Below are 115,343 nucleotides of genomic sequence, written 5' to 3' on the forward strand. Positions count from 1 at the left end.
TCATTTAAATATTCATTTACTTTAACTGCATAACCGTGTGGCGTATTTACCCCAGTACCAATCGCAGTTGCACCCAAGTTAATTTCCAACAATAACTCACGGGTTTTTTTAATAAGTCGTACATCTTCTTTCAATAGCGTTGCAAAAGCATGAAACTCTTGTCCAAGTGTCATAGGTACCGCATCTTGTAATTGCGTACGGCCCATTTTTAAGACATGTTGAAATTCATTTGCCTTCAATTTAAGTGAAGCAATTAAATTATTCATTTGAACAAATAAATCATCAAAAGAATAATACGAAGCTAAACGAAGCGCCGTTGGATAAACATCATTGGTTGATTGTGATTTATTTACATGATCATTTGGATGAATAATATCGTAACGACCTTTTTCATGACCTAATGATTCAAGTGCAATATTGGCAATCACTTCATTACTATTCATATTAATTGAAGTGCCAGCTCCACCCTGAAAAACATCAGAAGGGAATGAATAACTCCATTTCTCTGGGTTTTGGATTAATTGATCACAAGCCGCTTGTATCGCTTTACTTGCAGTCTCATCCAATTTACCAAAACTAAAATTAGCTTGAGCGGATGCTTTTTTAACCTGAGCCAATGCTTTAATAAAGTTAGTTTGCTCACCGACAGTATGTGTCGATATTTTAAAGTTATCTAATGCTCTGAGTGTATGAATACCATAATAGCTATTTGCAGGTACTTCACGTGCACCTAATAAATCTTTCTCTATTCTAGTTTGCTCAGATTGAACCGTTTCCACTGCCATTACTCGTAAAAGTGCACTGTTTTCGTGCGATAGCACATACTATACTTTATATTTGTAGTATAAGTTAATAATGATATCTCTTTTGCAACGCATTATTACGCACGTTTGAATAAATTGTATCCACTGTAAAAAGGTGTAAATAACTTTAAATATGACTTTGTTTTATTTTTCTTTTTGATTCACCCTCAATATTAAGTGCAAAGTACCCCAACAACAGCTCAAATTGAATTGAATAGTTCATCTTTATTTATAAATTTATCTAAAGTTAGATTTCCTATATAATCCGCCCATTGTAACCATTTGTACAAAATGACACAGAAGTTGTGATGAATCACCTTATAAAAATCACAGCTTATTTTTTAGCTTTTATGTTTGAATCTGTCCGTTAATTCACCACACATAAAAATAATGCTTGGATGAGTTTCTGTAAATGGACACAAGGATTTTCTATGGACAACCTCAACCCCACAGTCATTACATTTATATTTTATATTATTGTGATGGTATGCATTGGTCTTTATGCATATAAAAAGACCACCGACTTTTCAGACTATATTCTCGGTGGACGCAGCTTAGGTAGCTTTGTTACGGCATTATCAGCTGGTGCATCCGACATGAGTGGTTGGTTACTCATGGGTCTTCCTGGAGCAATTTTCCTCACTGGTTTATCTGAGTCTTGGATTGCAATTGGCTTAATTATTGGTGCATGGCTAAACTGGTATTTAGTTGCAGGACGTTTACGCGTACATACTGAAATACAAAACAATGCCCTCACCTTGCCCGATTATTTCACCGGACGATTTGGTGATAAGAAAAAAGTACTACGTATTATTTCTGCTTTAATCATTTTGACCTTTTTCGCAATTTACTGTGCTTCGGGTATGGTTGCAGGTGCACGTTTATTCGAAAGTATTTTTGGACTATCCTACACAACTGCACTTTGGGTGAGTGCCATTGCAACGATTAGTTATGTTTGTATCGGTGGATTCCTTGCTATTAGTTGGACAGATACTTTCCAAGCAGGTCTAATGATTTTTGCACTTCTCCTTGCACCAATCATGACTTATCTCACACTAGGTGATACACACCATGTGATTCAACTGATTGAAATTGCACGTCCACATGCATCAAATATGTTTACGGGTGTTAGTGCAATCGCCATTATTTCATCCATGGCATGGGGCTTAGGCTATTTTGGACAACCCCATATCTTAATCCGCTTTATGGCAGCAGACTCAGTACGCTCTATTCCCAATGCACGGCGTATTGGCATGACTTGGATGATTTTATGTCTAGGTGGTGCAGTTGCGGTTGGTTATATTGGAATTGCTTACTTCCAAATTCATCCAGAATTAGCGACAAATGTCACTCAAAATCCTGAAACAGTCTTTATGGAACTCACTAAACTCCTGTTTAATCCTTGGGTTGCAGGTGTTGTACTCGCAGCAATTTTAGCTGCAGTCATGAGTACCTTAAGCTGTCAACTTTTAGTCTGCTCGAGCACGCTTACAGAGGATTTATACAAAGTATTTATCCGTAAAAATGCTTCACAAGCTGAATTGGTTTGGATCGGACGCTTGATGGTTCTTGCTATTGCTGTACTTGCAATCTTTATTGCGATGAATCCAAATAGTAAAGTTTTAGGCTTAGTGGCTTATGCATGGGCGGGTTTTGGTGCTGCATTTGGCCCCTTAATCATCTTGTCGCTGTTCTGGAAACGTATGACGTTAAATGGTGCTTTAGTCGGGATGATTGTCGGTGCTTTAACCGTGATTATCTGGAAAAACACCATGGCTGTAACGGGTCTTTATGAGATTGTTCCTGGATTTATTTTATCTTTCATCAGCATCATTGTCGTGAGCTTATTGGATAAAGCACCAAGCCAAGAAGTAATTGAGCGTTTTGAGAAATCTGAACAAACCTATGAGCATGAAATGAAAAACTTATAATCCTAACAATTCAATTCAGGGGCTTATGCCCCTTTTTTGATGACTTGTTTTAATAACTTCAATCTCAGTAAAATGATTGATTACTTGATTCGAGTTGGTAAATTTAAGCGACTGCTGTCCTTAATGACTTCCATAACTGGGTAACTACGTGTTTCTTTTACCCCAGGTAATTGCCACAAAATTTGCCCAGATATACGGCGAAACTCCTCCATATTGGCACAGCCTATTTTCACTAAAAAATCAAATCCCCCGCTAATCATATGACATGCCATAATTTCAGGATATTGCACCACTGCATCTGAAAATGAATCTAAAACATTTGGGGTAGTTTTATCTAACAGGATTTCCACAAATACAACAAAATTTGAATTTAACAATTCTGGGTTAAGTTTTGCCTCATAACCGAGGATATAACCTTCATTGCTAAGTTTTTGCACACGCGCTAAAGCTGCTGTCGCAGATAAGTTAACTTCTTCCGCTAATTTTACATTCGAAATTTTCCCATCCTTCTGGAGGATATCCAAAATTTTTATATCAATACGATCGAGTGTCGAAATCTGGGGCGGCATACTAATTATTCTCTAAAAAATGATCCAAATATAGTGAGTTATTCGGCTATATTTTTGTAATGATAAATTATATAAGGCTCTCGCCTCAACAAATATATTTACTCGTCACAGGACGTTGACATGAATATGACACATACAGCTCCCAATATAGATTCAACTCTCCCAAGTTTTGATTACATTACAGAATTTAAAGAAAAAACTGATTATGAAATTGCGATTAATACTGCTTGGCGACGTGCAGAACCTGACTGTGTAGAACACTTACTCAAACATACACACATTGATCAGGAACTGAATCAAAAAATTTATGATTTAGCCTTTAATTTAGCGCACAGTTTACGTGAGCGTAAAAGTTCCACTGGCAAAGCAGGTATTGTTCAGGGATTACTTCAAGAATTTTCCCTTTCCTCTCAAGAAGGTATTGCGTTGATGTGCTTAGCAGAAGCCTTATTGCGTATTCCAGACAGTGCAACGCGTGATTTACTGATTCGTGACAAAATTAATCAGGGTAATTGGAAAGATCATTTAGGGCAAAGTAACCTGATGTTTGTCAATGCTGCAGCTTGGGGTCTCATGCTCACAGGCAAACTTATGGAAACCCCAAAACAAAAAAGCCTCTCCAGCATTCTCACCTCACTACTGGCACGAAGTGGAAAAGGTATTATTCGTAAAGCCGTTGACGCTGCAATGCGAATGATGGGCGAACAATTTGTCACGGGTGAAACGATTAAAGAAGCCTTAAACCATGCTAAAGATTTAGAAGAAAAAGGCTTCCGCTACTCTTACGATATGCTAGGCGAGGCTGCCTTAACAGAACATGATGCCAATCGTTACTTTGAGGATTATACTCAAGCCATTCACGCCATTGGTAAAGCTTCCACAGATAAAGATGTTTATACAGGCCCCGGTATTTCAATTAAGCTTTCCGCATTGCACCCACGTTATCAACGTGCACAAATTGCACGCGTACATGATGAACTGTATGGCAAAATTTTAGAACTCGCCGTATTGGCTAAAAATTATAATATTGGCCTCAACATTGATGCCGAAGAAGCAGATCGACTAGAAATCTCATTAGAATTATTAGAACGCCTCTGCTTTGAACCAGAACTATCGAATTGGAAAGGCATTGGCTTCGTGATCCAAGCTTACCAAAAACGCTGCTTCTATGTGGTCGATTATATTATTGATCTTGCAAAACGTAGCCAAAAACGACTGATGATTCGTTTGGTCAAAGGTGCTTATTGGGATAGCGAAATTAAGAAAGCACAAATTGATGGCATGACTGATTACCCTGTCTTCACCCGTAAAGTGCATACCGATTTATCCTATATTGCTTGTGCAAAAAAATTATTGGCTGCACCCGATCACATCTATCCACAGTTTGCGACGCACAATGCTCAAACCGTTGCAACCATTTATAATCTAGCCAATCCAAATCAATATTATATGGATCAATATGAGTTCCAATGTCTACATGGCATGGGTGAGCCCTTATATGAACAAGTGGTCGGCAATATCGCAAATAAAAAACTCGGCATTCCTTGTCGTATCTACGCACCCGTAGGTAATCACGAAACCTTATTGGCCTACTTAGTTCGTCGCTTACTGGAAAATGGTGCAAATACTTCGTTCGTCAACCGTATCGCAGACAAAAATATAAATATTGATGATCTCATTGAAAATCCAATTCATGAGATTCAGCAGACAGCACACAAAACTGGAATCATCGGTGAAAAGCACACCGCCATTCCATTACCAAAAAATCTCTTAAAAAAGGTCAGAGCCAATTCGCATGGTATTGATTTAGCCAACGATGCTGAATTACAACAATTAAATCAAGTAGTGAGGAAACTTTCCCAACAGACATGGCAAAGCCAAGCCTTAATTAATAACTTTGATGTATGTAACATCCATGAGCAAACACCAAAACTCATTGTGAATCCCGCAAATCATGCAGATATTGTCGGTATTGTTTATGAGGCTGAACTACAACATGTAGAACTTGCATTAAATTACGCTACGACAGCCTTTCAAACTTGGCAACACACCCAGCAAAATGATCGTGCTGGAAAGTTATTAAAAGCGGCCGATATAATGGAAGCTCGGATGCAAGATTTAATGGTCTTGCTCTGTAGAGAAGCTGGAAAAACCTATTCCAATGGAATTTCTGAAGTTCGTGAGGCGGTCGATTTCCTTCGGTATTATGCTGAACAAGTAAAATCGATCGACAATTCAGAAATTAAGCCTTTAGGCACAGTACTTTGTATCAGCCCTTGGAATTTTCCACTCGCCATCTTTACCGGCCAAATTGCCGCAGCCTTAGCAGCAGGAAACTGTGTGATTGCTAAACCTGCTGAACAAACACCACTCATTGCAGCTGAAGCCATTAAAATACTATGGGAAGCTGGTATACCTCAAGCTGTTGTCCAGCTCTTACCCGGTCGTGGCGAAACAATCGGCGCTCAACTGAGTCGGGATGATCGCATTCACGCCATCATGTTCACAGGTTCTACCGAAGTTGCTAAAATTTTACAAAAAACGCTAGCCAACCGTTTAAGTCCGACAGGTCACCCTATACCACTCATTGCGGAAACGGGTGGACAAAATGCAATGATTGTGGATTCTTCAGCACTCACCGAACAGGTGGTACAAGATGCCGTAAACTCAGCATTTGACAGTGCAGGACAACGTTGCTCAGCATTACGTATTCTTTGTGTACAAGAAGATAATGCACAGACTGTAATGGCTATGCTGAAAGGCGCAATGCAACAACTCAAGGTCGGGCACCCTATTTATTTAAATACTGATGTTGGGCCTGTCATTGATACAGAAGCACAATCAAATATTGAAAAGCATATTCAAACCATGCGATCTAAAGGCTATCCAGTGCATCAATTGATGTGCAATGCAAATACTGATGAACTGAAACATGGCACATTTGTTTCACCAACTTTAATTGAATTACCGCATCTCAATGATTTAAAACGTGAGGTTTTTGGCCCCGTTTTACATCTCATTACCTATAAATATGGTGAAATTGAACAATTACTTGAGCAGATCAATCATAAAGGTTATGGCTTAACTATGGGCCTACACACTCGCATTGATGAAACTATTCAAACAACCATTATTAAAGCAGAAGTCGGTAATTTATATATTAACCGCAACATCGTTGGTGCTGTTGTTGGGGTACAACCTTTTGGTGGTGAAGGCCTCTCTGGCACTGGCCCGAAAGCTGGTGGCCCCCTATACATGGCTAAACTGATGCAGCAGCAAGATACTGCATTACAACAACCATTCGGTACAATTACGATAATTACTCCTGACACCCAAGAACAGCCGCTGTATCAACAATTCAAAGCATGGGTAAAACAGCGATTCCCTCACCAGCCATTAAAAACATTAAATTCATCCGTTGGTATCTATGAATTACCCGGACCAACAGGTGAGAGTAATAAATATACGATATTACCAAGAAAGCGTACTTTGATCATTGCAAAAAATGAGGGAGTGCAATTACAACAACTAGCAGCAATCTACGCAGTAGGCAGCCAAGTGGTAATAATGCAAGATAATCAATTTATGCTCAAAAATATTCAGTCCATGCCTGAATCGTTACGCAAAAGTATTCATATGATCCAAAATATTGAAACTGATCAATTTGATGCTGTGCTGTACCAAGGAAATCAAGAAAATTTACTGCGCTTACAAATTCAAATTGCCAACCGAAAAGGTGCAATTGTTGGTATTACACATGTGACCGCAGATGTTCAACATATTCCATTAGAGCCATTATTGATTGAACGTGCACTCAGTATTAATACCGCTGCTGCTGGTGGTAATGCCAGTTTGATGACTTTGGAAAATTAATTTTAAAAGAAAGAATACCTAGTTACTTCAGCTTAGGTATTTTGGTTTTCCCTTTCTACTCAGAAAACTAAAATCAATATGTCTAACAGACCTGAATGAAAATACTATCTGATCCAAGCCATAAATATGGCTTGGATTTTTATTTCATTTACATTGCCCGATATGATCTCTGGATCAACTCTTCTTTCATTGCAATAAAGTCAGCAGAGCCTTGAGGATCTAGACGCTCAATAAACCATGCTCCATCTGCTGCATAACGTAGTATTTTCAGATACATATCTTGATCAGTTGCAGCATGTCGTGCTAAACGATTGTCCAACCAGTGATTCCACAAATGACTGAATGATTGTTCTGTCACCATAACCATCGAAAGCGCCCCCCATAATGAATGTACGCCAAAGGCTTCACTAGTGAGTGTTAATTCAATATATGCACGCGTAAAACAACCATACTTCTCAGGATCAATTGCAATCATGCAATCCACCTCTTGATCTAATTGACTAAGAATCAGATTCAACATTGCTTCTATCAAAATTTTCTTGTTGGCAAAATGATGAAATACTCCACCTTTGGTAATGCCGGCTAATGTTGCTACTGCCTGAATCGAGACACCTGTCACCCCCTTTTCAGCGGCCAATTGCATGGCACCATCCAAAATACGTTTACGCACTAATTCTGGTTCTTTCTTACGTTGATAAGCATTTTCCATCATGGTTATTCTTTAATGTCCTGCTGCCTTAGAAAATACATTAATCACCACTACACCCGCTACAATTAAACCAATCCCAATTATTGCTGCAGTATCTAAGCTTTGCTTAAAAAGAAAAAATCCAATAATCGCAGTCAGAATAATCCCGACACCAGCCCAAATCGCATATGCAATTCCCAATGGAATCACCTTAATCACTTGTGAAAGTAAGTAAAATGCAATACTAAACAAAACTACGACAGCTAAGGAAGGCCACAATTTAGTAAATCCCTCAGATTTAACCAAAAAAGTAGAGCCTGCTACCTCAGAAATAATCGCTAGACCTAGCATACAGTATGCAAATACTACAGGATTCATCTATAACTCCAACTTAAGATACCAACCGATAGGTATCTTAACATCACAATCAAAAAATTAAAATTGTTTTTAGGGTGAATTCATTTGGTATATAAATGCTCGATTAAAAAATACCAGCTACAAATTGAAAGAGTTGATTCAATAGGTTATATAAATACTCACGCTCTAAGTGTCTTCGCTCATACAGAGTTCAAAATAATGCTTACGATATTTCTCAATCATCTGCTGCTTGCCCAAATCGGTATTTAATACGGGCTGTTGATAGGCTTCTTCAACAATAAATTCATATAAATCTTTCGAATCGCCCTCAAACTCTAAGGCAATACGCTTTTGTATCTGCAAAGGAGTATTATCTTGTCTTTGCTGCATCACTTCTTCAGCAAGAGCAGCAATCCCTTCACAGACATTACTTTCATCAATTTTAGTTTTCTCAATAGAGGCCATCGTCATTCCAGAAACCAACAAGCATCCGAGTAAAATTATTTTTTTCATAATGCCACCTGATGAATATGGATTAACTTAATAGGCTATCGATATATTACGCCACTACTTGACTAAATATTAGACAACCCTTGTTTTATAACGCCCAATCCTATAGCTCCCCTACCAGTAAAAAAACTAGACATTCATACATATCAGCTAAAATTGATATAAAAAAAGCCTGCAACTTGGGGAAGGTGCAGGCTGTAAACTGAAAATCAGTTAATAGAGATAGAAACTACATCCATTTCTCTATTATATTTTCTGACTAAAATAAACAATAAACATTGGCATAATATTACATTTTATTGATACGTATCACTCTTTCATAAGCTTTAACGTAATAACAGACTATGCGGAATTGATTAAGTAAACAAATACTTTAAAAGTGATATAAAAAAACCCAATCTGTATAGAACAAATTGGGTTATAAACTTTGAATCTTTCTCGTTGGTAGCGGGAGCTGGATTTGAACCAACGACCTTCGGGTTATGAGCCCGACGAGCTACCAGACTGCTCCATCCCGCATCAACGAAGTGGTATTCTACGACCAAAATCTGACATTATCAAGCTTTATTGCATAAATGTTTAAATTAAATTAAAAAATTAACATTCATGTGAATAATACTTTATTTCAATAACCCATAAAAGTATATGCATAACTATGTGATTTACATTTTAAGCGATCAAAATTTTAGCCACACGTAGCTTGGATTATTTTCTTCGACTTTGGATCAATCGTAACTGTAATTCGATTCTCACGATAATCCATAGTCACAGGATCATTTGGTGTAACAGTACGAATCATACTTGATTGAGTTTTTTGTTGTATTTGCGCATCAGACAATCCTGATTGACCTATCAGTTTCTGAGCTTCCTCAGGTAAACATTTCGCTTGGCTTTCACGAAAAAATGCCCATTCTTCTACGACTTGACCATTCGCTAACCGACAATAACCTGCTTGTCCGCCATTTGCATCAGTTCTTATTTCTAACTTTCCACCCTGTTCAATACAATATTGGCTGGCAGGATTCGCCATTCCAATTTTAGGCTGAGATTGATTTTTATTGGCTGTACTTGCACATGCAGTTAATGTAACAGCTGCTAAAGCAAGACCTAAGCAAGTCATTTTTTTCATAAATTTAAACATTACATAACTCAAAAATTAAATTTATCAAAAAAATTATATTTAAATGTTTACTTTTTGAAACAAAAAACCAATCTTGTAATAAGCTTCAGGCATTACAACTCAAAAGTTCATATCTTATATACTTTAGCTCAAATATATCAATCGACTAAAATGCTATTTTTCTCTAAATTGATATAGCAATAAATTCTTTACACCAAAAACATATATCACTGCACCATTAATGTCTTCTGGATCAAACTTTTAGTACACATACACTCATACTAGAACTATTGTTTCGTATAACTTACACAAAAAATTGGTTTTCATCTAATTATCCCCTACCTAATAAAATAACGGATATTTAGGTTAGTACCCACAATCCTAGGTAAAGCTGATCTACCTAGGACAAAGTTATATTAGATTAGCTAGGATCATTGATGATAATTGCATTGAATTATTGCAACCTACCATTAAAACAGTGACTGAGATTTAGAGAAGATTCAATGATCTTTTACACTTCATATCTAACTCTTTAGATTTTTAAACCTAATTTAACTTGCTCACTAATCTGTTAATTATAATAACAAATTGCGTAAAATAATAAACTATCAAAAAATATACGTTTTTTTAATAATTTTATTTTCAATCATTTCAGCATGTATTGATTTTAGTTCACGCAAATCAGTATTAAATTCTGGAAACAACGGTATACCTCTTCCCAATAAAACAGGTACCACATAAATTTCTAATGAGTTCAGCAAATTACTCTCAATAAAAGAATTCTGTAATTGAGTTCCACCGACCACCCAAACATTGCCATTAAAATTTTGCTTTAAATACGCTATAAATTCAGATGGATTTAGATTAGTTATTGAAAGCGATGGATGTACTAGTTGTAATTTATTGTTAGAGCTTACAATAAATCCTTTTTGATTTGGATATGGCCATTCCCCACCAAAAGCAACAATTACTTCATAAGTCTTACGCCCCATGATTACGATATCTATATCTTTAATAAAATTATTATAACCACAGTCGATATCTTGAAACGGTGCTAAAAAAGCTACGGATCCATCTTGAGCTGCAATATAACCATCAGCACTTGTTGCAATATAACCTTTAATTTTAATACTCATAAAATGCTCTTTATAAAATATCCAAATTCTTAATTATTCTTATTTAACCTAAAATATTTTATAAGAAAAAGCCCTCTAAATGGCTTTTTAAAATAATATTTTTTCACTTGCTCGTCGATTTACCAAGCCCTGTATCGTTCTACCACCTGCTTTCACCCATACATCAAACTGATTTTCAGCAGCTTGGTAATCCCCTTTATTAAGTCTTTTAACTAAAGTCGAATTTTTAAATGCAGTCATTCCAATGTTGTAGGTTAATGATACCAATGCATCAAATTGATACTGACTTAAAGGCACACTCACTGCACCAGTTACAAATTTTTCAAATTTCTTTAAATCATGAGCCATATAGGCTTTAGCTTGTGCCTCAGTACAAACGTCACCTTTTTTAACACGAATGCCATTTGGATAAATCGTGGTACCAAAACCAATGCTCCATACGCCCACGCCATCATCATAAGCAACTAACTGTTTACCTTCAAAAGCACAGATTATTCAATACTGGATTTACTCACCGACATTGCATCTATGGCTATTGCAAAGATCTCGGCCACAGTAGAATCCGTGGCCGTTGCGAAGACATAGTTTTCTGCACTAACCTGTTTTTGGGTGAGCTTTCTGCCACTGATTTTTCGCAAGAAATCGAATATAGCTTTCATCATCTATCCTACTTATTTTCATTTGTCTTTAAATACTCTTCAATGAATATAATTCCCAATATACCAAGTGCACAGGCAGTCATCACAGGTGCAACGAAACTTAAATCAGGTGAAATATCTACCTTTAGCAGGTCATGCATCGCCAATAATGACAGCTCATTACGAAACTGGATATGAAATTATTTGGAATGATATTGATGTAGAAATTAAACTTCTATTTGCCCATCTTCCATAATAAACACCTGCAAAACTACGTTTTAAGTCATTTTTTTCATTAATTTATAAAAGTGCTACTCTCCCTATTGTTTTGAAGAATAGCACTCATTAGTACCTAGATATCAAATACTTAATCTAAGTTAAATATTCAACATGCTATTTAAGGTTTCTACTACATTTTTAGACTTAACTTGTAATTTCAGTGCCTCAAGTGCTTGTTGTACCTGACTACGTTGTGGCTCAGCCAAGGTATACCATCGCGTTAAAGCTTGCAGTAAACGAGAACCCATAATTGGATTTTTCTCATCCAAGTATTTTGCTAAATCAACAAAATGCTGCACACCAAAACTCCAAGTATTCACAGGATTTGCATTTAAACCACCGCTGACTGAGCGAATTCGGTTCGGTGTACCCAAATCATAGTCTGCATGTGTCGTTAAATACTGAATGGTTTCTGCAGTCGCATTTGGATGTGCGGCTTGAATCATAAACCATTGATCAAGTGATAAGGCTTCATCTTTATAACGGCGATAAAAATCTTGTAATACCTCTTCAGCTTGTGGTGCATCATTCCAGACCAATACTCGCAACGCACCTAAACGTTCAGACATATTGCCAGTATTTAGGTATTGTACATGTGCTAACTCAAAAGCTTCACTATCACCTTGACGCGCCATCATACTAAGCATAATATTTTTCAGCGCACGGACACCCATGGCTTGAGAAAATTCTTTTTGTAGATCTGGATCTAAAGCTAAATAAGTTTCTTTACAAAATGAACCTAATTCACGTGCTAAAGTATCCAGTAAAGCATTACGTTGTTCTTGAATGGTCATAGGATGATAGTCAATATCAATGCGACTACCTAAATAACCTTCAGAAGGTACATCAAACAGACGTGATGCCAACAATGGATCTTTTTCCACAACATTTGGAATGGTATTTTTAATGGCTTTTATATAAATTTCAGCGTTATGACCATCCAATAAAATACGCTCTAGCAAAGTTTGAGTCGCTTGCCATTGGTTAAAACCGTTGGTTTCATATTGAAGTAAGAATGCTAGTTCTTCATCTGAGTAATTAAAGTCTAAATTAACTGGTGCAGAAAAGTTACGTAACAATGAAACCACTGGCTTTTCAACAACACCCGTAAATTCAATCACAGCTTCATCTTGATCGAACAAATACATGCCATCTTTAACATCATTTTCAATCAGTGCGGTAGACTGCAAACTATATTGCTCGCCAGTTTTTGCATTAAAAAGCGCCAAAGCAACTGGAATAGGTACAGCTTTTAAATTTGGATATTTAGCATGTGCTTTTAGACTTTGTTTAAAGCTGAGACGATAAGTTTGAGCTGCAGCATTATACTCACCTTTCGCCTCCAGTTTTGGCGTACCTGGTTGGTTATACCAAGTTAAGAAAGCAGATAAATCGACACCTGAGCCTGCTGTCAATGCAGCAACCCAATCTTCAACCGTTACCGCTTGACCATCATGACGTTTAAAGTATTCATCCGTACCTAAACGGAATTTTTCTTTGCCGAGTAAAGTCGCCATCATGCGGTTAATTTCCGCACCTTTCTCATATACTGTTGCGGTATAGAAATTATTAATCTCAACAAAATGATCTGGACGTGGTGGATGTGATAATGGCCCTGAATCTTCTGGAAATTGATGCGCTTTAAGTACAGCAACATCATCAATTCGTTGTACCGCAGCTGATTGTAAATCTTCTGAGAACGACTGATCACGGAAAACAGTCAAGCCTTCCTTTAAGCACAATTGGAACCAATCACGGCAGGTAATACGGTTACCTGTCCAGTTATGAAAGTATTCATGTGCAATTACCGATTGAACCCGCATAATCGCAGCATCTGTGGTGAATTCTTCATCTGCAAGGACGCACGAGGTATTAAAAATATTTAAACCTTTGTTTTCCATTGCACCCATATTGAATTGGCTTACAGCCACAATCATATAATTATCTAGGTCATATGGGCGACCATAATGTTCTTCATCCCAACGCATAGAATGTTTTAATGCTTCCATTGCGATATGACACTTTGGAATATCTTTTTCAATTGCATAAATTTCTAAAGCAACATTACGACCTTCGGATGTCACATAATGGTCGGTCAAAACGGCTAAATCACCGACTACGCAGGCAAATAAATAACTTGGCTTCTTGGTTGGATCTTGCCAAATCGCATAATGACGGTCTGTACCAACTTCACCTTTTTCAAGCAAATTACCATTGGCCAATAAGACTGGATATTTTTTATCAGCTTCTACGCGCGTAGTAAACTCAGACAGTACATCTGGACGATCTGGATAAAAGGTGATTTTTCGAAAACCTTCAGGCTCATTTTGCGTTACAAATAAATCACCTGCCTGATACAAGCCTTCAAGCATGGTATTGGTTTCAGGATGAATCACGACTTCAATATTTAGAATGACTTCATCAGGTGCATTAAGAATAATGAGCTGTTCTGTATCTAATTGATATTCATCTTCGGAAAGCTGCTGACCATTTAAAGTAATTGATTTAAGCTCTAAATCACGGCCCAATAAAACCAAATCACCCGTGGTTTGACGCTTCATCACCAAAGTTGAATTTACATTGGTGTGGTCATCATAGACTTGAATATCTAAGTTAATCGATTCAACGAGAAAAGAAGGTTTTTGATAATCTTTTAAATATACAGTTTGATCTGCTTCTACTACTGGGTTCGCCGCGATATTCATATAATGCCCTAATCCTGTTGTCTTAAGCTCAGACATTGTTATTGGTGAAATAAATGAATATGTCAAGTTTCACCAGCTGTCTGTGCGCTTGCCTTGTTTATGTATATGGGTTGAGTCTGTTGCTTTTCAATCTATTCTCTCAATTATTGATTGAGATTGACGTATATTTAAACAAGTGCTCTAAAAATAAGAATGAGGCCTCGTAAAAGCATAAAAACTTAAACTGAATTTTTAAATTTAGCTTTGAATCTAAAAATTAATCTAAATTAAATTGAACTACGAATCTACAAGGTGATGCTTAAAATACGCCTAAAAATACTGAAGCATCACTTGTATCAAATTTAAAGATTATGAATAACCAACAATATTCCTATACCCTCAAAGTTCACAGCTTCAATATTGAGTTCAGTGTATAATTACCTATTCCTTGATTCTAAGATTTAACTTCTATGCTTCAAATTCTACGTAAGCAGCTCGATGACAGTACCTATTGCCCCCTGTGCCAAGCCAGTATGTATTTTGTAGAAGCTGAAGAATTTGATAAAGATGTGAACTTTCACCAATGTAGCCATTGCCACCATCAAGTATTTCTCGATCAACAACGTAATTGCCACTGCGACACTTGCCAAAATAAACGTAAAAAATTGATGAAAGAAACTCGTTTACAAGAACAACGGAAATTTCAAAAAAAAGATGTCTATGAATTAGGTTTGAATCAGCTCAGTTTTTTACATAAGTTATTTTTATTGAGTATTTTGGATAATCAAGTTCAAGACGGCTACACTCATAATGAATTTATTAATTGGGAAACCATTAAGTATTATCCAATTACGCCCAATTATTTTTTTCAAAACAACCTGTTAAACCAACTCATTAAAGACAATATATTGGTTGCAAAAGACTTCAGTGATACTGCACACCAGTATTATATAAATGTTCGTTTAGATGGTTATTCTGAACCAAGTCTATTTAGTATTACCACGCAATTACGACATTGGTTTTATGAAAACCTGACACAAGGAATTCCCTTCAAAACAGCTGAAGAAGTTAAAAACACTTTATATATCGTTCTATATCAAGAAATTGTGCAGTTTATGCAACATTATTGTAGAACGTGGGGCATTCAGATTTCAGGCAATAAGGCATTCCAAATTTTCTGTTTCCGCCTACTCGACTCTCTAGCCGTTGGGCAAATTTATTATTTAATTCAAACTGCTCTCGAATACCTTTATCAAAAAAAAGCACTCCAAACACGAAATGAAAATTTCATTAATACCAATCTATTAAAGAAAACACTACAACAATACCGAGAACGTGCTTTAGCTGAGAAGTGGGAAACAACAACCCTACCACGTCCACAAAATATTCCTTTTAGTAAAATGAGTGAAATCTTGTTTTATAAATTTCTCGGCTACGATGAAAGTATCTTTTTTCAACCCGTGTGGAAATCTTGGAAAAAAATTGAACCCCGCTTAAATTTTTACTCGCAAAAACGCTGTATGTACTGTGGTTCTAACGAACTTGACGTGGAGTATGATACAGCCAATTATGTAACACTCTCTTGTCGCAATTGTAAGCACCAAGATCATTACTTTACTCAGTAAGGACTCAACATGAATCAACCTGAAAATTTATTACCTACACATCAAGATTCTTTAATGATTCAAGCGGATGTTCTACTGCAAAAAGCAATTGAAGCATGGGCTCAATTACGCCTTCAGCAACCTTTAGTACAGTGTATTACCAATAGTGTCGCCAGCAATTATGCTGCCAATGTACTGCTTGCAGCAGGCGCTTCTCCTGCCATGATTGACAATCCATTTGAAGCGATGAGTTTTGCCAGCATCGCAGCAGCATTAAGTATTAATTTAGGTACGCCAACGACTGAACAAATGCAAGCCATGCAAATTTCAGCAGAAACGGTCGTAAAAAAAGGTACGCCTTGGGTTCTAGACCCTGTCGGTTATGGACCCTTTTTAGAATGGCGCAGTGAAATGGTCGATCAGTTAGTAAAACTAAAGCCGACGGTTATTCGTGGTAATGCCTCTGAAATCAGTACATTGGCAGGTAGCCAAGTCATATCAAAAGGGGTAGACAGTACGTTAAAGAGTACTGAGGTTTATATTCAAGCCAAAAGCTTATTACAACACGCTGAATGTATTGCTATTTCGGGTGAATCAGATTTTATTTTATCTAAAGAATTAAATATAGTCATTCAAATCAATGGTGGCAGTTATTTACAACCTAAAGTCACCGCAACCGGTTGCGCCTTAGGTGCTTTAATTGCCGCCTATAGCGCAGTTTCAACACCTACAATTGCCGCTATTGCTGCGCATGTGCATTTTGCGATTGCAGGAAAATTAGCTTTTAGCAAAACACAAAGTGTTGGAAGTTTTAATGTGGCATTTTTAGATGAAATTTATGAAATAACTGCTGAGAAAATAAATAAATATGCAGATATTCAAATTTTAAAATAAATAGAAAGGACTAATTAAATTAGTCCTGATTCTATCTAAGCGATAATTACTTAAAACTTCACAACTATCTTACGATAATCCACTTTTGGCATTTCGGTTAATTCAACACAGAGTTGCACTTCTAAACCATCTGCCAAATAAGCATTAAAGGATTGTAGAAAAGCACTCAATTGACCTGCAATCAATTGTTTCTCTTGTGGATTACGACCAGTTAATATACAGATATGCACATGGATATAGGCTTGCTGATTATCCCCAAAGCCAATCACAAATTCAGAATGAGCACGAATACGAGTTTTTATGGCATTGGCATGATCAATTAAGCCAGTATCAAACAACGCATGGTTTAAGCCCAACATCAATTTTTCAGTATCTAAATTCTGAATATTGTCTGAATAATCAATAATCATTTGTGGCATAGCATCCATCCTTTTTACTTATTTAATCTGCACGATACAATTAATTTATTGGTCGAGCTCAATCATGAACCCTACCGATCACTATTCAACAAATAATAAGGCCAATCGCACCTGATCATAGCCCATACGAGGGCTAGTCGCTTCCACAATCGGGCGTAACTTAATTGCCCCATCATCACCAAAATGATCAGGACTTTTACGTTTAATTAGTTTTTTATAAATTTTCCGTACTTCTTCAACTACTTCCTCACCAGGACTTGCCACCGAAATATCTAAACCTTGTTCACGGTGTAATCTGGCCAAATGGTTAATAATCGTCGCTGGGGTTAAACCACGTTCAACCGCAATATCTTGTATTTCATAACCTGATTCAAACAGTTCACGCGTTTCATCCAGTGTTGCAGAACCATAATTTGCCTTACCTGAATTTTTGGCAATTTTCTTTTCATTTCTTTCAATTTCAACAGCGTTTAACGTTCCACCACAATGCCGAATAAAGGCATTATGTTGCACCGTCAGATCAACATCTAAATAATTGACTTCTGCTTCAGTAGATAATTCTTGAAAACGGCGATCGGCTTTAATCGCTAAACTATCTAATTCCAACGCTTGATCATTAAAGCCTAAAAGTTTGAGACCATTAATAGATTTTAAGCGTGACAGTGCCACATAGCCTTGTCCTTTTTCGAAGGTATTTGATAAATTAATTTCAGCAGCTTCCAAGGTCATACCTTGTGATTTATGAATGGTAATCGCCCAAGCTAAACGTAGCGGGACTTGTTGCAAACTGGCAATGGTTTTACCCGCATCATTGTCCACTGACCACGTTTCTGGTTCTACCACAAGAACAGTGCCATCAGTCATTTTTACTTTCGGCAAAATACCATGTTCATCATCTTCCTCGAAACCAATCACCTCACCCAAACTGCCATTGATATAGCCCATATCAAAGTTATTTTTTACAAACATGACCTTGGCATGTTTTTTTAAGGTCAGCTCATCGGGTGCACGGACTGATGACTTTAGGGTATCAATTAATTTGTCATTGCCATCACACACTGCTACAAATTGATGGCCATCGCCCTCAATCGCATTCAAATGCTGATAATTAATACTATCGACATCCATATTATGGGTATATAAACGGGTAAAGGTCTCACCCACAGCTTGATGGCGGGTTTTTTCTAATTCTTTTTTATGCTGGGGTAAAATATCCTGAGCGCGAATTGCATTCAAAATATCATTCAGTGCAGAATCATCCTGACGATGTTGTTCCGTTAAATAACACACTCGAAATTTGGCTTCGACCCAAGTATTCGACATAAAACAAAATTTATCTCGATTTTTTTCATCATTACGTCCAACTGGTGGTAACTGAAAAAAGTCGCCAGCAACAATCACTTGAATTCCGCCAAATGCGTCATCGGATTCTTTAAAATATTTTAAAACTTGATTAACCAAATTCAACTGTTTCGCATGTAACATTGAAATTTCATCAATAATCAATACTTGTGCACTTTCTAAATGTTCTTTTAAGTATTTACGTTCTTTCATACGCTTTAAGTCATCATCAGACAAAAAGTCTTTTATTCCAATACCCGCCCACGTATGGATAGTCATTCCATTCATATGTGTCGCTGCAATTCCAGTCGATGCAGTAATCGCAACGGGAACTTTACGGGCTTTTAAATAATTAATATATTGATTGAGCGTATAGGTTTTCCCCGCACCTGCCGATCCGGTCAAAAAGACATTTTCACCCGATTTCATTAATTTCAGTGCAGTTTCTTGTTTCATAACAACCTAACCTCTTTGGACGGCTATAGCCTAACGGCTTTTTCAGCAAAAGTTAAGTTTTCCCTGTATTATCGTTGTGCTTCTATACTACGTTGTCGCAATATCAGGTTAAATTCTGCAACAAATAGCCGTGCGATATTTAAACTGTGTATATCTGCATCACGATTATTCGGAAATTTTAACTGTTCTAGACTCAGTTGATCATATTCATAAAGACAACCTAAGGTTAAATGCAAACTTGGATCTTGTTGTGAGGTCATATGAAAGGCCACATATTCCCCATCGGACATCCGTTGACTATATGCTACTGCAAGACAATGGTTAAAATCGGCAGATTCATGAATAATTCGGTCTAATTGATGCAACTCTTCAAACTGCCAATCACCATAATACATATACTGTTCAGGCGATAATCGCACCCATTCATTGGCTCGAATTCTTAAACGCAACTTATTTAAGGTTGTTTCATGCTGTAATTGTTGATGCCAATGCACAGCTTGCTGAAAAAGTCCCGACCAAGTGACCGATTTCTTAACTTCTTTATCATGTAGAAAAAAATCGACCAAATAGTCGGCCACATAAGAATCAAATACACTAATACGGCGTGAAAAATTAAGTGCAGGATGATGAAATGCCTGTCTGAAATCCGAAGCACTTAATTGCTGTTTTTGCAAGGTACTGAAAAAACCACGATATTCATGGGTTTTAGGATCAATAAAAGCAATTAAATCTACATTTAAACCGTCTACAATTTTTTGTAAAAATTGCATATAAGCTTGCATGACCCGACTCTGCTTTTGAAACACCTGTTTGGCAATATAGACATTATCTTCAGAAACCAGCTGTAACAAATCCAACCATTCTTCCAAATAAAGTACAGAATTTGAAATTCGTTGTGTATGCATCAGCTGAGAAATTTCACTGTCTAAACTATATTTTTGATTACGAGGATGATTAAACCAAAAATGTGTTTTTGCATACGCATGACATTCATACACAAACAAACGCGCTGAAATATCACGAAAATATTTCAGCGTCAGTAAAATCACTTGTGGATGAATTTTACTGGTATCCACGAAACTCAGGGCCGTAATAGCCATTGGTACACTCGGCTTCCCTATATTGCGACTAATCCAATCAATCACTAAACAGTCTTGTTTAAATAACCAATTTACGGTACGTTGATAGGCAAATATAGGTAAAAAATTGAGCTGGCTTTCATCCCAGTACGGACATTTTTGATTTAAGAAATTTTGTTTAGAAAATAAATCATTATGCTGCCAATAACCACGAAGCATTAAGTTGGTAAATCCAAGCACATTTGGTTGTTCAATAGCATGCTGCATTAATAATTGCATATCTTGTTGCCGCTCAATCATATCAATCAGGCGAAAACTCGCTAAAAATTGAGTTTCAACAATTCTAAACAAAGCCTTAGGTAACAACGCTGAAGCCGAGAAACATAACTGATCATAGATTGGTAATAACTCATTAATTCGAACAAAGCTTTCTCCTTGAACTGAATTAATTAAGCATAAGTGCTTGATATTCAACTCCACTTGCAGTGGAACCTGTTTACCCTGCTGAGCAAATGCGGTTAAATAAGGTTGAGTATAATAATTTTCCGCAATAAGCAATCGATCAATTTCTATCGCCTCTTTTTCTGAAATAGTATACAGATATTGTTCAATTCGACTTTCACCATCCACCCATACAAAGATCTGCTCAATCAAGGTCTGCCTTAAAACTTGTGTTTTGGCTTTCACCGTAGTTGGATGCTGTAATACAAAATTTCCAGTGAAAAAAGGAATTTCGAGTAAAATGAATTGAGCAATTTTTTCGAAAGACTGATGTGGAAACTTACTTTTAATCTGAAATAAGGGTTCAGTGTTACTGAAATGAATATTCCACATGCCATTGGCAATGGACAATACATGCTGTTCCGTATCAATTCGTAGCATATTTTGCGCAGTCACATCTGCAAGATAAAACCATTGATCTTGAAAGATTTGCATTAAATTTGCAGAAATATCTAATAACTTTCGTGCAGTCTGCTGATGATTATTTAATACATTTAGTTGAACCATTTGCTCCATGATTTTGCCTAACTCATCTAATAATATCCGCCCAACACAAAATAGGAGCGTATGCTAAATAAATATATTCTGTGCTTTGCAGTATAAGTCTTTTCAATAAATCTTAATGATTTTTCTACATAAATCTGTACTTATTTGGTTGTAAAAAACTAATAATAAAATATTTTTTAAAATAATATCAATATCTTAACCAACACTAAAGTTTGGTAGGTTTTAAGTAGGTGTCTAAAAATCAAACTTAGTTCGATACTCGGTCTTAAGGTGATGAGCACCTAATGAAAAATTGAAATAACAATGATGGTAGAAGGAATCGCACCATGTCATTTAAAAATATTGCAGATCAAACTAACGGTTTTTATATCCCTTGCGTATCACTTTTTGGACCTGGCTGTGCCAAAGAAGTGGGTGCCAAAGCACAAAATTTAGGTGCAAAAAAAGCACTAATTGTCACCGATGCTGGCTTATTCAAATTTGGTGTGGCTGACATTATTGTCAATTATCTAAAAGAAGCGGGTGTCGATAGCCATGTATTCGCAGGTGCTGAGCCCAATCCAACAGACATCAATGTATTTAATGGTGTAAATGCCTACAATGAAAACGGTTGCGATTTCATCGTTTCTCTCGGTGGTGGTTCATCACATGACTGTGCCAAAGGAATTGGTCTTGTGACTGCTGGTGGTGGCAATATTCGTGATTATGAAGGTATTGATAAAAGCTTAGTCCCAATGACCCCTCTAATTGCAATTAATACGACTGCGGGTACAGCTTCAGAAATGACTCGCTTCTGTATTATTACCAATACAGATACCCACGTTAAAATGGCTATTGTCGATTGGCGTTGTACCCCATTAGTTGCCATTGATGATCCTAAACTAATGATTGCCAAACCTGCTGCTTTAACGGCTGCGACAGGTATGGACGCACTTACGCATGCCGTTGAAGCTTATGTTTCTACAGCTGCCAACCCTATTACAGATGCATGTGCTGAAAAAGCAATTACTATGATCAGCCAATGGCTACGTTCAGCTGTAGCAAATGGTGAAAATATTGAAGCTCGTGATGCAATGGCCTATGCACAATATTTAGCTGGCATGGCATTTAATAATGCTTCTCTTGGTTACGTGCATGCTATGGCACATCAATTGGGTGGTTTCTATAATCTTCCACATGGCGTGTGTAATGCCATTCTATTACCGCATGTCTGTGAGTTTAACTTAATTGCATGCCCACAACGTTATGCAAAAATTGCTGAACTTATGGGCGTTAACATTAAAGATTTAACCGTAACAGAGGCTGCTTTTGCTGCAATTGCAGCCATTCGTGAACTGTCAGAATCGATTGGCATTCCATCGGGTTTAACTGTACTTGGCGTGAAAGAAGCAGACCATGCAGTTATGGCTAAAAATGCACAAAATGATGCTTGTATGCTGACCAACCCACGCAAAGCCAATGAAGAGCAAGTCATTGAAATCTTTAAAGCGGCAATGTAACTTCGGCTTAAAACTCTATTTTTAAGGTTGTGCTTTTGGAATATCATGTTACGTGATATTCCTTTTTTATATTCCATGCATCGTGAATGCAAAATAATGACTGCTATTTTGACAATTTAAATTGTCGATTTCTACAATCCTCTATACAATCATTAAAAATCGTATGGAATACGTCACAATGAAAACAGTGGTAATTACAGGTGCTAATACAGGAATTGGCTTAGCGACCGCCACAGATTTTATCAAAGATGGGCATCATGTCATTATCGCCTGCCGAAATACAGAGAAAGCTGAGGATGCTAAACAGGAACTGGAGTCTTTTGGTGTGGGTAAAGTTGAAATCATCAAACTTGATTTAAATAGCTTAGATCACATCAATCAAGCCGCAAATCAACTTATTCAAAAATATAAAAAAATAGATGTTTTGATTAATAATGCAGGCATGATGACTCCTGAACTAGAATCAACTGTAGATGGTTATGAAAAACAATTTGGAGTGAATTATCTTGGACCATTCTTATGGACCATGAAACTACTTCCCTTAATCAAGAATGCCGAGCAAGGTCGTGTAATTCACCTTGCTTCGATGATGCATCTAATGAGGAGTATTCAACCTCAGCATTTTAAAGCAGATCAAGTCGCAAAATATAATGGTGTTCTCAGCTATGCCAACAGTAAATTAGCCAACTTATTATTTAGTAATATTTTAGCCCAACAGCTAAAAGGAACCAATGCCACCAGCAATGCACTCCATCCCGGTGGCGTCGATTCTGAGATCTATCGCAAATTACCTAAATATCAATATAATTTGATCAAACTGTTTCTCATCCCCACATCAAAACCTGCTGCTCTCATTAAAAAAATCGCATTTGATCCATCATGGAACAAACGTAATGGTGATTATGTCAGCTTACAGACGCCTGCTTTTAAGTCCCGTAAAGCCAAAGATATGCAACTCGCTCAACAACTCTATGATCAGTCCATGCATTTAATTCAAGCTTATTTATAATATTCAATAGGAAAGATATTAAATCCTCCCTATGCTTGAATTACGTATTATTCACCCACAAATCCAGATAAAAAAGAGAACTTAAGCATGGCTAAGACAATACTGATTACGGGTGCCAATGCAGGCATCGGACTACAAACAGCTGAAGATCTCATCAAAGAAGGTCATCACGTTATTTTGGCATGTCGTAATTTTGAAAAAGCAGAACAAGCTAAATTGCAATTAGAGTTACTCGGTACAGGAAAAATTGATTTAATTCAGCTAGATTTAAATAGTCTCAAGCAAGTGAATCATGCAGCTGAAGACGTACTGAAAAAATATGAGCATTTGGATGTGATCATTAATAATGCTGGGTTAATTTCAACTCATTTAGATTCGACTGAAGATGGTTTTGAAAAGCATTTTGGCGTGAATTACTTAGGTCATTTTCTATGGACTTTAAAACTTTTGCCTTTACTTAAAAAGTCGGCACAAGGCCGTATTATTCACTTATCATCTATAGCACACTGGGTCGGCAGTATACAACCGAATAAATTCAAAGCAGAAAATAATAGTAATTATCATACCTTCCTCAGCTATGGCAGTAGTAAATTACAAAATCTGTTATTTAGTAATTTACTGGCACAACAACTTGAAGGAACGAATGTAACCAGTAATGCTCTGCATCCTGGTGTGGTTGATTCTGATCTTTATCGTCAGTTACCTAAATTTCAATATATGTTTGTATCACTCGTCCTCATTCCACCCGCCAAGCCAGCCAAATTAATTAAGCAAATGGCTTTAGATGCGTCTTGGGCCAATAAAAATGGCCAATATGCCAGTGTCCAAACCCCTGCCATGACCTCTCCCAAGGCTAAAGACATGCAGTTAGCACAAAAACTCTATGATTTATCCTATGATTTGGTCAAACAATATTTGTAATAGAGCAGATACCTAAAGTTTAAAAAATCTTCATTAATGATCAATATATTGACAAAAATGTGTTGATCATTAAAGATCAAACACGCCAATAAAAACATATGAGTATAATAATGACCGTATCCTCCCCTATATATCAACCTGATGTCTTAGGCACAGGCTATGAGCAAATGACGTTGAATTTTCCAGATGATTATGAAGGTAAAGTGACTGCAACTTTAATCCGAAAAAAAGCAGTGCAGAAAACCCATAAAGCCGTTTTATACATTCATGGATTTATTGATTATTTCTTTCAAACCGAAATGGCTGAACAATTTAATCAGCATGGCTATGATTTTTATGCACTAGATTTACGTAAATATGGACGCTCACATCTACCACATCAAAAATTTTATAATGTACGAAAAATTAGTGAATATGATGCTGAAATTAACAAAGCTTTAGAAATTATTGGCAATGAAGAGCATGATTCTGTATTGCTCGCTGGTCATTCTACAGGTGGCTTAATCACAACATTGTATGTGGCACATCATCCTGAGCACCCACTAATTAAAGCACTTTGGGCAAACAGTCCTTTTTATGACTTTAATATGCCTTTATGGAAGAAAAAGCTGGCTTTACCTCGGTTAAGTGCTTTAGGCAAACACTGCCCAAATATCAAGTTTCCAAGTGAACTCAATAAATTCTATGTCCCTAGTTTACATAAGGATTTCCATGGTGAATGGAACTTTAATTTAGATTGGAAACAAAATACCTATACATGGGTCTATTTAAGTTTTGTTCATGCCATTTTTGAAGCACAAAAAGAAATTCATCAAGGTGCTTCAGTTTCCGTACCTACATTGGTCATGCATTCTCATCAGACCACCTATCCCAAAAAATGGAATAACGATGCTCAAACTAGTGATGTCATTCTAAATATTAAAGACATTAAAAAATATACAAACAAATTACAAGGTGATGTCAGTGTAATTACAATTAAAAATGGATTACATGATCTAGTGCTTTCTGCACCAACAGTACGCCAAGAAGTTTATCGCCAACTATTTGAATGGTTAGAACAGAAAAATATTTAACAACAGACTTTTATAATATCTCATCAATGTTCGTCTTTATATTTCATGAGCATTTGATGGGATGGATGCCCAATTGGCGTGAGCTCAATCAAACGTTCAACAGCATCGATCGCTTCTGGAAAATGTGCTAAGTGTTTTAGCAGAACATCGGTATCATGTGCTTTAAAAATAGCTTCACTCAATCGTGATTCTAAACAATCCCGCCATGCGCATAAAAATGGACTTTCTGTTTTAGATAAAAACACGCCTCTATACAGCTTTAACGCCGATCCAGTATATCCAGCATCCAAAGCATTTTCTGCTTGTAAAAAATCAGCCTCTACATGCGCCAGTAAGCGATAAGGTCGTGATCCAAGCATCCCACCTAAAATATCTCTCAACTGTGACATTTCTGCTTTTAAGGTGCCTAGGCTAACTTTGCGCTCACCATACAAAGCTTGATGTAGATTTTCAAGATTCATCCCCTGTGGGCATAAAGCAAGAATCGTCAAAATTTCAATTTGTCGTGGAGTCAGTACCACAATTTTGCCATTAAACAAAACTTGCGGAACAGCAAAGGCACGGATAAATAGGTGTTGTTGTTGATATTCAAGCAGTGCAGATTGAATAATGGATGCACAACGTTCAGCTGCCAACAAACCTAAACTATTATGATTATTCCACGTAGTCGATAAATCAATAACCCCCAAAACTTGTTTGGAATAAGGGTCAATAATTGGCGCTGCATAACAAACCCAATCATGAATGGAAGACATATAATGTTCATTAGAAAATACACAGCTTGATTGTTGAGTTTTAAGGGAAAGCGCTAGAGCATTGGTTCCAACCAAGTCTTCACGCCATTGTCCTCCTTCAATAAAATGGACTCGTTCAGCTGCATTACGCATTTGCCCACTAGCCGCTGACCAAATAATCGTACTCCCAATATCACCGACCGCAGCAACCATCGAAGATTGTTCAGCAATATGCTTTAAGTCATCCCCACAATACTCAATCGCAACTTCTAAGGCACTTTTCTTCATGTGTTTTTGATTAATTAACGGTGCGGCTTCCCGATTTTTGGGAATCTCTGCTGAATTTGAACGTTGCCACGAACTTACAATACTTTGTCCAAGTTGATCCGCATGCTGTAAAGATAAACTACTATTTTGTCTTAAAATTTCAATTTGATGACGCTTCTGTAATAACGCTTGTGTGTTCAACATAATCAACATTCCTTGGTCATTTTCTATAGCGCCAATTGATCTACAGCTTATTTTTGCTTATATCTTATCCAGTCCAAGATTAATGTAACTTATACTAAAGCGATACGTCTCTTTAAAATTGTGACAAATTTACAATAGATAAAAAATACATCCAAAACTTATATTCTAACTACAAGTTAATCTAATTTTCCTCCAACCTTTCTCCAACCTTTGAGTTCATATGCTCAAGGCATGATGTAAAACATAGCTGATTCTAGTTATACCCGCAGCATTCACAATCACGTTTGATAAAAAATAAGTAAAGGGAAATTCTTATGCGTTATGTAGATCCAAACCAACCCGGTTCAAAAATTCAATTTAAAGCGCAATATGAAAACTTTATTGGTGGCCAATGGGTCGCGCCAGTTAAAGGAGAATACTTTGAAAATATCTCTCCTGTCGATGGCAAAGTATTTACAAAAATTCCACGTTCTTCGGCAGAAGATATTGAGCTTGCACTTGATGCTGCGCATAAAGCCAAAGAACAATGGAATAAATCCTCTCCTACTACACGCTCCAACATGCTGTTGAAAATTGCAGATCGTTTAGAAGCGAATTTAGAGCTGTTGGCTGTTGCTGAAACTTGGGACAATGGTAAACCTGTACGTGAAACATTAGCTGCGGATATTCCTTTAGCCATTGATCATTTCCGCTACTTTGCTGGCTGTATCCGTGCACAAGAAGGTGGTATTTCTGAGATTGATGAAGATACCATTGCTTACCATTTTCATGAACCATTAGGTGTTGTGGGACAAATTATCCCATGGAACTTCCCAATTCTAATGGCAACATGGAAACTTGCACCAGCATTGGCTGCCGGTAACTGTATCGTTTTAAAACCAGCTGAACAAACCCCTGTAAGTATTCTGGTCCTCGTTGAACTCATTCAAGACCTATTGCCTGCTGGTGTATTGAATATCGTGAATGGTTACGGCGTTGAAGTCGGTCGCCCATTAGCAACCAATCCACGTATTGCCAAAATTGCATTTACAGGTTCAACTGCGGTTGGTCAGCAGATTATGCAATATGCAACTGAAAATATTATTCCTGTGACCTTAGAACTCGGTGGTAAATCTCCAAACATCTTCTTTGAAGATATTATGGATAAAGATGATGAGTTCTTAGACAAAGCACTTGAAGGTTTTGCAATGTTTGCTTTAAACCAAGGTGAAATTTGTACATGTCCATCTCGTGCATTAGTCCAAGAAAGTATTGCCGATAAATTCTTAGAAATGGCTGTTGAGCGTGTAAAACGTATTAAGACGGGACATCCTTTAGATACTGAGACCATGATTGGTGCTCAAGCATCTCAAGAACAGCAAGAGAAAATTTTAGGTTGTATTGCAACAGGTCGTGCTGAAGGTGCTCAAGTACTTACAGGTGGTGGTGACCGTCATGAAGTGGGTCAAGGCTTCTATATTGAGCCGACCATTTTTAAGGGCAATAACAGCATGAAAATTTTCCAAGAAGAAATTTTTGGCCCTGTACTTTCTGTTGCGACATTCAAAGATTATGACGAAGCAATTAAAATTGCTAATGACACTATTTATGGCTTAGGTGCAGGCGTGTGGTCGCGTTCTACACATACCGCTTACCGTGCTGGACGTGCAATTCAGGCTGGGCGTGTATGGACTAACTGCTACCATATTTACCCTGCACATGCTGCATTTGGTGGTTATAAAAAGTCTGGTATTGGTCGTGAAAACCACAAAATGATGTTAGATCATTATCAACAAACCAAAAATTTATTGGTGAGCTATTCAACGAAAGCAATGGGCTTTTTCTAATTTTTTGATTGTAGATTTGAATATTAAAAAGCGAACTTTAGTTCGCTTTTTAATATTCATAGGCAGTAACGAATAATTAAAATAATACTAAACATCATTCAGCATTATTATTTCTATAATTCTGCGGTGTATTTCCTAAATGCCGCTTAAACATCGCACTAAATGCACTGGAATTGGTATAACCCAATAAATTTGCTGTACGTGAAATAGATTCGCCCTGTGCTAAATAACTCAGTGCCAACACAATATGCATATGCTGTATCCATGCACGATAAGATAAGCCCGTATCTCTTTGAAATAATCTAATCAATGTTCTTGAGCTTGTACCAACTCTATCTGCCCATGTATTCAAATCTTTTACGTCATCTGGATGATCTAATAACATCTGACAAATCAAAATGAGACGTTTATCCCGTGGCCATGGTATTTCAATGGGGAAAGTCGATGCTTGTTGAATTTCATTAAAAATGAGCAGTTGTAATGCTTTTTCTAAGTCATCATCATAAGGATTTTCATTTTTTTCTATTAAATCAATTTGGTTTAGTCTAAGTACTAATTCCCTCAGTAAGTTGGTCATTCTGACTAAAAAGCATTTGCTCCCTAACTGTAGGGCTGCTTTTTCTTCAACTAAGGCAGTACTGAGTCTTACTTGTCCGAAGGAAATAACACTATGTTGTAAAAATGCAGGTATCCATAATGCGCAATACGGAGGAATAATCCAAATATGATCAGTAGTGTGAACACGAATACTACCTTCAGATGCATAAAGCAATTGAGCACGTGAATGATTATGGGGAGCAATAATACTGCCATGGCTATGCTGTGAGCCCATAGAAATCACAAGTTTTGGACTGGATTCACCGCTTTCATTCATTATTTACACGTCTCATATTTTTTGTCACTTATACAATGTATTTTGGAATATAGATGTTAATACGACAAATTATAATAACAAAAATTGCTTCTCCAAAGGAAATGAGCTTCTTCATGGAATCACCAATTCAAGTCAATCAAAATACAGCCATAACCCCATCAAATAGCGCTCCTAAAATGGTGGGTTCTATTCTTGGTGCAGTCGCCTTAGCACATCTACTTAATGATTTAATTCAAGCTGCACTTCCAGCAATTTATCCCATGCTAAAATCTAATTTTGCATTAAATTTCACACAAATTGGCTTAATTTCATTGGTATATCAAATAACTGCATCTTTATTACAGCCATGGATCGGACTATACACAGATAAGCATCCCAAACCGTATCTTTTACCTTTAGGAATGGTTGTTACCCTTTTAGGAATTGGCTTATTGGCTTTTGCAAATAGTTTTCATATGCTGCTTATTGCCGCATCGCTTATTGGTATTGGGTCTTCAACATTCCATCCAGAAGCATCACGTGTCGCCAGAATGGCATCAGGCGGACGTTTCGGTACAGCTCAGTCTGCATTTCAGGTTGGAGGGAACACGGGATCTGCAATCGGACCGCTATTGGCAGCGGCCATTATTGTACCTAATGGTCAGGCGGCAGCAGCTTGGTTTACCCTCATTGCCTTGTTCGCAATTTTTGTTTTATATAAAGTGAGTAAATGGACTGTAAAACATGCTTTAACTCAAGTAAGTCACAACACTCAGCTATCAAGCTTCAAGTTACATGGCAACACTTTGGTTCGTGCTTTAATGATTATTTCTATCTTAATGTTTGCTAAGTTCACTTACATTGCAAGTTTGAGTAATTATTATACGTTCTACTTATTAGAAAAATTTCATTTAAATTTACAGGATGCTCAACTCTATTTATTTGCCTTTCTGGCCGCTGTCGCTTTAGGTACATTTGCTGGTGGCCCTATTGGTGACCGCATAGGACGAAAAGCCGTAATTTGGATCTCTTTCTTGGGTATGGCTCCATTTGCCTTACTTTTACCCTATATGAATTTGTATTGGACTTTAATTTTTACCATGATTTCAGGTTTAGTTATGTCTTCTGCTTTTTCTGCGATGGTAGTATATGCACAAGAAGCTGTTCCTGGACGCGTAGGAATGATTGCAGGACTAATGTTTGGCTTGATGTTTGGTATTAGTGGTATTGCAGCAGCAGCATTAGGCTATTTAGCAGATAAAAATGGTATAGAATGGGTGTTTACTCTATGTTCTTTTTTGCCTCTACTTGGAATTGCAACAATATTTTTGCCCAATACTCGCCTCAAACATCAATAATTTTAAAGCGTATCATTATTTAAATAAATTTATTCATATTTAAACAATGCCTAATTATCCATGATTAGGCATTGTTAAGTTCTACCGCAAATAAAAATCAAAACATTATTTCTCTCACAAATTATAAAAACTTTATGAATAATGAAATTCAGCTTTAACTATAAAATTTTCAATCGCTTCGGTAACCTGTTTGCGATGACTTAAAATTCCCCGATATTCTACTGCTAGAGTATTAAAAGTAATATTGGTTGCCCACTCTGTCATACCTTCACACAAATGACTTGGTACAAATGGATCTTTACTCATATTAAGCATCTGCACGGGAATATTGGTCTAAGCTTTAATAAAATAGGTTAATGACTCAAGGCCAGCTCTACAAAATGTAAATGGTCGATGCCCCAAAACATTTCATCATTTACAAACCACGTTGGTGCACCAAATACACCACATTCAACCGCTTCTTCTGTAACCACTTTAAGTTGAGCTTTAACTTTTTCATCATTTAACCACGATTGAACTTGCTCACTTTCCAAGCCCAACTCACTCGTTAATTGAATAAATTCTTGCTGATCATTCAAATTTCGTGGGACACAGAACATTGCATTAAACAAGCCTGTAGTCACTTCAATAAATCGTTCTGGTTGATACAATTGAACGGCTGTAACCAAACGCATCAACATTAAAGTATTAATGGGAAAATGAGGATTCATCTTCACTGGAATATCCCAATATTTAGACCAACGCTTTAAATCTAACATGGAGTATTTAGCTTTAGCAGGCACCATCAATGGGCTACTATTTCCCGTTGCTTTAAATACTCCACCCAAGAGCATCGGCTTCCATATAATGTCAGCATTTTTTTCCACTGCAAGTTTTTGTATCTGATAAAAACCTAAATAGCTGTATGGACTGCCTAAATCAAAATAAAATTCCACTTGTTTCATTTTATCTCCCTATAATTCATAAAAGTTCATTAATTTTAATAAGTAAGCTTTTACCATTTTTCCATCCATGGTCTTAAATCTAGCTCATGCGTCCATGCATCCCGTGGTTGCTGTGCAAGATGCCAATAGTTTTCTGCAATATGCTCTGGATTTAAAATTCCATCTTGAGATTTTTTGGCATAAATTTCAGGAAAAGTGGTTTCAATGAATTCAGTATCAATAGCACCATCAACCACAACATGTGCCACATGAATATTTTGTGGTCCTAATTCTCGTGCCATACTCTGCGCTAAAGCACGCAAGGCATGTTTTGCTCCTGCAAATGCTGCAAAATATGCACTTCCACGTAATCCAGCCGTTGCGCCAGTAAAAATTATAGTGCCTCTTTGACGCGGGACCATTCTTTTGGCTACTTCACGACCGACTAAAAATGCACCAAAGCAGGCCATTTCCCAAATTTTAAAATATTTTCGAGCCGTTTCTTCTAAAATACTACAAGGTACGTTGGCTCCAATATTGAAAACCATAACATCAATTTCACCAATATTTGATTCAATCTCTTCAATTAACTGAATGACTTGTTCTTCTTTTCGTGCATCAGAACCAAAAGCATAGGCCTTACCTCCTTGCTGTTCAATTTCGTTCACCAAAGTTTTTAGTTTATCAACATTACGCCGCGTCATACAGGTGATATATCCACCTTGAGCAAAACGCTTCGCAATAGCACCACCAGTCGCATCTCCTGCACCAATGATTAAAGCGACTTTATTCTGATTTTTTTGCAAACTCATATCTTGTAACTGATTTAAATCATCGCTCATGTTATGTGTCCTTTTATTACATAACCATCGTTATCATAATGAATACTATGTTATAATTTTTAACCAGTCAAATAGCATTTTTGTGATTAAATCATGCGCTATAAATTAGGATATAAAGAAGAAAAACGTAAGCAATTACTCCATATTAGTGGGAAAATTGCAAAAAAAGAGGGTTTTAATACCACAGGCATTGATACTTTTATGAAAGCCGCAGATGTTACCAGTGGTGCTTTCTATTCACATTTTTCTTCAAAACATGATTTGTTTAAATCACTCATTGCAGCCGAACTAAATCAAAGTATTAGCATGTGGCACAACAACCCCCATACAAAACCAGAAGAATGGATTGATTTTGAATTAAATCGCTACCTTTCTATCTCTCATGTAAATCTTGCTGAGCATGGTTGTGTACTTCCATCATTGGCGACAGAAATTGCTCGTTCAGATTTGGATACCCAAAGAGCCTATCAAACTGAATTCATGAAAGGCCATCAAATTTTTGTACAGCATTTAGGGAGTGAAGAAAGAGCTTGGGGCGTGATGTGTCAATTAGTCGGTGCTATTTTAATGGCACGAAGTATGGCCGATGATACTGTAAAAATAATGATTCTAGAATCGATTAAAAAAAGTATTAAAGCGATGCTAAGTTGCTAATTAAAATGTTGAAAACTACTATTTAAAACGACAAATTGTTTCAAAAGTACCTTTTTTCTTTTATTCCTCAGCAATTTTAAGATACATTCATGCTGATCTAAAAATTAAACTGATATGCCATGACCTCTTCAGACTCGAATTTCCCTAAAACAATTTATGCCATTCAACATCTTGCTTTTGAGGACTTAGGTTCACTGGAAGATGTATTTTATCAACTTGGCTATAGAGTTCGTTATTTTGAAGCTGGAATTGATGACCTTAGTCCAGCATTACAACACAGAGGTTTAACCATTATTTTAGGTGGCTCAATTGGCGTTTACGAAACTGAAGACTACCCTTTCTTAATTGATGAAATTGATTTACTCAAACAACGATTAGCTCAAAAACTGCCGACTATCGGAATTTGTTTAGGGGCTCAATTAATTGCACATGCCTTGGGTGCAAAAGTCTATACCGGTCACAAAAAAGAAATCGGTTGGAGCACCTTAGATATTCGTTATGCAAACAATAATATTTTAGCACCTTTATCGGATACACCAGTTCTCCATTGGCATGGTGATACTTTTGACTTGCCTAATGATGCTATTTTATTAGCCAGCTCTAAAATTTATAGCAATCAAGCCTTCCAAGTTGGGGACAATATCCTCGCATTACAATTCCATTTAGAAGTGGCTGCCAATAGTTTAGAAAAATGGTTAATTGGCCATACCTGTGAATTGCGCAAAGCAAAAGTAGATATCAATACATTACGTCAAGATAATCAAAACTACGCTGAAGCACTTGAAGATAAAGCACAAGAGATTATTCATCAGTTTGTTTCAACATTAAATAAGCAATCAACTTAACTTTAGAACTCAAATTATTACGTTTGTAGCAATTTTTATTCGTAAAAAGCACCATAATGATGGTGCTTTTTTATATGCAAAAATAGGATTCATTACTTCGTAGCAGATATAAATGCCTCAGTTATAATATTTACAGTGATCTTATCTTCAATATTTATGATATTGCATTTATTATAATAATCAAATACTTAAAACATAACAACGTTAATTTAATGTTTTTAAAAACTTATCTATAACTGTTTATTCTTTTATACATGTCCTCTTATGATTCACAATTTAAACATAAAAATAAAAAACATGGCTCTATTTCTACGTTGAATATACGACCGAGAAAAGTAAGTTTTTTTATGTACGTATTTAAATACTACTTTAATAAAAAAGGCTGTTTAATAATATCTTAAACAGCCTTTCCTATCTTTATTAATTCTATTTCATTTGAGCTTAGCGAGTTACTCGTTCCCAAGCATCTTTTACTGCGGATTTAGCTTCATTCCAACTTAAACGAGATTTTTTCTTCATAAGCTCCCATTTACTTTTAAGCTCATTTTCAACATCTTCAAAACGAGTTTCTGGAGAATAGTCATGACGAGTAGAATAACCTAAACGATAAGCTTCTTCATAATCCTGATTATAATCTAAATCGCTATATATAATTAAGGTTTCAGCATAGTATGGAGTTGTTTTAACTATCCCACGCCAATAAGCATCTTCTTCGGTAGGATCGACTACTTCAGCTAAACCTTTACCAGCTAAGCCACCTACAACAGCTCCAACCACGCCGCCGACTATAGCACCAACTGGGCCACCTAATGCACCAGCTACTACTCCTGTAGCCGCACCACCCACAGCTGCGCCTACACCTGTTCCTACTGGATGAGCTCCTGGTTCACCTGTTATTGGATCTGCATTTAGCTCTTTTCTTTGCTCTTTAGGTAATTCTTTAACAATTTCACGATTAATTTCTGGTTTATTAGAACTTGTCATATTAAATACCTTTTCTTAAATGTGTAATTCAAAAACTTTCCATCATTACTAGAAAAATACGCTTTTATTAAGCGAAGAAACTAAACCATAATCTAGTTTCACATCTAATTAATACAATCTCTTTTAATGTTTTTTATATTTTTTTGTATACTTACCAATGCACACAATTACTTTACCAATCAACTATTTTATCTAAATTCATTACATTAAATTATTATTGGTATCTCAACAATATACTTTCTATAAAAAAGACTATAAGACTCTAGGGAGTTCCTCGTATTTGACAAACACTGTACAGCATCAGATTTATGTGATTAATATTTTGCTTTCAAAATTTATTTAACATAATGGAGGTTATGCGAAATTATCAAAAAAATTAGTAAAATGGGAACCTAAACCTTCCATTTTTGATTACGTATAATGTGTATTATATTAATTTTAGAGAAACTTGAATAGCAACTCAAATCCTTTAAGTTATTGGGCAAAATTCTATTTAGATTACTTTGTATATAATCACGGCTTTGTTGCACAAAGATTCAAAAGTTACTATTTTTCCAAGCTCCTTAAATTTTCAGAAATTTGGGGGATGTCGTTTAAACACCTTCCCCATAATGAATACAATACTATTTAATTCGTCTAACTAGTATGAAAGCAAGTAAAGGCGCAATTGCAAACAGCGAAAATAACCACAGGGCTGCATGACGTGCACCTTCAGTACCACCTGGTGCAGTAATACCGGCATTATTGACGATGATACCAGCAATTGCAGTTGCTAAAGCCATCGCAAACAGTTGAATGGTCACTACAGATGAAGATGCGAGATTCTCTTCACCTTTATTCGCTGAATTAAATACATGTATCGCCAGATGTGGCCAACAAAGTCCAATTCCCAGTCCAACCGAGATCAATGCGATGACAAATAAAATAATCAGTCCATCAGTATTTAATAAATTTGGCATAGGAATAAAGAGTGCCAAAGCTGCCAAGGCCGCAATAATCATCACAGGTGAATAGCGAAAAATTTTTGTCACTTGGGTTGCTGTCTTATTGGCGGTAATGAAAACGCCTAAAGTCCAGCCACCTGCCATAATCGCTGTCAAATATCCCGCCATTAGCGGTGTAGTTTGCTGAATCACTTGTAAAAAATAAGGTAAATAAACTTCAGTCGAAAGACCAGCAATCATCAAAATCATCACTACAAAGATTAGCCCGATTGGATGTTTAAGCGTATAAGCACCTGTGGGCATTAGCTTGGAAGTGCTTTTTGCATCAATCTTGGCAATCGCAACAACACATAAAACTACCGCTAAAATACCTACGATATTGAGCCAAAGATGATGAGTTAAGCTCATTAAACTAAGTAATCCAATACTTAATACTAGAAAGCCAATTTGTGCAAAAGGAATCGAGATTTTCGCTTGACTACGTTCTTGCTGTAAGTTTATTTGACGAATAACAATAACTGCAATGAGGATTGTGATTGGTACAATAGACCAAAATGCCCAACGCCAGTGACCATATTGTGCAAACAAACCACCGATTGCAGGACCAACCAAGGTTGCGACGCCCCACATGCCTGAGGTAATTCCCATCGCCCTTGACCAGAGCCGCTGTTCGAATACAATTCGGATTAATGCATAGCTGAGTGCCAGTAAAATACCACCACCCAAACCTTGTAATACACGGCCCACCAACAGCAACGACATATTGCTGGCTAAGCCACACCAAATTGAACCTAGTGCAAATATCATCAGTCCAAGTAAATAGGCAGAGCGTGGTGTCAATTGCGCTAATATTTGTGCTGCAAGCGCAGAACCAATAATTGAGCTAATAATAAATAATGTCGTATTCCAAGCGTAATATTGCATCCCGCCAATATCTTGTACAATACTTGGTAAAATGGTGGTCACAATATAAATATTAATTGCATGTAAGGCTACACCGCCAGTTAATGCCAAGGTTCGTAATCCATTTTTACCGCTAAGTAGCTCACCCCATGACGCATCTTGCTGGATCTGCTGTTGTTTACTCATGCTTTGCCTATGTTCCGAACTTTAAACAACAGATGTTTAAGTAATTATATTGTTTAAAGTATTTAAGAAATCAATGAATCGAAATAAATTTTAAGATGTAGTCACTATAAAACCTCAACCTATGTTGAGGTCAAGGCTTTATATTTTAATTGGATATTTATTTTCGAATCAGTTGGAAGCAGCAGCATTTAAATACGCATCGTTTTGTTGCTCAAAGGCATATAAGTTAAAGCTCTCTCACGATACTCAAATTTAAGTCACCCCTTGGGTATCAAGCCTACCTAATTCGGTTAATTTATTGAGTACATCTATATACACATGGATTTCATGGCCCTGAATTTAAACAGTATCTGATGGAAAGGTATAATTTTAATGAGTATATTCTTCTATTTAAGAATCATTTGACTTAGATCAATCATCATTCCGAAAAATATGGTTAGAAAATTAATGATCTAATACGATAAAAGCGTATACCTTTATAGATGCAGTAATGGCAGGTATAACAGCTTATAAGCTACGTATTGACGATATTGATACAATCATCAAACAATTAAAATTACATAATTTGACCCAGTTAGGCGAACATAAAAATGTTTCCTTAGACCTAAGTCGTCAGATTCTTGAAGCTCGTTTATAAGCAATGGTCTACATCATTGTTACGATAAAAAAGTGTGATCATGCAACGCCTACCCTAAATCATAATGAGAGAAATAATATGAAAATTTTAGTCGTTCTAACCTCACATGGACAACTTGGTAATACTGGTGAGAAAACTGGCTTTTGGCTAGAAGAACTTGCTGCACCTTATTTTGCTTTTATTGATGCTGGTGCTGAAGTTACCCTTGCTTCACCTAAAGGTGGCCAGCCACCGCTTGATCCGAAAAGTAATGCACCAGAGTCGCAGACTGAAACCACTCATCGTTTTAAGGGCAATACCATCGCGATGCAAGCATTGGCAAATACTCAAAAACTCAGTGAAATTTCCGTTGCTGACTATGATGCGGTATTTTATCCCGGTGGTCATGGTCCATTGTGGGATTTAGCAGAAGATCCTATTTCGATTGCGTTAATTGAACATGCTATTCAGTCGGGAAAACCTGTTGCAGCTGTTTGTCACGCACCAGGTGTTTTTCGTCATGTGAAAGACAATGATGGCAATCCATTGGTCAACGGTAAAGCTGTGACTGGTTTTAGCAATACTGAGGAAGCAGCTGTAGGGCTAACGGATATTGTACCTTTTCTTGTCGAAGATATGCTTAAAGCAAATGGCGCTCATTATTCTAAATCCAACGATTGGGATGTACATGTCGAAGTAGATGGCTTACTGGTGACAGGACAAAACCCTTCTTCTTCAGCTGCAACAGCAGATGCATTGCTTAAATTATTGCAGTAAGGAGCTGTAAAAATATCTGCATATGTCATGTTTACACGTGAACAAACTCATAATTTTTCGCAGCTAGCACAGTATGTAGAATAAGCACCCTCTCGCAATTAAAGGTCACAATCTAACCTTATTAGCTTTTTATGGTGAATGAGGTCTTTGAAGGCAATAACCATTGAGGGTGCTGTGATTTTACGCTTTCCTGACAATCGCGCCTGTGTAAGAATTGGTATAACAGTCTAGTTTTATACTAGAGACATTGAAAACATTATCTTAAAAGTTCAAGCTATCATATTTTTATTATTTAAGGTACTGAAGGTTTGATTTAATAAAAGAGCAACTAACTTAATAACACTCTATTTCAATTAGAAAATGCTTTATTGTGCAAAGATTCAAAAGTTAAACCTATCCTCCTGTTTAGGCGTATGCAGCTACTTAAAATTCACCCCAAAGTTGATCCGCATAAATTGTGGATTATTTTAGTAATGTGACAGTTGAGAACTCAGAGGGAAAAACCAGTATTCATTAAAAATCATTTAATTTTATTGGCTAAATATATAAAATCTAAATAAAAAACAGCCGAATTGTTTCCACGCCAGCTTTTTTATAGTTTTTTGAATTTTTTAATCAGGCTAATCGATTGATATTAAAAATTTATTACAAAGTAACTTCGCATAAGCACCATTATTTTAAATTACGCTTGCTAACAACTTGATAGATATTTATATAGTTCTAAATAAGCCTCTTTTGGGTGCATACCAATATTACCTCAATCAGCTTCTATAATTTGATCATCAAAAGCAGTAATGTAACTTAATAGAAAAGGTTCATTACATAACTCATTAAAATCAAAAATATCATCTGTTATAAATTCTAAGTTTAAAATGTGCTTATCTAGATTTTCATCTAATGTTCTAGGCAGTCTTTTATGAAAATATTTTTTGAATACTTAAAGCTAGTTATCTATTCTGTATTTAAAAAATTATCTACTAAATTATACATGAAGTTTTTTACGTCACTTTCTCCATTTAAAAAGGACATTTCTAAAAGTAATATATTAGTATAATTTTTAAGAGTCTTTTATTAAGACATCTTCCAATCTATTTAGCTTCGATTAAACTAACTCTTAATTAATTGTATTCTTAATACAGAAAATTTCACCATCATTCATTTTTATTGTTTATTTTTTTAAAAATTAAAATAATACACCTTATGCAAAAAAGCCCTTCCAAGGGCTTTTTAAACAACTCCTTTTCACTTGCTCGTCGAGTTACCAAACCCTACACAGTTCGACCATCCGCCTTTTCCGATACATCAAACTAATAAAAAAAGAAATAATTCAGATATTTCATATAAGCTCTATTATGTTAATTTTAGGAAAAATATAAAATGTCTATAGAAGAATCCTTATACTCTGCGAGCAAAATGTACTCATTGCATCAACATAATTAATGAATCAAGTTAAATAGTCTGCAACTTAAGCACTTTTTTTAATCAACTTAAATAAAACAAACAATAGTAAAATCCATACAGGCAGCATCAACACCGACAGCATAAACCCCTGACTCCACATAATGTAAAGAATGATCAGCATAAAAGCCAAAACCAAATAATTGGTGAATGGTGCAAATAACGCTGGAAATTTGGTCTGGATACCCTGCTTTTTCATGGCTTTTCTGAATTTTAAATGAATTAAACTGATCATCATCCAGTTCAATACTGCTGCGGCTACCACAATATAAATCAGGTAACTTAATGCTTTTTCAGGTACAAAGTAATTAAGTAAAACACAACCAAAAATTAGCAATGCAGAAAATAAAACGGCAGGAATAGGAATCCCTTGTTTAGTAACATGCTTAAAAATTTGCGGTGCATTACCTTGCTCTGCCAAGCCTAGTAGCATACGGCTATTGGCATACATGCCGCTATTACAGACAGATACAGATGCTGTTAAAATAATAAAATTAAGTAAATGTGCCGCCCAATCAATACCCATTTGCTTAAAAATAAGTACAAATGGACTTTTATCTAGGCCACCTAAATCTAATTGATTCCAAGGCACCAAAGACAAAAGAATGGCCAATGAACAGATGTAAAACAAAAAGATCCGAATAACGGTCTGATTCACTGCTTTAGGAATATTTCTTTCTGGGTCTTCTGTTTCAGCAGCAGCCATACTAATCAGCTCAATTCCGCCAAAAGCAAACATCATAAAGGCTAACATATAAAATAGGCCTTCAAAACCATGTGGAAAAAATCCACCATGTACCCACAAGTTGCTGATAGAAGCTGTTGAGCTAGTATCTGCGGTCATCAGCAAATAAACACCAAAAATGATCATTGCAATAATCGCAAGGACTTTAATCATCGACAGCCAAAATTCAGATTCAGCATACAGCTTTACATTGGCTAAATTTGCAAGGGTCACTACAACAAAAAAGACCAATACAGATGTCCAAGCAGGAATATGGGGCCACCAGTAATTGACATATTTTCCAATAGCGGTCAGTTCGGTCATTACCACCAAAATATATAAAACCCAGTAGTTCCAACCCGTCAAAAATCCGGGAAATCGTCCCCAATATTTAAAAGCAAAATAACTGAATGAACCCGTTACGGGTTCATGAACAATCATTTCGCCAAGTTGGCGCATAATCAGAAACGCAATTAAGCCGCCAATCATGTAACCTAAAATAATGGATGGCCCAGCGGATTGAATAATATGTGCTGAACCTAGGAATAAACCTGTGCCAATTGCACCGCCCATAGCAATCAATTGAATATGACGGTTCTTTAAACGGCGCTGAAGTTTAGGCGTCTCGCTGTTCAAAACAGACTCTCATTGGGTAAAATGTGAATTGTAGATGTTAAGTGTCATATAACCTAGCCCATCAATAGAAATAATTTTAGATTCACATTTTGTGGGTTTAAATGAGCCATAAAGAGTAATATTTTAGTTCTTCTAAGTTCTTTAGCTATATTGATCTGATTGCCTATATCAACAACATACTATGTTGTTGATAGTAAAATATTGAAAATATCTTTTTATATTAGGAAATTTCACTGAATAATATTCAAAAAATAGAACAGACAAGAGATCCCTTATCAGTCCCTATTTTATCTTTAAATAGAATAAAAATTAAATATAAAAAAGATAGTGTCCTTATCGAGTTTAACAACGGAATGCCACAGATTTGTTTCAATCAAAAATAATTCTTTTTAAGCATAAATAAATATTGCAGAAAACATAGTAAATCCTCTTAAATCTGTACTACTTTTCACTTCTAATATTCACTTATTCCGCTAACTCACAATATCAGTAGGCTTAAAGTAATAAATTGACTTGGTTGCAAGCTCACCAAGTATTCTATCAATATTATCTAATTTATTTCGTATAACATAATTCGATTTGAGCTTACTTCCTCATTCACTATAGTATTTTTCACACAGTTGCTTAAAAAGCAATATCGGCATTATGCCTTTTTCAATTTGAGCTTTTCCCGACCTTAATTCAAGTATTTTAAATGAAGCCCATCGTTCACACTCTTCTTTCGTATCGTGTGTAGAGGAATAGCGTTTTTTGTCATAAGTTACAGTTATACGCCAACTTTGACCACGTTGAATGGGTTTTGGAAGCTTCACAATGTTGGTGCAGACTTATCTTTATTTTAGCTCAAATTGAGCGATTTAAACGAATATTCGGTTATTTTAATTATAAATAAAACCCACAATATATGGGCTTTATCTTTAATAATATATTGATTAAACTATATTTATTTAGAAACTGAAGCTTCAGTTGTAATATTTACAGTGATCTTATCACCAACATTCGGAACATAATTTCCAATACCAAAAGCTGAACGGTCAAATGTAGTGGTTGCATTAAATCCAACAGACTGTGCTTTCGTCATAGGATGCTCACCTTGTTTGTTCAAAATAGCATTCAGAACTACAGGTTTAGTTACACCTTTTACTGTTAAATCACCTGTAATTTTGAAGTGTTTTTTATCCTTCGTCTCTACTTTGGTACTTTTAAAAGTAATATTTGGAAATTTGTCTGCATCAAACCAATCTGCTTTTTGGAACTCTTTATCCAATGCTGGAACATTCGTATTTACGCTGCTAATTGGGATAATTACATTTACTGAAGAGTTAGCAGGCTTTTCATTATCTACATTAATTGTACCTTGAATATCGGTAAAATTTGCAGATGGTGTAGAGAAACCGAAGTGATTCCAAGAAAATACAGTCGCCGTATGTGTAGGATCAATTTGATAAGCTACAGGCTTTGCTACTGAAAAAGTTGCAATTGTTGCTACAGCTAAACCAAGAGTTAATGCTTTAAAATTCATATTTTTATCTCACTTAAGAATGCTTATTAGTTTATACAGCTATTAGTTTAATTCACCGCTATCTATAAAACGATATGTTGCATTATTAGAACAACCTTCTACGTTCAAGTACAAGTTAAACCATCAATAAACACAACTATATGATATTAATACTTTTATATGTTTAAAATATTCAGGCTAGCTAATTTAAATTATCTTATTCATATTTTTAGAATAACTCCATACAAAAAACCTACATTCAAAAGCCAATAAAAAAGGTTGTATAGCTATAAATTTCAAAACATTAAGAAGATACAAAATGAGTCATAATGTACAAGCACAGAGTACGACTACACCCTATCGAATTACCCTTACAGACCCTCAAGGGCATATCTGGTATGTAGATGAACCTATTGCAAAAGGTGGGCAAGATTCTGCACCAAATCCCATACAGTTGTTACTTTCTGCTTTAGGTGCTTGCACCACAGTCACTTTACAAATGTACGCAGATCATAAAGAAATTAAATTAGAACATGTACAAGTCGATCTAGCTTTAAATCCAAATGGTGACTCTGAAGTGGGACAAAGTACCATTGAAAGAAAAATTCTTTTAAAAGGGAATTTTACCGAGGAGCAACATAAGCGTCTACTTAAAGTAGCAGAAAACTGCCCTGTACATAAGCTATTAACTTCTAATATTCAAATAAATACGATATTAAGTTTTTAAAAATGATTTGGGAATAATAAATACTCCAAATAAAAAAGCCCCATTTGGGGCTTTTTTATTGATATGACTTATAGCTTTTCAACCAATACACGGTCAATTTGCTTACGTCCAGTATGTGTTTCACGATTTTGTCTACGAACCTTGATGACTTTTTCTTCATCTAAATCTTTTAACATCAACACGACTGCCATCATACTTTCAAGTGGAAGTTCTTGACCAATCCACTTCTGTTCACCCACTTCCATCAGGGTGATTTCATCATTAATCTGGTTATAAAGGCTCATATTTTCCTCACTTATGGTGAATGAATACCATATTTAAATGCATACTCAATGAATGGCATCACTATATACCTATTCATAAAAACTGCCAGTGAAATATCGCTAAAAATACCCAATTAAGTGATTAAAAATTAAGTTTCATAGAAATAGTATTGATCACCAATATAATCGTCATCTTCGGAATTATGACTCCTATCTTCAATGAGCCCCTTCGATCTATCTTATTTGATCAGAAGGTTATATTCCTATTGGGATAAGCACCACCATTAAATTAAGCCTCGATCACTTCCCCATATATATTTATGTAATATTGCTGAATTTCTTAATTTTCGGTTTTTCTCTTTTCCTAAAAATAATATTGATATATAAAAAACGCCCCTTACGGAGCGTTTTTCAGCAAATTAAAACTTTCGATTAAGCTGTAATTTCTTTTACTGCGGCAACAACTGCTTCAGTAGTAATACCGAAGTATTGGTATAAATCTTTTGCAGGAGCAGATTCACCGTATGTAGTCATACCAATTACACGACCATCAAGACCTACAAATTTCCACCAATAATCCACATGTGCAGCTTCAACAGCAACACGTGCACGGATGTTTGCAGGAAGAACTGCTTCACGGTAAGCTGCATCTTGCTTCACAAATTCTTCAGCACATGGCATAGACACGACACGTACACCATCAAGTTGTGCATATGCTTCCATTGCCAATGAAACTTCAGAACCTGTTGCAATAATAATTGCTTTTAATTCGCCTTTTTCTTCAGCCAATACATAGCCACCTTTTGTCACATTCTCAATTTGAACTTGAGTACGTGCTTGGAATGGCAAATTTTGACGAGAGAAAATTAACGCTGTAGGGCCTTCTGAACGTAACAATGCAGATTTCCAAGAAATAGAAGCTTCTACAGTGTCACATGGACGCCATGTATTTAAGTTTGGTGTCCCACGTAAAGATGCAATTTGTTCTACAGGTTGATGTGTAGGACCATCTTCACCTAAACCAATTGAATCATGAGTATATACATGAATTACACGTTGTTTCATCAGTGCAGACATACGTACTGCATTACGTGCATATTCCATGAACATTAAGAATGTTGCAACGTAAGGAATGAAACCACCGTGAAGTGCAACACCATTGGCAATCGCAGTCATACCGAACTCGCGCACACCATAATGTACGTAGTTACCCGCTGGATTATCTTGTACGCCTACACAACCTTTCCACAATGTTAGATTTGAACCAGCAAGATCAGCAGAACCGCCTAAAATTTCAGGAAGTAATGGACCAAACGCTTGAAGTGCATTTTGGCTTGCTTTACGTGTTGCAATAGTTTCCGCTTTTGCATTTACTTCAGCAATATAAGCATCTGCTTGTGCAACAAAATCTGCAGGTAAATCACCAGAAATACGACGTTTTAACTCAGCCGCTTCAGTTGGGTATTTTGCTGCATATGCTGCAAACACTTCATTCCAAGCTGCTTCAGATTGAGCACCTTTCTCTTTAGCATCCCAAGCTGCATAGATATCAGCAGGAATAACAAATGCTTCTTCAGTCCAACCCAAAGCTTGACGTGTTAATGCAATTTCATCATTACCGAGTGGTGCACCGTGGCAATCTTCTTTACCTTGTTTATTTGGTGAACCTAAACCAATAATCGTTTTACAAATAATTAAGGTTGGTTTAGCCGTTTCAGCTTTGGCATCCAAAGTTGCTTGACGTAATGCTTCAGCATCATGACCATCAACTTTAAGCACTTGCCAACCATAAGCATGGAAGCGTTGTTCTGTGTCATCAGAGAACCAACCCTCTACTTCGCCATCAATTGAAATGCCATTATCGTCATAATAAGCAACAAGTTTGCCTAAACCTAAAGTACCAGCCAATGAACATGCTTCGTGAGAAACACCTTCCATTAAGCAACCATCGCCTAAGAAACAATAGGTAAAGTGATCTACAACTTGAAGATCATCTTTATTGAATTGCGCAGCTAAAGTTTTCTCAGCAAGTGCAAAACCAACTGCATTTGCAATCCCTTGACCTAAAGGACCAGTCGTTGTTTCAATACCTGGTGCATAACCTAACTCTGGGTGACCTGGCGTTTTAGAATGCAACTGACGGAACGATTTAAGATCTTCAATTGAAAGCGCATAGCCCGTTAAATGTAACAATGCATATTGAAGCATTGAACCATGACCATTAGACAATACAAAACGATCGCGGTTGGCCCATTGTGGGTTGCTTGGATTATGATTTAAAAAATCACGCCAAACGACATCAGCGATATCTGCCATCCCCATTGGAGCACCTGGATGTCCAGAATTTGCTTTTTGCACAGCATCCATTGCTAATACACGAATTGCATTGGCAATACGACGTTCATTCAGCGGGGTTGTCATAGATCAGAGTCCAATAAGGTTAAAATAAAGGAAGATGAATAAAAATTCGTAACTTGGCTATATTGTCTTAAAAAAAGTGAACGGGGTAAAGCCTTAACTTTATATTTATGCAAGCAGGCTCCAAATTCATTACAAATTAGATAATTTTGCTTTAAAAGCGAACAACACAACAGCTCATTCATCCTATATAAATCATTCATCTCGCTCCTTAAATAAGAATAACGAAAAGTAAAGATTGAACTTGCATCTTCTGCAGACGATATGAAATATAAATTTCACATCTTTACCGTGAGACTAAAAGCCAGTTTAATCTTATAAAATGCAATAAATAATATTGTTTACAGCCCAATCAAAATAAATTTTTCACTCTAAAGTAAGTTAAAAAATGAAAAACTCAACACCAATCAATCGACTGCTACGTTATTTATGGGGGCCACTTGCTTTAAAACTTGTTTTGTATTGTACAGAAAATGCCATATGACGTATAAATTTCAATCAAATCATTTTTAGCTCCTTCATTTTTTCCTATTTATCAGTTTTTTTGATGAGCATATCTATAAAAAAACCAATGAATTGAAATAAATTCATGCTTTTTGGTCAGGTTAAGCTAGTCCTAAAGTCGAACTCGATGTAACATACTGCGTCTTTTGAATAACTGTGATAGGACTTTCATGCGCGAGTACGCTGTCTTCACTTCGGAATCTGTAAGCGAAGGTCATCCCGATAAAATGGCTGACCAAATTAGTGACGCTATATTGGATGCAATCATCAAAGAAGACCCATATGCACGGGTCGCTTGTGAAACGCTTGTAAAAACGGGTGCGGTTGTACTTGCTGGCGAAATCACAACAACTGCTAATGTTGATTTTGAAGCCATTGTTCGTCAAACCGTAAATGGAATTGGTTATCACCATTCTGACCTTGGTTTTGATGGTTCAACCTGTGCTGTAATCAATATGATCGGCAAGCAATCACCTGAAATTGCACAAGGTGTAGACCGTCAAAAACCTGAAGATCAAGGTGCTGGCGACCAAGGCCTCATGTTTGGTTATGCAAGCCGTGAAACTGACGTTTTAATGCCGGCTCCAATTTCTTATGCACATCGCTTAATGGAAAAGCAAGCTGAGTTACGTCGCAACGGTGCTTTACCGTGGTTACGTCCAGATGCAAAAAGCCAAGTTACCTTTGCTTATGAAAATGGTATGCCTGTACGTTTAGATGCAGTGGTTTTATCAACTCAACACGATCCTGATATTTCACAAGCCAACTTAAAAGAAGCTGTGATTGAAGAAATCGTGAAAAAAATCATTCCTGCGGAAATGTTCCATGCAGGCACGCAATTTCACATCAACCCAACGGGTATGTTTGTAATTGGTGGTCCTGTTGGTGACTGTGGTCTAACTGGTCGTAAAATCATTGTTGATACTTACGGTGGCATGGCTCGTCACGGCGGTGGTGCATTCTCTGGTAAAGATCCATCAAAAGTAGATCGTTCTGCTGCCTATGCTGGTCGTTATGTTGCGAAGAATATCGTCGCTGCTGGACTTGCTGACAAATGTGAAATTCAAGTGTCGTATGCGATTGGTGTTGCTGAACCAACATCAATTTCGATCAATACCTTCAATACCAATAAAGTATCTGAAGAATTGATTATTCAATTGGTACGTGAACACTTTGACCTTCGCCCATACGGTATTACCCGTATGTTAGATCTTGTTCAACCGATGTATAAGCAAACTGCTGCTTATGGTCACTTTGGCCGTGAAGGTACTGATACTGCATTTACATGGGAAAAAACAGATAAAGTTGCAGCGCTTAAAGCATCAGCAAATCTATAGTTTTTCTTCTTAAAAAAGCTCGCTTTATGCGAGCTTTTTTATTGATCAACAACATGATATAAAACTTAAAAGCTTAGACTCCCTTTCATTATTCTTTTCAGGTGTACTCACATTGCAGTTATTTTACAAGTTGATTTTCCAAGTCAAGGACCATTTCAAGATGAAATGACTTCAGCATTTAAAACACTGGCTGAAAGTATTAATCATGAAGCTGGTATGCTATGGAAAATTTGGACCGAAAATAGTGAAACCCAAGAAGCTGGCGGCATCTATTTATTTGATACTCAAGAAAATGCTCAAAAATATCTTAAAATGCACACTGCTCGTTTAGAAAGCTTTGGTTTAAGTAATATCCGCAGTAAATTTTTTAAAATAGACAATGCATTATCAACTCTAAATCATGCTACATTCATTCAAAAATAAACTTTAAAATCCTATACATCATCTGTCAGGATTTTAAAGTTAAGTCGACTAAGATTCTGTATCTGAAGATTTTTTATCCTGATTTAATACATCTAACAGTGTTGGCTGATTTGGTGTTGTATCAACATGCTCTTGTTTTAAATAAATATGAGCGGCTTTAAATACCACCACGACCACTAAACAGGCCAGCAGTCCAAAAATCCAATGTCCGTATGGACTTCGTATATGATGTGATCCACATCGACTACATTCTTTCTCTGTGGCATCTACGACCTTGTTACAACAAGCACAATGATATTGATATAGCATAGGTTATCTCCTACTTTCCCGCTCATTATTGTTTTTCTCAGTTACACCTTCATTACACATAATTATATTTTAAGTGTATTTTTATCTTAAAAAACTTGTTAGCAAGATACAAGTATAAATATCTTTGACTTTGTAATCAAAATTCATTTCCAAAATAATTAATGATTGTTTTATCTCATTTTATAATTTGGTTTAAAATTTAAATTTGTAACTTTATTTTTTAAATTAAAGTTAAAGCAATTAACTTTCCCTATTTTTCAAAATTTCTTTAAAATAAGTCACAGAAATTGAGGAATTTAAAATGGTACAACTGATTAAAAAAGGTGGATTACGTGAACGCGCAAATCGTAGTCGTAAATATTTAGGTTCTGAAAATACTGAAAAAACACTTTTGCCTAACCGTTATGAGAATATGCAGAAAAAAGAAGAACCATCGATTCAGACTTATGCTGATTCTAAGAAAAAAACTGATGATATTTAACCTTAGAATATGTAAATCACATCTAACCCCAAAAAGATAAAGTCATCAACAAATCACTTATACCACTAGTTCAGTTGTTCATAGATGATGCTAAGGTTTTTGTACAAGCAAAATAAAAGACAAAACAACAAAGAACAGATTAAATTTTTATAAAAAAATCAAAAAAAAGCTGAATCTCAGATCCAGCTTTAAATTTTAAGAATATTGATTTTATTTTTTATTTACATCTTTCAATTCGATATGTTTACGATCGGGTTCAACTTCATGTGCTTCACCATCAATCACACTTGAATCATGATATTGGGCACCACCTTGTTGGTTTTGCATGTCCTGCATTTGACGCATTAAATCTGCGAATGGATTTTGCCCTTGTGCGCCCCCCATTCCAGACATATCGCCCCCCATCATACCACCCATCATTTTTTCCATCATGGCTTGCTGACGTTTCATCATCGTTTGCATGATGATTTTTTTAAATAGACGTTGTACAGGCGGAATTAGGATCAAAACAGCGATCACATCTGTAATTAATCCAGGAATAATAAACAATATTCCCGCCAAAATTTTTGGAAGATTATTGCTAAATTGTGGATCCGCACTCATTTGGCCCATCTGCATTTGCTGCATTTGAGGCATTAAACCTTTGGAATTCGAACGAATGAGTTTCAAACCAATAAAAAAAGCGGCAATAAACCAGAAGAAGACATACCACATGCTTCCGACAAGATCACCTACCCCGATCCATACGAATATTTCGAGTACCAAGCCAATTAAAACAATAAGAGCTAATTTCATGAAAATTAATCTAATCTCATATGAATAAATAAATTACGGTGGTCATTCGCTTAATCTCTATCAAGCTTTTTCCATACCTTTATGTAACAATATGGGCATTATTTTATTTTTAAAGTCCAGCATGTCATTAATTATTGGTATTGATCCAGGTTCTCGTCTCACAGGTTATGGAATCATTGAAAAAGATGGTCAAAAACTAACTTTTGTAGATGCAGGAACAATTCGTACCGAAACTACTGAAATGCCTGAACGCTTAAAAAGAATTTTTGCGGGCGTAGAACGCATTGTCAAATATCATGGGCCAACTGAAGCTGCCGTTGAACAAGTGTTTATGGCCCAAAATCCTGACTCTGCTTTAAAATTAGGACAAGCGCGTGGTGCTGCGATTGCCGCCTTAGTAAATTTAGATTTACAAGTTGCTGAATATACGGCGCGACAAATCAAACAAGCGGTGGTTGGTTATGGTGCGGCGGATAAAGACCAAGTCCAAATGATGGTGATGCGACTTTTAAATTTAAGTATCAAACCACAACAAGATGCTGCTGATGCTTTAGCAGCAGCAATTTGTCATGCACATGCTTCCGGTAGTATGAGCAAACTTGCCGTTTTAAATGCACTGGGGGGCATGGCACGTGGGCGTAGTCGCAACAGCAGCAGACGACGCTAATTGCTGATTATAAATAGGCTGAAAAATCTTTTTTCATTTCACGTATTGAGGGTTGCTTCGAATATGTTGCAATCAACATTTTTCCTGATGTACGTAAATTTTTTTGCTGCTGTGGATCTATCCGTATCAATACCAACTCTTCAGCAACTCTCTGATTTGGACTGTCACAACAAATAATAATATTCTGATTTCGCTCAATAATTTTATACTCTGAAAATTCTTTTTGAAGCATTTCTTTTAATGAAACTTTTTCAGACTTTGGCCTGCTATCCATTTGTGTATAAATAATTATTACGATACATACTACAAAAACAAGACCTACAATTAAATACTTATCCACTTTACTCCCCCCTTATAGTTTAATTTGATCTTTTAAAATCTAGACAATGAGCTTAGTTATCTAGACTATTTCATCCCATGATTTACAACATAAAAAACTGCCTCATTCATTTGATGTGCCTGTAAACCACGCATTCCTGCTTGGGCTAAATGATCCCCTGCCAAAGCATGCAAGGTTACAATTTGGTGGAGGTGAATTGCTTCATGAAATTGCGCTTTTAAACTCGCTATCATGCCCGCCAATACATCACCCATTCCACCAGTTCCCATACCTGCATTACCCACAGTACAAATCCATAATTCATCTTGCAAAATTAAACTACCTGCACCTTTAAGTACCCATTGCCCTGCATACTTCTGTTGTAACTGCTGTATTGCATTCACCCGATCCGACTCTATTTCTTTAACTGAGCACTGGAGTAATTTGGCTGCCTCACCGGGATGTGGCGTGGCATAAGTATGATTTCCTAATAGCTCAGGATGTAAAGCCAAGAACCATAATGCATCTGCATCTAGCACAACCTCCAAATGCTCAGATAAATTAAGTTTTGGAAACCATTTAAAAAATTGCTGTTCAGACCACATATCTCGCCCTAAGCCCATACCAAAACAGACCGCATCGACCTGATCCAGCAATATTTGAATATCAGCTTGAGTTAAGGCATTAATATCTTGCAGCATAATATTAGGCGAACGTGCCAAAATTGCAGTGTGATGTTTCTCATGACAGATAATGCTGACTTTTCCTGCACCTGCACTAAATGCAGATTCAGCCGACATCATCACCGCGCCCCCCATATCTGCATGCCCCCCCACCACCAATACATGACCATAATTGCCTTTATGACCAAATGCCTGACGCTGAGGAAGCTGAATATGTGTGGATGACAGATGCGCGATTGGTTTTAATATATTATCTATTGGAATTAATGATATGCAATCAACCTGTCCTGTATATTCTTTACCTTGCCCTGTGAATAAACCAGCTTTTAGACCCAAGACCGTGAAAGTATGGTCAGCCTGAATTGCACAAGGCAAAACTTGCCCTGTATTGGCATGTAAACCACTGGGAATATCAATAGAAACCTTTAAACCAGATTGAGCATTATAATGTTGAATAATGGCTTGCCACGTTTCATCTAAATCTCGGTTTAGCCCGATACCAAATAAAGCGTCAATATGGCAATCAAATGACTGTAAAATATTAAAATTTTGGTGAATCCAGATATTATTCTGCTGTGCATAGTGAATTGCTTGTTTTAACTCCTGAGATTCACCACTTACACTTGCAAAAATCTCAACCTCATAGCCGTATTGTTTTAAATAACTTGCGATACAATAACCATCCCCCCCGTTATTGCCTGAACCACACCATACAGCGATCTTCTTTATATTTTTATGCGATGCTGTGGATTGAAATAATGCATCTAATCGCTGAGCAATCGTCCAAGCAACTTGCTGCATTAACCCATAAGCACTATTTTGTTCAGAGAACCAGCGTTGCTCCCATGCTTGAATATCTCGACTATGATAAACTTGCTGATGCATTATTCTTCCTTATTTGTATTTTATGTCGGCAATCACAGCTCCATCCAATATCCCTTTGCAACAGATTGATCCTGAAGTATTAAAAGCATGGATTAAAACTCAGGCTTTGGAACTTGGCTTTGCTGATTGTGTCATTGCCAAACCAGATGCTCAAGCAGAATTACCACGATTCAAAGAATATTTAAAACGTGGTTATCATGGTGACATGAAATTTTTAGAAGAAAATTTAGAAAAACGTGCCGATCCAACTTTACTGGTTCCTGGAACAAAAAGTATCATTTGTGTGCGCATGAACTATCTCGTGGAAACGCCTAAACCACGCTATGTTCCTGATGAACCAAATGCCGCAATTATTGCCCGCTATGCACGTGGCCGCGACTACCATAAAGTTATGCGTGGTCGCTTAAAAACTTTAGCAACAAAAATTAGAGAGAAAGTCGGAGATTTTGAATCACGTCCATTTGCCGATTCTGCGCCCATCTTTGAAAAGTCTTTGGCTGAAAGTGCGGGGATGGGCTGGACAGGCAAACATACCTTATTAATTCATAAAAAATCAGGTTCCTTTTTTGTATTAGGTGAACTATTTACCTCTTTAGACTTACCTTTTGACTCGGCTGCAAGTGCACATTGCGGTTCATGTACAGCATGCATTGATATTTGTCCAACTCAAGCTATTGTTGAGCCCTACATGCTTGATGCGCGTAAATGTATTGCCTATTTGACCATTGAATTTCAAGGCATCATTCCAGAGGAATTACGACGTGGCATTGGTAATCGTGTTTTTGGGTGTGATGATTGTCAGCTTATTTGTCCATGGAATAGTTTTGCGAAAAAAGCTACGATTAACGACTTTAATCCAAGACATGGTTTAGATGATGTTAGTTTGTTGGATTTATGGCATTGGGATGAAACCACCTTTTTAGCCTGTACCGAAGGTAGCCCTTTACGACGCACAGGCTTTCAAAGTTTTAAACGTAATATCGCCATTGGTTTAGGCAATGCACCCTTTTCTGAACAAATCGTCCTTGCCTTACAAACCAAAAATGAACAGCATGATGAGATTGTGCAAGTCCATATTGACTGGGCGATTCAAGAACAACTAACTAAAAAATTATAAACTTTGTAAGGAACTGACCATTTTTGTTTTCTAAGTTAAAACTTGCACGTTCTTAACAAAATTTATCAAATATTGATTTTATAGCAACCAAGATTCAGCATTTTATTTTTTATAAAAAATAACTTTGTAGGTAAATAAGCATAAATACAGCTCATTTTGTAACTAAATCTAAGATTATATTTCTCTATAATATTTGCCAAAACTATAGAGATATTTAATTTATTTTGAACTTTTTTACCCTTTTATCCTGCTTTAAATCAGGTATGATCAAAGCAATGTTGAAAATAAATGGATAAATCATGCAAGTACGCAACGATTGGGCACGCGAAGAAATTCAAGCTCTATATGAACAGCCTTTTCTAGATTTAGTTTCCGAGGCGCAGCGTATACATCGTCAAAATTTTGAAGCAAACACCATTCAGGTCAGCACCCTACTTTCGATTAAAACAGGTAAATGTCCAGAAGACTGTAAATATTGCTCTCAATCCGTACACTATGATTCCAAGTTAGAAGCTGAAAAACGCATTGCCGTTGATAAAGTGATTAGCGAAGCCAAAGAAGCCCTTGAATCAGGTTCATCACGTTTTTGTATGGGTGCTGCTTGGCGTAATCCGCATGAACGCGATATGCCTTATGTACTAGAAATGGTACGTGAAGTCAAAGCTTTAGGTCTAGAAACCTGTATGACACTGGGAATGCTCAATGAATCTCAGGCAGGTCGTTTACATGAAGCAGGCTTGGATTATTACAACCATAACCTAGATACGTCTCGTGAATATTATTCTCATATCATTAGTACCCGTACTTTTGATGATCGGTTAACTACACTGGATTATGTCCGTAATGCGGGAATGAAAGTTTGTAGTGGTGGTATCGTCGGTTTAGGCGAAAATCGGAATGACCGTATTGGCTTATTACAAGAACTGGCAACACTTCCAATTCATCCTGAATCTGTACCAATTAATATGCTGGTTCCAATTGAAGGTACACCACTCGCAGATGTTGAAAAATTAGATGTCACCGAATGGATTCGTACCATTGCAGTAGCACGCATCATTATGCCACACAGCTATATTCGTCTTTCAGCTGGTCGTGAAGCACTAACTGATTCAGATCAAGCTTTAGCATTTATGGCTGGTGCTAATTCACTATTCTCTGGTGAAAAACTACTAACAACTCCGAATGCTGGTGAAGGTAAAGATAAACAATTATTTAGCAAACTTGGATTAAAAGCTGAAAAAGCCAAAGCAACTGTAGCCGAACTTTCAGTTGATGCGATGGCAAGTTAATTCAATACAATAGTCAGAAATAGAACGATAACTCATAGTTTTAATCTATCCTGTAAGTATCTACTACTTAATGGGTGAAAAGTTAAAGATCACCCATTAAGTCGCTAGAATAAAAGATATTTACTCAATCTAAGTATAATTTGAATTAATACATGACAAGAAATAATACTATGATTTTAATATCATTTTAAAAAATAAAGTAGTCGTGAAAAAATTTAGTATTTAAAAATATTATAAAGAGGTAATCAGAATTCCATATTGGGCATTTAAAAACATTCCAACTCGAATAACATCCACGCCATTGGCATGATGAACTTTTAACTGTTGATGAAGAGCATCATATTCAAAAGAATCAAAACAGTCTTGATGCTGGCACAACCACGTTAATGTATCTGATAAATGATCATCTACAACATAAGTTTCAGCTTTAAAATTTTTGGACATCGTGAATCAATACAAATACTGAGAATAGGTATATTTTAACTTAAATAGAAAGAAATTAAATATGAGATAAGAAAAGCGCTGAATATTTCAATATCATCATATTACGGAATCAATACTTGCATAATATGATGATATGCCAGACAAAATATTAAAGTAAAATTAATGATGCATACCGCACTTACGACACTCTTTGACCAAAACTAAATTTTCACCTATTTCATATTCAAAAGCATGAATACAAAATAATTTTCTAATTTTTTGAAGCATTATACTCTCCTATACATTCTTCGACTTGCTTCACAAGATATTTCCATCCTGAAACATCTTGGTCATTAAAATGACTGTAGAATATATTTAGCATAATCTAGAGAATATTCAAGTAATATTTGCTGTAATTATCAAATTCTAACTTTAATATATTGGCTTGATCTGAATCAGATAATCATAATTTAAAATATTGTTTTTAATTAATATATTTTAAATTATAAAAATATATCTCATTCAAAATTGATCTTTAATCTAGTTAAAACTAAAAAGTCCACATAAATTAAAAGCATGAAATATGTCATATTTCATGCCTATATATTTGATGAAATTCACGATAGTGGATGTAATGCTGCAACTTCTTGACTAATCATAACTGCGGTTGCAGCAGACAATGTCCAACCAAGATGTCCATGCCCTGTATTATAAAACACACGGTCTCGCTTACCCCGTTTTACCACTGGCATCATTGGTCTTAATCCTGCCCAAGGAATACTATGCTCTGTAGAAATATCGAAATTCTTATTTACCCAATTAATTAAAAGTTAATGACACATAATTATTATAATTCAAATACTTATTTTTTATAAATAAATACAATATTCAATATATGTACACATTAATTAAAAGTCTTATTTTTTGTATCAAATTTAATTACTTAGAGTACTAAAGTGATAACTTATAAAATATTTGGTTCATGAACCTAGCTATGAATACATATTTTCCTATTAAAAAGGTCTTAAGAATAGACTAAATTTGTCTAGGAGAGTGGTGGCAGTCCACCACTAATTAAAAGGTGTATACAAAATCGGTGGCTATTCAATAAGTGTAGTTTACTATTTGGTATAAAATATTATACTGAGGCTAGGGTTTTGATAGCTACGATTTCTGTTTGGCTTTTTGGCGTAAGACATACAAATATAAGCTTTCTACTTTTTCACGTGCCCATGGTGTGGTACGTAAGAATCGCAATGATGATTTAACACTTGGATCTATGCAAAAACATCTAATTTCAATTTTACGATTTAAGCCTTCAAAGCCACCGTAGTAATCCAATAACTCATCCAAAATGTCAGCAAGTTTTTTGCCGTGTAAAGGGTCATTGGAGGTATTCATAATAGATCAACCGTATTTTGGGAGGCCATTATTATAACCTGAGCTAGTTGGAAAATGAGAGGGTTGGAATTTAAACGTAATTAACATAGAAAATTACAGCTTATCTTCCTATTTACAACAGTGCTGATGCATAAAACAATTAATAATTCAAAGAAAGCTTTTTAATAAATATACGGAATTTATGATTTAAATCCGCGTTTTATTAAATTTTTATTAGTAAAATAAATTAATTATGCTAACATTTTACTGTAGCAATTGTGCATTATGCTATCGTTAAAAAGCTACAAGAAAACGGCCTCTTTCAGGTGCACACTATTTAACTTATGTTCACCTATTTTTAAGGTATAAATTTAATTTTATCAAAAAATACCGTGAATTAACCGCAGATCTAAGACATCGATATCGCTCAATTTTCGTTGAATTAAACAAATACTACAAAGCTCTATAAGTGCTTTATTAATTCACGTATAGTACGCAAAGAGTGATATGAGTTGCAATCTAATGAGCTGTGCAACCTGAGCATAGGATGCACAGCATAATAACTAAAAACTTCATTTTTAAAATAATGCTTTTTCTTTTGCTCGTCGATTCACCAATCCCTGCATCGTTTTACCACCCGCCTTGACCCATACCTCAAACTGATCTAAACGAGTTGATTTTAGTATTTCGCATAAGCTGTATTATGTTAATTTTAGACAATTTTAAGATAATTGTTGATGAGTAATTTTTCAATGGATAAAGTAATTTCATTATTACTACATGATGTTCCTGTTCATGCAGACTACGCGTGTGATGCGACAGATTTAGATCTAGAAGACATTCCTGAGGAACGTATAATAAATTTATTAAATTCTTCTGATGAAAATATTATATTTGAAGCGGCAAAACTTTTGACCCACTGGGGGCAAACCTCTGGTTTTGATGTATTAGTAAATTTGTTAGACGATAATAAATTAGATGGTTATATAGATCATCGTTTACATGGCTATGATGATACATTTCAGCATGTACTTCGCGCTTTTGTGCGCTATTGGGCAATCCAATGTGATTTAGGATTTGGTGAGCCAGCGCGAATTAAAATATTCTCTCCTATAAAAAAAATTATCGAAAAATCTAACACCCAACGATTTAATATTAAAGGTTTATTTTGGGTAATTGAAGAATGTAAATATAGTGAATATATTCCTTTGATAAAAAATCATTTAATCCAAATAATAGATCATCCTAAATTACAATTTTGGAAAATCCATGATGGTCTTGAATTTATGCTTAAATTAAATCCTGAGCTTGTTCATAATTTATTAGATGAAAAAGGCAAAACATTAGAAGACTTTAAAATTAATAATTTATAAAAGCTCTCCATTTAACATAATGGGCATTACACGAAACGTATATGCCTAGTGCTAAGAGTAAATCTTGGTAAACTCAATTAATTTAATTACTTCAAGAAGTATTTTGTTTTTTATTCATGATAGAGTGCTGATGATTTTTTCACCTTAATAAGAGAAAGTCCCTATTTTCTACGCAAACTTCAATATCATAAAAAGAGGAATAAATGAACACTAATATTTATTTGATAATCAGTGGAATCGTCTGTGTATTCATTGTTTACATGATTGTTTTATATACCATTATGAAAAAAAGAAAGCAAAAAATACTGAATGATTTTAAGCTAAGTAATACTGAAAAACCCTTAACAAAGCAACAAGAAAAAAGATTGGCATTGGGGGCTATTCTTTTTTATTACCGTGGAGAAAAGATTTTAAATTTTTATCCAAATGATATTGATTTAAGCCAGTATAAATATGAATTAGGTCAACAGTGGGACATCACTAATGCTGAAGAGGCCAAAGGAATACTAAAAAGTCTACTTGAATTGCAGCGAAGTTCTCAAATTGATGCTTTATTACAACATCCTTCTGAAGATTTAAGCAAAATAAAAAAGCAAATAGCAAAAGACTTAAAAATAGATCTTTCCTTGGTTAAGCAAACACAATCTACATACGCGTGGGATATCTGTCGTGCCGTTTCAGTAGCTAAATGGTGCTTTTGGAGTGGTTATTTATCTGAAAGTGAGACTTGGAATATTATAGAACATGCGGAAAAAATAGCCTTAGAATATGGGGAAAGTTGGGCTGATTACACTGTATCTTTTCTACTAGGAAGAACAATACAAGGTTATGATTTAGAAGAATTAATTGTCGAGACAACACAATTATTGCATAGTAAAAATCCGACTTTACGCAAAATACAAGATATTGATATTTATCAAAGATATTCTTTTGTGTAACTTATATATTTTTCTGGAAAGTTTTCGAAATACTCGCCTATTTTTCCTTGCTAGAATTTAATTTATTTTAAATTAACATGATTTCGAGTTGTTTAAAAAAGCCCTTTAAAGGGCTTTTTTTAAACAATACCTTTTCAACTTTACGACGATTCACCAATCCCTGCATCATCCGCCCCTGCCTTCACACATACATCAAACTGATTGGCTGCAGCTTGATAATCGGTTGCCCACCATTTGCAAATGAAGTTTCCATTGCAGGAAATAAATGTCGGTCAATCACTGTGACTTGATAACCCAATTGGGCGAGTTCATAAGCCGACGTTACATCAGTAATTCCTGAACCGATCACCACGATATGACACATAAATACACTCCTTTGAAATGTTTTTCATTTCAAACTATGCCTCATCTGTCATTGGTACCTGAGAGCTTCGATCCATATTCAATCCATTTGAATACAACCATCCCCTTCGGTGAGCACATTTCTATATAATTTTACTAGAATGACTTCTCTCCAGATTTTTTTCAATTATTACAGTCCTTTTGCCTGAGAGTTTCCGAGGTCGTTGCTCCTTCGGCGGATCTACAGAAGACCTCTCTCCTGCAATAATCTTTGAATTGTTATGCAGCAATGTTTATGCCAATATTCAATTATTTTTTAATCTTTTTGAGTGTAGCATCAATATCTCACGTTTGACGCATAACTTTACCTCAATAAAAAAATTTGATTATAATAAGTATATTTATGTTTTTAATATTCAAGAACACCAAACCAAGCCATTGTTAATATTCAATTTTTTTATAAAAACAATAATAACTCATCAGAAGTTGCTTAAACAATAGATAATCTGACCTTATCACACAAAAAAATTCAACTTAAATATTGCTTTAATTGCATAAATCGCTAGGATGAAAAAGTAGCCTTTTCTATCGCATCATTTTTTCAGATAGAACGCTTTTTAAAAACAACGATAAATCAATATCAACACGATAAGGAAATTTTTATGCAAGGACGTATGATGTTTCAACCGCTACTCATTAGTAGCTTGATTGAGCATGCTGCACGCTATCATGGTGACACTGCAATCATCTCAAAAAATACAGATGGTACGATAACAAAAACAGATTGGACGCATGTCGCACAGAATTCCAAACGCTTTGCAAATGCCTTACTAGCATTAAACATAAAGCCAAATGATCGAGTTGCCACCATCGCTTGGAATAATCATCGTCATTTAGAGTCATGGTATGCCATTTCAGGTAGTGGTATGGTGTGTCATACCATTAACCCGCGCCTCTTTCCAGAGCAGCTAATTTTTATTATTAATGATGCCAAAGATCGCGTAATCTTATTTGATAAAACCTTTTTACCACTAATTACTGGGGTAAAAGCACATCTTCCCCAAGTTGAACACTTTGTTTGCTTAGGTGCATTCGATCAAGACGTTGTTAATGCACTACCTGATGTTAAGTTCTACGATACACTACTTGCAGAACAATCTGCAGAATTTGAATGGCCAACATTTGATGAAACCACAGCAAGTTCTCTCTGTTATACCTCAGGTACAACAGGTAATCCTAAAGGTGCCTTATACAGCCATCGTTCAACCATTTTACATACCTATGCTATTTGTTTACCTGACTCATTAAACCTATCTGCACAGAACATTATGCTGCCTGTCGTTCCGATGTTCCATGTAAATGCATGGGGAACGCCTTATGCCGCAGCAATGGTTGGTTGTACCATGGTATTACCAGGCCCTGGCTTAGATGGCGCTAGCTTAGTTCAATTGATTGATGAGTTTAAAGTAACTATTGCATTGGGCGTACCCACAATTTGGCAAGGTTTACTTGCAGCAGCAAAACAATCTGGATCTCAACTAAAAAGTTTAAAACGTACCATTGTCGGTGGTTCAGCTTGCCCACCCGCAATGATGAAAGCCTTTAAAGATATTTATGACTGCGAAACTATTCATGCTTGGGGGATGACCGAAACCAGCCCATTAGGCACTGGAAATCAGCTAAAAGCTAAGCATGATCTTCTTTCTGATGATGATAAATTCAAATTACGTCTTTCTCAAGGACGCCCACCTTTTGGGGTAGATTTACGCATTACAGATCAAGAAAAAGGCACACTTCAATTAGCACGCGATGGTCAGACTACAGGTAATTTACAAATTAAAGGTCATTGGATTATCAATGAATATTTCGGTAAAAATGAAAGTGCATTAACGACTGATGGTTGGTTTGATACTGGCGATATTGCGGCTCTCGATGAAGATGGCTTCTTATTTTTAAGTGACCGTGCCAAAGACTTAATTAAGTCAGGTGGAGAATGGATTTCATCTGTCGAACTGGAAAATATTGCGATGGGTCATCCTGAAATTTCAATGGCTGCGGTGATTGCTGCGAGCCATCCAAAATGGGATGAACGCCCTGTGGTTGTCGCCATTAAGACCAATTCCAGTCAAATCACAGAGCAAGAGCTTTTAGATTATTACATCGATAAAATTGCAAAATGGCAAATTCCAGACACTGTTATCTTTGTAGAAACAATTCCATTAAGTGGTACAGGTAAAATGCTGAAGAAAGATTTACGTGAAAAGTTTGGAGATGTCTTACTCAGTAGCTAACTCAATTTTATAATAGCGCTTATCCAAGGTACTCAATTTTTGGGTACCTTGTTAATCATCTTAATTCTATTATTACCCAAACTATCAATCTAATACGCTGAGCAAAACTTAATATACTGAAGTTAGATATTATTTAGATAACCTACAAAGAAATATTCACAATTTATTTTAATTTTTTAGCTTTCTCTAGGCATAGATATGTATTTTTTTAAACAATTTGCTCATGAAGCACTGATCTAGATAAAACCGTTCTTTACCTGAAAGAAATAATAAAATCACATAATTTCAACAATAAACCTCAAACCAATGGGCGTATATTTTAAATAGATAAAAATTCTTATAATCAGAGGAAATTTTCATGCATTACCAACACCTGCTTGTTGCTGTTGATGATTCCGATGTCTCTCTTGCTGCGGCAGAAGAAGCGCTGATTTTAGCGAAAGTACTTAAGTGTAAAGTCACCCTCGTTAGTGTTGTTTCTCTAGACCCTTTGAGTAATACCAGTTTCTATGGAAAAGCACTCAGTGCTACAGATTATTATTCAGAAGCAGTGGCTCATGCAAAAAATACTTTAAGTACTTTGAAACTCAAATTTACCAATGCTGGTATTAGTACAGATGCTAAAATCCTTGGTAATATGGCTGAAAGTCATGCAATCACTCAATTAGCCAATGAATTAAATGTTGATTTAATTGTGATGGGCTCACATGGTCGAACTGGTTTTAAAAAAATTGCTTTAGGTAGTGTTGCTCAAGATGTACTGACATTAAGTCATGTACCCGTACTCATTATCAAACATACACAATAAGATATTATTAGTCCTAAAAGATTATCCACCTCATGTGGATTTTCTTTTATCTACTTAAATAAACAATTGATATATTTATATAAATAATACAATCCCAGTGTAATAGCTAAACATATAATAAATAAAAAACAGATCTATTCATTTATTTTACCAATAGCACAACAAGAATGAAATTAGGTTTCAAAGCAAAATATCACAATAAAAAACCGTTTTTTTTAAACATGCTTTTAAACATGAATATAAATTCTATTTCACTTTAAGCGGCTATTATCCATAGATGATAAAATGCTTGGATATCTGCATCTAAAAATTCATCACTGACACTATCATAATTGAATGTTTTTTCATCCAATAAATATTCATAATCTAATTTAATCAGATAGTTTTTTAAATATATCTTGAAATTTTCTGCTTGTTCAGGAAGCATATTTTCCCCATCCCAAAAAATCATAATAGCCATCTCCAAATCAAATAAAGTATATAAACTATACAAAAACAATCGATGGATTTCAATATATCTTACATAAATGATAAATAAATCACAAAATAATTAAGTTCTACTAATTAAATTATTTATCATTTTTAAACTATTATTTTTTTGGGGGGGGAGATCGTTATTTATATTCATCCTTATTATTTTAAAAACCTGCAATCTCTCTTGATCAAAATAAAATCTATCATCAGTGATGTTGAACTTACAAAAAATTAAAAAGAATGATAGGCATTTTTACCTTATCGTACATACTAAAGCCATTAGAAAAATATACATCACAAAAAACACGGCAATATCTAGAGTCTTCATCATATGCTCTTCATATTATTATGTTTTTTATTTCGACTTATTAACGAGAATGATTGTTACTTAAAATAATACCAACCGAATCCGAATTGATACCTTGCAAAAAGGTTGTGTAATGAACACTCAAATTACGCTTACAGCTTTTTAATACCATTAAGTTAATACATGCAAATACTCTAGAAAAATTGATTAAAATCATTCCTTACAAATTTAAAAATGGAAGAAGACTTTCTGTGACAATATAATCAACTAAAGAACACTATTGAGGCTATAAAATTGAAAAAATATATTATGACTGCCATTTTTTCTACACTAATTACAACCCATACTTCTTATACTTTTGCTAAAACAAGCGAGCATGAGGTTCTTTTCTCCCAAGGTACTAATATTCAAAATTTACAAGGCAGTTTTAAAGGCTATGATAATATTCAATATACGATTACAGCCAAAGAAGGGCAAATTTTAAAGTTTGATCTGACAAGTACTCATGATCTCGCTTATATCAATATTTTTACACCAGGCGATAAACCAGGGGAAGCAAATGCATTATTAATAGGCTCAATAGTAGGTTCAAAAGGTGAACTAAAGCTGCCTGTTAGTGGGCAATATATATTGCAAGTCTATCAAATGCGTAATACAGCGCGAAAAAATAAGACTGTCAATTTTAAACTAAAATTACAAATTTTAAATCCATTAAAAGAGTGATCTCATAAGATTCGCTGTATGTGATATATAACTTAAAAAGCACCATACAAAAAAACCACCAAAATGGTGGTTTTATAAACTGACTGAACAAATTCAATGTTTAACCAATACTACTCTTTAACAGAGCCCTCATCTTCCTTAGCTGTTTTCCCAACTTTATCTAAATTTTTATCTCTAGATTTTTTAGGATCCTTTTTAAAGGATTGATAGCAACAACCAATTGCTATCCCTGTTCCTAATAAAGCTACGGCTTTTAACATGAATGACCTCATACTTAATTTATTTAAGGAAAGCCTATTAGAAATAACACCTATAGTTGTTACATTCCAACCCAACTTATGCTTAGTTTTGTTATTTATGCAAACTTATGTGAAAATTTAGAAAAATTGATTTCAAGCTTATTTGTTATGTATCAAGCATAACTTGAAGTACTTGAGTATTTTAAGGTTGAGGCATAAAAAAAGCCTAATCTACATGAAGTAAACTAAGCTATGAAACTTTAAATCTTTCTCGTTGGTAGCGGGAGCTGGATTTGAACCAACGACCTTCGGGTTATGAGCCCGACGAGCTACCAGACTGCTCCATCCCGCATCAACGAAGTGACTTTATACGCCTTAACACTAGGTAATACAACCATTATTAAATATAAATAAAAAATATTGATAAATATTATCCAATCTAGACCTATATTTAGGTACTAAAAATCAGCATTGTACGAATTTTTTTATTTTAAGATTCAATAATTTTAAAAATCTTTCCGCTTTGGGTGCTTTGAAAAAACATTTCAAAACTAGGGCGAATCATCTCATTATCCACAATAATATATTTTATTCGTTCATACGTTTTAACAGCACTTGATACAACCTCATCTAAAGTCGCCTCAATAGCATAATGCGTACCAAACTGATCCCTTACATTAATATCAAGTTTATTCATAAATACACCTTTAAAATAAAAACAACACAGTCTTAGACTGCAAAAATAGCATTCAATGATTATTAGGTTTTGTAGTTACACATTGAGCGCTCATCAATATACGTTAAAAACTATTTTATAAGGAGGATATTTATGACTACAGAGGATAACTATTTTAATCATATTAAATGCTCTAAATTTCTGTGAGACTGCTCCTTAATTTTTGTGCTGATTAACGTTTGATTGTTGTTTAATTAAAATAAATGCCCCTATCGTAATATCAAAACACATCCATAAAAAAGCCCAATCAAATGATCGGGCTTTTATTCAAAAATAAATATAAAAATTAATTAGATATCCTATTAAATATTATGAATATCTAGCTCAGCATCATGAGTAACTACAACTGATATTAAAATTGGAACCCCAAGAATAATAGGAACCATAAGTATCCATAAGTCAGTTGTGAATTTACTTGAAAAGAAAAAATGAATAATGATGGCAGCTAAACTCAATACCACCAATAATACACTTAGAAATCGAATTGTAAATTTTAGCAGCATTTTCTTGATCCCATGTGGCCCAATATTTAACTAAAATTATAGTCCCCTATTTTAATATTAGTGTATTAATTTTTTTTAAAACTCATATTTTGATGAGCCCTCTTAATGTGTAGTAAATCACTATTACATCACCAATTATAAGTTTTAGCTTTTATTTCTCTTTGATTGGAATTATGCCACCTCAACAACCTTTTAATTAAAATGCTTTTGTCGTAGCTGTTCTAACCGCAGTTGATATTGCTGCTGCCAAATATTTTCAGATAAGCTTTGTTTTCGCTGATTCATTTCTTGATTTAATGTAGCAAGCTCCGATTGATAACTTTCTACTTGCTGCTGTTGCCGATCTACTTGTTGTTCGCGCGCAGCAAATTGAGCAACTTCTTTCGGTGAAAAATAACTGCTACGCAACTGTTGCGTGATTTTCTGTTGCTGTGCAGGGTCAGTAACACCAATTAAAGCCAATTTAAGTGCTTTATCATAACTACCACTTTGACCATCAATATTTTTGCTCAGATCTTTATATTGCTGTTGTAATTCTGCAAGTTCTTGAAGACGTTGCTGTTGCGTCATCTGCGGTGCTCGACTCAATAGTTCGCCATAAGCAAATTGATAGCTGGCAAATTTTTTTTCTTCACCAAAGCCAAGTTGTGCTTCCTTCTGACCTAAAGTCTGCTCACGTAAATTCCAAATTTCCTGATAACGCTGCTGTGGCGTCATCTGGGTTGACATTATTTTGGCTTGCATGGCTTTTTCATACATAGGAAAGCGTTCAAATAATTGCTTTAAAGTTTGCGCAAATTGTTGATCAGGATATTCAGCTAATGCTTGTTTTAACAGTGCCTGACAAGTCGCATCAAAGCAATTTTGCTGTAATTGGGCGAATAACTGAGTGACATTGCCTGGATTATTTTGAAATGCTTGAATGATTTTCTGGATCGATTCTAGTTGCTGTTGTTGATGCATTTTTGACTCATTATTGTTTGCATCGGTAAGCTTATTTTGCAAATCAATTGGCTGGTCAGGTTTTGTTAGGGATGGAGATGACGTCTGAGTTTGATCTAATTTTGATGCGGCATATGATGGGCTAAGACCGAACCATATACCCGCACCAACAATAATCACCAATAAACTCAGCACTACAGCAATAAGCCAAAAGTGCTTCATTGGTCTTCCTTATGGGTTATATTCGAATTGGCCCATTACAGGGAAATGATCAGATAAATCCCAAGTCATAAATAATGAATCAGCGGCTGAGCGAATAATTCGCACATCATTGCGTGCTTGCATAGGCTGACGATGATTATTAGATGACACAACATAATCTAAATATTCGACTGTAGAACCACCTGTTAGGCCAGCACTAGATAGCTTGTTAACACGTGGATCAAAGGTCGATTCTGTGTATCCGGTGCTAATAGGGGCAGTGGCATTAAGGTTACTCAACATCTGGGCATAATCTTGTGGCCACAGTAGTTTATTCACATTAAAATCCCCACCCATCAATACCGCGTCAAATGATGGAATATTTTGCTTATCTACTAACGCGCGGATTTGTTTAAATTGTTGCTGACGCAAGTCACGTGCCGCAACGGTATCGAATGATGCTGTATGGGTTGAGGTCACATGGTAAGCCTTACCATTTTTCAGAATTTCAGCATAGATCACCCCTTTATCTGCAAAACAGTCAGTGCCTGTACAGCTAGGATAAATCAAGTGATCAGTCTTCACGATAGGATAGCGACTCGCAATCAGCGTACCACTATCATAGATATTAAAGCCTGAACCTACTGGAATATAAGTTTGGTAAGGGTATTCCAGTGCTAATTTGGCCAACATTGCGGTACGACCAGACGCAAATACTTCTTGAAATAAAAGTGCATCATAACCTTTTAGGTTGGGTGGCAGTTGATCTAAACGCTCATCAATTTTACTCGCAACCACAGGAAGTGCATAAATATTATAGGTTAAAACTTTAAACTCATTGGCACTATTTACAACAGGCTCTGGTACTGTATTTTGATGAATTGTGTAGTGAAAATCATCATAGCCACCCGTTAACTCAGCTTTAAATGCAGTCTGGGCTGTTTTACCCGCATAATTGGTATTGTAACGCTGAATATTACGGTTATTAAACCACGGTGCAGAAAAATCACTGCCAGAAGCAGAATGTTTAATATCGCTACCAGACCACGTCCCTGTCATAGATTGTTTCAAGGTTACACTTGAGCCACCACCAGTAATTACTGTATCAAAATTATAAGTTTGACCTGACTTTACACCAGTATACCGATTATAACGTAGTACACGTTTGGTCTCGTAAGGAGCAATTTGAGTGGCTTCTTGTGCCCATTCGCTCCCTTGGACTAAAGTACGTGTACCATGATGATTAATATTTACGGATACCGTTTCAGGAGTGGTATTAGTCACATAAATGTATGTATCAGCAATCGCTTGCTGACTACACAATAAAAATGTTAATAATCCGATACTTGTCTTTAAATTTTTATTCAATTGGGTGCTCATCAGTCCCTTCCATGTTGTGTTAATTAATTATTATTCAAACAATATCAAAGGGTCACTATGGCACGTAATTTTTGCAAATCAGTGACAATGTACGACAGCAACATTACTTTCCGACGAATGAAGGTCAAAAAATGATTTAAATTTATAAGTATGATTGACATTCAAGATTCAGGACTAAATAAAGGCACAAGCAAGGGGGGATTTTTATACAATATTTCAAGTTTGTACAAATGCATTCACCGCTTACTAATATTTAAAACGAGCAAAATAAATCATAGCCAATAGATGACCATGATTTATTTTGATGGAATTTTAGTGGAAATTTGACTTTAACTTGCAACATTCATTACTCAGCCAAAGCCCTTCCTGATAGATAATGTCACATTTAGATTAAAAATTGAGTTTAAATGCCAATGAAGCAAAGTCCCTGTCATCTAAAGTAGAAAATTCATTTGAACCAAAGAAATTAGTATATGAAAGCTCTGTTACATACTTCTTTTGATATGTTGCAGATACCCCTGCACTAATTGCCATTTGACCTTCCTGAAAGTTTGGACCATAGCCTTTGACATCATGTCGGAACATTAAACTTGGCGAAACCGTTGTTTGTGCAAGTAAATCGTTATAACTCAATGCACCGCGTAAACGATAACCGAATGACCACTCCTCAAAGAATCCTTTATCATTACAATATTTTTCATTTAAATCCTGAACTTCTTTATCGGATAATTGTCCTGTTTTAGGGGTAATACAATAAGTTTCTAATTTTGATGGATCATAAGCACCGGTCGATAAACCACTGCGACCAAATGCACCACTGCGACCAAAATGATAGTTCCCGACATCGCTAATATGGTTAATACCCAACTCCCCTACCAAAGATAAAGCACTTGCACCCAATACATTCGGGATCGTATTGGCAGCACCAAGTGTAAATTGGGTCACAGGAACTCGCGCAAAACCATTGATTCGCTCACCTAATTTTAAAGTGTCACCGGCTGCTGTGAGTGGAGTATCATCATACAAAGCTTGAGCATACACAATATCGGTACTGTTAAAGTGTAATGGCATATTTGGCTTATAATTTAACTCACTAAAAATAGCGGTCTTACCGACCTTACCCGTTAAGCTTAGACCATACATTTCAATATCTTGAGGATAAACTGAAACAATTCTAGCAGTGTGATAGTTTTGGGCACCTGGCTCAGAAACAACAACACCATCAAAGTGTAAAATACGGCTATGATAATTTGCATAGTATGCCCCAAGTTCAGCATTATTTAGACTTGGAATGATTTGCTTAATGGCAATACCATATTGACCACTATTTTTTGCATATTCACTGGGTAAACGGGCCACTGTAAAATCCAATGGGCCATTAATCGCTTGATCTGTTGTAAATCCTGGGCCACCAATTAAAAGTGGTCCACAATTTTCTGCAAAAACATCGGAGACTTCAAAGAAAGTACCGCAACCATCAATCACTGAAGGTCTGAATTTAAATTGATAAAAACCTTCAACTTTAAGTTTATCGCTCAACCCTGCAATAAAAGAGAACATTTCCACAGGAATGATGCGCTCTTTAACCTCTCCCCCTGGACGATTCATTGCAGCATAATCAAATGCACTGACTGAATTTAAACCATTTTGGAAAAATTGCGACTTCCCCCAACTCAATGCATGCTTACCTAATTTCAAATCTAAACTTTTTGCATTTTCAAAATTAAAATTTTTCCAAATATAAGCATCCCAAAGGTCGATGCCTTTAAATTTAACCAGCCGTGGCCATGTTGAATCATCAAAAGTTATAAAATCGCCTTTTCCAGTTTCATAGGCATGGTCATACCAATATTTAGCACTAATTACAGCACCTTGTTGTTGGCCATTTAAACGAACTTCCGTTAAACCTTTAATTATCTGAGAAACAGCATCACCTTTTTCAAAGTTGGCACGACCATTATCACCATTAATGTCGATACCCGAACCCTCTTTACCAATACTGAGTGCATCTGGTTTATAGAGTAATGTACCATCAGCATTTTGTGTACTCCAACTTTGACCAATACTTAAACTGGTATTTGTTTCAAACTTCCAATCGTCATTGATGTCAAAACTGGCAGCAGTCACTTTTGACATGGATAGGATTAAACCTAAAGAAATGCCAACCCTTTGAATGAATAAAACATGATTTTTTTTTTCATTAAAATATATATACTTATTCACCATATCATCTCCATATAGATATGATTTATTTTGATCAACTTTCTACCCTCCAGAATGCCGCGGGTAAACAGAAGCACGAATTATTGTTTTATAAAATCCATTCGCAGCCTATTGCTAACGAATGAGCAAAAGCTGCAAAACTGAGGTATTGCAAAATTAGGCTTAAACCTTAAAAAACTAAAACATATGTTGCTTAATTACGCCGACATTACACAATCATCCACTAAATCGAGCTGCTGAATAAATTGTTCAGCCTGTGGCCAAGGACCAAAACCAGCTGCAGGATTAAGATGACCAACAGCCCCTAAATTAACCAGTTGACTGCCCCATGTTTTGGCCATATTTGCAACAGCATCATCACTGGCTAAATGGTCATTGCTACTGGCGATGACAATACTTGGAAAAGGCAAGATTTGACTCGGTAAAGGTGCCCAGCCTTCTTGTCTAAGCGTATCTGAACTTGGGTAGTTTTCTGGCCAACTTTCAGATAAGTCAGGTGGTGTTACCAGTAACGCTCCTTTAATCTCGTGCTGATACTTAGCTGCCCAATGTATGGTCATCAATACACCTGCACTGTGTGCAACTAAAATGACAGGACCATCTATTTTCTCCAACTCTGCCTGAATCCGATCAACTCGTTTTGCACAATTCAGTTTATCGGTATCTGCAGGCGGCACAGAACGTACCTTGACCAAACGTGTCTCTAGTATGGTTTGCCAATGTTCTTCAACGTGATCACGTAAGCCTGGAATGATTAAAACAGTCGCCTTTGTCAGTATTTTTTCCATCTCTACACCTTTAAACTTAATGGCTTGCTGAAGGTCATGAATGATATAAATTTCATATCCACAATAAAGAGTAGGCTTTTCAAATGATGCACATTGGGTGTCAAACTCTTGTCATTTGATGACAAATCGTTTAAAACTATCTAAGATGCTAAAAATATTTTTAAGTAATTAAAAGAAGTTAAAAACAAGCGAATAAAGATGCATAATTGCTTTACGGCCAAAGTAAATACTTGAGATTAGAGACTAAGTATTTGGGCTATAAATAAAGACTGACTAGGAAGGTTAGTTTAAAAATAAGGAGATAATGAAATGGTTCCTCTGGCCCATACAGCCGTTCTGAAAAATTATGTGGATGTTACCCAGCAATTTAATGTCAATCCTTACCATTTATTATCCAGTGTTGGACTCTGCCCCACTCAATTAAATAATACTAAACAGCGTATTCCTGTAGATAAGGCAGTAGCATTACTAGAACAGTCAGCTCAGATCAGTGGTTGTGAAGTGTTCGGTTTACACATGGCCGAACAACGACAACTCTCAGATTTCGGAGAAATTAGTCTATTACTGAATTATCAACATACCTTACGTGATGCTTTGCAGACGATCGTCCGATACCGTAATTTACTCAACAATTCACTTGCGATTTATATCGAAGAAGTGGGCAATACCGTCATTATTCGAGAAGAAGTGGTAACGACGACCTCAGTCTACAGCCGTCAGGCGACTGAGCTTGCGCTTGGAATTATGCACCGTTTCTGCGCCGCATTACTGGCTCAGAAATGGCGACCATTAAGTATACATTTCACCCACAGTGCACCCAATGATCTCTCTGTACACCGACGCATTTTTGGATGTTCATTAGAGTTTGGCAGTGAATTCAATGGTATTGTCTGCACAGCAGCAGAGCTTGATACAGCCAATCCACAAGCCAATACAGCCATGGCCGATCATGCGCAACGTTATCTGGATATATTACAAAATAACAGTGAATCTTCTATTATTTTTGATATCCGCAAAAGTATTTATCTACTTCTCCCTATGGGCCGTGCCACCATTGATCAGATCGCACAAACGCATGGAATTAACGTGCGAACATTACAGCGTCGTTTAGAAGCATCTCAAACCAGTTTTAGTGATTTAATCAATGATGTACGTCGTAACTTAGTATTCCGTTACCTGCAAAATCTCAATTACTCACTCGGCCAAGTCTCTGATATTCTTGGTTATTCTACGCCGAGCTCTTTTACCCGCTGGTTTATCAGTCAGTTTGAAATAGCACCAACCACTTGGCGTAATATCAATAAAGCTATACTCAACTAATTGAGTCTATGCTTTATATTATTAGGGCATTAGATACCACAACAATATTTTTATTTACAACGCAAAAGACAGGTATCGCGATAAAAAGAAGTTTCATCGAATGAAATTTCACGTATCGATGCATGATCAGACGGGAAAAAGCACTGAGTATATGCGATAAAAAAGAAAGCATTTTCTGACTTCAAGCGATTGAAATAAGATGCCATTTACTTGTAAAAACATATCATTTGAAGTGAATAAACGATGAATATGGAGCTGATTGAAAAATCATAAATGAAAGAAGTCTATTCATAACCTTACCATAGACCTTCTCTCATATTAGATACACATCAGGGGGAGATTTTACTGATTAAAATTTCACATTTTTTTTATAGTAGCAAAAATCTGTTTTGATTACTTTAAAACTAGAACCACCAACGCATCAACATTAATACCAATAGCACCAGGAAAATACTTTCACCCACCATCAATAGAATTGGCTTAATCCCTACAGATGCGAGCTCTTTCAATTGAGTTTTCATACCCAAAGCACTGATCGCAATAATCAGGCACCAGCGTGATAATTCATTTACCCCACCTTGTACGACAACAGGTATCCATCCAGTACTATTGATACATGCCAACAGTAAAAAGCCTACTGCAAACCAAGGCAGTAACGGTGGTCGTTGACCCGTTGAATCATCTCCCTGCATGCGCGTAATCATTGCTGCGCAAACAATCACTGGAAGTAACATTGCGACTCTCATCAATTTAACAACAGTTGCAGTATCACCTGTTTCTGTAGACATACTATAACCAGCACCGACTACCTGTGCGACATCATGGATCGTAGCACCCAAAAATATACCCGCGGCTTGCGGCGATAACTCAAGCCAGTTTGCAATCATCGGATACACAATCATGGCTAAGGTCGAAAGTGCTGAAACACCAATCACGGTAAATAAAGTGGCTTTTTCTTTTTGTGGATGATTCGGAAAAGCTGCTGACAATGCTAGTGCCGCGGAGGCACCACAAATTGCGGTAGCACCGCCCGTGAGCATGCCAAAAAGCCGCTGAAAACCAAGCATTTTAGCAGCCACGACTGAAACTGAAATAGTCACGATAACCAGCGTTACCACTAAGGCCACAGGCTGCCACCCCAAAGCAGTAATTTGCCCCAGCGTAATACGCATCCCAAGTAAAGCAATACCAATACGTAAAACTGTACGTGCAGTAAACTCAATACCTATTTTGCACTTACTATCTGCAGATAGGAAATTGAGTCCCATTCCCAACAGTAGCGCAAATAACATCACTGGAGCACCATAGTGCTCTGATAAAAAACAGGCAGCGGCAGCAACAACGACACTGACGATAAAACCTGGCATTAACTCTCGTGTTCGCTGACCCAGATCAATTAATTTTAGGCTATTCATGTCGCTCTCCTTGCTCCATGATAATAAATACTTGCTCTCCAACCACCTCTACAGGATACGAAGCAACTTTAAGTTGAGTTGAATTCAATAAATAACCATTGGCTAAATCAAAACGTAACCCATGTGCACAGCACTGAATGACCCTCCCTTCCAATTTTCCACTAAATAACGAAGCACCCTGATGCGGGCAACTGTCATCAATTGCGTAAAATTGAGAAGCAATATTAAAGAGTGCAAGTGATTTATCTCCAATCATCAGGAATACTCGTGTACCTAAAGCTGGTATTTTTTCTAGCGGCACTTGAAAACGAGCTGTCATGTCACTTGTCCTTGAGTTGCAAGTGCTTCAAGCATCGCTTTATAAAGTACGTCTGCTGAATGCGCTCCTGCTAAGGTTGAACGACCATCAAAAATAAAGTAAGGCACGCCATTACCACCGGTATTAGCAGATCTAAATGGTTCATCAGACTGATTTAGATTTTTGCTTAGTGTCGCAGCTGAAAATCCACAGAATTCTGCAATTTTCAATAAAACTTCTATATCACCAATATCTTCTGAATGATGAAAATATGCTGCGAATAACTGTTCTAGTAGCATGTCGCACTGTTCTTGACGCCCAACTTTTAAAGCATTTTCCATCAAATAGTGTGCTTTAGCTGTATTAGGCATCCGTATAATGCGATCAAAATCAATATCAACACCGATGACATTCGCTGCCTGACGAACTTGAGTCTGTCGCATACGAACAGAAGTCACACTACCTAATCTTTTCAAATAAAAAGCCTGAAAAGGCACCCCTTCAACAGGCAAATCTGGAATGAGCTGTACACCATGCCAAAATAATTTCACCTCAACATCAGGATTACTTTGATGTAGTTGTTTTATAGCAGCCTGTAACTGACGCTTTCCAATCAAACACCAAGGACAAATAAAATCAAAAAAGACATCTACATTTAATTTACGCTTTATCATCAATTATCTACGCTCTGTTCACTGTTAGGCTGCCATACAACTTGCCCATTCAATCGTTCCATATCTCGGTGGTAATGGCATTTGGCATAAAACAACACCGCAGCCGCCAGAATACTGATCAGCGGCATTAACTGAAATGCATTATGTAAGCCAATCACGTCAGATACTTTACCAATCACCAAAGGCCCAAGTGCCAGTCCCAATAAGTTATTGGCTAAGGTTAATGTTGCAAAAGCAGTACTATGTACAGAATGGTGAGTCAAATTGGCGACCATCGCACTGGTTGGACCATTGGTGCCTATCGCAATAAACATTCCAATAGCAATCAGTAATAACTGGGCAGGACCAGTGGACAAGGCAAATGCGATTGATAACAACACGCAGCCTCCCAAACAATAGGCAATCGCTAAACTTACTTTACGATCTGGGCGATCTCGCCCGAGACGATCACAGAGCATGCCACATAAAATGGTACCTACTGCACTGAACAGGACAATGACTGCTGCTGTGATACCAGCTTTATCGGTACTCATACCATAATATCGATTTAAATAACTCGGCAGCCACACAATCACTGAACCACCGACAAACAATTGCAAGCCGCTACCAATGTAAGTTGCAATTACAGAACGGCTGGAATAGATTGTTTTTAGCGGTTTATGACTTTGAATTGCATTCTTCTCTATAGAGTCAGTTAAATCTGGTGAGATAATTTTTTTTTCTTTAACAACAATTGGATATAAAATAGCTAAAACCAAACCAAACAAAGCCATGCCACCAAATGCCCAGCGCCAGCCAAAATGTTCAGCCATTACGCCACCTAGCGCCATGCCTAAAAACGAGCCGAAGATACCACCTGCCATGAAAGCGCTTGCCAATGTTGCCCGCATTTCTCGAGGAAATACCGCCACAACTACAGCAATACCAACACTGCCATATGCGGCTTCACCTACGCCTACCATAAAACGGGCAATCAGCATATGTTGATAGTTTTCTGCAAGTGCACAGCCTAGTGTAGCTAAGCTCCACAGCACAGCCATCAAGGTTAAGCTTCTGACTCGACCAAAACGGTCTGCCAATATCGATAAAGGCAAGGTCAATAAACCAACCATCAATGCCACAATACCGCTTAATAAACCTAACTGACTATCACTGAGTACCCACTCAGTCTTGATGAGAGGAAAGACTGCATTTAACACTTGTCGTGACATGTAATCTGAAATAAGCAAACCAAATGTCAGGGCAAATACAACCCATGCATATTTACGAGGAATACCCATTGATGTATCTACACTATTCGTATGCACTGTATATTGATGAGCACCCATACGATCTCCTTGTGTGTTTTTATAATTTCTATATCTAGCCAGTGTAGTACCGCGTTACCACTTATATAAGTTTTATACTTATGGACATTACGATCCCTTATATTTTTATAATTTATATCTAGCCAGTGCAGGATCGCATTTCTGCTCAGAAACGCGATCCTTGCTCTTACATGCTTATGCTGAATACTTAAGTTTAGATTCTTTTGTATTCATGATGTCTTGACGGTGAGGAAAGCCCTTTTGCCCTGGCTGACGATTTGGTGCCATCCCATTTGCAAGCAAGGTTTCTTCAATACTATCGTACTGCACACCAATACGATAAATTTCACGTGCTTCTTTACCTGATGCAATTTCACGACCCAACTCATGCGCAATACGTACGGTTTGCTCAATCTGTTGTACCGATGAAAAGCGTTTGCCATGCTGATCAATAATGGTGTCTTCATTGCCTACACGCGCATGAAGGCCCATCGCCATAGACATGGTGTTAAACGGCAGGACATTTTTCAGTAAAGATTCTGACGTTAACGTACAACCGTCTGGTACACGATGAATAAAGTTAAAGAAATTAAATGGATTTGGCCCATCAAAACCTCCACCAATCCCAATCCAAGTTAAATTCATTGGCCCCATGTACAGACCTTTACGTACCATGCGTTCCAAAGTCTCAAGACCATGCATACCCGTGAGTTGAAAATGCGGCTGAATCCCATTGGCAGTTAAACGTTTTAAATGTTCAGTCAACCATGCAGGCCCTGCAGGAACGGTCATTTCGGCATAGGCAGCTTGAATTGCAGGATGTTCGAGTGAAGTGCCTTTTAAATATTCAGGATACAGCAACTCCATGATATTCATTTGCGTAGTATTGACAGCGACCGTGACTTGATCTGGTTTTGGTGTTAATTCAGCTAACATATGACGTGTGTCGTCACTTAACCAAAGCGCTGCCTCACCTTCACTTTCAGGTGCAAAAGAAATTGAGCCCCCCACTTGAATAATCATATCAGGTACGGCTTCGCGTACACCTGCAATCAGTTCATTAAACTTTGATAGACGTTTCGAACCTTTACCATCAAGCTCGCGTACATGTAAATGTAGGACTGTTGCACCAGCTTCATAGCAATCGACCGCTTTTTGGATTTGTTCTTCCATCGTCACTGGAATATCTTCTGGAAAATCTTCTGGCATCCACTCAGGCCCATAAGGCGCAACAGTAATAACCACTTTTTCCATATTTTCTGGGTGCAAAGAATCGTCAAAAAATTGCATAAGTATTTCCTATTTTATTTTCAAATTGTTTAATTAGATGATAATACAACCCATAAACTTAGTAAGTTGCATCACCAATAATGCCCGCTCGTTCCATTTTTCGATGACAGGCTGGATAGTCCATTACGGCATAATGTTGTGTGCTGCGGTTATCCCAAATTGCAATACTGTTCGGTTCCCAACTCCAGCGCACTTGATACTCTGGAATACTGGCTTGGGAAATTAAGTAGCGTAGCAATTCCCCTGCGCCTGGATTCGCATCTTGCCCAAACCGTACTCGCTCCTTGGTATGATAATTACTGATATGCGTAGTAAATGAATTTACATACAGAATCTTTTCACCTGTTTCTGGATGTGTACGTACTATAGGGTGTTCAGCATCTGGAAATCTCGCTTTTAACTCTAAACGCTTTTCAACTGGCATTGCCGCACCAAAACTGGCTTCAATGCTGTGATAAGCACGTAATTCTGCAATCTTGCTTTTGACATCTTCAGGCAAGTTTTTATATGCCATGATCATATTGGTCCACATAGTGTCCCCACCCACTGACGGGCATTCTACACAGCGCAGCACTGCTCCCATCGGTGGGACTTTACGCCAGCTTGCATCGCTATGCCACGCATTTTCATAACGATCAATTGGGCTGTCAGGACTCTTATAAATTTGTACTAGTCCTGGATGATCAGGATGACTACCCACAGCTGGATGATTTTCCAACTGTCCAAAACGTTCCGCAAATGCGACATGCTCAGCACGAGTCAAATCCTGATTCCGCAGAAAAACAACTTGATGCTTCAGCAGCTGTGTGCGAATTTCAGAAAATAAACCATCATCATGAATTGCATCTGCCAGATTTATACCGTGCAGCTCAGCACCTATATTGCAAGTTAACTGTTCAATTTGCATAAGAAATCCCTTCCAATTACAAACTTAAATGACAAAAATGGATGAACCTATGGTTTTACGTGCTTCTAAATCACGATGTGCCTGTACGGCATCTTTCAGATCATAGCGCTGATTAATTTCAATTTTAATCCGACCATTTCGAACATGATCAAACAATTCATTTGCTAACTCTTTTTTCTCAGCAGGGTCAGCAATATAGTCAGCTAGCGCTGGACGAGTGATATATAGTGAGCCTTTCATCGCCAGCAATACCGGATCAAAGGCAGGAATTGGACCAGAAGCCGTACCCACACACACCAATAAACCACGACGTTTTAAAGAATCTAATGAACCCATAAACGTATCTTTACCTACGCTATCAAAGACTACATTTACACCAACACCCTGAGTCAATTCTCGTACACGCTGTGCAACATTCTCATGACTATAATTAATCACATGATCACAACCATGTGCTCGTGCTACAGCAGCTTTTTCTTCAGATGATGTCGTTCCAATCACGTTCAAGCCAAGTAACTTTGCCCATTGTGAAACAATCAAGCCCACACCACCTGCAGCAGCATGTAATAGAATCGTGTCACCCACTTTAAAGTCATAAATGCGTCGCATCAAATAAGCAGCGGTTAGGCCACGCATCGTCATTGCGGCAGCAGTTTCACAAGAAATTCCTTCAGGCAATTTAATCAATGCATTTGCGGGAATCAGGCGTTTAGTACTGTAAGCACCTAAAGTATTCAAAAATCCTGTGTAAGTAACTCGATCACCCACAACAAAATCAGTAACACCTTCACCTACTGCCTCTACGATACCTGAAGCTTCTACGCCCATACCATTTGGCATTGGAATTTGATAAGTACCATTACGAAAATAAGTATCAGCATAATTCAAACCGACAGCTACATGACCTAAGCGCACTTCCCCTAGTCCAGGAGAACCCACTTCCACATCTTCATAGCGCATTACTTCCGGTGTTCCTGTTCCATAGAAACGTATAGCTTTAGTCAATGTCATTGTCATTTTCCAATCCATCTTTTGGTTATTATTCAGTGCTTGCAAACGCAATACCCAAGCTACAATACTTTGGAGACAAGCTACTTTACCTATGACGACGCACACTTATCTTTTAACGACAACAATATTGTTTTAGGTATTACCCATGAAATATTCATCTAAATTACAACCGAATTAAGCTAGTTTTTTGTCTTTAAGTCATTTCAATTTGTCTTTAGGTCACTAACCTTTATTCTTTTTTTTAATGATATATATTTTGATTACTTCTTAATTAAAATATTAAAACAAATAGTCTAGGTTTTTTTTGATTAACCTAATTGCCTCTTTTTTATAATGACATGCGCCATAAAAATTTAATTAAAAGAAGTTTTTCAGGTACTTTCAATTAGATACACCCACCTAAAATAAATTAAATATTATTAAAATCAAAAACTATTCTATATAAAAAATAAATACAACGATATTAGACCTCTTTCATAAATCATGTTTTACTCAGTTCCAAGTTGTAAATTCCAGCAATTAAATTGAATCTCAAACCGAGTCTTTTACCTCTATTTCGATAACGCTCAGCAAGAGTTTTGAAGGTTTTCAAGCTGCCAAATACATGCTCAATTCCTCTTCTTCTTTTACTGATTTTCCTGATTATAGATTTTCAATTCAGGATCTAGTTTACAACGTCTTTTGGTTTTTAATGGCAAGAGGCTATTCGGATACAAAGCATAAATCCCTTAATAGCCTTTATCTGTAAGGATAAAAGCTTCTAAAGGAATCTTTTTAAATTCTGCTTGAATAGCTCAAAATCATGTACTGCACCGCGACTGGTACATAAACTCAGTATTTGCTGAGCTCTATAGTGAATGATGGCCTGTACTTTAAACGCATGAGTCTTTTCTTACCACTATAACTTTTCTTCTATTTTTTTAGGCCTTTGAATTGGAATTTCTGTGGCATCCACAATCACAACATTCCCGTCTATACCTTCACCTTTGGGCAAATTCTTTGGGTAAATTAAAAAGATTGGACTGAATTAAACAGTCTTCAACATGACGTACAATTCTTGAAGCTGTTGGCTCTGAAACTCCGTAACTCGTCGCAACGTGAAATAAAGTTCTGCATTCCCGCCAGTAGCTTAGAGACAGAAGAACTTGATCCTCCACACTTAACTTAGGCGGTCTATCTTTAGTTGCAATATGCTTCTTTAATTGTTCAACCATAAATAGAAGGTCGAAGATGAGATGCCTGTGTATCGCTTGAACTGTGTTTCAGAAAGCTTTTTTGAATCGATGTATTTCATCCGCAGATTATGCAAGAATGTTTAAAATTATACGGTACAAATATCAACCAAAGAAATTGATCGTTTTTTGATTTATGGAAGAGATCTATTTAACCTATAGCATGAACTAGGCATAAGCGTAGTAATCATTCAAATGGAACTTTAATGTATTCTTCAAGCTCTTTAGTTCTATGATTCAAGCTCTAATTAATCAATTTCATAAAGAAATACATCTATATTTAAAGCTATAAAATAAATAAGCGTGAGTGACCTAAAGACAAATTTTAATGACAGAAAGACAAAATAATACTCATGTTCATTTGTATATTACACAATAGCTAAAAGATGATTTTTAGAATAATGAATAAATAGTGCCCGAATTTTCTGAGAAAAATGAATAAAACGCATCCTCATCTCGGACTCATGTAAATATTATTCATATCACTATTGATGCATTATACAAATGGAGTTGTTTTGTGATTGATAAAACCTCAGCTTTATTAATGGATACACTTTCCCAAATTAAAGATGGCTCAACGATCATGATTAGTGGCTTTGGTATGGCTGGTCAGCCTGCCGAACTCATTTATGGTTTAGTGGAACTCGGTGTGAAAGACTTGGTTATTATTAATAATAATGCGAGTAATGGCGAATATGGACTAGCTCAACTTTTAAAAGCAGGCGCGGTTCGAAAACTCATTTGTTCTTTTCCCCGTCAGGCTGACTCTTATATTTTTGATCAATTGTATCATGCCAAAAAAATTGAGTTAGAACTCGTTCCTCAAGGTAACCTCGCGTGTCGTATTCAAGCAGCGGGTATGGGACTTGGCCCCATTTATACGCCAACTGGTTTTGGAACTTTATTGGCAGAAGGTAAACCGACACTAAACTATGAAGGTAAAGACTTTGTTTTAGAAAATCCAATCCATGCGGACTTTGCTTTAATCAAAGCACAACAAGGTGATCGTTGGGGGAACTTGGTCTACCGAAAAGCGGCGCGTAACTTTGGCCCAATTATGGCAATGGCTGCTAATTGTACAATTGCACAAGTCACTGAAGTGGTTGAACTTAATCATTTAGATCCAGAACATATTATTACCCCTGGTATTTTTGTTCAACACGTGGTTCAGGTTACACCTGAACAATAAGTAGTATTGGAGGTTTTAAAATGAGTTATAGCAAATTAAGTCGTGACCAAATTGCTGCACGTGTGGCACAAGATATTCCAGATGGTGCTTATGTTAACTTAGGTATTGGTTTACCAACCAAAATTTCAAAATATTTACCTTCTGAGAAAGATATTTTTTTACATTCAGAAAATGGAATTTTAGCCTTTGGTCCACCACCAGAAAAAAACAATGAAGATTCAGAATTAATTAATGCTGGTAAAGAATTCGTCACGTTGCTTGAAGGTGGAGCCTATTTCCACCATGGTGATTCATTTGCCATGATGCGTGGAGGTCATTTAGATATTTGCGTACTGGGTGCATTTCAAGTTGCAGAAAATGGTGATTTAGCCAATTGGCATACGGGTGCTAGTGATGCCATACCAGCTGTTGGTGGAGCCATGGACTTAGCAATTGGTGCAAAAAAAGTTTTTGTAACTACTGATCATATTACTAAACAGGGTGAACCTAAAATTGTTGCTGAACTCAGTTATCCTGCAACTGGCCTAAAATGTGTAGACCGTATTTATACTGATTTATGCGTGATAGATGTTACTACTGAAGGCTTAAAAGTCATTGAAAAAGTAGAGGGTTTAAGCTTTGAGAAATTACAGTCAATGACTGGAACCAAATTAATTAATATGACATTGGATGAATAAACTTAATGAAACCTCCCCTCTGTTTTTATTTTTAAATATAGGGGGACTTCATAAATTATAAAAAATAATATTATCTAAAAGCTTAAAATAATCAAACTGTTTACTAAACGGCTTTGCTGCACAACTCCTTAAAAGTAAGACTCCCCACACCACCCAAATTTAAAAAGTAACTTGGGGATGACGGCTGCTTAGCTTGGTAAATTTATTTCGAACTGCTATACATGCATGAATTTCATCGACTTGATTATGGAGGTTCCTTGAACTTAATTTAATGCAATGCATCTTGGTTTCAACCAAATTTCGAATATGATAACCTGACCATGGGGCTTAAATAATCAATCCTGCTAATTTAAGATTTTTTATTGCTTACATAGTGCTTACACCAATCCTGATGTAAGCAAATGAAGCTGAAATTCACAACAAATAAAGTATCAAAACTAGAAAAGCCTACAGATGGTAAAAATCAAATTTTCTACTGGGATTTAGACGCCCTTGGGCTTTCTGTTCGTGTAACTCAAAATGAAAACCGATCTTATATTTTCCAAGGACGTGTTTCTACTAAAAGTTTACGCATAACTGTGGGTGATGTAAATGTTTGGTCTCTTGATGATGCACGTAAAGAGTCAAGACGTTTACAGCAGCTTTGTGACCAAGGAATAGATCCTCGAAGTAATAAGGCTGAAGAAGGTCAAAAAAATGGTGACTACTCTCAAAAAAAGCAAAATGAAAAAATTACTTTTGGGTTAGTATTTAATGAGTATGTAGATACTAATAAAAATCTATGGAGTGAATCCCATCTAAATGATCACCATCAATTAGTACATCGTGGCGGTGAAAATAAGAAACGTAGAACAGGATTAACTATACCCGTAACAATCGCTGCCCTATTGGATATCCCTTTAGTCAGTATAACTCCAGACATTTTGGTTGCATGGCAAACTGAAGAAGCTACAACGAGACCAGGGCGAGCTGCTTTAGGCTTTCGTCTTGTACGAACATGCATCAACTGGTGTCAAGAACATGATTTATATTCCACACTAATTGATGCAAAAGTACATCAGGCAAAACGTGTACGTAGATCAGTGCCTCAATTAAAACCAGTCAAAAATTCTGTATAAAAGACTCCGTTAAAAGATTGGTTTTTGGCTGTGAATGATATTATGCACAGAACATTTTTGCAGATTAGTATTTTAACTAGACCGCGCTCTGAATCTATGCGAAGTCTCACCTATTCACAATTAGACTTCAAATGGAAAACTATTAGTATTTGAGATAAGGTTGAACAAGAAAATCACACTATTCCCATGACACCTTATATCGAGCATTTATTAAATCAATTACCAAAATACGCTGATTCTGATTTTATTTTTTGGAGTAATCAATCTAAGACTGGACATATTACTGATATTAGAAAGAATTACTATCGAGCATTAGATGAAAAAGGATTACCTAAATTCACTATCCATGATTTAAGGCGTTCTTTTAGTAATTTAGCTGAATGGCTCGACATCCCAACTGGTGTTGTCGCTCAAATTATGGGACATAAACCAAGTGCTACTGCGGAAAAGCATTACAAAGACCGCCCTGTTGACTTACTTAGATTACATCATACGAAAATTGAGAATTGGATTTTAAATGAAGCAGGAATTAGACAATAAAACATAGCTCTACTTCTACATCGAATTTATAGTTAAGTAACGTAAGCCTTTTATAAAAAATCAAGGCTAGTTTATATTGCTTAAAAATAAAATAAAGTCGCTATAGTGTTTTGAACGCTATAGCGACTATGCTCCAAATATTGAGCCTAAAAATTAAAGTACCAATACCAGTAAATTTAAATATCCTTTTGATTTACACGTTGTGACAGCTCCTCAGCACTTTCAACTCGTTCAGAATAACGATCAGTTAAATAATCTGATTGCCCTCTGGTTAAAAGAGTAAATTTATAAAGCTCTTCCATCACATCTACAATACGAGTGTAGTATGGCGATGGCTTCATTCGTCCATTCTCATCAAATTCTAAAAAAGCTTTTGGAATAGATGATTGGTTTGGAATTGTAATCATCCGCATCCAACGACCTAAAACACGCATTTGATTCAAACTATTAAATGATTGAGATCCCCCACTTACTTGCATCAATGCTAAAGTTTTACCTTGTGTTGCCCGAATCGCGCCTGCCGCCAGTGGAATCCAATCAATCTGCGCTTTAAAAATAGAACTCATCGAACCATGACGTTCAGGCGTACACCACACCATGCCTTCTGACCAAGCTAGCAGTTCATGTAACTCTTTTACTTTTGGATGCTCAGTACCAGCATCCTCAGGTAATGGAAGTCCTTTTGGGTGAAAGATTTTTACTTTAGCACCAAAATGTTCCAAAATTCGACCTGCTTCCTGAATCGCTAATCGGCTATAGGATACTTCACGATTTGAACCGTAAAGCAGCAAAATACGTGGAGCATGATCCAGCGCTTTAGCTTGTACTTTTTCCAAAGTCGGTTGTTCAAGAAGGTTAATATCTACATTTGGGAGATTCATAGCGTTATACCTCTTTAAAAACTTTTTTTCTAAGCCACAGTGAAACACTCACTAAGGCAATTAACACAGGTACTTCAACCAATGGCCCAATGACTGTTGTAAAAGCAACAGGTGATGCAAGTCCAAAAGTTGCAATGGCAACGGCTAGAGCCAATTCAAAATTGTTCCCTGCCGCAGTAAAAGAGATAGCAGCAGTTTTTGGATAGTCATTCCCCATCCACTTACTCATAAAGAAACTAATAAAGAACATCACAACAAAGTAAATAGTTAGAGGAATTGCAATTCTAAGTACATCCAATGGCAAACTGACAACCTCACCACCTTTTAGGCTAAACATAGCCACGATTGTAAATAGCAGCGCAACTAAACTTAGTGGACTAATTTTTGGAATAAATTGAGTTTGATACCAGTCCAACCCTTTCCGTTTGACTAAAATTAATCGAGTCAAAAAACCCAATAAAAATGGGATACCTAAATAGACAAGTACAGCATGGGTAATTGTCCAAAAACTAACATTAATGACTTGTGCTTCTACACCGAAATATGGTGGTAAGAAGGTCAAAAACAACCAAGCATAAGTACTAAAAAATAAGATTTGAAAAATACTGTTAAACGCGACCAATCCTGCAACATACTGATTATCACCACAGGCTAAACCATTCCAGACCAACACCATTGCAATACAACGCGCCAATCCTATTAGGATTACACCTGTCATATATTCAGGATAGGAATGTAGAAAAATAATCGCCAAAGCAAACATTAAACACGGTGCAATCAGCCAGTTTTGAACCAAAGATAAGGTAAGTGTTCGTTTATCTTTAAACACTTGTGGCAATGTTGCATAGCCCACTTTCGCAAGTGGTGGATACATCATCAAAATTAGACCAATCACAATCGGAATATTGACTGAATCAATACTCATCTTATCCAAAGATATGGATGCTTGGGGAAAGAACACACCAATCCCAACACCTAATGTCATTGCAATGAAAATCCAGAGCGTTAAATTACGATCTAAAAATGAAAGTCTTGAAGTAGACATAATTTCACTCAATATTCGAAATTTTATAACTGTTTCCTGAACATAAAAACAAAACCCTCAAGGGTATTACTCGCAATGAACTGAAATTGACGAATGAACAAGAGGATTGTTCATGATCCCCTCATTTTGATTTGAGATGATGTTTAAAACATCTTTTGCCCATTCAGGAAGATTTGGATTCAAACGGTAATACACCCATTTTCCCTGCCTTTGATCAAGTAAAATGGAAAGATTCCGAAGCAAAGCCAAATGGCGAGAAATTTTAGGTTGGCTGAGCTGTAATTGTTCTGTCAATTCACAGACACAAACATTTTGTTTGGCCATAACCAACCTTAAAATGTCCAAACGCGTAGCGTCAGAAAGACACTTAAAGAAATCTGTTTGATTCATTGTCTTATAGCTCAACATATTTACCATTGCGAATATACGCATATCCATATATAAATGCAATATTGTTTTACATTGAGAAACGTCATGTCACAAAAGATCAAGATTTATCACAACCCTGCCTGTGGAACTTCAAGAAATACGCTTGAACTTATTCGAAATGCTGGGCAAGAACCTGAAGTAATTGAATATCTAAAAACACCTCCCAGTAAAGAAGAGCTTATTACTTTAATTGAGAAATCAGGGCTTTCTGTGCGAGAAGCAATGCGTAAAAATGTTGAACCTTATGAGAAACTGGAGTTAGAGCAAGCACATTGGACTGATGAACAATTAATCGATTACATGCTTGAATATCCCATTTTAATTAACCGTCCATTTGTAGTAACAGAACTTGGCATCAAATTATGCAGACCTTCAGAACTGGTACTAGATATTCTATCTGCTCCTCAACTCCATGCGTTTAGTAAAGAAGATGGTGAAATGATCATTGATCAAGATGGCAACAGAATAAAATAAATTCACGTATTCAAATGGTTACTTCATATATGGTCGTTACACCCCATTTTAATATTATCAGTCGTATAGTGAACGCTTTAGGTTTAAAATTTACAATGTAACATGCTTAAAATTAAAAAAATTAGTAGCAATGGGAGGCCTAAGCTACTATTTTTATTAATTTTTATGATAACTTCGTATAACGACCATTATGTTAAATGGACTTATTTTAGAAGCCTTTAATTCATGAAACGTATAACAGTAGAACTGATGAGTAGAATTGTCGCTATCAGTGTCAAATAGGTACACGGTTTACTTATAGCTTGATTATCAGCCTTAAAAAAATTCTTCATTGGATTATTCCAACCTAGACCTGTCATTTGGCTCCAAGGATACCAAAAACATAAGAAACCTAAAGTACTTAAAATACTAGCTACAGTCAGATTTTTGGATAGTCCTACTAGACTTATTCCAACCAAGATTGCACCTAAAAAAAAGCCAAACCAAGATTTAATCAAACGATTATTAGGAGAACTTATTGATATATTATTCATTTCTTAATCTCTGATTTTCCCATAAATTTTTTATAATTAAGACATAACTTAAACATTGATAAAATTGAGCCAATTAAACAACAAGCAAAGAAAATTCTAATATTGATTAATGGTTTATCTAAAAAATAATTAGATATAATTATCCCGAATGTTACCGCCCCAGTAAACTCAAAAAATGAGAATGAACTGATCCAAGTACTTAATTTTTTCATAATGCAATAATTAATGATTATCATTAACGATAATATCATAAAAGACAAATACTTAATATTTTGGAATTTCTAAAATTAACATAATACACCTTATACGAAAAAGCCCTCTAAAGGGCTTTTTTAAACAATAACTTTTCACTTTCTCGTCGATTCACCAAACCCTGCATCGTCCGACCTCCTGCCTTCACCCATACATCAAACTGATTGGCAGCAGCTTGATAATCGCTAGCATTCAGCTTTTTAAGCAATGTTGAATCCTTAAATGCACCTGTCCCAATGTTGTAAGTCAGTGACACCAACGCATCAAATTGGTTTTGATTCAGTGGTACAGTAACAGCACTATTTACGGCCTGTTCAAATTTTTTTAAATCATGGGCCGTATAGGCTTTGGCTTGTGCTTCAGTACAACTGTCACCTTTTTTAACACGGATTCCATTTGGATAAATCGTGGTGCCAAAACCAATGGTCCAGACTCCCACGCCATCGTCATAAGCAACGGAACGCTTCCCCTCAAAGCCACAGATCATTTCGATACCAGCTTTACTCACTGACATTTCATCTATGGCAATGCCCAGCATGTGTGAAATTACAGTATCTGAAGCTGTGGCGATTGCGCTATTAGCTGCATCCACCTGTTTTTGAGTGAGTCTTCCACCGCTGATCTTTCTTAAGAAGTCAAATATAGCCTTCATCACCCACCCCACTTATTGGCATTTTTCTTTAAATACTCTTCAATGAATGTACTTCCTAATATACCTAAAGCACAGGCAATCGCTACAAGTGCAATTGGGCTTAAATCAGGAAATTGGATCAGTACTATACCTGCGATAGTTGATGTTGCTGAACCTAGAATAGTTCGATCTACAATCATTCGCCAGGACAAAGGTTCATTTGAAACCAATAGACGACTCATACCAATGAGTCCTCCAATTGCAATTAATGTAAGTAATGTTTTTTCATGCTCTTGCATGATAGCTCCCTTATTTTTGGCAATAAAAAAACCCATTTAAGGGCCGCATATTTTCTTTAAATTTTATAGTGAAAGCGCATGCGCCCATACTTCATCTACTTGATTAGTATTCAAATTTATCAATTGAGACATATAAAAAATTGCATCTGATACTCTTTCAAAAGTAATTGCTTCTGTATATTCAATTTGAATACGCATTCGCATTGTTACATCTTCAATTGCATCAATTGCTTGTTCAATTTGCGTAAGAATACCGAACTCTAAAAGCGTTAATTTAAACTGACGACGACTAAGCGGTTTAAAAGCTCCCAGTCAAATAGCTTCTTTTTCTTCATCACTTAGATAATTCTGTGAATTTATAAGCTGATCTTCTTCGATTTTAAATAATCTTATAAACCCATTAGTAATAAGATCATCATGTGAACCATCACTCTCGAATGCATGAATTAAATTTGTCTTGATGTTTCTATAGTATTTCATCTTAACTCTATCCATTTTTGAATTGTTGCTGCAGTAATCATGTATGAAGCCTCATCAGGGACAGGATATGAAATAGTTCGTATTAAAGACTCATTTGTATTTAAAAACTGAATAAATGTTTACCTGTTGAGACAATCAATGGGATTTTGCTTGCAATTGTTGCAAGGTTTCGTAAACAGCAACAAGGCTCGTTGCACCACCCAGAATTGAATTACTGACATACCTATTTAACTTTCCTGCACTTTCAGACCATCCGACCTTCATTGATAGTTCTGGTGCTTCCATATATGCATGATCAGAAATAGAGGCACCCGCTTCTGTTGGGTGTTCTGTAATGATTAATTCATCTTTGTGCTTTTCTTCAATCGTCACATCAGCAAAAAGCCCCATGATTGTTCGTCCTTTACCTGAGAGCAATAGTGAACCTACCGATTCGGTCAAGGGCGAAGATGCAACTGAACTGACCAGTGAGCTAATTGTCATGTTTACTTTTCCTTGGGTAAAAAACCCACCGAGGTGGGTTTTAAATTAATGTTTATTACTAAAGACTATTTATCAATGCTAATTCACCGACTATTTTTTAACACATTTAAATGGCTTCATTTGCAGACTTTTCGCTAACTGCTACATCAAGCTTATAATCCAACTCTACTCGAAGGACATGAAAGTTATTAAGTTTGAAAGCGATACTCTTTAACTTGTTATTGGCTGGACGGAGAGCGATGAAAGTATCCCTTAATGATTTATGTATTCCGCCTTTATATGCATTAATAGGAATACCAAGACTAAAAGCCTTTTCCGAAACCTTATGAAATCCACAATAATAACTTCTATCTATAACTTACCTAAAATCGATTTCATTAAGTGGTGAAAGAGCCATTACTTTTTTAGAAAAAACTAAAAAATCAATACTATCCAGTATATAGCTCCATTTTGAAGCTGCTGCATAATCTTCTGATGTAAAAACAACTGGGTATTTTTAAAGCTCATCAAAGTCATGCTTATCAAGCAAGTCCACAAGTGCATTACTAAAATGATCGTTAAGAATCCCGACCGCACTCACATCCAATTTAGTATTAAAAAGAATTGTGGAAATATTGGAATCTGAATAACTTGGATGACGAAGTAATCCCCCACTACAAAATGTATAGAATGTAGCGAAAGCACACGCCATCACCTCTCTATAAAGAGCAATGTCTAGACTAGCTTTTTCTATACAAGACTGTTCAAACTTTGAAAGTTCTATTCTTTCTGTCAAGAAAGCTCGCTCATCAATATTAATACTTTTCATTAATTCTAATCTAGAATCAGATATTGCAAAGTTTGTAGCAGTTGCAATAAAAGTATCAAAGTAATCAGCATGTTTACTTAGCTCATACGCCTTCCAATAGGAATTCATTGTTTCAACATATAAGCCTTTATGAAAAAATATATTTCCTATTACTTCCTCAGTCCTAGCAAGGTCTTCTTGTGAGGAGGCAAAGTACTTAGCGCAGATTTTGCATTTTTTATACCTTCATCAATTATTATTAACATAGGCACTCAAAATAGCAGTTAAAATTTTGTATTCGAACAAATCTACATTTTTCAATTTATCAATTTTTAACTTCCACGCATGAATCCTAAACTCACTTGTTGTATTAACAACACTTGAGAACATTTCATTAATTATCTCAGAAGAAATAGTTTGTAGAGCTGGAATTATTAACTGGTTTCTCAGTTCAAAACATGGCATAAGTCAATGTTGATTATATCAGTAAATAATATTTTGTACTCTTTTTTTCGGCCGATGTTTTATATTTCAATACTTTAAATTCTAATTAAGACACTGATGTTATGTAAATATTTATCTTGTTCTTTTAAAATTAAAAACTATCATAGGGTGAATAGAACTAGAGTTATTGAAATGAAAAAACTACTACTTTTATCACTACTTTTTAGTGGTAGGGCTTTTGGGCGGATACATCCTGTAAAAATCAACAGCATGCGCCAATACCTAAACTTAAAGGTATGGATTCCATGGTATATGATCATAAGGGCAGATAAACTATATTAAAAAATGGGTGCAAGCCAATTCCATTAAGCAAGGAAGAGCAGGAAGATATGATGTTTTTTGATAAAAAAACACCAGAAAAATACTGTTCTGCAACCTTGTGTATATCAAGCTTTCAAGACAATAAAAAATGAATTAACAGTAACTCAAGTTGGTGACTTTATCACCAAAATTGAAATTGAATGCAATGTTAAGCCATAGAGCTTTTAGCATTCCTCGTCATAAACGCTAGCTGATTTTGTTGCTGGCGTTTTATTTGCTTTAGCCAAAAGCACATAATTCCAAGAGATTAATTATGAAAAAACTAATACTTCTATCAATACTTTTTAGTAGTGGGACTTGGGCTAACACTCAATACAAAGCTACTTCCGAATGTGAGTTTGACTATGATGGTTTTAAATTTTGCTCAAAATCAAATATTGTAAAGTACAAAAAAGCTTTAACTAGCCAAAAGCCAAATTTCGACTCCAATTACATTTTATTAAATATTGGGACACCTAAAAATATTCGTTATGTTGCAATAGACAGTAAAAATGGTTTGGTTTATCCATTATCTGATGAAATTATTGGTTTTAAAGATGATAATGGAGGTTTAACTGGAAAACCTCCTGTAATCAACTATTCTATTGATAATGCCAATTTATGTATCAAGGGCAGTGTTATGGCTTATAGAAATTCTTACGATAATGTAAAAGTATGCTACTCAGTTCAAAATAATGAACACTCAAAATACAAAAAAGAATTTATACGTGCAGATTTCCCAGAAAACATTGAGGATTAAGATAGTACACTTCGTGCTCCTTTCGCTATAAATGTCAATGAATTTTCTTATTGACCCTTACTGTGTTAGAGCAAATTCCACAAAGAAAAGAGAGAATCATGAAAAAACTACTACTTTTATCACTATTTTTTAGTGGTGGGGCTTGGGCGGGTTGTGAGAATCCAAAAACATCACATGAAATTCAGCAGTGTTTATCTACTCAAATAACCTTACTTAAAAAAGAATTAAATACTGCTTATGGTAAGTTATACAAACAAACACAAGCAAAAAAAGAACTAGATAGTGCTCAAAAAGCTTGGTTGAAATATAAGGATTTACAATGTGGTGATTTTATAATTGCTGATGCGGGTTACGGTTCTGGTCAGGCTACTTATGATTTAGCGTGTCAAGCCGAATTGATAGAGCAACGCACTAGCTTCATAAAAAACCAACTCAACTAACCCACAGTTGGATTCATCGCATTCCTTGCCATAAACGCTAGCTGATTTTCTTGCTGGCGTTTTACTGCATTGTCTGACTCTATCTGCTCTCTTGCACCATTGATTGTCATGTCGGTACTAAAAATTTGATGAATAGTCACATTTGAAGCAATCACATTAGATGAATTACTCACTTGTGACTTATGAGGATTGCCAGTAGGTATTTCTGCGTTCTGAGCAAAGTTTGCTAGTGATTTAGCGACCTTAGGTGTGATCAATGAGTAGTTGGCTTTGCTATACAATTTGGGGTTGTAATATGGAGCGCCTTTGGTTTTTTCCACGCATCTGCTGAAGGTGTACCATGTACATGAATAGCATTGCCAGCTCCATAAATCTGCCCAGTTGCTTTAGCTTGCTTTTCTACCTCTCGAACCCACTTCTTTGTTGATGCACTTGCTTCACCTAGAAAATTCAGATTTGCATAAGAGATATTCTGCCCAACACTGGAAGCCTTTCCATTTGCACTCTCCTCAAGATAATTTCTAACAAAATTTTCCATTTTTTGGAAATACGCTTCATTGGCACTTTATCCACGCTACCATGTGCGCTCTTACGGTTAGTATTTATATCAGAAAAAGCTGATGGTTGATTTATTACATCTTTTACAGATCCGCCAAATTTACCCGATGCTGTGCAGTTTAAAATAGTATCAATTACACCTAATGCTTGGTTTTCAAAGTTTTTACCTTTCAAGAATAGAACTACTTCAGTCGAGGAAACCTTCATAATTCGAATTATATCTTGTTCAGACAGACTTAGCTTTTTACCTGACTGTACAGCAGCCTCCCTAATCTCTCCCTGAATAACCTTCGCTACACCCACGGCGACTTCAGTAGCTTTCTTAATCGCGTCCTTGACCATGGTGCTAACAGTCTCTTGTGGCTTGATAGGTTGAGGGGCATTTTGTGCAAAATCTGCTAAAACCTTTGGATTCCGAGGTGTTTTAACTTTTGTTTCATTACTTGCTACAGCTTCTTTCACTTCTTCGCTGCCAAAAAAAGCCAATGTTTTTGCAACGCCTTCACCGACTTTATTAAGAAGGTTTTACCTGTCTTAGTTTCAGAAATTTTATCATTCAAGTTTTGAGCTGCATCTTCAGCGACTTCTTTTGCAGCATCCTTAAATATCTAATTAAGCTATTTGCTCTGAAAATCGTGAAGCTGCTTCTCTGCATCCGCTATAATTGATCGAATTTCGGCATCTCTTTTCTTTTCACTATCTTGATGTGCAATTACACATAAGATAAAAATGACTACAGTCAAGCCTACAAGTATTGAAAAAGTATAAGTTTTAATTTTTTATCACCGAATTATTGTAGTTTGTTTTACAACGTATTTTATTAAAATTCTTATATGTAACAATGGCATTTTTTTACTTTTTGGTAAATTTTATATTTTCAAAAATATTTTTTATTATTAATTAGAGCCTTGCATACTCCTAAAAAGCCCACCTATTTCTAAGTGGACCGAACCTAATTATTTGCGCTGAATCAGGCTTGATTGTTCTGTAAAAACAATGGTGCCTTTAATACCATATAAATTATTTACCAATCAATAAAAAACCATAATCTAATCTTGCTCTTATACATAATAAATGAGCTAGTCTGAAATTTTTACATCCAGTTGATAGTCATCTTGGGTAACCTTGATTTTAATATTCTTGTATTTCCGTTTGTTTGGGTCCATCGCTGAGCCTGCGACTTCATCAAAAAACTTACGATCATTCATTAGTTCGCCATATGCTTTATAACCCAATAAAATTTTTTCAGGCTTTTTACTTTTATCTGCTAATTCACAAAGAATGTCATCTAATTTCTTAACAGTAAGATTTGGCATTTTTATTAAAGCTCAAAATAAAAAAGTCATTATCTCATTCGTTTATGAATTATTCATGTCAAAGAAGCCCACCTTTCGATGAGCTTCTAATTATTGATTGGCAAGTTGCGATCTCTTGCTTGTGGTTCTTTCATAACACTTTTCGGATTTCATCTGTCACACGTATCAAAGCGAATTCTTCGTGGAACTGTTATGCAGCTCGTTTGACTCTTCAGTTGTTACCAACTCACCTTCGCTTTTAGACTTGAACTCACTTTGCTTACTAGAGTTATAAAACTCTAACCTCACTTAGTCTACCGTATCGCCTACGGATTCAATCAATTAGTGACCTGACTAATCAAGCGCACTATGTCAGAAATATGCCATATCGTGACATGCCAGTCAAGAGGCAAGAATCACCAATGCTTGCCGAGCTAGAGCAGATCAAATGGCATGACCAATGCAAAGCAGAACTCAAAAAAATAATCAGCTTCATCATTAATTTAGTCAAGGAGGAATATATGAAATTTACCTATTCGACTATCACCCGAACACTGACTGTATTCGGGACGAAGATGACCCACGTATTTACCAATGTCAGTAGCGGTGAGATTGAAGCTCTGGTGATCGATGCAAAACTTAAAGAAGCGATTTGGAGGAAATGATGAAAGATCTAAAATTAAGACCTGAGGAAAAACTACAGCAGTTAATTGAGTCTGGTGCCAGTTTAGTGAACACAATAGATGCTGCAACAATTTTAGGATACAAACCAAATACGCTTCGAATTAGGGCTTCACGTGGATGCGGAGATCTAAAACCTGTTATGACCGGTAACGGTGCAAAATAGTGTTTAACTGATATTCGAAATTTGATTGGAGCTTAAATAATCAACCCTGCTAATTTAGATTTTTTATTGCTTACACGGATTGATTTGAATTGCTTACATGGATTCTAGAATTAAAAAAGCACTTAGGTTTTATACCCCTAAGTGCTTGATATATTTGGTGGGCCCACCGTGACTTGAACACGGGACCAACGGATTATGAGTCCGAAACACACCAATATGCAAACTTATAAATCAATCACTTACAGCGTTTGCCTTCTTATTTTTCTATAGAAACCAATGTAACTAAAGCTCATTTAATTGGAGATATGACACAAATATGGCACATAAATAAAAGGTGCTTTAGCAGAAAAACTATAGGGTCCACTCAATGGATATGATTCTAGAGAAATTACAGATATATGAAAATTAGATATTAAGATCTAAATCATATGTCCAGTGAAATACGTACAGGGATTGATACGACTATGGTACAAATTCAGCTGACGTTTATGCTTAATTAAATTATAATTCATTAAATTTATTATTAATTTTAGTGAAATAATCAGAATGTATAGGCCTGTAACTTCTAACACAATGTTCGATTTTTATTTACCTGAAAATCAATTTTTTGCAAGCTGGAACATGGGTGGATGGGACATAAATGATATTTCAATTTACACAGAACCATCTCTTCATGATTGTCCATCTGATGATCATCGATTTTATTCAGTGCACTGTAATAATATCTCTGACTTGAAAAAGGCTTTAGATATTGGGATAGAGTTAGTAAGCCTTTTAAGAGGATTTTACACCATTCTAAATGAAGAAAAGCAAAAGGTTATTGAACTACAAAAGGTGGTTAATTCTAAAACAAGACAAGAATTGTACATGGATGAAGCTGAGTTCTATTTTGGCCTGTACCAAGAGCTTGGGGATACCCTAAAATTTAAGTTAACACCGCACGAATTTCAACAATACAAATTAAATGCCCAAGAAAATTTGGTAAATAGCTCGATGTATTTAGCTCAAAAACAGGAAAATATTGGGTTATATTTGCTATTAAAATATTTTTCTATGCCTCTGACTTGGGCTATTTTATATAAAATTATGGAAACCTTAGAAACGATTGAAAAACATCACGATAAGGGCTGGTCAATTACATACACTAAAGCTGAAAGAACAAAATTTACTAATCCCGCCAATAATTTTAGCTTATTACAGATTGATGCAAGACATGGGTTAAAGTTTGAATCTTTAAAACCTAATTCTGGGAATATAATGACATTAGATGAAGCAAAAATAATGTTTAGGGCATGTACACTCTCATATTTAAAATATAAATATGAAGAATTGAAAACTTCTGAAAATTGATTTTATTTCTATCTTATAGATTAATCCTTCTTGTTTTACCTAAAATTTAATTATAGAGGCTATATAAAGTGTTTAATGAATATGAAATTCAAAGATATTTAGATGAAGATAAGTTATGTAAATTTATTGATGATAATGGATTGTATTTTAATAGAATAAATAATTTCCCTTTGGATCCTACTGAAGGAGATGGTGAATATTTTGGAAAACTAGAGCAAGATATAGTCAAAGCATTATATCCTGAAATTGTTAAAGCATATGGGCATATGCCATACAATGATTTTGAAGAGCTTTCAAAGAAAAAAGCAAAAGAACTTCATGATTTAAATAAAAATTTTATTTTTATTCAAAGCTGGTTCCAAGATCGAAAAACTTCTATAGAGATGTGGAATGAGTATGCAAAATATCAGGATAATCCAAACTGTGCTTTAATTGTTACTGATACAATTAGCTTAGGTAATGCCATAGATTTACATTTCCCTATAGGCAATGCAATGAAGAAAGTTTCATATGTGATTGATAAATATATAGAGAGAGATAATATATTCACTAAAGAGAAAAAATTTACTCATGAAAAAGAATATAGATTGTCATTAGATTTAAAAGACTTAGGTTTATTTAACCCTACTTTACTTGAACTACTAAATTTTGATGAAAATATTGTTGCAAGCTTTAGACATCAAAAAGCTACAAACCCTAGTTTAGGTCAATACTATAGAAACAATGGTATAGCATTAGAAAGCTCATTTTCTCCTAGGTCAAAAACAGGTTTTGTTGTAAATATTCCTATTAATAATTTTGTAAAAAAAATTTATATACCCAGCAAAGCAAGTGATAATTTTTTTGAATTGATTGTTCGTAAATTGAAAGATAAAAATTATAATAATATTGAATGTATTAGATTGAATATTGATTCTGATTAATCCTTGAATCCATCTTATATTTCCTATGATTCATTCATAAAAAAACCGCATGAAAAGAGGTTTTTTATGAATGAAAATTGAAATTTATGCATCAAATTACGATTTAGGCTTATAGGTTATACTACGTTTAAATCTGCATAGCATGAACAGATCCCCCCAATTCAGTTTAAACAGTCTAGAAAGAACTAAGTTTTAAGCAGTAATCTTCCTAGAACGAACCAGATGTTCTCGAAGGTAGTAGGCTCGTGCAGAACCTGTTTCTACAAGCCCAGTCAAGAGCACGAGACAGATCTGATACATCTTACGACTAAGTATTCCTCGATTTTCTACTTGCAAATATCTTGCAATAGACATTTCCAAATAGAAAGCAGTATTAACTTGCTTTGTAATTAACCCTGAATTAGCTCTGAATTTTTCCGCTAGAATTTGAATACCTTTATCAAAAAACAAATCATAAAAATGATATATCAGCGAAGATAAAGCCATAAAAACATGACTGTTATTTGAAGATTGCTTAGCAAACTCTAGTAAATGCTCAACACCTTTTTCCATACATTTTCTTTCACTTTCATGCCCTTGCCATGGAGTATCAGCATACAACTCCCCCCGTAGTAATTTATTCAAGTCATTCTGAAGACCTTGATAAGGATCATTAACATCATTTATGGCAATCTTATGTAGTTCTGGCTCTATTATTTTCCATAATGACCATATAGCATCAAAATCATTTTCTTTCTCTGCAGCAACGTCAAATGATAATTTCACTGAATAAATAATACTTGGGGCCTTCAAACATCCAGAAATAATTAAATCTTTGAATAGTACAAAACCGTTTATTTTCGAATGTATTAGCTGTTCAGTAAAACAAGATTGAATTTGCCATTTTATTTCATGATTCATTTTATCTTCATTACGAGAATGGTAATCCCTATATTCAGAATCAAAAATAAAATTAACTAATTTTAAAATTAAATCACCTTGCTTAGAATTTTTTGGATTCATAGGAATCATTAACATGGGTATATGTAGCAACCATGATGCATGATTTTCTAAACTAATATCATCTACAGAAAAACTAAATGTTCCTTCGAGCAATTGCTGGCGAAATTGTCTTAACTTTATCTCCCATTTTTTCTGAGCTACTTCTCGCTCCTTATCTTTTAAATAATAAAACCTACTGCTTTCTTGTTCTTGAATTCGAAATTTAGCGTACTCAATTACACCATTTAAACAATTTTCTGCCAATTCTTCATCTATTGACCATAGGTAATCTCTTACTCCTTTAGCAGTTAAAGCACCAATATTATGGTTGCCATGTGTTAAAGCAGTAGCTAAAGCAAATTTCAGATTATTTGAGATTTCGGGCTCTAACTTTAATTCAAATAACTTAGGTAGAATGTATGCGCATGCACCATTGCCGAAATGAGATTGATTATATCGAAATTCCACTTCTAGATTATCGGGGGATTCTATAACTGAACTTACAATAATCTCCAAGCACCATTCGATATCAACCGAAGATAGATCTTGAATATTATCTCGAATACAAACAACTGCTACAGTTTTTATGGCTTCGACTGCTAATTCTAAATAGTTTGATACTGGATTACTTTGTAAATCAGTCAATAATTGCTTTGCAGCTTCTAATCCAGCTTCATATGAAGAAAAATATTCTTTTTTGAATTGTTTCTTTTCAAATAATTCTCTCGCCCATAAATTCAATCCAATTATAGCGTTGTCAAAATCATGCTGTTCAATGAATGTTTGTTGATCTTGTTTTAAGTCCTCGGGTAGTTCCGAGGCATTCTGAAATAAAATCCGATTATTCTCTTTATCCTCAATAACTTGCCATTCTCTTGTATCTATTCTATTCGCCAGATACCTAACGTAGGTATCATCACTTGTAGATGCCTGCTTTTTTAAATTGTCTACAATTGGAAGTACGTCTTCTCTAAGATCAGAAAACTGAAGCTTATTTAATAATGTCTCTAGAGTTTCTTTTCTCCAAGGTCTAAGAGCTGATTTTTTTCGTTCCTCAATATATATATCTGTCATCACATCATTATTATAAGCATTAAACCAATGAAGTTGATTTTCTCCAGCTTCATGAACAAATCTACTTATATCAATTAGATAGAACTCTGCAATACTTAATATAGGAAATACAGACTTCCTTACTTTATCTGAAAACCCTATAGCAACAGAGGCCAGTATTGCAGTGATTAAGACTGATTTACTATTTTTTAATAAATAATTATAAATCCAGTCTATCTGATTGTTTTCTCCGCTATGTTCTACATAACTTATTAGCCAATTTTCTAAAGCCATGAGAGCACATTGCAACACATAAGGTATATTTGAATGCCCTCTATATCCCGACCAAAACTCTGTAGAAACAAATTGATCTATAGATGTTCCATCATCTAGAACTAATTTTTCTAAATATATTTCATGGCCTTCTTTTCTAAGATATTCAATATACTTTTCTGTTGTAAAATTACAGAGTTCAAGAATAAAATCTAGTGCTTTTTTAGGGTGGTACTGTAATAAATACTGAAATGGTCCTTTTGCACTACTCGGTGCGAAAAAATCACGATTTTCATCTAGTCCGTATCGCTCATCACCACTAATTCTTTCATATCTCGGCCAATTATCTGTTCTTTTTTGCTCAAGCACCCATTCATGCATTGCTAATTTCATTATAAAATCTGGGCGGAACTTACATAACATTGGTACATGTATTCCAACTAAAGTTAGATTTGTTAACTGATCTACGTAACTCAATCGTCTAGGATTAACTTTAGATATAAATACATCTTGTACCATCAACTGATCAAATTCTGCTTCTATTGTTGGAGATACTTTTAGTAAAACACTAATGATTTTTTTCCTACCACTTTTATTTTGGTAATCATCCTTTAAAGGCTCTAACAACCAAAGAGACAATAAACCAACGATTCTAGATTCTGTCGGGAGATCATCGTCAATGTTTATAACACTGCACCATTCATTCATTAATTCAATAATATGATTATGGATAGATTTGCTTAACTCATTTCTAACTTCATAAATAAAATTAAATAGAGCTCCCCATCCTTTACCATAAGGTACTAAAAATAACGTCTGGAGTATTCCAGATTTCTTATCTAATGTGAGTAAATCTACAAAACTAGAATTTGGTTTTTGACAGGTAATTCTTAAAATAAAACAAAAACGAATCAATAAAGCACAATCATTCTTAAGAAGATTGTCTTTCATCGATTGTAAAAATATATCTGGAGAATTATGCTGTAAAATCGCTGCAATAGTTTCATCTTTCCAGAAACTTTCAATATTATCAGTGATTAATAGATTCTCAACAAACTCGTAACTAGATTCATCAAATTGCAATCGACGGTATAACCACAATCTAAAAGCTCTACTGATAGCAGGTTCATTCCCTATAGCAGATAAAAATCCATCCAAATTGTCTATGTTATATTGATATTTCTCTTCAATAAATTCCTCTAATGCCCAATCCTCTAGTACATCATGGGGTAAGCTGATTGTTGAATTATTTGGATCTCGATAAATTAAGTTATCTTCTTCAAGTTTGGATATTACTTCTGGATCAAATTGATCTGCGGAAATACCAAACACCATTTTTTTTGCTCGTTGTGTCGCAATATCAATAAATGTTTTTCTACGTTTGAGCGGCATCCCATATTTCCGGTCTTGATCTTTAGCAATAACTGAAGACCAAACATTCTTTCTAAAATCAATTTCAGTATCACCTGTTTGAAATTGTGCGCCGTTACTTATCGCACGAACAGCAATATCAATAAAAAATGGTATCCGAAGAATCTCTACTAATGCATCATTTGATATTAATGTTTTAAGCTCAGGAATATGTTCACAAACTAGTTGCATTTGTTCCTCAGAAAAACCTTCAATGTTTACACTGGTAAAATTGATCTGATTTTGTTGCAAAAAGTTAAAACAAAGCAGTTGAAACGCGTAATCACGTCCTGTCGCAATGATGGTCCATCCTTCCTGTTGACGGATAAACTGAAGTAAATCAATAAATGCTTCTTGATGGTCAAGTTCTAAAATTTTTTCAATAGACTCAATAACTAGAATTTTCTTAGGAAGTAAAGAAAAATATCCCTCAATTTGACCTAAGGTTGAATTCATACCGATAGATGAGAAAACATCATTAAGATGAGTTCGGTCTAAGTCTTCAGCTCTAAGATAAAAAACTGGGACATCCTTACCTTTGCTTGAAATAAAATCTTTTACTATACCTGATTTCCCAGAACCTCTAGATCCTGTTACAAATACGAAATCACTTGTATCAAAAGCTACTGAAATTTCTAGTAAATAATCATCTCTACTAACATGAAAGCCTTGGATTTTATTTGAAATACCATCATAAATGTGACGTCCACGCTCTTGCAGTTTAAGAAAATCCATTTCAAAATTAACTTTAATATTAACTTGAAATAAATCTCTAACCAACTGAGGAATATTTTCAAGCGTTAGTGTTCCTGCATTCTGGTTATATTCCTGAACACACATAATGACTTTAGATAATATAAGTTCCGGTGATTCATTAGAATGACATTGAATAAGTGAACATAATAAGTGAGCAACTACCGAATGTTTAGCATCTAAATCAAAAGAAACTAGATAAAAAACTCGAAGAAATTCCCAAAACTGTTCGTCAGTTATTGCCTGACCACCATTAGCATGATCTAACTGCTTTCTTAAAGCCTCTAACTTTTTTAGCTTTGCTGCACTAGTAAATCCTGTAGTATTTGATTTCTTAATAAAGTCTGATGCACTTGATGAATACCTAGCCCATTCTAAGAGTGGAAGCGTATTGGCTATATCTAACTTAGGAAGTGGTCCTGTGATTAAAGCAATCGCATCATTTTTTTTATCAAAAGAATCCTTCTGGAAATCTTCCCATGCACTCTTTATAACATCTGAAAAAATAGAACTATTTTCATCACTTCCAATAGAGCCACTTATTGTTATTTCATGTTTTATTTGAGCATATAATTTACTTTTATTACCCAATTTATCTGATGCGACTAAAACAAAATCATCAGTATTCGAACCATCATATTTATTTTGGAATTTTAGTTCTTGAGGCCTCATATTTTGAGACAAACATGGAACACAAGATTGAGTAAGTAGTGCGATAGCAAATGATGCTTGAACTCTAGTTTCAAAATTTACACCACCTCCACCTGTTGAAAATGGATTGCTTTGCTTTTTTGAGTCCAGACTCATTCTGATCTTCCTTCAATAAATATATAACGCTATAAATTCATGATTATCATAGCTAATTAAGATAATTGAAACATGTGATAAAAGTTAAAGGCTTTTTCTCCTTTTATCATTCTTATAATGATTTTTTTCAAGTTCAATCCATATTTTTGCTTCCATATAAATATCTTCAATAAATAACGGCACTTGAGTGTCTTCCTGCTCATTATCAAGTAGTAAATGGAATCTAGCTGTAAAGTCATCCCAACTCTTAATATCAGAAATATAGGCATACGGACAAAGTTCAAGGAGATATCCAAGCCACCTCGACTTAGTAGCTTCCCAATGTCTAGTAGTCATTTCATTGTCAAATGGTTTATTAAAATTTAAGACTTCATACAAGCGTCTTTCAGAATGGATTTGATCTATATATGCACGATCTTCCTTAGATAATTTTTTAGCTTTTGTTCGTGCATTCCGATAGATACTATCATTCGCTGGTCTAGACTCATGCTTTTTACATAACAATTGTTTTGTTTTCCTTAATTTATCTTCAGGAAATCTTTGCTCATGCATAATAGCTATAGTTTGTAGAGGTCTTTGTTCACCAATTGATTCAACTCTCCTAAAACAAAATGCACACCAATCAATTTTAGGTCGGCGAGTATGAACTCTATGATGCTCATCATCTTTCTTATCTAGTAGCTGACCCTTCGAAAAAAAATGAGTAATTTCATATATGAAATGTAAAAACTCAACGGCTTTTCTAAATTGTCGCGTATTTCCTATATTTTTAGTCAACCATACATCTTGATCTAATTTTAATGAATGAAGTTTATAAGTTTTATAAATCAGTTCGGAAAAATCGAAACACATAAACTTATCAGTAAGCATTTCTGTTAGATTTCCTGTCACTCCTAAATCATATAAATCTTTTCTAATCATCGGAAATTGCTCAAGATAATAAATAAATTTTTCGGAAAATATTTCACAGAATAAAGGCAAAATATTTAACTTTCCGAAAGCTTTCGTACCTTGTTTAGCCACAGTAACTTTATTATTTTCTATCAAATTTTTAAGCTTTAAAAACTCGGCTTCACAATCAGCTAGACGAGCATCTCCATCTAAAATACCGTCTAAAAAAACATCAGAATATTGATCAAACGCCACTTATTCATCCCTTTATAACTTGGAAATGCAATTTTCCGAAAAATCGCATAGAGCTAAAAAAAAATTAAAAATAATCTCAACTCATCTTTTTAACTAGATGAGTACTTATGAATAAAACTCTCAAGAACCCAAATGAAATTGATTTGAGATTAGACATACACCTGACGCCAACTTTGGCGAAATGCACCGAAATTCATGGCTTTGGCTGTAACCATTCTACACAGTTCACATTCCAAATCAACGCCTTATGGGCTGTTACACGGTTACTCCTTGGAGAGACAAGTGAAAACTAAACCAATTGCGGTCCGAGTACCGCTTGCGCTTGCAATTTCTCTTGAGAGACAAGCTGAACGTGAAGCAATAACTGTAGCTGATGTGGTTCGCCATATTCTGGCTACTAGCCAATCGAGTCACAAGGATCTGTTATTAGAAAAACTTGTAGCAATTGAAACTCAAATGAAATTGTTACGCCAAGGTCAAAATCAAATTATCAACAAACTTTCTGAATTCGATGTTGAAGGAAACTAAACATGACAAATGCTCTAAATAAAAAGCCAGAATGGCGACTTGAGGAAGGCGCGGTAATTACAGGCATTACTTTCTTGGCTACGTCTGTAGCACTTGAGTTTCTCTCATGGCATGTACAAGTGCCGATGACACGGGACATCGTGTGGACAGATTGGCCGTCGTTATCAAAAGCCTTATTGGGGTGTACGTTATCTACATTCGGTATCCAAACTCAATCATGGCTAGATATTTCTTATTTACTTAATGTCTACGGTTACAAAACAATGTTCATGTGGCATTTTTATCTGCCATTTTTAATGTCTGTACCAATTTCTGTTTATTTAGGTTATCTCTGTGCAAAACCAGTGGATCAGCATCATGCAAGAGGAGCTACGTTGTTATCTAGTTCTGATGCGGTGAATTATGCAAAAAAACAAGCTAAGGCAATAAATAAAAAACAGCAAGCTACTGATTTAAACAAAGGTTTATTAATTCATCCGCAATTTCGTTTGCCTATTGGTGTAGAAGCTAGAGGGTTAGTGTATTGGGGGGCGCCAAATGCAGGTAAAACTCAGACCTTGAAGCCAGCATTATTAGATGTTTTAGAACATCAACCTCACGGAAAGGTCGTTCTTCTGGACAATAAAGGCGACTTCACCGAACTTTTTGATGAAAATCAGTCAATTATAATTGCCCCATGGGATGCCCGTTGTATAGCTTGGGATATCGGACAAGATATACGAACAGAATTAGACGCTGGGCTTATTGCACAATCTTTAATCAAAGAAGTTAAAGGTGATAATGCGGTTTTTAGCGATGCAAGCCGCGTTGCATTAATTGGTTTTATTGTTTGTCTACAACAAAAATATGGCATGAACTGGGGATGGAAGCATTTAGCTGAATGTTTAGAATGGTCTCTCGAACATACGATTAATGAATTCCAACGCTTTTTCCGAATTGGTCTTGGGATTTTCAAAGAAGGTAGTAAATCTAGCGATAGCGTTTATTTTAACTTAATTGCTAATCTTTCATTTTTGCGTCAACTTGCTCAAGCATGGCCATCATCAAGTGGTGGATTAAGCTTAAGAAAATGGATCAGTGATGAATCTGAAGAAAAGCCAATTTTACTATTGCAAGTGAGTAAAGCATTTCCAACTATTAGTGACGCCTATACTTGTGCAGTTTTAAATATACTGAGCAAGTTGATTCTTTCGCCAACATTTACAGATTCATCTACACGTCGTATCCATTTTATTCTTGATGAGATTGCACAAATTCCATATATCGAACAATTGAAAAATCTTGCTGCATTAGGGAGATCTAAAGGTGCTTGTATTTGGTTAGGCATACAAGACTTTGATTTACTTGTAGATAATTATGGTCAACATGAAGTTAATTCGCTGATTAGTATGATGCAAACAAAAATAATTTTAAGTATCGGTGCAGGTACAGGAGCCGATTTTGCATCAAAATTAATAGGTGATCGTGAAATTTTTACTGAAGATTTTGATGTAAACGGCAAAAGAATTCCACTCACCCAGTCACAACGATTGGTTGCACCTTCTGAAATTTCACAATTACCACAACCTACACTGCAAAGTGGCATCCACGGTTGGATAACGGTAACAGGTTGGAATGCTGTACTGCGCCTAACATGGCCGATTACAAAATTCCCCAAAGTCCGTGAAGGTATAGAACTCGCTGAATGGATTGATCATATCCCTGTTGCAGATGTGTCAGATCACGTTGTGCAGGCTTCCGTAAACACAGGAAAAAAACGCCTAATTAAAAAGTCTGATAAGCGTGGAGATGAGTCATGATGAGTTTTAAATCCATCTCAAATAGCTCACAAGCAGCATTGTATTACGAAAGTTTGGCAACAGAAGACTACTATGAATTGGGCGGTGAACCATCGGGTTACTGGGTGGGGGCACTTAAATCAGCAATGTATCTTGCTGGTGAAGTAAAAAATGGTGAATTAGGAAAAATGTTGCAAGGCTATCACCCTACTTCACGCTGGAGTTGACCATAAAGGCGGTTGGGATATGACATTTTCTGCCCCCAAAAGCGTGAGTGTTTCATGGGCATTAGCTGATCAAGAAACTCGTACAGCCATACAGGCAGCACAAAAAAAGGCAGTTGAAGCAGGAGTTAGATTCCTTGAAAAACAAGCATTTAGTAGCCGTGATCGTAATGAAATGGCTGGCTCTATTCATCAAGTAATTGCTGCTGCTTATGAGCATAGTACAAGTCGATCACAAGATCCGCAGCTACACACACATGCAATAGTCGCAAATTTAGGTCTACGTACAGATGGTTCAGCATGTGCAATAGACTTTGATTCTCGTTGGAAATTGGCAACAGGTGCAGTTTATCGTGCTGAATTAGCATATGAATTACAACACCTTGGCTTTCAGATTGAACAAGATGTTAAAAAGTCATTCTCAATCAATGGAATACCACAGAAACTATGTGATGCTTTTTCTAAACGACGCCAAGCAATCGTAGAGCAAGCAGAAAAATACGGTGCTATTAGTGCACAAGGTATGCAGATTGCTACCTTTGCAACTCGTGAAAACAAAACAGGTGAAATTTCACGCTCTCAACTATTTGCACAGTGGCAAAGTGAAGCCATGCAATTGGGCTATCAACTTGATTTGGTGCAGCAATGCCAAAATTTTCAATCAACAGAGCATTCGTTACTTAGTCCAATGGAAATATTTAACGAATTGCATCAACAAATGTCAACTTTTACACCACAGCAATTGCATCATACAATTGCTGTAGCTGCTCAAGGTTATTTGAATGCTGATGGTGTGAATCAATATGTTAATGACATATTGCAGCATCCTGAATTAGTACGATTACAATCTATTAATCCCAAGCTAGATCGAGGTCTTGATCAAAACGAGTTGCGTTTTACCACGCAGACACAATTGATTTTAGAACAGAAATTACTAGATCAGGCTAGAAATCGGCAACATGAAACTATGCATCAAATTCAGGTTAGTCCAACCTTAATAGAACAATCAAAGCTGACGGTAGAACAACAACGGGCATTTGAGCATATCACGATGGAATCTGGTGGTGTCAAACTCATACAAGGTATGGCTGGCACAGGGAAAGGCTTCCTACTCGGAGTTGCACATATAGCTTGGGAACAGAAAGGTTTCGATGTTAGAGGTGTAGCTCTAGCCGCAAAAGCAGCTCAAGGCTTGCAAGAGTCTACATTAATTCCGTCACAAACGTTGCATTCATTAATTTATCAGTTAGATGCAGAAAAAATGGTTTTGAATGATAAAACCGTATTGGTGATTGATGAAGCGGGGATGATCGGCTCTAAGCAATTATCACAAGTTCTTCATTATGCTGAACAAGCCCATGCGAAAGTCGTTCTGGTCGGTGATCATCAACAGCTACAGCCAGTTGATGCAGGTGGGGCTTTTCGTTTGCTTGCACAGAATCTTGGGTATGCATCTCTACAAAATATTCAGAGGCAAAAAACGCTAGAAGACAGAAAAATTGTGATGCAGCTCGCCACAGGTCAAAGTCAGCAAGCACTAGATTCTATGCGAAAGAAAGGATATTTGCATACTCAACCCACCCAAGAAATGGCCATACAAAATCTAATCGAAGACTGGTGGCAAGTAAAAAAAGAACAACCATCTATATCTACTTTGATTCTTGCAGGAACACGTAAGGATTTGTATCAGCTTAATCAAGCAGCACGTTTAAAAATGCATAAATCAGGACAATTGGGCGTAAGTTGTGAAGTTGAAACCAGTCTAAATGATGTACGTGCTTCTCGTGAATTTGCAGTGGGTGATCAAATCCTATTTTGCAAAAACCAACGCAGGTTGGGGATCACCAATGGTGATGTCGGGATACTGAAAGAGATTCATATCAATCAAGATGGTCACTGGCAATTTCAAGTTGAACGCCAAAATGGTCGCTTTGTTGAATTCAGTTTAACCGATGATGAAAACATAAAATCTGGGTATGGTGCAATTGATCATGCTTATGCCCTATCTGTGCATAAAGCACAAGGAATGACCGTTGACCAAGCTTTTGTACTCAGTTCAGACTCAATGATGGATCGTGAGTGGAGTTATGTTGCTGCTAGTCGTGCAAGAGAACAAACCCATTTCTATTGCTCAGGTGAAATTGAAACACAGCTTGAAACGAAAATGGAACGATCAAGACAAAAAGACACAAGTCTAGATTATGCATTAAGCCCTGAAGCTCAGCATCAGCTCGAACTATAAAAAGAGGTGAAGCACATGCTAACGCTCAGTCTACTTGAAGCAGCTCAGTTTCTTCGCATGCATCCTGAAGAATTACGTAGGAGAGCAAAGCTTGGACAAATTCCAGCAGCAAAACCTGCAAAATCATGGGTTTTTATCGAAGATGATCTTGCTGAATATTTACGCTCGTTTTATCCTAGTTCTAGGCAAGCGTTGCAAGTGACTTTACCAATGGAGTTAAAACAATGTCACTTATCAAACGCAACAACATATGGTGGGTCGACTTCACCACACCAAGCGGTAAGCGAATTAGACGTACTACTGCAACGGAAAATAAAGTCGAAGCGCAAGAATTCCATGATCGATTAAAAGCTGAATTTTGGCGAGTACAAAAGCTAGGTGATAGACCGACCTATACTTGGGATCAAGCTGGTATACGTTGGTTGGATGAAACTCAGCATAAGAATACCCACCAAGATGATGTCAGTAAATTGACTTGGTTACAGCAGTTTCTTCGTGGGAAAATCCTAATGGACATTTCTCGCGATGAAATTATTTCGATAGGTGAAGTTAAAAAACGAGAATCGAGTGCTGCAACTGCAAATCGATACCTTGCCTTAATTCGAGCAATCCTTAATAAAGCTTGTAACGAATGGGAATGGATTGATAAAGCACCGAAAGTAAGAATGTATAAAGAAATCAAACGCCGTGTTAGATGGATTACAGCTGAGCAAGTTAAGATTTTACTTGATGAGCTACCTCCCCATCAGAAAATAGTAACGGTATTTGCTCTTTCAACTGGACTAAGACAAGCCAATATTTTAAATCTTACTTGGCAGCAAGTTGATTTAAAGCGAAAAACGGCATGGATTTACGGTGATCAAGCAAAAGGCAAAGAAGATATCCATGTTTCATTAAGTGAACATGTCGTTACTTTGCTTAAAACTCAGCTTGGGAATCATCCAGAATATGTTTTTACATATCGGAAAAAGCCTATTGGAAATATAAATACGCGAGCTTGGCGGAAAGCTTTAGAACGAGCTGGAATAGCCAACTTTCGTTGGCATGATCTAAGACATACTTGGGCGAGCTGGTTGGTTCAAAATGGCACACCTTTATATGATCTTCAGGAGATGGGTGGTTGGCAAAGTTCTGAGATGGTCAGAAGGTATGCTCACTTAGCTCCAGCAAATTTAAGCAGACATGCTGAAGTCGTAAGTTCCATACTTTATGGCACAAATGTGCCACAGCCTGAAATTAAAAAGGACTTACAATTACTGTAAGTCCTTGAAAAATATGGTGGGCCCAGACAGACTTGAACTGTCGACCAACGGATTATGAGTCCTGAATTTTACGTATTTACTAACATTTACCAATGTTGATCTATTATATATTTATCATTCGAAATCATCATCTTAGGTTTTTAATATATTTATAGGTGTTGACCAACATTGATCTAATTTGCTTACATAGTGCTTACACCGTACCGATGTAAGCAAATGAAGCTGAAATTTACAACTAATAAAGTCATAAAACTCGAAAAACCTGAAAAGGGTAAAAATCAAATTTTCTATTGGGATTTGGACACATCTGGTCTTTCTGTTCGTGTCACCCAAAATGAAAACCGCTCTTACATTTTTCAAGGGCGTGTTTCAGGTAAAAGTTTACGCATAACTATCGGTGATGTAAATGTCTGGTCTCTGGATGATGCTCGCAAAGAATCAAGACGACTGCAGCAACTTTGTGATCAAGGGATCGATCCAAGGCGCAACAAAGCTGAACAAGATCAAAAAAATGATGAACACCACCAATCCAAACAAAATGAAAAAATAACTTTTGGTGATGTATTTGATGAGTATGTAAATGCAAACAAACATTTGTGGTCAGATCGCCACTTTCGAGACCATGTTGACTTATCTCATCGAGGTGGTGAAAAAAAAATAAGGGGCAAAGGTTTAACAATACCAGGTGTGCTTACATCCCTGCTTGATGTGCCACTTGTGAAAATAACGTCGGATACATTAATTGATTGGCAAACTAAAGAAGCTGAGACAAGACCGGGACGTGCTGCGCTTGGTTTTCGTATTGCACGATCTTGCATTAATTGGTGTCAAGAGCATGACACCTATATGAATCTGATAGATGTAAAAGTACATCAAGCCAAACGTGTTCGTCGTGCTGTACCAGTATTGAAGCCAGTTAAAAACTCAGTGCAACGTAATCAGCTAAAAGATTGGTTCTTAGCTGTGACTGATATTCAAAATATTATGCACAAGACTTTTTTACAAATTAGTATTCTTTGTGGTCCGCGTTCTGAATCAATGCGTTCACTTACCTACTCACAATTAGACTTCAAGTGGAAAACCATAAGTATCTGGGATAAGGTTGAACAGGAAGATCGCATTATACCCATGACTCCGTATGTTGAAAAATTACTTCGGCAGCTACCCAAACATCCTGATTCTGATTTCATATTTTGGAGTGAGCAGTCTAAATCAGGACATATCACAGATATTCGAAATAGCTATTACGCTGCACTTGAAGAAAGAGGTCTACCAAAATTTACAATCCACGACCTGCGCAGATCATTTAGTAATTTAGCTGAATGGCTTGAAATTCCAACTGGGGTGGTAGCACAGATTATGGGACATAAGCCAAGCGCTACAGCAGAAAAGCATTATAAAGATAGACCTGTCGATCTACTTAGATTACATCACACGAAAATTGAAGAATGGATTTTAAAGGAAGCTGGAGTTAAAACATGAGCACCACCCCATCCAAAGAAGTTAGCCAAAAGTTATCATATTTATATTTCTATTTACATGATATTTCACAGGAAATGCAGTCGGTTTACGGACTCATACAAATTGTTGAGGCCACGCTTAGTGAGCATGTAGAACTCGAAGCACCAAAATTCTTTGATATGAGGGGGGAATTTTCAGTAAAAATCTCTAAAGGAAATCCTCAAGTAATTAAGACTATGGCAAAAATAAGTTTTCAAACTGCAATTATTAATATATGTAGGCTATCAGAGGCCATAGGACATTCCGATATGAGGCAATTGCTTAAAAAGTATTCTCCTCTATCCTTAGAGAGATTTGAAATTTTTATAAAAAAATATTATACCAAAGAAGTGAAATATTATAGGAACAAATATTCCGCTCATCCAATTAATCGTGATACTGATAATTTTTTAAATTTAAAAGAGATTTTTAACCTAATTGAAAAGATTTTGAATATTTCCTCTATGGAGAAGTTTCGCTTAGATCACTTTTATGGTTTTGTTAAAGAGTTTCATCACCCAAACATAACAGATCCTAATCAATCTATTACTTGGGCTATATATGAAATGTCAAATGAATTAAGAAACAATGGAATTACTTTAGATAGAGAAAAAGATTTTTAAGGTTTATGGATAGTAAGCCCGCCAATATAGCTATTGAGGCTATTATGAGATAATTTATTGAGAAAAAATCAGGTAGAGATATCTAATTTTATACGCCCAAAAAACCAAATTGCGCATTTGTGCAAGTTGGTTCAATACTTTTGTGAACTATGAATTATGCAAAAATTCGATGGTAATATTAAAAATATTCCAAGATTAACTGATGAAAAATTAACACAGCAATTAATCCCTGCTCGTTTTATTCCTGAAACGCCAGATGAACTAAAAGATAAAAATGTTGTTTATATTTTTGACAGCGAAGATTCATTCAATCTGACATACGATGAGTTGGTCGAAATTGTGAGTAAAGCAAGAATGGCTGGGCCTAGAATGATTCCAGTGTTGGGGACAATTGATTAATGAATAAAGGTGCCATTATATTTAGCATTCTAGTAGCCACCATTATTTCTATAATTTTGGCATTTAGTATTTTTGGCATTCTATATTTTCATTGGGGGGATATAGAGGCTGTAAAAAATAGCCTGTCAACTGTATCTAGTTTTTTTGGAGGTTTTGCTACATTAGGTGCGGCCATTATTGCAGCTTACCTTGTGGCTGACTGGAAAAAACAAGCAACTTATAATTCTCAAATTACCATTCTTGCAAATATGTTGAGTGATATAGGAGTTTTAACAGAAGAATTCGATAGCTTGCGTAATAATCAGAATATGTATAAATTTTTAAAAAGTATTTTGGAAAATGAGGAAATTAAAGTTGATTTTATTCCCTTAAATTTCAATAAAATGAATAATTTGATAAATAGTATTAGATCAAAATATTTTCAACTCAAAATGCTCTCTGATCAACATGATGTATTCCCACAACAAGACTTACACACGAACGTCTTTCTACAAATACAAGCAAAGTTAAAGATGTTTGAATTAAAAGCACAAAATATCAAAAGATTAAATAATTGCTCAACTTTATATGATGATGACCTTAAGTTAGCTTTTTATATAAGTGGCGAACTAGATCATTATTTAGGGAGTAAGTACGCAAATATTGAAAGATATAGTATATCGGACATATATGATAAATTTTATAATCTTCGAGATGCAGTTATTCATTATAAAAAACTTTTAGATAAGTAAATCAAAAAAGAGTAAAAAGCCCTCACCGGAGGGCTTTTCCAACCTCTATCCATGCATCAACCTGAGCTGAACACTCATTATATTTAGCCACAGTATCCACTGCCCAAGGTAATACAGATTTACCCTGCCCTGACTCCAATTTCTGCAACCTAGCTGCTGGCTGCATTAAATTAGCTGGAATCACGGGTGATAAGTGAGTTGACGAGTTGCACCCCATCATCATCAAAACAATGGTTGAGATACACAGGACGCTCAATGATCTTTTGCACTTCACGTGTAACTGTTTCGACTTTGACGCGTTGTTCTGATTTGACTTGTTCATAGTCTGCACTCACTTGATTGATTTGATTTTGTTTGGCTGCTAATGCCTTAATATGCTTTTGTTCCATCGCCTGAATAGTGGCTTTACACTTGGCATCAACTGCTTTGAGTTTTCCGCTTAAATGGTTGGTGTATGCAATTTGCGATACCCATAAAACAAAAAAGACCGCTATTGCGATCCATGTTTTAAATTTCCATAAGACTTGAATGATTGGCATTAATTTACTCCTAGGCATTTTGAGTGACGTTCAACTTGTCTGGTCCATACCCCATAACAACCATTGGATCGGATGGAGCAATCACGTTTCGCAACGTACTTCCATTTCAGCAATGAATTACAGGCTTGTTTGTAATTGCCCTGTTTTAAGTTACGTAGCATTGAAGATGTGGACCAAGCCGTGGTACCAAACTGATATGAAAAATCTAAATAGCTGTCATATTCAGTTTGGGATAATTTCACTCCGGTTAAAGATTTTTTAAACGCAACTTCACGTTTAGATACATCATGACGCAACCATTGATCTGCTGTTGCTCGTGTGATTGGTGGATCAGTCATTTTGACCTTACTACCATCGGGTTTCATGGTGGCACCATGCCCTTGTGTGGGTACATCACCAGGAACAGGGATAACGGGATATGCGGTATATCCCTCTTTCATCTTTACCCCTGCGAAAAATAAAACTGATGCTGTTATGCTTGAGACGAGAACTTTATTCTTTGCTGACATAGCACTCTCCATTTGCTTTTTTAAGTGCAATTTGATGTAGCTCGTCTGCACGCTTGTTTTCTTGCCGCTTGTAGTACCAGTTGATTAAAAAACTCATTAAACTGACAAATAGACCAGCTATGGCAATCATTAAACCAAGTGCTGTGACTGGATCTAAGCCGAAAAACTTTCCTGATAAGCCAGCTAGTGACCCACCAACCGCTGTTTTTGCTGATACTGAGGTAATTGCTGAGCTTGCTTCTGCAATTGCTTGACCTGTTGTTTCAGACATTTCTCCCCCCTTATTTTTGGCAATAAAAAAACCCATTTAAGGGCCGCATATTTTCTTTAAATTTTTACAGTGAAAGTGCATGCACCCACATTTCATCTACTTGATTGGTATTCAAATTTATCAATTGGGACATATATAAAATTGCATCTGATGCTCTTTCAAAAGTAATTGCTTCTGTATATTCAATTTGAATACGCATTCGCATTGTTACATCTTCAATTGCATCAATTGCTTGTTCAATTTGCGTAAGAATACCGAACTCTAAAAGCGTTAATTTGAACTGTCTACGCGTGATGGGTTTAAATGCAGCTAATCGAATTGCCTCTTTTTCTTCATCACTTAGATACTTTTGTGGATGAATATGTCGGTCTACTTCTTCATCTGTCATTGCAACAAAATCATTTGTAATTAAATCGCCTTGTGTTTGATCGAAGGCATAAACTTCATTGTTTAATTTATAATATTTCACTATCTTGTCTCCAACCATGCCGAAACATATGATCCGTCAAAGCGATATGAATCTCCGTGCATCACAGCAATCGAATACATTCGAGTTACACTTTCCGCTGCTGCAACTATCAAAACACCATTAATGGTAACGGCTGCTGGCTTTCCAGATGACCCTAAAATCGCAACAGTTACAAAAATTGC

Annotated in this window: 113 protein-coding genes, 2 tRNA genes, 5 pseudogenes and 1 riboswitch (2 of these 121 cut by a window edge); of the genes and pseudogenes, 50 read left to right on the forward strand and 70 right to left on the reverse strand. The window is 36.0% G+C overall.

Features of this window, described 5'->3' with window-relative positions; all coding sequences use genetic code 11:
- Positions 1–779 carry the 5' portion of an aspartate ammonia-lyase gene (gene aspA / locus B9T27_RS08290; protein WP_086206579.1) on the reverse strand. It extends 682 nt beyond the left edge of the window, so the window shows 779 of its 1,461 coding nt (coding positions 1–779); its start codon is at positions 777–779; its stop codon lies beyond the left edge, outside the window.
- Between the two features lie 455 nt (positions 780–1,234).
- Here aspA and putP point away from each other — a divergent pair, with 455 nt between their 5' ends.
- Positions 1,235–2,734 carry a sodium/proline symporter PutP gene (putP, locus tag B9T27_RS08295; RefSeq protein ID WP_086206376.1) on the forward strand — a complete coding sequence of 500 codons (1,500 nt, stop codon included), beginning with the start codon at positions 1,235–1,237 and terminating at the stop codon, positions 2,732–2,734.
- 80 nt (positions 2,735–2,814) lie between these two features.
- Here the strand turns inward: putP and B9T27_RS08300 are convergent, their stop codons facing one another.
- The gene (locus tag B9T27_RS08300; RefSeq protein ID WP_086206377.1) at positions 2,815–3,303 is read right to left on the reverse strand and encodes an Lrp/AsnC ligand binding domain-containing protein; all 489 of its coding nucleotides are present in this window, start codon (positions 3,301–3,303) and stop codon (positions 2,815–2,817) included.
- Between the two features lie 120 nt (positions 3,304–3,423).
- Here B9T27_RS08300 and putA point away from each other — a divergent pair, with 120 nt between their 5' ends.
- The gene (gene putA / locus B9T27_RS08305) at positions 3,424–7,176 is read left to right on the forward strand and encodes a trifunctional transcriptional regulator/proline dehydrogenase/L-glutamate gamma-semialdehyde dehydrogenase (RefSeq protein WP_086206378.1); all 3,753 of its coding nucleotides are present in this window, start codon (positions 3,424–3,426) and stop codon (positions 7,174–7,176) included.
- A 148-nt stretch (positions 7,177–7,324) separates the two neighbouring features.
- On the opposite strand, the gene B9T27_RS08310 is transcribed toward putA, so the two are convergent.
- The 7 genes and pseudogenes from B9T27_RS08310 to B9T27_RS08340 form a co-directional block, all read right to left on the reverse strand.
- Positions 7,325–7,885, reverse strand: coding sequence for a TetR/AcrR family transcriptional regulator (locus B9T27_RS08310; protein ID WP_086206379.1), 561 nt, complete (start codon positions 7,883–7,885; stop codon positions 7,325–7,327).
- 12 nt (positions 7,886–7,897) lie between these two features.
- Positions 7,898–8,242 carry an SMR family transporter gene (locus B9T27_RS08315; RefSeq protein ID WP_086206380.1) on the reverse strand — a complete coding sequence of 115 codons (345 nt, stop codon included), beginning with the start codon at positions 8,240–8,242 and terminating at the stop codon, positions 7,898–7,900.
- 165 nt (positions 8,243–8,407) lie between these two features.
- Complete coding sequence (locus tag B9T27_RS08320) at positions 8,408–8,734, reverse strand: hypothetical protein (protein ID WP_086206381.1); 327 nt, start codon at positions 8,732–8,734, stop codon at positions 8,408–8,410.
- 439 nt (positions 8,735–9,173) lie between these two features.
- A tRNA-Met gene (locus B9T27_RS08325) sits at positions 9,174–9,250 on the reverse strand.
- A gap of 166 nt (positions 9,251–9,416) precedes the next feature.
- On the reverse strand, positions 9,417–9,860 hold the full coding sequence (locus B9T27_RS08330) for a DUF333 domain-containing protein (protein ID WP_086206580.1): 444 nt from the start codon (positions 9,858–9,860) through the stop codon (positions 9,417–9,419).
- A gap of 599 nt (positions 9,861–10,459) precedes the next feature.
- The gene (locus B9T27_RS08335; protein WP_086206382.1) at positions 10,460–10,987 is read right to left on the reverse strand and encodes a dihydrofolate reductase family protein; all 528 of its coding nucleotides are present in this window, start codon (positions 10,985–10,987) and stop codon (positions 10,460–10,462) included.
- A gap of 87 nt (positions 10,988–11,074) precedes the next feature.
- Positions 11,075–11,646 (reverse strand): annotated as a pseudogene (locus B9T27_RS08340) (lysozyme).
- 88 nt (positions 11,647–11,734) lie between these two features.
- Here B9T27_RS08340 and B9T27_RS14880 point away from each other — a divergent pair.
- Complete coding sequence (locus B9T27_RS14880) at positions 11,735–11,881, forward strand: hypothetical protein (RefSeq protein WP_171263367.1); 147 nt, start codon at positions 11,735–11,737, stop codon at positions 11,879–11,881.
- Between the two features lie 121 nt (positions 11,882–12,002).
- Here the strand turns inward: B9T27_RS14880 and pepN are convergent, their stop codons facing one another.
- Positions 12,003–14,609 (reverse strand): aminopeptidase N, encoded by a 2,607-nt coding sequence (gene pepN, locus B9T27_RS08345; protein WP_086206383.1) that lies wholly within the window; start codon positions 14,607–14,609, stop codon positions 12,003–12,005.
- Positions 14,610–15,058: 449 nt separating this feature from the next.
- Here pepN and B9T27_RS08350 point away from each other — a divergent pair, with 449 nt between their 5' ends.
- Together B9T27_RS08350 and thiM are read left to right on the forward strand one after the other, a co-directional pair.
- Positions 15,059–16,213 (forward strand): hypothetical protein, encoded by a 1,155-nt coding sequence (locus B9T27_RS08350; RefSeq protein ID WP_086206384.1) that lies wholly within the window; start codon positions 15,059–15,061, stop codon positions 16,211–16,213.
- 9 nt (positions 16,214–16,222) lie between these two features.
- The gene (thiM, locus tag B9T27_RS08355) at positions 16,223–17,086 is read left to right on the forward strand and encodes a hydroxyethylthiazole kinase (RefSeq protein WP_086206385.1); all 864 of its coding nucleotides are present in this window, start codon (positions 16,223–16,225) and stop codon (positions 17,084–17,086) included.
- Between the two features lie 50 nt (positions 17,087–17,136).
- Here thiM and B9T27_RS08360 read toward each other — a convergent pair whose 3' ends face one another.
- The 3 genes from B9T27_RS08360 to B9T27_RS08370 all read right to left on the reverse strand — a co-directional run bounded on the left by B9T27_RS08360 (position 17,137) and on the right by B9T27_RS08370 (position 21,398).
- Complete coding sequence (locus tag B9T27_RS08360) at positions 17,137–17,505, reverse strand: 5-carboxymethyl-2-hydroxymuconate Delta-isomerase (protein WP_086206386.1); 369 nt, start codon at positions 17,503–17,505, stop codon at positions 17,137–17,139.
- Positions 17,506–17,586: 81 nt separating this feature from the next.
- The gene (locus B9T27_RS08365) at positions 17,587–19,302 is read right to left on the reverse strand and encodes an AAA family ATPase (protein WP_086206387.1); all 1,716 of its coding nucleotides are present in this window, start codon (positions 19,300–19,302) and stop codon (positions 17,587–17,589) included.
- A 68-nt stretch (positions 19,303–19,370) separates the two neighbouring features.
- A complete protein-coding gene (locus B9T27_RS08370; protein WP_086206388.1) occupies positions 19,371–21,398 on the reverse strand; it encodes a hypothetical protein in 2,028 nt (675 codons plus the stop codon).
- 317 nt (positions 21,399–21,715) lie between these two features.
- On the opposite strand from B9T27_RS08370, the gene mdh reads away from it, so the two are divergent.
- The 4 genes from mdh to B9T27_RS08390 all read left to right on the forward strand — a co-directional run bounded on the left by mdh (position 21,716) and on the right by B9T27_RS08390 (position 25,891).
- On the forward strand, positions 21,716–22,888 hold the full coding sequence (gene mdh / locus B9T27_RS08375; protein ID WP_086206389.1) for an iron-dependent methanol dehydrogenase: 1,173 nt from the start codon (positions 21,716–21,718) through the stop codon (positions 22,886–22,888).
- Between the two features lie 178 nt (positions 22,889–23,066).
- The gene (locus B9T27_RS08380; protein ID WP_086206390.1) at positions 23,067–23,897 is read left to right on the forward strand and encodes an SDR family oxidoreductase; all 831 of its coding nucleotides are present in this window, start codon (positions 23,067–23,069) and stop codon (positions 23,895–23,897) included.
- A gap of 87 nt (positions 23,898–23,984) precedes the next feature.
- Positions 23,985–24,818, forward strand: coding sequence for an SDR family NAD(P)-dependent oxidoreductase (locus B9T27_RS08385; protein WP_086206391.1), 834 nt, complete (start codon positions 23,985–23,987; stop codon positions 24,816–24,818).
- 110 nt (positions 24,819–24,928) lie between these two features.
- Positions 24,929–25,891 carry an alpha/beta hydrolase gene (locus B9T27_RS08390; protein ID WP_086206392.1) on the forward strand — a complete coding sequence of 321 codons (963 nt, stop codon included), beginning with the start codon at positions 24,929–24,931 and terminating at the stop codon, positions 25,889–25,891.
- 23 nt (positions 25,892–25,914) lie between these two features.
- Here B9T27_RS08390 and B9T27_RS08395 read toward each other — a convergent pair whose 3' ends face one another.
- Positions 25,915–27,096, reverse strand: a complete 1,182-nt coding sequence (locus tag B9T27_RS08395; RefSeq protein ID WP_086206393.1) for a transcriptional regulator — start codon at positions 27,094–27,096, stop codon at positions 25,915–25,917.
- Positions 27,097–27,410: 314 nt separating this feature from the next.
- Here B9T27_RS08395 and B9T27_RS08400 point away from each other — a divergent pair, with 314 nt between their 5' ends.
- Positions 27,411–28,922: an aldehyde dehydrogenase family protein gene (locus tag B9T27_RS08400; RefSeq protein WP_086206394.1), complete on the forward strand. Its 1,512-nt coding sequence runs from the start codon at positions 27,411–27,413 to the stop codon at positions 28,920–28,922.
- A 94-nt stretch (positions 28,923–29,016) separates the two neighbouring features.
- On the opposite strand, the gene B9T27_RS08405 is transcribed toward B9T27_RS08400, so the two are convergent.
- The gene (locus tag B9T27_RS08405) at positions 29,017–29,796 is read right to left on the reverse strand and encodes an AraC family transcriptional regulator (protein WP_086206395.1); all 780 of its coding nucleotides are present in this window, start codon (positions 29,794–29,796) and stop codon (positions 29,017–29,019) included.
- A 113-nt stretch (positions 29,797–29,909) separates the two neighbouring features.
- Here B9T27_RS08405 and B9T27_RS08410 point away from each other — a divergent pair, with 113 nt between their 5' ends.
- Complete coding sequence (locus B9T27_RS08410; protein ID WP_086206396.1) at positions 29,910–31,133, forward strand: MFS transporter; 1,224 nt, start codon at positions 29,910–29,912, stop codon at positions 31,131–31,133.
- A 132-nt stretch (positions 31,134–31,265) separates the two neighbouring features.
- Here the strand turns inward: B9T27_RS08410 and B9T27_RS14885 are convergent, their stop codons facing one another.
- The 3 genes from B9T27_RS14885 to B9T27_RS08420 are packed head-to-tail and all read right to left on the reverse strand — an operon-like array spanning position 31,266 to position 32,898.
- A complete protein-coding gene (locus B9T27_RS14885; protein WP_171263368.1) occupies positions 31,266–31,439 on the reverse strand; it encodes a hypothetical protein in 174 nt (57 codons plus the stop codon).
- 47 nt (positions 31,440–31,486) lie between these two features.
- Positions 31,487–32,077, reverse strand: a complete 591-nt coding sequence (locus B9T27_RS08415; RefSeq protein WP_086206397.1) for a 2-hydroxychromene-2-carboxylate isomerase — start codon at positions 32,075–32,077, stop codon at positions 31,487–31,489.
- 50 nt (positions 32,078–32,127) lie between these two features.
- Positions 32,128–32,898 carry an SDR family oxidoreductase gene (locus B9T27_RS08420; RefSeq protein ID WP_228146178.1) on the reverse strand — a complete coding sequence of 257 codons (771 nt, stop codon included), beginning with the start codon at positions 32,896–32,898 and terminating at the stop codon, positions 32,128–32,130.
- A 93-nt stretch (positions 32,899–32,991) separates the two neighbouring features.
- Here B9T27_RS08420 and B9T27_RS08425 point away from each other — a divergent pair, with 93 nt between their 5' ends.
- Together B9T27_RS08425 and B9T27_RS08430 are read left to right on the forward strand one after the other, a co-directional pair.
- Positions 32,992–33,552 carry a TetR/AcrR family transcriptional regulator gene (locus B9T27_RS08425; RefSeq protein WP_086206398.1) on the forward strand — a complete coding sequence of 187 codons (561 nt, stop codon included), beginning with the start codon at positions 32,992–32,994 and terminating at the stop codon, positions 33,550–33,552.
- Positions 33,553–33,671: 119 nt separating this feature from the next.
- Positions 33,672–34,397: a glutamine amidotransferase gene (locus tag B9T27_RS08430; protein WP_086206399.1), complete on the forward strand. Its 726-nt coding sequence runs from the start codon at positions 33,672–33,674 to the stop codon at positions 34,395–34,397.
- 441 nt (positions 34,398–34,838) lie between these two features.
- Here the strand turns inward: B9T27_RS08430 and B9T27_RS08435 are convergent, their stop codons facing one another.
- Complete coding sequence (locus B9T27_RS08435; protein ID WP_086206400.1) at positions 34,839–35,381, reverse strand: hypothetical protein; 543 nt, start codon at positions 35,379–35,381, stop codon at positions 34,839–34,841.
- Between the two features lie 623 nt (positions 35,382–36,004).
- Complete coding sequence (locus B9T27_RS08440; RefSeq protein ID WP_086206401.1) at positions 36,005–37,414, reverse strand: MFS transporter; 1,410 nt, start codon at positions 37,412–37,414, stop codon at positions 36,005–36,007.
- Between the two features lie 490 nt (positions 37,415–37,904).
- Between B9T27_RS08440 and B9T27_RS14890 the strand changes: the two genes are divergently transcribed.
- Together B9T27_RS14890 and B9T27_RS08445 are read left to right on the forward strand one after the other, a co-directional pair.
- Positions 37,905–38,051: a hypothetical protein gene (locus tag B9T27_RS14890; RefSeq protein ID WP_171263360.1), complete on the forward strand. Its 147-nt coding sequence runs from the start codon at positions 37,905–37,907 to the stop codon at positions 38,049–38,051.
- A gap of 78 nt (positions 38,052–38,129) precedes the next feature.
- Positions 38,130–38,807 carry a type 1 glutamine amidotransferase domain-containing protein gene (locus tag B9T27_RS08445; protein ID WP_086206402.1) on the forward strand — a complete coding sequence of 226 codons (678 nt, stop codon included), beginning with the start codon at positions 38,130–38,132 and terminating at the stop codon, positions 38,805–38,807.
- A 1,465-nt stretch (positions 38,808–40,272) separates the two neighbouring features.
- Here the strand turns inward: B9T27_RS08445 and B9T27_RS08450 are convergent.
- Positions 40,273–41,625, reverse strand: coding sequence for an amino acid permease (locus tag B9T27_RS08450; protein ID WP_086206403.1), 1,353 nt, complete (start codon positions 41,623–41,625; stop codon positions 40,273–40,275).
- Between the two features lie 233 nt (positions 41,626–41,858).
- Between B9T27_RS08450 and B9T27_RS15205 the strand changes: the two genes are divergently transcribed.
- Positions 41,859–42,008, forward strand: a complete 150-nt coding sequence (locus B9T27_RS15205) for a PH domain-containing protein (RefSeq protein ID WP_416224398.1) — start codon at positions 41,859–41,861, stop codon at positions 42,006–42,008.
- A 560-nt stretch (positions 42,009–42,568) separates the two neighbouring features.
- Here B9T27_RS15205 and B9T27_RS08465 read toward each other — a convergent pair.
- Complete coding sequence (locus B9T27_RS08465) at positions 42,569–43,147, reverse strand: YceI family protein (protein WP_086206405.1); 579 nt, start codon at positions 43,145–43,147, stop codon at positions 42,569–42,571.
- Between the two features lie 298 nt (positions 43,148–43,445).
- Here B9T27_RS08465 and B9T27_RS08470 point away from each other — a divergent pair, with 298 nt between their 5' ends.
- Complete coding sequence (locus tag B9T27_RS08470; protein ID WP_086206406.1) at positions 43,446–43,853, forward strand: OsmC family protein; 408 nt, start codon at positions 43,446–43,448, stop codon at positions 43,851–43,853.
- Between the two features lie 68 nt (positions 43,854–43,921).
- On the opposite strand, the gene B9T27_RS08475 is transcribed toward B9T27_RS08470, so the two are convergent.
- Positions 43,922–44,137: a hypothetical protein gene (locus tag B9T27_RS08475; protein ID WP_086206407.1), complete on the reverse strand. Its 216-nt coding sequence runs from the start codon at positions 44,135–44,137 to the stop codon at positions 43,922–43,924.
- A gap of 411 nt (positions 44,138–44,548) precedes the next feature.
- Complete coding sequence (gene tkt / locus B9T27_RS08480; protein ID WP_086206408.1) at positions 44,549–46,537, reverse strand: transketolase; 1,989 nt, start codon at positions 46,535–46,537, stop codon at positions 44,549–44,551.
- 671 nt (positions 46,538–47,208) lie between these two features.
- Here tkt and metK point away from each other — a divergent pair.
- Positions 47,209–48,375: a methionine adenosyltransferase gene (gene metK, locus B9T27_RS08485; protein WP_086206409.1), complete on the forward strand. Its 1,167-nt coding sequence runs from the start codon at positions 47,209–47,211 to the stop codon at positions 48,373–48,375.
- A gap of 120 nt (positions 48,376–48,495) precedes the next feature.
- Positions 48,496–48,798, forward strand: coding sequence for a monooxygenase (locus B9T27_RS08490; RefSeq protein WP_322853575.1), 303 nt, complete (start codon positions 48,496–48,498; stop codon positions 48,796–48,798).
- 48 nt (positions 48,799–48,846) lie between these two features.
- On the opposite strand, the gene B9T27_RS08495 is transcribed toward B9T27_RS08490, so the two are convergent.
- Positions 48,847–49,107 carry a hypothetical protein gene (locus tag B9T27_RS08495; RefSeq protein ID WP_086206411.1) on the reverse strand — a complete coding sequence of 87 codons (261 nt, stop codon included), beginning with the start codon at positions 49,105–49,107 and terminating at the stop codon, positions 48,847–48,849.
- A gap of 301 nt (positions 49,108–49,408) precedes the next feature.
- On the opposite strand from B9T27_RS08495, the gene B9T27_RS08500 reads away from it, so the two are divergent.
- On the forward strand, positions 49,409–49,588 hold the full coding sequence (locus B9T27_RS08500; protein ID WP_086206412.1) for a hypothetical protein: 180 nt from the start codon (positions 49,409–49,411) through the stop codon (positions 49,586–49,588).
- Between the two features lie 210 nt (positions 49,589–49,798).
- Here the strand turns inward: B9T27_RS08500 and B9T27_RS08505 are convergent, their stop codons facing one another.
- Positions 49,799–50,383 (reverse strand): FxsA family protein, encoded by a 585-nt coding sequence (locus B9T27_RS08505; protein ID WP_086206413.1) that lies wholly within the window; start codon positions 50,381–50,383, stop codon positions 49,799–49,801.
- Between the two features lie 121 nt (positions 50,384–50,504).
- Here B9T27_RS08505 and ruvC point away from each other — a divergent pair, with 121 nt between their 5' ends.
- Positions 50,505–51,050: a crossover junction endodeoxyribonuclease RuvC gene (gene ruvC, locus B9T27_RS08510; protein WP_086206583.1), complete on the forward strand. Its 546-nt coding sequence runs from the start codon at positions 50,505–50,507 to the stop codon at positions 51,048–51,050.
- Positions 51,051–51,057: 7 nt separating this feature from the next.
- Here ruvC and B9T27_RS08515 read toward each other — a convergent pair whose 3' ends face one another.
- Positions 51,058–51,390 carry a hypothetical protein gene (locus B9T27_RS08515; RefSeq protein WP_086206414.1) on the reverse strand — a complete coding sequence of 111 codons (333 nt, stop codon included), beginning with the start codon at positions 51,388–51,390 and terminating at the stop codon, positions 51,058–51,060.
- Positions 51,391–51,455: 65 nt separating this feature from the next.
- Positions 51,456–52,937, reverse strand: coding sequence for an NAD(P)H-hydrate dehydratase (locus B9T27_RS08520; RefSeq protein ID WP_086206415.1), 1,482 nt, complete (start codon positions 52,935–52,937; stop codon positions 51,456–51,458).
- Positions 52,938–52,959: 22 nt separating this feature from the next.
- On the opposite strand from B9T27_RS08520, the gene queG reads away from it, so the two are divergent.
- Both queG and bioB read left to right on the forward strand, forming a co-directional pair.
- Entirely contained in the window at positions 52,960–54,054 is a 1,095-nt protein-coding gene (queG, locus tag B9T27_RS08525) for a tRNA epoxyqueuosine(34) reductase QueG (protein WP_086206416.1), read from the forward strand.
- A gap of 299 nt (positions 54,055–54,353) precedes the next feature.
- Positions 54,354–55,343: a biotin synthase BioB gene (gene bioB, locus B9T27_RS08530; protein ID WP_086206417.1), complete on the forward strand. Its 990-nt coding sequence runs from the start codon at positions 54,354–54,356 to the stop codon at positions 55,341–55,343.
- Positions 55,344–55,574: 231 nt separating this feature from the next.
- Here the strand turns inward: bioB and B9T27_RS08535 are convergent, their stop codons facing one another.
- The 4 genes and pseudogenes from B9T27_RS08535 to B9T27_RS15020 form a co-directional block, all read right to left on the reverse strand.
- Positions 55,575–55,787, reverse strand: coding sequence for a hypothetical protein (locus B9T27_RS08535; RefSeq protein WP_086206418.1), 213 nt, complete (start codon positions 55,785–55,787; stop codon positions 55,575–55,577).
- A gap of 596 nt (positions 55,788–56,383) precedes the next feature.
- Positions 56,384–56,593, reverse strand: a pseudogene (locus B9T27_RS08540) (FAD-dependent oxidoreductase); the annotation flags it as partial.
- Positions 56,594–56,930: 337 nt separating this feature from the next.
- Positions 56,931–57,167 (reverse strand): VF530 family DNA-binding protein, encoded by a 237-nt coding sequence (locus tag B9T27_RS08545; RefSeq protein ID WP_067724253.1) that lies wholly within the window; start codon positions 57,165–57,167, stop codon positions 56,931–56,933.
- A gap of 557 nt (positions 57,168–57,724) precedes the next feature.
- Positions 57,725–57,808: pseudogene (locus B9T27_RS15020) on the reverse strand (glycoside hydrolase family protein); the annotation flags it as partial.
- A gap of 90 nt (positions 57,809–57,898) precedes the next feature.
- On the opposite strand from B9T27_RS15020, the gene B9T27_RS08550 reads away from it, so the two are divergent.
- Entirely contained in the window at positions 57,899–58,519 is a 621-nt protein-coding gene (locus B9T27_RS08550; RefSeq protein WP_086206419.1) for a hypothetical protein, read from the forward strand.
- A gap of 203 nt (positions 58,520–58,722) precedes the next feature.
- Positions 58,723–59,457 (forward strand): DUF1266 domain-containing protein, encoded by a 735-nt coding sequence (locus tag B9T27_RS08555; RefSeq protein ID WP_086206420.1) that lies wholly within the window; start codon positions 58,723–58,725, stop codon positions 59,455–59,457.
- 223 nt (positions 59,458–59,680) lie between these two features.
- Here the strand turns inward: B9T27_RS08555 and B9T27_RS08560 are convergent.
- A pseudogene (locus B9T27_RS08560) lies at positions 59,681–59,821 on the reverse strand (FAD-dependent oxidoreductase); the annotation flags it as partial.
- Between the two features lie 161 nt (positions 59,822–59,982).
- Positions 59,983–60,071: riboswitch (glycine riboswitch) on the reverse strand.
- A 390-nt stretch (positions 60,072–60,461) separates the two neighbouring features.
- Here B9T27_RS08560 and B9T27_RS08565 point away from each other — a divergent pair.
- Both B9T27_RS08565 and B9T27_RS08570 read left to right on the forward strand, forming a co-directional pair.
- Positions 60,462–62,090, forward strand: a complete 1,629-nt coding sequence (locus B9T27_RS08565; RefSeq protein ID WP_086206421.1) for a long-chain-fatty-acid--CoA ligase — start codon at positions 60,462–60,464, stop codon at positions 62,088–62,090.
- Between the two features lie 358 nt (positions 62,091–62,448).
- A complete protein-coding gene (locus B9T27_RS08570; protein ID WP_086206422.1) occupies positions 62,449–62,898 on the forward strand; it encodes a universal stress protein in 450 nt (149 codons plus the stop codon).
- Positions 62,899–63,154: 256 nt separating this feature from the next.
- Here the strand turns inward: B9T27_RS08570 and B9T27_RS08575 are convergent, their stop codons facing one another.
- Positions 63,155–63,358 (reverse strand): hypothetical protein, encoded by a 204-nt coding sequence (locus B9T27_RS08575; RefSeq protein WP_228146179.1) that lies wholly within the window; start codon positions 63,356–63,358, stop codon positions 63,155–63,157.
- A 615-nt stretch (positions 63,359–63,973) separates the two neighbouring features.
- On the opposite strand from B9T27_RS08575, the gene B9T27_RS08580 reads away from it, so the two are divergent.
- Entirely contained in the window at positions 63,974–64,402 is a 429-nt protein-coding gene (locus B9T27_RS08580; RefSeq protein WP_086206424.1) for a DNA breaking-rejoining protein, read from the forward strand.
- 110 nt (positions 64,403–64,512) lie between these two features.
- On the opposite strand, the gene B9T27_RS14895 is transcribed toward B9T27_RS08580, so the two are convergent.
- The 8 genes from B9T27_RS14895 to B9T27_RS08615 form a co-directional block, all read right to left on the reverse strand.
- Positions 64,513–64,662 (reverse strand): hypothetical protein, encoded by a 150-nt coding sequence (locus B9T27_RS14895; RefSeq protein ID WP_171263369.1) that lies wholly within the window; start codon positions 64,660–64,662, stop codon positions 64,513–64,515.
- A 254-nt stretch (positions 64,663–64,916) separates the two neighbouring features.
- Positions 64,917–64,993: transfer RNA gene (locus B9T27_RS08585), tRNA-Met, on the reverse strand.
- 138 nt (positions 64,994–65,131) lie between these two features.
- Positions 65,132–65,338, reverse strand: coding sequence for a hypothetical protein (locus tag B9T27_RS08590; RefSeq protein ID WP_086206425.1), 207 nt, complete (start codon positions 65,336–65,338; stop codon positions 65,132–65,134).
- A gap of 341 nt (positions 65,339–65,679) precedes the next feature.
- Positions 65,680–65,880, reverse strand: a complete 201-nt coding sequence (locus B9T27_RS15025; RefSeq protein WP_086206426.1) for a hypothetical protein — start codon at positions 65,878–65,880, stop codon at positions 65,680–65,682.
- Positions 65,881–66,072: 192 nt separating this feature from the next.
- A complete protein-coding gene (locus B9T27_RS08600) occupies positions 66,073–67,044 on the reverse strand; it encodes a lipase secretion chaperone (RefSeq protein ID WP_086206427.1) in 972 nt (323 codons plus the stop codon).
- Between the two features lie 9 nt (positions 67,045–67,053).
- Positions 67,054–68,403, reverse strand: a complete 1,350-nt coding sequence (locus tag B9T27_RS08605) for a sphingomyelin phosphodiesterase (RefSeq protein ID WP_086206428.1) — start codon at positions 68,401–68,403, stop codon at positions 67,054–67,056.
- Between the two features lie 390 nt (positions 68,404–68,793).
- Complete coding sequence (locus B9T27_RS08610) at positions 68,794–70,629, reverse strand: DUF1302 domain-containing protein (protein ID WP_086206429.1); 1,836 nt, start codon at positions 70,627–70,629, stop codon at positions 68,794–68,796.
- Positions 70,630–70,823: 194 nt separating this feature from the next.
- Complete coding sequence (locus B9T27_RS08615) at positions 70,824–71,414, reverse strand: RBBP9/YdeN family alpha/beta hydrolase (protein WP_086206430.1); 591 nt, start codon at positions 71,412–71,414, stop codon at positions 70,824–70,826.
- A 309-nt stretch (positions 71,415–71,723) separates the two neighbouring features.
- Between B9T27_RS08615 and B9T27_RS08620 the strand changes: the two genes are divergently transcribed.
- Entirely contained in the window at positions 71,724–72,734 is a 1,011-nt protein-coding gene (locus B9T27_RS08620) for an AraC family transcriptional regulator (protein WP_086206431.1), read from the forward strand.
- A gap of 404 nt (positions 72,735–73,138) precedes the next feature.
- On the opposite strand, the gene B9T27_RS08625 is transcribed toward B9T27_RS08620, so the two are convergent.
- The 8 genes from B9T27_RS08625 to B9T27_RS15210 form a co-directional block, all read right to left on the reverse strand.
- Positions 73,139–74,149, reverse strand: coding sequence for a YeiH family protein (locus B9T27_RS08625; RefSeq protein ID WP_086206432.1), 1,011 nt, complete (start codon positions 74,147–74,149; stop codon positions 73,139–73,141).
- On the reverse strand, positions 74,142–74,450 hold the full coding sequence (locus B9T27_RS08630) for a Rieske (2Fe-2S) protein (RefSeq protein ID WP_416224399.1): 309 nt from the start codon (positions 74,448–74,450) through the stop codon (positions 74,142–74,144). The genes B9T27_RS08625 and B9T27_RS08630 overlap by 8 nt, the downstream gene beginning before the upstream one ends.
- Positions 74,451–74,464: 14 nt before the next feature.
- Complete coding sequence (locus B9T27_RS08635; RefSeq protein WP_086206434.1) at positions 74,465–75,121, reverse strand: DsbA family oxidoreductase; 657 nt, start codon at positions 75,119–75,121, stop codon at positions 74,465–74,467.
- A complete protein-coding gene (locus B9T27_RS08640; protein WP_086206435.1) occupies positions 75,121–76,449 on the reverse strand; it encodes an MFS transporter in 1,329 nt (442 codons plus the stop codon). The genes B9T27_RS08635 and B9T27_RS08640 overlap by 1 nt, the downstream gene beginning before the upstream one ends.
- A gap of 174 nt (positions 76,450–76,623) precedes the next feature.
- Positions 76,624–77,718 (reverse strand): 3-keto-5-aminohexanoate cleavage protein, encoded by a 1,095-nt coding sequence (locus B9T27_RS08645; RefSeq protein WP_086206436.1) that lies wholly within the window; start codon positions 77,716–77,718, stop codon positions 76,624–76,626.
- A 58-nt stretch (positions 77,719–77,776) separates the two neighbouring features.
- Entirely contained in the window at positions 77,777–78,625 is an 849-nt protein-coding gene (locus B9T27_RS08650; RefSeq protein ID WP_086206437.1) for a TauD/TfdA dioxygenase family protein, read from the reverse strand.
- A gap of 24 nt (positions 78,626–78,649) precedes the next feature.
- The gene (locus tag B9T27_RS08655) at positions 78,650–79,636 is read right to left on the reverse strand and encodes a quinone oxidoreductase family protein (RefSeq protein WP_086206584.1); all 987 of its coding nucleotides are present in this window, start codon (positions 79,634–79,636) and stop codon (positions 78,650–78,652) included.
- Positions 79,637–80,616: 980 nt separating this feature from the next.
- On the reverse strand, positions 80,617–80,850 hold the full coding sequence (locus B9T27_RS15210; protein ID WP_143222571.1) for a helix-turn-helix domain-containing protein: 234 nt from the start codon (positions 80,848–80,850) through the stop codon (positions 80,617–80,619).
- Between the two features lie 535 nt (positions 80,851–81,385).
- Here B9T27_RS15210 and B9T27_RS08670 point away from each other — a divergent pair.
- Positions 81,386–82,057, forward strand: a complete 672-nt coding sequence (locus B9T27_RS08670; RefSeq protein ID WP_086206438.1) for a 3-oxoacid CoA-transferase subunit A — start codon at positions 81,386–81,388, stop codon at positions 82,055–82,057.
- A gap of 20 nt (positions 82,058–82,077) precedes the next feature.
- Positions 82,078–82,734: a 3-oxoacid CoA-transferase subunit B gene (locus B9T27_RS08675; protein ID WP_086206439.1), complete on the forward strand. Its 657-nt coding sequence runs from the start codon at positions 82,078–82,080 to the stop codon at positions 82,732–82,734.
- A 159-nt stretch (positions 82,735–82,893) separates the two neighbouring features.
- Here B9T27_RS08675 and B9T27_RS14785 read toward each other — a convergent pair.
- Positions 82,894–83,055: pseudogene (locus B9T27_RS14785) on the reverse strand (IS5/IS1182 family transposase); the annotation flags it as partial.
- Positions 83,056–83,135: 80 nt separating this feature from the next.
- On the opposite strand from B9T27_RS14785, the gene B9T27_RS15030 reads away from it, so the two are divergent.
- On the forward strand, positions 83,136–83,852 hold the full coding sequence (locus tag B9T27_RS15030) for an Arm DNA-binding domain-containing protein (RefSeq protein WP_228146180.1): 717 nt from the start codon (positions 83,136–83,138) through the stop codon (positions 83,850–83,852).
- 180 nt (positions 83,853–84,032) lie between these two features.
- On the forward strand, positions 84,033–84,392 hold the full coding sequence (locus B9T27_RS15035) for a tyrosine-type recombinase/integrase (protein ID WP_265733419.1): 360 nt from the start codon (positions 84,033–84,035) through the stop codon (positions 84,390–84,392).
- A gap of 176 nt (positions 84,393–84,568) precedes the next feature.
- On the opposite strand, the gene arsH is transcribed toward B9T27_RS15035, so the two are convergent.
- The 3 genes from arsH to B9T27_RS08695 form a co-directional block, all read right to left on the reverse strand.
- Complete coding sequence (gene arsH, locus B9T27_RS08685; protein WP_086206440.1) at positions 84,569–85,273, reverse strand: arsenical resistance protein ArsH; 705 nt, start codon at positions 85,271–85,273, stop codon at positions 84,569–84,571.
- Positions 85,274–85,277: 4 nt separating this feature from the next.
- Positions 85,278–86,318 (reverse strand): ACR3 family arsenite efflux transporter, encoded by a 1,041-nt coding sequence (arsB, locus tag B9T27_RS08690; protein WP_086206441.1) that lies wholly within the window; start codon positions 86,316–86,318, stop codon positions 85,278–85,280.
- Positions 86,319–86,384: 66 nt separating this feature from the next.
- Complete coding sequence (locus B9T27_RS08695) at positions 86,385–86,708, reverse strand: metalloregulator ArsR/SmtB family transcription factor (RefSeq protein ID WP_086206585.1); 324 nt, start codon at positions 86,706–86,708, stop codon at positions 86,385–86,387.
- Positions 86,709–86,792: 84 nt separating this feature from the next.
- On the opposite strand from B9T27_RS08695, the gene arsC reads away from it, so the two are divergent.
- Positions 86,793–87,221 carry an arsenate reductase (glutaredoxin) gene (arsC, locus tag B9T27_RS08700; protein ID WP_086206442.1) on the forward strand — a complete coding sequence of 143 codons (429 nt, stop codon included), beginning with the start codon at positions 86,793–86,795 and terminating at the stop codon, positions 87,219–87,221.
- Between the two features lie 218 nt (positions 87,222–87,439).
- Here arsC and B9T27_RS08705 read toward each other — a convergent pair whose 3' ends face one another.
- The 5 genes from B9T27_RS08705 to B9T27_RS08740 form a co-directional block, all read right to left on the reverse strand.
- Entirely contained in the window at positions 87,440–87,754 is a 315-nt protein-coding gene (locus B9T27_RS08705; protein WP_086206443.1) for a hypothetical protein, read from the reverse strand.
- A 319-nt stretch (positions 87,755–88,073) separates the two neighbouring features.
- Complete coding sequence (locus tag B9T27_RS08715) at positions 88,074–88,658, reverse strand: lysozyme (RefSeq protein WP_086206444.1); 585 nt, start codon at positions 88,656–88,658, stop codon at positions 88,074–88,076.
- Complete coding sequence (locus B9T27_RS08720) at positions 88,658–88,936, reverse strand: phage holin family protein (protein WP_086206587.1); 279 nt, start codon at positions 88,934–88,936, stop codon at positions 88,658–88,660. Before B9T27_RS08720 ends, B9T27_RS08715 begins: the two co-directional genes overlap by 1 nt.
- Before the next feature lie 615 nt (positions 88,937–89,551).
- Entirely contained in the window at positions 89,552–89,899 is a 348-nt protein-coding gene (locus B9T27_RS08730; protein WP_213033012.1) for a phage baseplate protein, read from the reverse strand.
- 496 nt (positions 89,900–90,395) lie between these two features.
- On the reverse strand, positions 90,396–90,815 hold the full coding sequence (locus tag B9T27_RS08740) for a hypothetical protein (protein WP_086206445.1): 420 nt from the start codon (positions 90,813–90,815) through the stop codon (positions 90,396–90,398).
- A 949-nt stretch (positions 90,816–91,764) separates the two neighbouring features.
- Between B9T27_RS08740 and B9T27_RS08750 the strand changes: the two genes are divergently transcribed.
- Both B9T27_RS08750 and B9T27_RS08755 read left to right on the forward strand, forming a co-directional pair.
- Positions 91,765–92,250, forward strand: a complete 486-nt coding sequence (locus B9T27_RS08750) for a hypothetical protein (protein ID WP_213033013.1) — start codon at positions 91,765–91,767, stop codon at positions 92,248–92,250.
- 98 nt (positions 92,251–92,348) lie between these two features.
- Complete coding sequence (locus B9T27_RS08755) at positions 92,349–92,690, forward strand: lysozyme inhibitor LprI family protein (RefSeq protein WP_086206447.1); 342 nt, start codon at positions 92,349–92,351, stop codon at positions 92,688–92,690.
- Here B9T27_RS08755 and B9T27_RS08760 read toward each other — a convergent pair.
- The 3 genes from B9T27_RS08760 to B9T27_RS08770 all read right to left on the reverse strand — a co-directional run bounded on the left by B9T27_RS08760 (position 92,687) and on the right by B9T27_RS08770 (position 94,564).
- Positions 92,687–93,010 (reverse strand): hypothetical protein, encoded by a 324-nt coding sequence (locus B9T27_RS08760; RefSeq protein ID WP_086206448.1) that lies wholly within the window; start codon positions 93,008–93,010, stop codon positions 92,687–92,689. The genes B9T27_RS08755 and B9T27_RS08760 overlap by 4 nt on opposite strands.
- Before the next feature lie 130 nt (positions 93,011–93,140).
- On the reverse strand, positions 93,141–93,734 hold the full coding sequence (locus B9T27_RS08765) for a hypothetical protein (protein ID WP_086206449.1): 594 nt from the start codon (positions 93,732–93,734) through the stop codon (positions 93,141–93,143).
- Positions 93,735–94,327: 593 nt separating this feature from the next.
- Positions 94,328–94,564, reverse strand: coding sequence for a hypothetical protein (locus B9T27_RS08770; RefSeq protein ID WP_086206450.1), 237 nt, complete (start codon positions 94,562–94,564; stop codon positions 94,328–94,330).
- A gap of 500 nt (positions 94,565–95,064) precedes the next feature.
- Here B9T27_RS08770 and B9T27_RS14900 point away from each other — a divergent pair, with 500 nt between their 5' ends.
- The 4 genes from B9T27_RS14900 to B9T27_RS08790 all read left to right on the forward strand — a co-directional run bounded on the left by B9T27_RS14900 (position 95,065) and on the right by B9T27_RS08790 (position 97,663).
- Positions 95,065–95,208 (forward strand): hypothetical protein, encoded by a 144-nt coding sequence (locus B9T27_RS14900; protein WP_171263370.1) that lies wholly within the window; start codon positions 95,065–95,067, stop codon positions 95,206–95,208.
- Positions 95,208–95,390 (forward strand): hypothetical protein, encoded by a 183-nt coding sequence (locus B9T27_RS08780; RefSeq protein WP_086206452.1) that lies wholly within the window; start codon positions 95,208–95,210, stop codon positions 95,388–95,390. The genes B9T27_RS14900 and B9T27_RS08780 overlap by 1 nt, the downstream gene beginning before the upstream one ends.
- Positions 95,391–95,936: 546 nt before the next feature.
- Positions 95,937–96,740 (forward strand): hypothetical protein, encoded by an 804-nt coding sequence (locus tag B9T27_RS08785; protein WP_086206453.1) that lies wholly within the window; start codon positions 95,937–95,939, stop codon positions 96,738–96,740.
- A 68-nt stretch (positions 96,741–96,808) separates the two neighbouring features.
- Positions 96,809–97,663: a hypothetical protein gene (locus B9T27_RS08790; protein WP_086206454.1), complete on the forward strand. Its 855-nt coding sequence runs from the start codon at positions 96,809–96,811 to the stop codon at positions 97,661–97,663.
- 192 nt (positions 97,664–97,855) lie between these two features.
- Here B9T27_RS08790 and B9T27_RS08795 read toward each other — a convergent pair whose 3' ends face one another.
- Positions 97,856–102,940 (reverse strand): hypothetical protein, encoded by a 5,085-nt coding sequence (locus B9T27_RS08795; protein ID WP_086206455.1) that lies wholly within the window; start codon positions 102,938–102,940, stop codon positions 97,856–97,858.
- Positions 102,941–103,024: 84 nt separating this feature from the next.
- On the reverse strand, positions 103,025–104,086 hold the full coding sequence (locus tag B9T27_RS08800; protein ID WP_086206456.1) for a hypothetical protein: 1,062 nt from the start codon (positions 104,084–104,086) through the stop codon (positions 103,025–103,027).
- Between the two features lie 282 nt (positions 104,087–104,368).
- Here B9T27_RS08800 and B9T27_RS08810 point away from each other — a divergent pair, with 282 nt between their 5' ends.
- The 10 genes from B9T27_RS08810 (at position 104,369) to B9T27_RS08850 (ending at position 113,373) form a co-directional block, all read left to right on the forward strand.
- Positions 104,369–104,614 (forward strand): hypothetical protein, encoded by a 246-nt coding sequence (locus B9T27_RS08810; RefSeq protein ID WP_086206458.1) that lies wholly within the window; start codon positions 104,369–104,371, stop codon positions 104,612–104,614.
- Between the two features lie 2 nt (positions 104,615–104,616).
- Positions 104,617–106,413 carry a type IV secretion system DNA-binding domain-containing protein gene (locus B9T27_RS08815; RefSeq protein WP_086206459.1) on the forward strand — a complete coding sequence of 599 codons (1,797 nt, stop codon included), beginning with the start codon at positions 104,617–104,619 and terminating at the stop codon, positions 106,411–106,413.
- On the forward strand, positions 106,410–106,619 hold the full coding sequence (locus tag B9T27_RS15130) for a relaxase domain-containing protein (protein WP_086206460.1): 210 nt from the start codon (positions 106,410–106,412) through the stop codon (positions 106,617–106,619). The genes B9T27_RS08815 and B9T27_RS15130 overlap by 4 nt, the downstream gene beginning before the upstream one ends.
- Positions 106,594–108,858, forward strand: coding sequence for a MobF family relaxase (gene mobF / locus B9T27_RS15040; RefSeq protein ID WP_265733420.1), 2,265 nt, complete (start codon positions 106,594–106,596; stop codon positions 108,856–108,858). The genes B9T27_RS15130 and mobF overlap by 26 nt, the downstream gene beginning before the upstream one ends.
- A gap of 15 nt (positions 108,859–108,873) precedes the next feature.
- Positions 108,874–109,206 (forward strand): helix-turn-helix domain-containing protein, encoded by a 333-nt coding sequence (locus tag B9T27_RS15050; RefSeq protein WP_228146185.1) that lies wholly within the window; start codon positions 108,874–108,876, stop codon positions 109,204–109,206.
- Positions 109,092–110,120 carry a tyrosine-type recombinase/integrase gene (locus B9T27_RS08830; RefSeq protein WP_228146195.1) on the forward strand — a complete coding sequence of 343 codons (1,029 nt, stop codon included), beginning with the start codon at positions 109,092–109,094 and terminating at the stop codon, positions 110,118–110,120. The genes B9T27_RS15050 and B9T27_RS08830 overlap by 115 nt, the downstream gene beginning before the upstream one ends.
- A gap of 216 nt (positions 110,121–110,336) precedes the next feature.
- The gene (locus B9T27_RS08835) at positions 110,337–111,602 is read left to right on the forward strand and encodes a tyrosine-type recombinase/integrase (RefSeq protein WP_086206463.1); all 1,266 of its coding nucleotides are present in this window, start codon (positions 110,337–110,339) and stop codon (positions 111,600–111,602) included.
- Positions 111,599–112,243 (forward strand): integron-associated HEPN domain-containing protein, encoded by a 645-nt coding sequence (locus B9T27_RS08840; protein WP_086206464.1) that lies wholly within the window; start codon positions 111,599–111,601, stop codon positions 112,241–112,243. The genes B9T27_RS08835 and B9T27_RS08840 overlap by 4 nt, the downstream gene beginning before the upstream one ends.
- Before the next feature lie 156 nt (positions 112,244–112,399).
- Positions 112,400–112,642 carry a hypothetical protein gene (locus B9T27_RS08845; RefSeq protein WP_086206465.1) on the forward strand — a complete coding sequence of 81 codons (243 nt, stop codon included), beginning with the start codon at positions 112,400–112,402 and terminating at the stop codon, positions 112,640–112,642.
- The gene (locus B9T27_RS08850; protein ID WP_086206466.1) at positions 112,642–113,373 is read left to right on the forward strand and encodes a hypothetical protein; all 732 of its coding nucleotides are present in this window, start codon (positions 112,642–112,644) and stop codon (positions 113,371–113,373) included. The genes B9T27_RS08845 and B9T27_RS08850 overlap by 1 nt, the downstream gene beginning before the upstream one ends.
- Before the next feature lie 22 nt (positions 113,374–113,395).
- On the opposite strand, the gene B9T27_RS08855 is transcribed toward B9T27_RS08850, so the two are convergent.
- The 6 genes from B9T27_RS08855 to B9T27_RS08880 form a co-directional block, all read right to left on the reverse strand.
- Positions 113,396–113,539 carry a hypothetical protein gene (locus B9T27_RS08855; RefSeq protein ID WP_322853573.1) on the reverse strand — a complete coding sequence of 48 codons (144 nt, stop codon included), beginning with the start codon at positions 113,537–113,539 and terminating at the stop codon, positions 113,396–113,398.
- Positions 113,540–113,543: 4 nt separating this feature from the next.
- On the reverse strand, positions 113,544–113,912 hold the full coding sequence (locus B9T27_RS08860) for a hypothetical protein (RefSeq protein WP_086206468.1): 369 nt from the start codon (positions 113,910–113,912) through the stop codon (positions 113,544–113,546).
- Positions 113,912–114,421, reverse strand: a complete 510-nt coding sequence (locus tag B9T27_RS08865) for a glycoside hydrolase family protein (RefSeq protein ID WP_086206469.1) — start codon at positions 114,419–114,421, stop codon at positions 113,912–113,914. Before B9T27_RS08865 ends, B9T27_RS08860 begins: the two co-directional genes overlap by 1 nt.
- Positions 114,405–114,692, reverse strand: coding sequence for a holin (locus B9T27_RS08870; protein ID WP_086206588.1), 288 nt, complete (start codon positions 114,690–114,692; stop codon positions 114,405–114,407). Before B9T27_RS08870 ends, B9T27_RS08865 begins: the two co-directional genes overlap by 17 nt.
- 64 nt (positions 114,693–114,756) lie before the next feature.
- Complete coding sequence (locus B9T27_RS08875) at positions 114,757–115,161, reverse strand: hypothetical protein (RefSeq protein WP_086206470.1); 405 nt, start codon at positions 115,159–115,161, stop codon at positions 114,757–114,759.
- On the reverse strand, positions 115,161–115,343 hold the 3' portion of the coding sequence (locus tag B9T27_RS08880; protein WP_086206471.1) for a hypothetical protein. Its footprint extends 1,773 nt past the window's final position; only the last 183 of its 1,956 coding nucleotides appear in the window; the start codon falls outside the window, past its right edge — the gene reads right to left on this strand; the stop codon is at positions 115,161–115,163. Before B9T27_RS08880 ends, B9T27_RS08875 begins: the two co-directional genes overlap by 1 nt.

Source organism: Acinetobacter sp. ANC 4648 (assembly GCF_002135345.1).
Lineage (GTDB): Bacteria > Pseudomonadota > Gammaproteobacteria > Pseudomonadales > Moraxellaceae > Acinetobacter.

Coding starts and splice junctions, on each gene's coding strand:
- B9T27_RS14900 (WP_171263370.1), top strand. CDS start 95,065: ATGAAATTTACCTATTCGACTATCACCCGAACACTGACTGTATTCGGG.
- B9T27_RS08445 (WP_086206402.1), top strand. CDS start 38,130: ATGAAAATTTTAGTCGTTCTAACCTCACATGGACAACTTGGTAATACT.
- B9T27_RS08395 (WP_086206393.1), bottom strand. CDS start 27,096: ATGTTGAACACACAAGCGTTATTACAGAAGCGTCATCAAATTGAAATT.
- B9T27_RS08730 (WP_213033012.1), bottom strand. CDS start 89,899: ATGACAATTAGCTCACTGGTCAGTTCAGTTGCATCTTCGCCCTTGACC.
- arsC (WP_086206442.1), top strand. CDS start 86,793: ATGTCACAAAAGATCAAGATTTATCACAACCCTGCCTGTGGAACTTCA.
- B9T27_RS08385 (WP_086206391.1), top strand. CDS start 23,985: ATGGCTAAGACAATACTGATTACGGGTGCCAATGCAGGCATCGGACTA.
- B9T27_RS15050 (WP_228146185.1), top strand. CDS start 108,874: ATGCTAACGCTCAGTCTACTTGAAGCAGCTCAGTTTCTTCGCATGCAT.
- B9T27_RS08615 (WP_086206430.1), bottom strand. CDS start 71,414: ATGGAAAAAATACTGACAAAGGCGACTGTTTTAATCATTCCAGGCTTA.
- B9T27_RS08300 (WP_086206377.1), bottom strand. CDS start 3,303: ATGCCGCCCCAGATTTCGACACTCGATCGTATTGATATAAAAATTTTG.
- thiM (WP_086206385.1), top strand. CDS start 16,223: ATGAATCAACCTGAAAATTTATTACCTACACATCAAGATTCTTTAATG.
- B9T27_RS08770 (WP_086206450.1), bottom strand. CDS start 94,564: ATGCCAAATCTTACTGTTAAGAAATTAGATGACATTCTTTGTGAATTA.
- B9T27_RS08565 (WP_086206421.1), top strand. CDS start 60,462: ATGCAAGGACGTATGATGTTTCAACCGCTACTCATTAGTAGCTTGATT.
- B9T27_RS08855 (WP_322853573.1), bottom strand. CDS start 113,539: ATGCAGCCAGCAGCTAGGTTGCAGAAATTGGAGTCAGGGCAGGGTAAA.
- B9T27_RS08420 (WP_228146178.1), bottom strand. CDS start 32,898: ATGAGCGATGATTTAAATCAGTTACAAGATATGAGTTTGCAAAAAAAT.
- B9T27_RS08575 (WP_228146179.1), bottom strand. CDS start 63,358: ATGGCTATTATGATTTTTTGGGATGGGGAAAATATGCTTCCTGAACAA.
- B9T27_RS14885 (WP_171263368.1), bottom strand. CDS start 31,439: ATGAGTAAAGATCCATTTGTACCAAGTCATTTGTGTGAAGGTATGACA.
- B9T27_RS08610 (WP_086206429.1), bottom strand. CDS start 70,629: ATGGTGAATAAGTATATATATTTTAATGAAAAAAAAAATCATGTTTTA.
- B9T27_RS08590 (WP_086206425.1), bottom strand. CDS start 65,338: ATGAATAAACTTGATATTAATGTAAGGGATCAGTTTGGTACGCATTAT.
- B9T27_RS08795 (WP_086206455.1), bottom strand. CDS start 102,940: ATGAGTCTGGACTCAAAAAAGCAAAGCAATCCATTTTCAACAGGTGGA.
- arsB (WP_086206441.1), bottom strand. CDS start 86,318: ATGTCTACTTCAAGACTTTCATTTTTAGATCGTAATTTAACGCTCTGG.
- B9T27_RS08410 (WP_086206396.1), top strand. CDS start 29,910: ATGGAATCACCAATTCAAGTCAATCAAAATACAGCCATAACCCCATCA.
- B9T27_RS08750 (WP_213033013.1), top strand. CDS start 91,765: ATGAAAAAACTAATACTTCTATCAATACTTTTTAGTAGTGGGACTTGG.
- B9T27_RS14890 (WP_171263360.1), top strand. CDS start 37,905: ATGGCAGGTATAACAGCTTATAAGCTACGTATTGACGATATTGATACA.
- B9T27_RS08625 (WP_086206432.1), bottom strand. CDS start 74,149: ATGAATAGCCTAAAATTAATTGATCTGGGTCAGCGAACACGAGAGTTA.
- B9T27_RS08330 (WP_086206580.1), bottom strand. CDS start 9,860: ATGAAAAAAATGACTTGCTTAGGTCTTGCTTTAGCAGCTGTTACATTA.
- B9T27_RS08815 (WP_086206459.1), top strand. CDS start 104,617: ATGACAAATGCTCTAAATAAAAAGCCAGAATGGCGACTTGAGGAAGGC.
- ruvC (WP_086206583.1), top strand. CDS start 50,505: ATGTCATTAATTATTGGTATTGATCCAGGTTCTCGTCTCACAGGTTAT.
- B9T27_RS08865 (WP_086206469.1), bottom strand. CDS start 114,421: ATGTCAGCAAAGAATAAAGTTCTCGTCTCAAGCATAACAGCATCAGTT.
- B9T27_RS08655 (WP_086206584.1), bottom strand. CDS start 79,636: ATGACATTGACTAAAGCTATACGTTTCTATGGAACAGGAACACCGGAA.
- B9T27_RS08755 (WP_086206447.1), top strand. CDS start 92,349: ATGAAAAAACTACTACTTTTATCACTATTTTTTAGTGGTGGGGCTTGG.
- B9T27_RS08850 (WP_086206466.1), top strand. CDS start 112,642: ATGAATAAAGGTGCCATTATATTTAGCATTCTAGTAGCCACCATTATT.
- B9T27_RS14895 (WP_171263369.1), bottom strand. CDS start 64,662: ATGTTAAAAGCCGTAGCTTTATTAGGAACAGGGATAGCAATTGGTTGT.
- putA (WP_086206378.1), top strand. CDS start 3,424: ATGAATATGACACATACAGCTCCCAATATAGATTCAACTCTCCCAAGT.
- B9T27_RS08715 (WP_086206444.1), bottom strand. CDS start 88,658: ATGAAGGCTATATTTGACTTCTTAAGAAAGATCAGCGGTGGAAGACTC.
- B9T27_RS08465 (WP_086206405.1), bottom strand. CDS start 43,147: ATGAATTTTAAAGCATTAACTCTTGGTTTAGCTGTAGCAACAATTGCA.
- B9T27_RS08470 (WP_086206406.1), top strand. CDS start 43,446: ATGAGTCATAATGTACAAGCACAGAGTACGACTACACCCTATCGAATT.
- mdh (WP_086206389.1), top strand. CDS start 21,716: ATGTCATTTAAAAATATTGCAGATCAAACTAACGGTTTTTATATCCCT.
- metK (WP_086206409.1), top strand. CDS start 47,209: ATGCGCGAGTACGCTGTCTTCACTTCGGAATCTGTAAGCGAAGGTCAT.
- B9T27_RS08740 (WP_086206445.1), bottom strand. CDS start 90,815: ATGAATTCCTATTGGAAGGCGTATGAGCTAAGTAAACATGCTGATTAC.
- B9T27_RS08650 (WP_086206437.1), bottom strand. CDS start 78,625: ATGCAAATTGAACAGTTAACTTGCAATATAGGTGCTGAGCTGCACGGT.
- B9T27_RS08570 (WP_086206422.1), top strand. CDS start 62,449: ATGCATTACCAACACCTGCTTGTTGCTGTTGATGATTCCGATGTCTCT.
- B9T27_RS08475 (WP_086206407.1), bottom strand. CDS start 44,137: ATGAGCCTTTATAACCAGATTAATGATGAAATCACCCTGATGGAAGTG.
- arsH (WP_086206440.1), bottom strand. CDS start 85,273: ATGAATCTCCCAAATGTAGATATTAACCTTCTTGAACAACCGACTTTG.
- B9T27_RS08695 (WP_086206585.1), bottom strand. CDS start 86,708: ATGAATCAAACAGATTTCTTTAAGTGTCTTTCTGACGCTACGCGTTTG.
- queG (WP_086206416.1), top strand. CDS start 52,960: ATGTCGGCAATCACAGCTCCATCCAATATCCCTTTGCAACAGATTGAT.
- B9T27_RS08780 (WP_086206452.1), top strand. CDS start 95,208: ATGAAAGATCTAAAATTAAGACCTGAGGAAAAACTACAGCAGTTAATT.
- B9T27_RS08635 (WP_086206434.1), bottom strand. CDS start 75,121: ATGATAAAGCGTAAATTAAATGTAGATGTCTTTTTTGATTTTATTTGT.
- B9T27_RS08520 (WP_086206415.1), bottom strand. CDS start 52,937: ATGCATCAGCAAGTTTATCATAGTCGAGATATTCAAGCATGGGAGCAA.
- B9T27_RS08675 (WP_086206439.1), top strand. CDS start 82,078: ATGAGTTATAGCAAATTAAGTCGTGACCAAATTGCTGCACGTGTGGCA.
- B9T27_RS15130 (WP_086206460.1), top strand. CDS start 106,410: ATGATGAGTTTTAAATCCATCTCAAATAGCTCACAAGCAGCATTGTAT.
- tkt (WP_086206408.1), bottom strand. CDS start 46,537: ATGACAACCCCGCTGAATGAACGTCGTATTGCCAATGCAATTCGTGTA.
- B9T27_RS08640 (WP_086206435.1), bottom strand. CDS start 76,449: ATGGGTGCTCATCAATATACAGTGCATACGAATAGTGTAGATACATCA.
- B9T27_RS08335 (WP_086206382.1), bottom strand. CDS start 10,987: ATGAGTATTAAAATTAAAGGTTATATTGCAACAAGTGCTGATGGTTAT.
- B9T27_RS08645 (WP_086206436.1), bottom strand. CDS start 77,718: ATGCAATTTTTTGACGATTCTTTGCACCCAGAAAATATGGAAAAAGTG.
- B9T27_RS08390 (WP_086206392.1), top strand. CDS start 24,929: ATGACCGTATCCTCCCCTATATATCAACCTGATGTCTTAGGCACAGGC.
- B9T27_RS08360 (WP_086206386.1), bottom strand. CDS start 17,505: ATGCCACAAATGATTATTGATTATTCAGACAATATTCAGAATTTAGAT.
- B9T27_RS08425 (WP_086206398.1), top strand. CDS start 32,992: ATGCGCTATAAATTAGGATATAAAGAAGAAAAACGTAAGCAATTACTC.
- B9T27_RS08600 (WP_086206427.1), bottom strand. CDS start 67,044: ATGAAGCACTTTTGGCTTATTGCTGTAGTGCTGAGTTTATTGGTGATT.
- B9T27_RS08860 (WP_086206468.1), bottom strand. CDS start 113,912: ATGCCAATCATTCAAGTCTTATGGAAATTTAAAACATGGATCGCAATA.
- B9T27_RS15025 (WP_086206426.1), bottom strand. CDS start 65,880: ATGCTGCTAAAATTTACAATTCGATTTCTAAGTGTATTATTGGTGGTA.
- B9T27_RS08845 (WP_086206465.1), top strand. CDS start 112,400: ATGCAAAAATTCGATGGTAATATTAAAAATATTCCAAGATTAACTGAT.
- B9T27_RS08365 (WP_086206387.1), bottom strand. CDS start 19,302: ATGAAACAAGAAACTGCACTGAAATTAATGAAATCGGGTGAAAATGTC.
- B9T27_RS08380 (WP_086206390.1), top strand. CDS start 23,067: ATGAAAACAGTGGTAATTACAGGTGCTAATACAGGAATTGGCTTAGCG.
- B9T27_RS08495 (WP_086206411.1), bottom strand. CDS start 49,107: ATGCTATATCAATATCATTGTGCTTGTTGTAACAAGGTCGTAGATGCC.
- B9T27_RS15210 (WP_143222571.1), bottom strand. CDS start 80,850: ATGGTTGAACAATTAAAGAAGCATATTGCAACTAAAGATAGACCGCCT.
- B9T27_RS08415 (WP_086206397.1), bottom strand. CDS start 32,077: ATGAAACAAGTGGAATTTTATTTTGATTTAGGCAGTCCATACAGCTAT.
- B9T27_RS08435 (WP_086206400.1), bottom strand. CDS start 35,381: ATGACAAGTTCTAATAAACCAGAAATTAATCGTGAAATTGTTAAAGAA.
- B9T27_RS08840 (WP_086206464.1), top strand. CDS start 111,599: ATGAGCACCACCCCATCCAAAGAAGTTAGCCAAAAGTTATCATATTTA.
- B9T27_RS15030 (WP_228146180.1), top strand. CDS start 83,136: ATGAAGCTGAAATTCACAACAAATAAAGTATCAAAACTAGAAAAGCCT.
- B9T27_RS08705 (WP_086206443.1), bottom strand. CDS start 87,754: ATGAATAATATATCAATAAGTTCTCCTAATAATCGTTTGATTAAATCT.
- B9T27_RS08500 (WP_086206412.1), top strand. CDS start 49,409: ATGGTACAACTGATTAAAAAAGGTGGATTACGTGAACGCGCAAATCGT.
- B9T27_RS08545 (WP_067724253.1), bottom strand. CDS start 57,167: ATGAATACCTCCAATGACCCTTTACACGGCAAAAAACTTGCTGACATT.
- putP (WP_086206376.1), top strand. CDS start 1,235: ATGGACAACCTCAACCCCACAGTCATTACATTTATATTTTATATTATT.
- B9T27_RS08310 (WP_086206379.1), bottom strand. CDS start 7,885: ATGGAAAATGCTTATCAACGTAAGAAAGAACCAGAATTAGTGCGTAAA.
- B9T27_RS08430 (WP_086206399.1), top strand. CDS start 33,672: ATGACCTCTTCAGACTCGAATTTCCCTAAAACAATTTATGCCATTCAA.
- B9T27_RS08400 (WP_086206394.1), top strand. CDS start 27,411: ATGCGTTATGTAGATCCAAACCAACCCGGTTCAAAAATTCAATTTAAA.
- B9T27_RS08620 (WP_086206431.1), top strand. CDS start 71,724: ATGGTTCCTCTGGCCCATACAGCCGTTCTGAAAAATTATGTGGATGTT.
- B9T27_RS08605 (WP_086206428.1), bottom strand. CDS start 68,403: ATGAGCACCCAATTGAATAAAAATTTAAAGACAAGTATCGGATTATTA.
- B9T27_RS08370 (WP_086206388.1), bottom strand. CDS start 21,398: ATGGAGCAAATGGTTCAACTAAATGTATTAAATAATCATCAGCAGACT.
- B9T27_RS08405 (WP_086206395.1), bottom strand. CDS start 29,796: ATGAATGAAAGCGGTGAATCCAGTCCAAAACTTGTGATTTCTATGGGC.
- B9T27_RS08315 (WP_086206380.1), bottom strand. CDS start 8,242: ATGAATCCTGTAGTATTTGCATACTGTATGCTAGGTCTAGCGATTATT.
- pepN (WP_086206383.1), bottom strand. CDS start 14,609: ATGAATATCGCGGCGAACCCAGTAGTAGAAGCAGATCAAACTGTATAT.
- B9T27_RS08550 (WP_086206419.1), top strand. CDS start 57,899: ATGGATAAAGTAATTTCATTATTACTACATGATGTTCCTGTTCATGCA.
- B9T27_RS08440 (WP_086206401.1), bottom strand. CDS start 37,414: ATGAGTAAACAACAGCAGATCCAGCAAGATGCGTCATGGGGTGAGCTA.
- B9T27_RS08505 (WP_086206413.1), bottom strand. CDS start 50,383: ATGAAATTAGCTCTTATTGTTTTAATTGGCTTGGTACTCGAAATATTC.
- B9T27_RS08785 (WP_086206453.1), top strand. CDS start 95,937: ATGTATAGGCCTGTAACTTCTAACACAATGTTCGATTTTTATTTACCT.
- bioB (WP_086206417.1), top strand. CDS start 54,354: ATGCAAGTACGCAACGATTGGGCACGCGAAGAAATTCAAGCTCTATAT.
- B9T27_RS08555 (WP_086206420.1), top strand. CDS start 58,723: ATGAACACTAATATTTATTTGATAATCAGTGGAATCGTCTGTGTATTC.
- B9T27_RS08350 (WP_086206384.1), top strand. CDS start 15,059: ATGCTTCAAATTCTACGTAAGCAGCTCGATGACAGTACCTATTGCCCC.
- B9T27_RS08870 (WP_086206588.1), bottom strand. CDS start 114,692: ATGTCTGAAACAACAGGTCAAGCAATTGCAGAAGCAAGCTCAGCAATT.
- B9T27_RS08720 (WP_086206587.1), bottom strand. CDS start 88,936: ATGCAAGAGCATGAAAAAACATTACTTACATTAATTGCAATTGGAGGA.
- B9T27_RS08320 (WP_086206381.1), bottom strand. CDS start 8,734: ATGAAAAAAATAATTTTACTCGGATGCTTGTTGGTTTCTGGAATGACG.
- B9T27_RS08535 (WP_086206418.1), bottom strand. CDS start 55,787: ATGTCCAAAAATTTTAAAGCTGAAACTTATGTTGTAGATGATCATTTA.
- B9T27_RS08835 (WP_086206463.1), top strand. CDS start 110,337: ATGAAGCTGAAATTTACAACTAATAAAGTCATAAAACTCGAAAAACCT.